The organism is Loktanella sp. DJP18 (genome assembly GCF_049310965.1).
Classification (GTDB): domain Bacteria; phylum Pseudomonadota; class Alphaproteobacteria; order Rhodobacterales; family Rhodobacteraceae; genus Loktanella.
Window position 1 is genome coordinate 1 of record NZ_JBMERN010000001.1, and the last position, 111,213, is coordinate 111,213.

Sequence of the window (111,213 nt, forward strand, 5' to 3'; positions counted from 1 at the left end):
AAACGACATTCGCCAGACATTCTTTCAGGAATGCGAAGAACTTCTCGAGGCGCTCGACGACGGTCTCGCACTCTTGCGCGACGCGCTTGACGAAGGTCACGATGAGGACGTCGAGACGATCAACGCGGTCTTTCGGTCCGTTCACTCGATCAAGGGCGGTGCAGCGGCCTTTGGCCTTGAATCGCTGGTCCGCTTCGCCCACCGGTTCGAGACGACGCTGGACGATCTGCGCGCGCAGCGCCTTGCGCTGTCGGCCGACGTGCTGGAGGTGTGCCTGCGCGCCGCCGACCAACTGGCCGAATTGGTCGCGGCCGGGCGCGATGGCAAGGATGTCGCGCCGGATGCCGGCGCGCTGGTCATTGCAAAACTCATTCATCTGTCCGGCGGCGACTCCGCCCATGCTTTCGCATCGCTGACGTCAGAACGTGCTGGCGATGATGGTGACAGCTATACACCGATGCCGATGAGCTTCGATCCGCTGCCGCTGGAGGGCGACGATGGTGCAGAACCGCAACGGCTGACATTTACCTTTACAGCGCAGTCAAGGTTGTTCGCGAACGGACATGACCCGGTCCATCTGTTCCGGGAAATGTCGGAACTGGGCGATCTGACTGTGACTGTCGACCCGCGGACTCTTGTGGACCTTGACGTTGTCGCGCCTGATACCTGTGCCATGACCTGGACGGTCAATCTGACGACGCAGGAAGCGGAATCCGCGATCTGGGAAGTGTTCGAATTTGTCGAGGGGCTTTGCACGATCGACTTCCACGACGCGGTGCCCCTTCCTCTTCTGAGGCCCGAACAGGCGCAGGCCTACCGGCCGCTGACGCTTGACCTGACCAGCATTTCCCTGATCGCCGAAAGTGCGACGGACGCGGTTGCATCCCAGGACGCTGCGCGTGCGTCGACGGGAAAGACCGCGTCGGGCGACACCGCAGCAAAGCCTGCGGCTGTCACGGCAAAAGCCACGGTGCGCGTCGATCTCGATCATGTGGACCGGCTGATAAACGTGGTGGGAGAGCTTGTCATCAATCAGGCCGTTCTGACCCAATGCATCAAGGCAGCCAACATCCCCATGACCACCGCTCTGTCATCCAGTCTGGACGAATTCATGGCACTGGCCCGCGAAATTCAGGAAGGAGTCATGGCGATCCGGGCGCAATCCGTGAAACCGTTGTTCCAGCGCATGGCCCGGATCGCGCGTGAAGCGGCCGACATTGCGGGCAAGACCGTCCGGTTCGAGACCGAAGGCGAGGCCACCGAGGTCGACAAGACTGTGATCGAACGCCTCGTGGATCCCCTGACCCACATCATTCGGAACGCCGTCGACCACGGATTGGAGACGGAGGAGAAGCGCCGCGCCGTCGGAAAGACCGATCCGGCAACCGTCACACTGCGGGCGGCCCATCGCTCCGGCCGCGTGCTGATCGACGTGTCCGACAATGGTGCCGGGATCAATCGGTCGCGCGTGTTGCAGATTGCCATGGACAAGGGTCTGGTCCCCCCCGATGCCGTTCTGTCCGATCAAGAAATCGACAAGCTGCTGTTCCTGCCGGGATTTTCGACCGCAGCAACGGTGACGGACCTGTCGGGACGCGGTGTCGGCATGGATGTCGTGCGCAGCGCGATCCAGAAACTTGGCGGTCGCATCAATATCACCTCCAGTCCCGGAACCGGCACGACCATGTCGATCAGTCTGCCGCTGACGCTTGCGGTGCTTGACGGCATGGTCGTCGACGTGGCGGGCCAGACGATGGTCGTCCCGATCGCCACGATCGTCGAGACGATCCGCCCCGAGCCGCGCGATCTTCACAAACTGGCAGGCGGCATGACCGTCGTCGCCGTGCGCGAACGGTTCATTCCGATCGTTGATCTTGGCCATGTGTTCCAATTCCGGGCCGCGCCGTCTGCACCGCGCGACCTCGTCTATCTGCTGGTCGAAAGCGACCACGAGCAGATGTGGGCACTGGCTGTGGACCACATCCATGACCAGCGCCAGGTCGTGATCAAGGGGTTGGAAGGGAACTATGGCCATGTCACGGGGATCGCTGCCGCGACGATCCTTGGTGACGGCAAGGTCGCGCTGATCATCGACCCCGAGGAGGCCGTCCAACGCACCGATGACGACCTGCCGCCGCCCATGCAACCCCAGACAGAGGAGCGTTGATCCATGCAAAACGCCGCAATCTCCATACCCGACGACGAACGGGAGCTCGTGACTTTCCGCGTGGGCGATCAGGATTTCTGCATCGATATTGTCTATGTGCGCGAAATTCGCGGCTGGACCCCCGCGACGGTGCTGCCCCACGCGCCGGAATACGTTCTGGGCGTCATCAATCTGCGGGGGGCGATCGTGCCGATCGTCGATCTGGCGCGCCGGCTTGGCCTGCCGAAGACAGAGTTGGGCGACCGCCACGTGATCGTCATCGCAGTGGTGGCAGATCAGACGGTCGGCTTCCTGGTCGATGCCGTATCCGACATCATCGGCGTGCCGCCCAGTGCGATCCAGCCGACGCCGGACGTGACGGCCCAGACGACACGGATGTTCATCCAGGGTGTCATCGCGCTTGAGGATCGCATGTTGCGGCTGATCGATATCAGCTCGGTCCTGCCCCCATTGGCGGCACAGGTGACCGTGTGACACTTCTGTCGCGCACTGTGCCGATCCCCGGTGCGACCGACCCGATGCTGGCTTGCGATACGCAAAGCTATCTGTCGATTGCCGCGATCCTGCACCGCGAAACGGGCATCAACCTGCCGCAGGACAACAGTTCTCTGGTCGTCGCGCGGCTGATCAAGCATCTGCGTCGCCTCAACCTGGCGACTTTTCCGGATTTTGTGAACTGGATCAACGATCCAGCCCATGCGGACGACCGGGCGCGCATGATCTCGGCCCTGACGACGAACACGACGCATTTTTATCGCGAGGGCTATCATTTCGACGTCTTCGTCCGCGACCTGCTGCCGCGCCTCAAGATGGCCGCCGACAGAGGCGAGCGTATTCGCCTTTGGTCCGCAGGCTGTTCCAGCGGCGAAGAAGTCTACAGCCTGGCGGCTACATTATTGCATCACTGGCCCGAAGCCGGGTCGGTCGATCTGCGTATCCTTGCCACGGACATCAGTGCGGACGTGTTGAGGACGGCGCAGGTGGCAGAATACCCGCGTGAACGGCTGGACCCCGTGCCGGAAGCGATCAGAGCGCTGATGTTGCGCGACGCCGCGCCCGGTGCCCCGATGGTCAGGATGCCCGCCGCAATCCGTGACCTCGTGACGGTCCGCTATATGAATTTCGTCGAACCCTGGCCGACTCGCGGCCCGTTTCAAGCCATTCTGTGCCGCAATGTCGCGATCTACATGGACGAGGCGATCCAGACCCGCGTCTTTACCGGACTCGCGGACATGCTGGCCCCGCAGGGCTTGCTGTTCATCGGCCATTCCGAACGATTGCCGCCGAGTCTGTCACATCGACTGACCTTGATCGACCGCACCACGTTCCGCCACATCTGACCGGCACATTGCCCCACAACGAACGGAGGACCGATGTCCCTTAAAGAAACGCTTTCCATCATGGTGGTCGACGACATGTCGACCAGTCGGGGCCTCATCACGATGGCGCTGGACGAAATCGGCATCAAGAAGGTCGATTTCAAGAGCGATGGTCAGTCCGCGTTGACCGCGCTGGCCACGAACGCCGCCCACCTTGTCATTTCAGACTACAACATGCCGGGGCTGGACGGCTTGCAACTGTTGCACGGCCTGCGCACGAACCGCAGCACGCAGCGGATCGGGTTCATCCTTGTCAGCGGACGACTGGATGACACTATCGTTGCCACAGGTCGCAAGCTGGGGATGAACAACTTCATTGCCAAGCCCTTCAACACCCAGCAGATGCGCAAGTGCATCGAAGCTGTCGTCGGTCCGTTGTGAGGATCGCCGCAAACGATCTGGCCGCCCGGCTCAGCGGTGAGTTGGCGCGCGCCACGGCGATGTCGGCCCAACTGGAACAGACGCTTCACTTCGGCGCTGCGGGCGAAAGGTCGAGCGACGTGCGCACCTTGCAGTATCTCGACCTCTTGACCCAGACATTGGCCGACCTGACGCGCTTCACCGCCGCCGTGGTCCCGTTGCTGCCGGCCGCACCGCTGATCCTGTCGCCCGCGCTGGAGACTTTGACCCTGCGTGGCATCGCGGACCGGCTTTGCGGTCAGGATGACGAGGTGCCGGGGCTGGTCAGCGGCGATCTGGCGCTGTTCTGACTGCCTCAGGCGGTGGCTTGCGTGATCAACGCGCAGGCGGCGCTCAACTGCGCCGCAAGCGGTGTCGTGCGCCGCCATACCATCCCGATGGTCCGGGACGGCGGCTTGCCCGCAAACCGGGCGATGCTGACCGACGCGGCACGGGTTTCGACGGGGACTGCCATGTCGGGAATCAGCGTCACGCCGATCCCGGCGCTGACCATCTGCACCAGTGTGGACAAGGCGCTGCCGTCCAACCATTCGCGCGGTCTGGCGCTGTCCATGGCGCAGAAGGCCAATGCCTGATCGCGAAAACAATGACCTTCCTCCAGCAGAAGCAACCGCATTTCACGCAGTTGCCGCGCATCGGGCACCGGTTTGCCGGCATCCCCTGCAGGGCGGACCAGAACGAAATCCTCGTGCAGAAGCGGCATTTCGGTCAGGCTGCTTTCCGACACCGGCAAGGCCACGATGGCCGCGTCAAGCTGCCCGCCCGCCAGTTCCGCAATCAGGCGCGGCGTCACGGTTTCGCGCACCTGCAGGTCAAGGCCGGGGTAAGCCTGCTTCAGCGTTCCGATCAACCCCGGTAAAAGATATGGTGCCACGGTCGGGATGATCCCAAGCCGCAGGTGCCGCAGCGCACCGCCCTGCGTCAATTGTGCAATATCGCCAAGTTCATCGACGGACCGCAGGATATCGCGGGCGCGTGTCACGAATTCCAGCCCGAAGGGTGTCGCTTGCACGCTGCGTCCCCGTTCGAACAGGGCCAGCCCCAGCCGCTCTTCCAGATCGCGGACCTGCATCGACAGGGCGGGCTGGCTGACCGCCACGGATTCCGCCGCATTGCCAAAATGGCCGTGGTCCGCCAACGCACAGGCATAACGCAGATGTTTCAAGGTGATGGACTTCATAAGGCAAACTTATCAAAACGATCAGTAGATACAAGTTCCCCTAATGGTCAGTTCGCGTTAGGACGGCACAAAGTCTGATCTGAAGCAAGGAGCGAACATCATGGACGGCGAAAACACAGGTGCGATGGGCGGCTGCCCGATGGGCCACGCTCGCCCCAATTCGACCAATAGCTCACGCTCGAACCGCGACTGGTGGCCGAATCAGCTGAACCTCAAGGTCCTGTCGCAGAACCTGCCGGGATCGAACCCGCTCGGCCCGGACTTCGACTATGCCGAAGCGTTCAAGGCGCTTGATCTGGACGCGCTGAAGGCCGATCTCCTGGCCCTGATGACCGACAGTCAGGACTGGTGGCCTGCGGATTATGGCCACTACGGCCCGTTCTTCGTACGCATGGCCTGGCATTCCGCCGGCACCTACCGCACCGCCGACGGGCGCGGCGGGTCGTCGTCCGGCACACAGCGTTTCGCGCCGCTGAACAGCTGGCCCGACAACGGCAACCTCGACAAGGCGCGGCGTCTGCTGTGGCCGATCAAGCAGAAGTACGGCAACGCCCTTTCATGGGGCGACCTGATGGTCCTCGCAGGGACAGTCGCGATCGAGGACATGGGGCTGCCCGCCTTCGGATTCGCGTTCGGACGCGAGGACCATTGGGAGCCGGAGGAGGATATCTACTGGGGGGCCGAGGATACCTGGCTGGCGGACAGCCGCTATTCCGAGGACCGTCTGTTGCAGAACCCGCTGGCCGCAGTGCAGATGGGCCTGATCTACGTCAACCCTGAAGGGCCGAACGGCAACCCGGACCCGCTGCAGTCGGCCCGCGATATCCGCGACACGTTCGGCCGCATGGCGATGAACGACGAGGAAACCGTGGCGTTGATCGCCGGTGGCCACACCTTCGGCAAGGCGCACGGGGCCGGTGACGCCGCCCATGTCGGATCGGAACCCGAAGGGTCCACCATCGCGGAACAGGGGTTCGGCTGGACCAGCACCTACGAGACCGGGCGCGGCGCGCATACCATCACGTCGGGCCTTGAAGGCGCGTGGTCGCCTGCGCCTACCAAGTGGGACATGACCTATTTCGACATGTTGTTCGGGTTCGAGTGGGAGCTGACGACCAGCCCCGCCGGTGCAAAGCAGTGGCGCCCCACGACCCGCGAGGCCGACGACCTGATCCCCGACGCGCACGATTCGAACAAGCGGCACCCGCCGATGATGTTCACCTCCGACCTCGCACTGAAGGAAGACCCGATCTACCGCGAAATCAGCGAGCGGTTTCACAAGAACCCCGACCAGTTCGCCGACGCCTTCGCGCGGGCCTGGTTCAAGCTGACCCACCGCGACATGGGGCCGGTCACACGCTATCTTGGCCCCTGGCAACCGCGCGAGGAACTGGTCTGGCAGGACCCGATTCCGGCCAGCGATTTCGACCTGATCGATGACGCCGACATCGCCTCGCTGAAGGCAGAGATTCTCAAGACCGGTCTGTCGGTGTCGCAACTTATCGGCACGGCCTGGGCCTCTGCGTCGACCTTCCGGGGCAGCGACAAGCGAGGCGGGGCCAACGGCGCACGTATCCAGCTTGCACCGATGAAGGATTGGGAGGTCAACAATCCCGCCCAGCTTGACGACACCCTGCGCCTGCTGCGCGACGTGGGCCGCACGTTCAATGAGAACCAGGCGGGCAACGAAAACCAGATGGGCGGCAAGCGCGTCAGCCTTGCCGACGTGATCGTGTTGGCCGGTGTTGCCGCCGTCGAGAAGGCGGCCCGCGATGCGGGCCATGACGTCAGCGTGCCTTTCACACCGGGCCGGACCGACGCCACGCAGGACCAGACCGACGTCGAATCCGTCGACATGCTTGAACCGGCCTCGGACGGCTTCCGCAACTACCAGCGCGCGGACTACACCGTGGCACCGGCGGAACTGCTGGTCGACCGTGCGCAGCAGCTGACGTTGACGGCCGCCGAGATGACGGCGCTGATCGGCGGGATGCGTGTGCTGGACACGAACTTTGACGGATCTGCCCATGGCGTCTTCACGGATCGTCCGGGTCTGTTGACGAACGATTTCTTCAACAACCTGCTGTCGATGGCGACCGAATGGCGGGCCATCGATGACGAGGACCGCATGTTCGAAGGTCGCGACCGCAGGACCGGGGAATTGCGCTGGACGGCGACTCAGACGGACCTGATCTTCGGGTCCAACAGCCAGTTGCGCGGACTGGCCGAAACCTATGCGGGCGAAGTGGCGGAAGGTCGCTTTGTTGCGGCCTTCGTCCACGCGTGGGCCAAGGTGATGGACCTGGACCGTTTCGACGTAAAGTAAGCGACCGGTGCCGCGGCCAATGGGTCGCGGCACCTGTCCGGGCGACCCTCGGCCACGCGGTCCGGTCGGCCGGAAACGTTTCGGAAACGGCGCATGACGATCGCACGGGCCTTGCATGACCGATAGGTGTTCGCCCAGACTAGGCGGCATGGTCACGCTTCGGGATATCAGCCGCGACGTCGGATTGTCGGTGACGCAGGTCAGCCGCGCACTGGGCGGTCATGCGGACGTGAACCGCGACACCCGTGACCGCGTGCAGCAGGCGGCAAAGCGGATGGGTTATCGTCCCAATGCGATCGCCCGTGGGCTCAAGACCGGGCGGTCGGGCATCGTCGCCATGATCGTGGCGGGGTCCCGTGATCCAGAGGCGAACGCGCATCTGTTCGAGATCGTGATGGGGATGTCCGCCGAAATATCGGCCCTTGGCCTCCAATTCGTCTTGCATGTGGCGCAGCCCGGTCAGGATGCGGCCAGGCTCCACGCCGACCTGTACCGCAGCGGCGGGATCGACGGGTTCGTGCTGATCGGTCCCGCGCCAGACGATCCGCGGATCGCGACCCTGACGGCGCTTGGTGCGCCTTTCATCGTGCACGGCCGCGATCCTGCGCAACCGCACGCCCATGTCGACATCGACAACTACCGCGTCGGTCGCCTCATGGCTGATCACCTGCTGGACCTCGGCCATCGACGCATTGCTTTTCTGAACGGACCGGAGACGGAGTTCTTTGCGATCCGGCGCCGTCGGGGAGTGGAGGATGCCTGCGCCGCGCGCGGTCTGCCGGCCGATCCCGCGCTGTTGCTGACGACGACGATGATCGAACCCCATGGACGGCGGCTGACGCTGGACCTGCTGGGCGCCGCCGCACCGCCGACCGCCATCATTGCGGGGAACACCATGCTGGCGCGTGGAATCTTTCAGGCGGCCAAGGACCGTGGCCTGCGCATCCCGGACGATCTTTCGGTGCTGGCGCATGACGACGGGCTGGAGCTTTTTGCCCTGGACTCTTTTGCGCCGCGCCTTGGCGGCACCGTTGCACACCTGAAAACCGCGTGGGTCACGCTGTCGCAAGACCTGCAACAGGTGATCGCGGCGCAAAACGGGCCTTTTCACAGCCGCCTTCTTGACCTAGCCTTTGACCGGGGCCTTTCGACGCGTGCAATTCCGGTTGACATGCAATCCGGAAGCGGCACTTAATCCGAAACGTTTCGGATACAATCGAACGAAGACATACTCTGGGAGGAGACCACCAATGATCCGCACACTGTCTGGCGTCAGCGTCATCGCGCTGCTCGCCGTTTCTGCCACCTCCGCCGCCGCGCAGGACCTGATGTTCCCAAAGGGCGAGGGTGCTTTCAACTGGGACAGCCTTCAGACCTTTGCCGACGCCAATGCGCTTGACGGCGAGCAGGTCACCGTCTTCGGTCCGTGGCTTGGCCCGGATCAGGCCGCGATCGAGACTGTGCTGGCCTATTTCGCCGACGCCACGGGTGCCGACGTGCGCTATACCGGCTCTGACAGCTTCGAGCAGCAGGTCATGATCGATGCCGAGGCGGGGTCCTCTGCCAATGTCGCCGTGTTCCCGCAGCCCGGACTGGCCGCAGGCATGGCAGAGCGTGGTTTCCTGACGCCGTTGGGGCAGGAGGCCGCTGACTGGGTGGCGGCGAACTACGCCGCCGGCCAGTCGTGGGTCGATCTGGGAACCTATACCGGTGCCGATGGGACCGAGGCTTTCTATGCGTTCCCCTACAAGGCGGACGTGAAGTCGCTGGTCTGGTATGTGCCCGAGAACTTCGAGGATGCCGGCTACGAAGTGCCCGCCAGCATGGAAGACCTGAAGGCCCTGACCGACCAGATCGTCGCCGATGGTGGCACGCCGTGGTGCATTGGTCTGGGTTCGGGCGGTGCGACCGGCTGGCCAGCGACCGACTGGGTCGAGGACATGATGTTGCGCACCCAGACACCTGAAGTCTACGACCAGTGGGTGTCGAACGAACTGCCGTTCAATTCACCAGAAGTTGTGGGCGCGATCGAGGAATTTGGCCATTTCGCCAAGAACGACGCCTATGTGGCTGGCGGTTCCGCCGCTGTCGCCTCGACCGACTTCCGCGACAGCCCGAAGGGCCTCTTCGACAGTCCGCCGCAATGCTATCTGCATCACCAGGCGTCCTTCATCCCGGCGTTCTTCCCTGAAGATACGTTGGTCGGCCCCGACGGTGACGCGAATTTTTTCTACATGCCTGCCTATGCCGACAAGCCCGACCTCGGCCAGCCCGTGCTGGGCGCTGGCACGCTATTCGCCGTCACCAGTGACAGCCCGGGCGCACAGGCACTGATCAGCTTCCTGCAAACCCCGATCGCTCACGAAATCTGGATGGCGATCCCCGATCAGGGGTTCCTGACGCCCCTGACCACCGTCAATCTCGACACCTACGAGAACGACACCCGTCGCGCGCTGGGTGAGGTCTTGACCTCTGCCACCACGTTCCGGTTCGACGCATCCGACCTGATGCCCGGCGGTGTCGGTGCCGGAACGTTCTGGACCGGCATGGTGGATTATGTCGGTGGCGAAGAGGCACAATTCGTTGCAGACAAGATCCAGGCATCCTGGGACGCCCTGAAGTAACACCAACCGGGGGCGCGCGGGATCAATCCCGCGCGCCCCTTCGGACAGGACCGCGCCCCGGCGCAGGCCCGTCCACCCCGGTCGGGAGGGACCGGCGCGGCAGAATGCGAACTCGGGGGGAACGCCCATGAATCCGGCACTACTCGGCCTGTTCACCATCATCGTCGGCGTGGGCGGTTGCCTCGGATACTTCTACTTTTCCAACATGCTGCTGGACAAGGTCATCTTTCCGGCGACCGGCCCCAACCCGGGCCGCAATATCAACCGCGCCGAAAAGGTGCGTCCTTGGCTGTTCCTCGCGCCTGCGATCCTGGCACTTGGCCTCTACCTCGCCTATCCGGTCTTCGCGACCATCTGGCTTTCGGTGACGGACCGCAGCCAGGGCGACGCCTTTGTCGGCTTGGCCAATTACCGCCAGATGGGCCTTGACCCAAAGTTCTGGGAAGCCCTGCGCAACAACATGCTGTGGCTGATCGTGGTCCCTGCGGCGTCCACCGGTTTCGGCCTGCTGGCGGCGCAACTGACCGACCGCATCCGCTGGGGCAGCTTTGCCAAATCCATCATTTTCATGCCAATGGCGATTTCCTTCGTCGGTGCCGCCGTGATCTTCAAGCTGGTCTACGATGCCCGCCCCGTGGGCACCAATCAGATCGGCATCCTGAACGCGATCTGGCTGCAATTCGACGGCGGGTTCTGGTCTATCGTGATCCTGCGGGTGCTGCCGGTCGTGATCCTGTTGTGCGTCGCGGCCCTGTCCGCCTGGCTGATCTGGCTTTTCGCCCGACCCGTGCTGGTCCCCGAACGGGGGCGTCCCGGCATCTTCGCCGCGATCGTGCGGATCATCGCCGCCCTGACCGCCGCTTTCGTCGTTCTGGCCTGTCTGCGCGGTGCCCTCGGGGCTGTCACGGGAACCTATCCCTACGGGACACCGCAGCAATGGCTGACGATCCCGTTCTGGAACAGCGTGTTCCTGATGATCGTGCTGATCTGGATTCAGACCGGCTTTGCGATGGTCATCCTGTCCGCCGCCCTGCGTGGCATCCCAGAGGAAACGATCGAGGCTGCAATCATCGACGGTGCCAATCCGTTACAGATCTTCTTTTCGATCAAGATGCCGCAGATCACCTCGACCATCGTCGTGGTCTGGACCACGATCACGATCGTCGTGCTGAAGGTCTTCGACATCGTTTACGCCATGACGAACGGTCAGTGGCAGACGCAGGTTTTGGCGAACTACATGTATGACAAGCTGTTCCGCGCGAACGACTGGGGCGTGGGATCGGCGGCTGCGATGGTAATCATGCTGCTTGTCACGCCGATCCTGGTCTGGAACGTCTATAACGCCCGCAAGGAGATGCGCTGATGGATGGCATGGCAGGCGGCAAGTCGTCCCTCAGCTGGGTGGTCAACATCTCGGTCGTGCTGCTGGTGGCACTATGGCTGTTCCCCACGGCTGGTCTGTTCATCTCGTCGTTCCGGACGGCAGACCAGATTTCGACCTCTGGCTGGTGGGCGTCGATGTTTCCGCAAGAGCAGAACCAGACCCTGCGCACCGCGCGTCCCGGCGACGACATCCCGCAGGTCAACGGTCTGTACCAGATCGACGGCAACCTCTTCGTGGCCGAGGGGCAGGCTGCGGACATCGACGCCGTAGAGGCCGAGATCAGCGCCTGGGGCACCGGATCGCTGAACATCGACGAATTCGCCCCCGGCGACACCGCGCCGCTGGGCGAAGGCGAAGAGATCACGGTGCAGGCGAACGGCGACTACGTCTGGACCAGTGTCGAACCGCAGTCGGGCCGGGGCCAGAGGGTGTTCACCACGGCCGTCACGCCACCGGAATTCACGCTCGACAACTATCGCAACGTCCTGTTCGACCCCAACAACCGCGAGGGCATGGGCAAGGCGTTCTTCAACACGCTGACAGTGACGATTCCGGCGACGATCATCCCGATCCTGATTGCCGCCTTCGCCGCCTATGCGTTGGCCTGGATGGATTTTCCCGGTCGCGCCTTGCTGATCGCGGCCGTCGTCGGCCTTCTGGTCGTGCCGCTGCAACTGGCCCTCATTCCACTGTTGAGACTTCACAACGAGATCGGGATCGGCAAGGGCTATCTCGGGGTCTGGCTGGCGCATACCGGCTTTGGCCTGCCACTCGCGATCTACCTGTTGCGCAACTACATGGTCGGCCTGCCGCGCGACATCATCGAGAATGCGCGGGTTGACGGGGCGACCGACTTCCAGATCTTCATCAAGATCATCCTGCCGCTGTCCTATCCGGCACTGGCGTCCTTCGCGATTTTCCAGTTCCTGTGGACCTGGAACGACCTTCTGGTGGCGTTGGTGTTCCTGATCGACAGTTCCGGCGACACGACCGTGATGACCAAGCAGATCGTCGAACTGCTGGGCACGCGCGGGGGCAACTGGGAAATCCTCGCCACGTCGGCCTTCGTGTCGATCGCCGTGCCGCTGCTAGTCTTCTTCTCTCTGCAACGCTTCCTCGTCCGCGGCCTGCTGGCCGGTTCCGTGAAATAAGGAGTCACCGATGGCCACGCTTAACCTGACGAACGTCGGCAAGACCTACGGCGGCACGGTCGACGTGCTCAAGGACATCAACCTCGACATCGCGACGGGCGAACTGATCGTCTTCGTCGGCCCTTCGGGCTGCGGCAAATCCACCCTGCTGCGCATGATCGCCGGTCTGGAAAAGATCACCGCGGGCGAACTGCAGATCGACGGACGGGTCGTGAACAACATTCCCCCCGCGCAACGGGGCATCGCGATGGTGTTTCAAAGCTACGCGCTCTATCCGCACATGACCGTGCGCGACAACATGACCTTCGCCCTGAAGCTCGCGAAGAAAAGCAAGTCCGAGATCGACGCCGCCGTGGCCAAGGCCGCGCGTATCCTGCAACTCGAACCCTACCTCGACCGTCTGCCAAAGGCGCTGTCGGGCGGGCAGCGTCAGCGGGTCGCCATCGGGCGATCCATCGTGCGCGACCCGAAGGTCTATCTTTTCGATGAACCGCTGTCGAACCTCGACGCGGCCCTGCGGGTCGCCACCCGGATCGAGATCGCGCAACTCAAGGAATCGATGCCGGATTCGACGATGATCTACGTGACCCACGACCAGGTCGAGGCCATGACGCTCGCCTCGCGGATCGTGGTGCTGGCGAACAAGGGCATCGCCCAGGTCGGCACGCCGCTGGAATTGTACGAGCGGCCCGAGAACGAATTCGTCGCGCAATTCATCGGGTCCCCGGCCATGAACCTGCTGGCAGGAGAGATCGTGGAGACCGGCCCGCAGACCACCGTGCGGCTGGTGGGCGGTGGCACGGCCATCGCCGCCGTGCCGACGCAGGCTGCCGACAAGGGACTGAAGGTCAATGTCGGCGTCCGGCCCGAAGACCTGATGGAAGTGCAGGATGGCGCGCCCTACATCTTTGAAGGCAAGGTCAACATCACCGAAGCGCTGGGTGAAGTGACGCTGCTGTATTTCGACCGCGTCGGCGACAACGATGCCGTCATCGGCAAGCTGTCGGGCATCCACGCCAACCTGCGCGGCACGTCGGTCCGCATGACGGCGCGGCCCGAAAAGGTCCAGATTTTCCACAACGGCCAATCGTTGCACTATCGGTGAGGTCCGCTCCGTTTCACCGCGATGAATCCGGCCTCCCCACCGCGCGCACCGCGTGCTAAGGCATCGTCATGACCAGCATCCTCGTTCTCAACGGCCCGAACCTGAACCTTCTCGGCAAACGCCAGCCAGAGATCTATGGCCACGCCACACTTGATGACGTGGCCGACCTTTGCCGCGCAGCGGCGGGCGACGTTTCGATCCGGATCGAGCAGTCCAACCACGAAGGGCAGTTGATCGACTGGATTCACGAGGCCCGCGGCACGACGGCAGGCATCGTCATCAACGCCGGTGCCTATACCCACACGTCCATCGCGATCTTCGATGCGCTGAACGCCTACGAGGGGCCGGTGATCGAGGTGCATATTTCCAACGTGCACAAGCGCGAAGGTTTCCGCCATCACTCCTATATCTCAGCCCGCGCCGACGGTGTGATCGTCGGACTGGGCATCCGGGGATATGCCGCAGCCGTGCGTCATATCCGCGACTTGACCGCCGAAGGCTGACCAGCCCCTTTTGCCGCGCGCCATTTCGCCCTAGGTCCGGTCTGACAGACGCGGAAAGGCAGGGCCATGACCCAACCCTATGACATCTTCATCATCGGCGGCGGCATCAACGGCTGCGGTATTGCCCGCGACGCTGCCGGACGTGGCCTGCGCGTTGGCCTGGCCGAGATGAACGACCTCGCCTCGGCGACTTCGTCAGCCTCGACCAAGTTGTTTCACGGCGGCCTGCGCTATCTCGAATATTTCGAGATCAACCTCGTCCGTCACGCCCTTGCCGAACGCGAGACCTTGCTGCGCGCCCTGCCGCACATCTCCTGGCCGATGCGTTTCGTGCTGCCCTATTCGCCCGACATGCGGTTCGAAGGCGACACGCCGACGTCCCGGATGATGACCGCCGTCATGCCGTGGATGCGAGGGCGTCGTCCGGCCTGGCTGATTAGGCTGGGCCTGTTCCTGTATGACCACATCGGCGGGAAAACGTCTCTGCCGGGCACTCGGACCATCGATCTGACGACGGGCCCCGAGGGCGCGCCGCTGGAGGATCGCTTTCGCAAGGCCTTCGAGTATTCCGACTGCTGGATCGAGGATTCGCGCCTTGTCGTCCTGTGTGCCCGCGACGCCGCCGCGCGCGGGGCCACGATCATGCCCCGCACCCGCGTCATGGCTGCGCACCGCACCGACGATCACTGGACGATCCACCTCGACACCGGCGAAACGGTCACGGCCCGCGCGCTGGTGAACGCGGGCGGCCCTTGGGCCGGAAAGATCATCCACGACACCGTTCACGTCGACAGCGCCGAAGGCGTCCGTCTCGTGCGGGGCAGCCATATCGTGACGAAGCGACTTTACGACCACGACAAATGCTATTTCTTTCAGGGCGAGGATGGCCGCATCATCTTTGCCATCCCCTATGAGGGCGACTTCACCCTGATCGGCACGACTGACGCCGACCATGACGATCCAAGCGCGCGACCGGTCTGCACGCCGGAAGAGGCACAATACCTTGTCGATTTCGCCAACCGCTATTTCAAGCGCGACATCACGACCGACGACATCGTCTGGACCTATTCCGGTGTGCGTCCGCTTTACGACGACGGGGCCCGCAGCGCCACGGCGGCGACGCGTGACTACGTGCTGAAGGTGGACGCCGACGGTGGCGCGCCGATCCTGAACATCTTCGGCGGCAAGATCACGACCTTCCGCCGTCTGGCAGGGGATTCCATCAAAAAGCTCGCGCCGCATTTCCCCGACCTGCCGGGGCCGTGGACCGCTGGCGTCGCGCTGCCCGGCGGTGATTTTCCGGTGGGTGACGTGTCGCGCCTGATCGACGATCTGGCACGCGCCTATCCGTTCCTGTCGCCGGCCTGGGCACGTCGCCTGATCCGGGCCTACGGGACGGAAGCGGCTGCCATGCTTGGACAGGCCGGCAGCGCCGCCGATCTGGGTCCGGACTTTGGCGCCACGCTGACGGCGCGCGAAGTGCGCTGGCTGATGGACCGCGAGTTTGCGCAAACGGCAGAGGATGTCGTCTGGCGGCGCAACAAGCTGGGTCTGCGTCTGACACAGGGCCAGATCGCGGCGCTGGACGGATGGATGAACGCCGAGGTGACCGGGCAGGGGACCGCCAAGCCAAACCCGGTTGCCGTTCCCGAATACACCAATGGGCCGTCGGTCTTTCCCGTCCCCGCCAAATAGGTCATCGTGACGGCAAGGGGCCAGCGCGCCCGATCTGCCGGAGGACCACATGACCCACATCCTTGCCATCGATCAGGGCACATCGTCGTCCCGCGCGATCATCTTCGACGCCGCCATGAGGCCCACCGCCACGGCGCAGGAGGAGTTTCCCCAGCACTTTCCGCAGTCCGGCTGGGTCGAACACGATCCGTCGGACCTGTGGACCACGACTGCCGCCACCTGCCGCGCCGCGATCGAAAAGGCGGGTCTGCGTGCGGACGACATCGCCGGCATCGGCATCACCAACCAGAGAGAGACGACGCTGGTCTGGGACCGCGCGACGGGTCAGCCGATCTACAACGCCATCGTCTGGCAGGACCGGCGCACCGCCGACATCTGCCGCGATCTGGCGGATCACGCCGACAGCGTGACCGCCCGCACCGGCCTGCTGCTCGACCCATATTTTTCCGGGACGAAGGTGAAGTGGATCCTCGACCATGTCGAAGGTGCCCGCGACCGCGCCGCGAAAGGAGACCTGGCCTTCGGCACCGTGGACACCTGGCTGATCTGGAAACTGACGGACGGGGCGTCGCATGTCACCGACGCGACGAATGCCTGCCGCACGATGCTTTACGACATCCACAAGGGGCGGTGGAGCCGGACGATCTGCGACCTGCTCGACATTCCGATGGCCATGCTGCCAGAGGTGAAGGACTGCGCTGCCGACTTCGGCACGACCCGGCCCGATCTGTTCGGCCGACCGATCCCGATCCTTGGCGTGGCGGGCGACCAGCAGGCGGCGACGCTGGGTCAGGCGTGCTTCAAGCCGGGGATGCTGAAATCGACCTACGGGACGGGCTGCTTTGCGCTGCTCAATACCGGCGACACGCCCGTCACCTCGACCTCTCGGCTGCTGACGACCATCGCTTATCAACTGGACGGCAAGCCGACCTATGCGCTGGAAGGGTCGATCTTCATCGCCGGGGCCGTTGTGCAATGGCTCCGCGACGGGCTCAAGATGATCCGGGAAGCGCAAGAGACGCAGCCGCTGGCCGAGTCATCCGACCCTGACCAGCCAGTGATCCTTGTCCCGGCCTTCACAGGGCTGGGCGCGCCCTACTGGAATGCGGATTGTCGCGGTGCGATCTTCGGGCTGTCGCGCAACTCCGGCCCAGCCGAACTGGCGCGGGCGGCGCTGGAATCCGTCGGCTACCAGACGCGCGACCTGCTGGACGCCATGCGCGCCGACTGGAAGGCCGAGGCGGGCGAGGCCAGTCTGCGCGTCGATGGCGGCATGAGCGCGTCGGACTATGCCATGCAGTTTCTGGCCGACATCATCGCGGCCCCGGTGGACCGCCCGCAGGTGCTGGAGACGACAGCGCTGGGGGCGGCATGGCTGGCCGGTCATCGTGCCGGCCTTTATCCCGATCAGGCCGGGTTCGCCGCGACTTGGGCGCTGGACCAGACGTTCAGCCCGCAGATGACCGACCAGACCCGCGCGACCAAGTATCACCAGTGGCAGCGGGCCGTGCAGGCGACCTTGACCTATGCGGGCGACTGACGCCGCAGGCGCGGTGCCCGGCTGACCCACATGCCCATCAGGATCAGCGCGACGCCCACCGCGCGCGCCACCGGCGAGCCGGGCGCGCCTGTGATCAGGTCCAGCACCACACCCGACACCATCTGCCCCGCGATGATCAGCAGCGCCGTCTGTGCGGCCCCCAGTCGCGTGACCAGCCAGCTGGACGCCGCGATGAACACGACGCCCCCGGTGCCGCCCAGCCAGGCCCACCACGGCACCTGCGCCACCTGCGCATCGCGCAGCCCGCCAAAGACCAGCGCCGCCAGAGTCAGCGCCACGGCTCCGACGATATGGTTCCAGAACGACGATTCGAGCGCCGAGGTATTCAGGCTCAGCCGCCCGTTGATCTGGCGGCTGAGGATGACCAGCACCCCGGCCAGAAAGGCGACAGCGACCGCGATCCCCATCAACCGCGCCCCAGAAAGATCAGGACCAGCGACCCCGCGACGATCAGCGCAAGTGCGGTCATGTCGCGTGCTGTCGGCATCCGTTGCTGCAAGCCGAACAGCCCCCGCGCATCCGCGATCAGACCGAAGACCATCTGCCCCGCCAACCCGATCGCCAGCGTCCCCGACAGGGCTAGGGCTGTGTTCAGCGCATAGGACGTCGCCATCACCGTCACCGCCCCCGACAGCCCGCCCGCATAGGCCCACAGCGGCGCGCGGACCTTGCGCGCGCGACCCGGTCGCAGGACGGCAAGTGCCACCAGCGCCGCGATGGTCCCGGTCGCATGGGGCACCCAGCTTGAAAACAGCAGCGATCCGTAATTTGCCAGCGTGCCGTTGAACAGGACCATCAGCGACAGCAAACCCCCGGCGCCGAATGCGGCGAGAAAGCTGAGCGGATGCGGGGCAGGGCGCGCTTGCAGGGGTTCGATCATGCGCGCAGATGTGCCGTCTTGGCGCGGCGGACACAAGCCCGACGTGATCTGCCGGGCGCGGTCGCTGCAGCGCGCGTCAGGCGACCTGTTGACACCGCCGCCGGCATGACCTAAGCGCGCCTTTCATTGGTGTTGGTGGGCCCCGCAAGGGGACTCCTGTCAGGGCAGGCGCCCAAAGGACAACGCCCTTCACGTCCCGCAACGGACACAACCGAAGGAGATCAGCCGTGACCAAACGCACGTCTGCCAAGTACAAGATCGACCGCCGCATGGGCGAAAACATCTGGGGCCGCCCGAAGTCCCCGGTCAACCGCCGCGAATACGGCCCCGGCCAGCACGGCCAGCGCCGCAAGGGCAAGGTTTCCGACTTCGGCCTGCAGCTGCGCGCCAAGCAAAAGCTGAAAGGCTACTACGGCGACCTGACCGAAAAGCAGTTCCGCCGCATCTATACCGAGGCCGAGCGCGTCAAGGGCGACACCGGCGAGAACCTGATCGGCTTGCTGGAGCGTCGTCTGGACGCTGTCGTCTACCGCGCCAAGTTCGTGCCGACCGTCTTTGCCGCCCGCCAGTTCGTGAACCACGGCCACGTCACCGTGAACGGCGTCCGCGTGAACATCCCGTCCTACCGCGTAAAGGAAGGTGACGTGATCGAGGTCCGCCAGAAGTCCAAGCAGATGGAACTGGTCATGGTTGCGGCCCAACTGCCGGAACGTGACGTGCCCGATTACATGGACGTCGATCACTCCAAGATGGTCGCGACCTTCGTGCGCACCCCGACGCTGGGCGACGTGCCCTACCCGGTCACGATGGAACCGAACCTGGTCGTCGAATTCTACGCCAAGAACTAAGCCGCAAGGCCTGACGTTCTTCGGGGGCCGCACCGCAGGGTGCGGCCCCTTTTCATGTCCGCGGAACAGCGGATCCGATCTGTCGCGAAACCGCAGTGGCCCGACTGCAGTGGTCCACCTGCCCTGCCTTGATCCCGTCATGTGGCAGAGGCTAGAGAGGTCGGACACCGAGGCACAGGGGGGCGACATGACACATCCGGTTTACGGGCGCATCGACGGGGCCGTGGTCATCATTGGCTTCGGGTCCATCGGCAAGGGGACGCTGCCGCTGATCGAGAGGCACTTCGAATACGACGCCAGCAGGCTGGTCGTCATCGACCCCGATCCCGGCACGCATACCTTTCTGGCGCAGCACGGCCACCGGCATTTGCAGGTGGCGCTGACGCCCGAGAATTACCGCACAGTGCTGACCGACCTGCTGGGGCAGGGTGGCTTTTGCGTGAACCTGTCGGTGGACGTGGACAGCCTCGACGTGATGACGCTGTGCCGCGAGCTGGGCGCGCTTTACATCGATACGGTCGTCGAGCCGTGGAAGGGCTTCTATTTCGAGACCGCCGAGAATGCGTCGCGCACGAACTACGCCCTGCGGCAGCGCGTGCGTGACCATGCGGCGGCGGACCCCGGCGGGCCGACGGCGGTGTCCTGTTGCGGGGCAAACCCCGGCATGGTGTCGTGGTTCGTGAAGGAAGGGTTGCTGACCCTGTCGCGCGATCTGGGCCGCGACGATGCGGTGCCGTCCGACCGCGCGGGCTGGGCCGCCTTGATGCAATCGCTTGGCGTCAAGGGCATCCACATCGCGGAGAGGGACACCCAGGCCCGCCGCCTGCCGCGCCCGCGCGGCACCTTCGTGAACACATGGTCGGTGGAGGGCTTCATCTCGGAGGGGTTCCAGCCGGCAGAGCTGGGTTGGGGCACGCACGAGACGTGGTTTCCCGACAACGCCTACCGCCATGCGACCGGCTGTCAGGCTGCGATCTGGATCGACCGGCCGGGGGCGATCACGCGGGTCCATACCTGGTGCCCGACGCCGGGGCCGCAGTTCGGTTACCTCGTCACCCACAACGAGGCGATCAGCATTTCGGACTACTATACTGTCGGCGATCCGGGCGCGCCGGACTACCGCCCGACCTGTCATTACGCCTATCACCCCTGCGACGACGCAGTGCTGTCCCTGCACGAGATGTTCGGGTCGGGCCGCCAGCAGACCGTGCATGACATCCTGCACGTGGACGACATCGTGGAAGGCATCGACGAGTTGGGCGTGCTGTTGTATGGCCACGACCGCAACGCCCTGTGGTATGGCTCCCGGTTGTCGAACGACGCCGCGCGTCGGCTGGCGCCGTTCCAGAATGCGACGGGGTTGCAGGTGACATCCGCCGTGCTGGCGGGGATGGTCTGGGCGCTGGAAAATCCGCGCGCCGGCATCGTCGAGACCGACGAGATGGACCACGTCCGGTGCCTGGAGGTGCAGCGCCCCTACCTGGACCCGGTCGAGGCGCATTACACGGACTGGACGCCGGTGACCGACCGCTGGGCGCAGTTTCCCGAGGATATCGACGAGACAGACCCTTGGCAGTTCCGCAACGTGCTGGCCACGTGACGCCGTCCGGCGCTGTTGGCCGCAGGCGGCCAAGGCGCCCCGCCCGCCGTCCCGTGCGCGTTGCGCGCGTCAGCTTGCCACTGGTCAGACCGGGCATCGACCGCTAGAACACGCCCCAAGCGCCCCGCATATGGATTCCCGACCGATGACGATCACGCCACGCCCCGGCATCATGCAGATCGACCTGTATCAGGGCGGAGCAAGCCATGTGGACGGTCAATCGAACGTGCTGAAGCTGTCGTCGAACGAGAACCCCTTCGGCCCGTCACCCAAGGCCAAGGACGCCTACCAGCGCGCGGTCCACGACCTGCACCGCTATCCCGTCACCGATCATGCCGCGCTGCGACAGGCGATCAGCGACGTCTGGCACGTCGATCCGGCGCGGGTGATCTGCGGCGTCGGTTCCGACGAGATCCTGCACCTGCTGGCGCAGGCCTATGCGGACGAAGGTGACGAGGTCATCTATACCGAGCACGGTTTCGCGATCTACCGCATCGTGGCGCTCGCCTCTGGTGCGACGCCCGTGGTGGTGCCAGAGCGCGAGCGGGTCATCGACGTGGATGCCATTCTGGCCGCCTGCACGGATCGCACGCGGCTGGTCTACATCGCCAATCCGGCCAACCCGACTGCCACGATGATCGGTCAGGCCGAGGTCGCGCGGCTGGCCGCGGACCTGCCCGAAAAGGCGATGCTGGTGCTGGACGGTGCCTATGCGGAATTCGCCGAAGCCTACGATGGTGGCCGGGCGCTGGTAGAGGCGCGCGACAATGTCTTCATGACGCGGACGTTTTCCAAGATCTACGGCCTTGGCGGTCTGCGGATCGGCTGGGGTTACGGCCCGCAGGCGGTGATTGACGTGCTGAACCGCATTCGCGGCCCGTTCAACCTGTCGGGTGGCGCGCTGGCCGCAGCAGAGGCCGCCATGCGCGACACCGACTATACCGAGAAATGCCGCATCGAGAACGCGCGCTGGCGCGACTGGCTGTCGACCTCGCTGGCGGAAATGGGTGTGCCGTCGGATACTTCGACCGCCAATTTCATCCTTGCGCGCTTCGCCTCGGAAGATGAGGCGCTGGCCTGCAACGCGCATCTGCTGAGCCAGGGCATCATCGTGCGGCACCCCCGAAGCTATGGATTTCCCCACTGCCTGCGCATCACCGTCGGCGACGAATCCGCCTGCCGCCGGGTCGTCCACGCCATCGGCCAGTTCAAGGGCGCGCGATGAGCGTGATCTACGACAAGGTCGCGCTGATCGGCCTGGGGCTGATCGCATCCTCGATGGCACTGGCGATGAAGCGGGGCGGCCTGACGGGGCAGATCACCGGCTATGCGCGCAGCCGGGAAACCCGCGACATAGCGCGCGAACTGGACCTGTGCGAGGTCTGCGAGACCGCGCAGGAGGCCGTCAGGGACGCCGATCTGGTGGTGCTTTGCGTGCCGGTCGGGGCAATGGAACAGGTGATGCAGGACATCGCGCCGGCGCTGAAGCCCGGTTGCACGGTGTCCGACGTGGGCTCGGTCAAGAAGGCGGTGATCGACGCGGTCGGTCCGCATGTCCCTGCTGGCGTGCATTTCGTTCCCGCGCACCCGTTGGCGGGCACGGAACATTCTGGCCCCCGCGCGGGCTTTGCCACGCTGTTCGATAACCGCTGGTGCATCATCGTGCCGACCGAAGGGTCGGACCGGGCAGCGGTCGAGACGCTGGAGGCCCTGTGGCGGGGCATGGGGGCCAACACGGACGAGATGGATGCAGAGCATCACGACCTTGTCCTGGCCGTCACCAGCCACACGCCCCACCTGATTGCATACACGATGGTCGGCGTGGCCGACGATCTGCGGCGCGTGACCGACAGCGAGGTCATCAAGTATTCCGCGGCAGGCTTTCGCGATTTCACGCGGATTGCCGCGTCCGATCCGACCATGTGGCGCGACGTGTTCCTGACCAACAAGGAGGCGACGCTGGAAATCCTCGGCCGCTTCACGGAAGAATTGTTCGCCCTGCAACGCGCGATTCGCACCGGCGACGGCGACCACCTGCACGCTTATTTCACGCGCACGCGGGCGATCCGGCGCGGCATCATCGACGCGGGTCAGGATACCGACGCGCCTGATTTCGGCCGCACGCCGGTGCACAAGACATGAGGGGTGCCGTGCTGATCCTTGGCCTGCTTCTGGCCACCCCCGTCGGGGCAGAGGCCCCCACTGCCAGCCTGCGCCCCCTGGCGCGTCCGCAGGCGGACGTGCCTGCCGCGCCGGTCGTGATGGCACCGTCGGCCGCGCTGACCTTTCCGCGCCCCGTGCTGCGCCGTGCGGTGCCGGGGCGTGTGTCGCTTGCGCCGCAGGCGGCCCCGGTGGCGGCATTTCGCGTCGCGACCAGCCCGTTTGCGCCACGCATGACGGACCGGCCCTATCTGCGGCCCGCGGCCTTGACCCAGCGCGTGACCGAGCAGGCGGCAGCCGTCGTGCGCGGTCAGGTGTGCGGCGATCCCGCGATCCAGGGCGAGGTCATTGCGGATATTGCCGGACCCGGCGGCTGCGGTGTGCTGGGTGCGGTGCGGGTGAAATCGGTGGCAGGCGTAAGCCTGTCGACGGAACCGACCATCGACTGCAACACCGCCAAGGCGCTGCGGCGCTGGGTCAGTGACGGAATCATCCCCGCCGTGGGAAATACAGGCGGTGGCGTGGCGGCGTTGCAGGTCGTCGGACACTATACCTGCCGCAGTCGGGTCGGCGGGTCGGCGACAAACAACAAGCTGTCGGAGCATGGGCGCGGTCGCGCCGTGGACATCGGCGGTATCCAGTTGAAGGACGGCCGCGCGCTGACCGTGCTGACCGACTGGGGCAGCGGCACCGCGGGCCAGCAGCTTAAGGCGATGTGGAAGGCGGCCTGCGGGCCGTTCGGCACCGTGCTGGGGCCGGCCGCCAATGCGGCGCACCGAGACCACTTTCACGTCGATACTGCGCGGTATCGCAGCGGAACCTACTGCCGGTAGCGCGTCGTCGGGCCGTTTTAGCGGTGTGAAACGCCGGACCCTCCGGGGGGAGTTTGCGGGCCAGATGAATGCGGACCGTAACGCATAGGGGAGCGTGCCGCTCCGTCTTTACCCTGACGGCGGCGCTGCCTATAACGCGGCCATGATGATGCGGGTCCTGATACGAATTATGTCCCCGGCGCGCTGAGCCCTTGGCGCCGCCGGGTCAAGGTGCTGCGACACCGCCCCTTCATCAGCCCATTTCAAAGCGAAGGACGCCCATCATGTGCGCCGACACACCCGATCAGACCGTCGACTACAAGGACACGCTGAACCTGCCGCGCACGGATTTCCCGATGCGCGCGGGTCTGCCGAAGCGGGAGCCGGAATGGCTGGCCCGCTGGGAGGAGATCGGCGTCTATGACACCCTGCGCGGGAAAGAGAACCGCGCGCCCTTCATCCTGCATGACGGCCCGCCCTATGCGAACGGGCATCTGCACATCGGTCACGCGCTGAACAAGACGATCAAGGACATGATCGTGCGGTCGCGCCAGATGATGGGCTTCGATGCGCGCTACGTCCCCGGCTGGGACTGCCACGGCCTGCCGATCGAATGGAAGATCGAGGAGCAGTACCGCGAGAAGGGGCTGAACAAGGACGACGTGCCGGTCAACGCCTTTCGCGCCGAATGTCGCAAGTTCGCCGCCGGCTGGGTCGACATCCAGCGCGCGGAGTTCAAGCGGATGGGGATCACCGGTAACTGGGCCGACCCCTATCTCACGATGGATTACCACGCCGAGGCGGTGATCGCCGCCGAATTTCAGACCTTCCTGATGAACGGCACGCTCTACCAGGGGTCCAAGCCCGTGATGTGGTCGCCAGTGGAAAAGACGGCGTTGGCCGAGGCGGAGGTCGAATACCACGACAAGGAAAGCCACACGGTCTGGGTGAAGTTCAAGGTGGTCGGCACCGGCGACACCACGCTGGACGGCGCGCAGGTGCTGATCTGGACGACGACGCCCTGGACGATGCCGTCGAACAAGGCAGTGGTCTGGGGGCCGGAGATCTCATACGGCCTTTACGAGGTCACGGGCCGACCCGAACAGTCCTGGGTCACCATCGGTGACCGCTACCTGATCGCGGACAAGCTGGCCGATGCGGTGATGCAGAAGGGGCGGCTGGAGCCTGGCATGTATCGCCGCCTGTGCGATGTGACGCCGGCGGACCTTGAAAAGATCAGCCTGTCGCACCCCCTTGCCAACGCCGACGGCAGCAACAGCGAATGGGACCAGCCCCGCGATTTCCGCGCCGCCGATTTCGTCACCGACGACGAAGGCACCGGTTTCGTGCATTGCGCGCCCTCTCACGGGATGGAGGAGTTCGAGCTGTACCGCGACCTTGGCATGCTGGAACAGGTCATCACCTACAACGTGACCGAGGACGGCACTTTTCGCGCGGACCTGCCGTTCTTTGGCGGCAAGGCGATCTTCCGCGACAAGCCCAAGAACAAGTCCTGGGAAGGCGACGCCAATACTGCCGTCATCGACAAGCTGATCGAGGTCGGCGGGTTGTTCGCACGTGGCAAGATCAAGCACAGCTATCCTCATTCCTGGCGGTCCAAGGCCCCCGTGATCTATCGCAACACGCCGCAGTGGTTCGCCGCCATCGACCGCGCCGTGGGTGACGGGCAGGACACCTACGGCAAGACCATCCGCGAACGGGCGCTGACCAGCATCGACGAGCTGGTGACTTGGACCCCGCAGCGCGGCCGCAACCGCCTGCATGCGATGATCTCTCAGCGCCCCGACTGGGTGTTGTCGCGCCAACGCGCCTGGGGCGTGCCGCTGACCTGCTTTACCCGCAAGGGCGCGCTGCCGACCGACCCCGATTTCCTGCTGCGCGACGACGCCGTGAACAGCCGCATCCGCGATGCGTTCGAGGCGGAGGGGGCGGACGCCTGGTATGAGGACGGAGCCAAGGCCCGCTTCCTCGGGTCCGACTACGACGCCGACGACTGGGAACAGGTCTTCGACATCCTCGACGTGTGGTTCGATTCTGGCTCGACTCACGCCTTCGTGCTGCGCGACAGGGCCGACGGCGCGCCCGACGGCATCGCCGACGTCTACATGGAAGGCACCGACCAGCATCGCGGCTGGTTCCATTCCTCGCTGTTGCAGGCCTGCGGCACGCTCGGCCGCGCGCCCTACAAGGCCGTCGTCACCCACGGCTTCACGCTGGACGAGAAGGGCATGAAGATGTCCAAATCGCTTGGCAACACCATCGTGCCCGAAACGATCATCAAGGAATACGGCGCGGATATCCTGCGCCTCTGGGTGGCGCAGGCGGATTACACCTCTGACCAGCGGATCGGGCCAGAGATCCTGAAAGGCACCGCCGACAGCTATCGCCGCTTGCGCAATACCATGCGATTCCTGCTGGGATCGCTGGCCGATGTGACCGAGGCGGATCGCGTGTCGCGCGACCAGATGCCGGAGCTTGAACAATGGGTGCTGCACCGGCTTGCGGAACTCGACGATGTCGTGCGCAAGGGCTATGCCGCCTACGATTTCCAGGGCGTGTTCCGCGCGATCTTCGACTTTGCCACGCTGGATCTGTCAGCCTTCTATTTCGACATCCGCAAGGACGCGCTGTATTGCGACGGCGACACCGCGCGCCGCCGCGCCGCGCGCACCGTGCTGGAACTGCTGTTCGACCGGCTGACCACCTGGCTCGCCCCGATCCTGTGCTTCACGATGGAGGAAGTCTGGCTGGAACGTCACCCCGGCCCGGCGTCCTCCGTCCACCTTCAGGACTTCCCCGTCACGCCGGCGGAATGGCTCGATCCGGCACTCTCCGCGAAATGGGCCACCGTGCGCCGTGTGCGCCGCGTCGTTACCGGCGCGCTGGAGGTCAAGCGCACCGAAAAGGTGATCGGCGCCTCGCTGGAAGCATTGCCGATGGTCCATGTGACCGAGGACGAGGCCGCCATCCTGCGGACCGTGGCCTTCGACGACCTTTGCATCACCTCTGGCATCGCGATCACGACCGACCCCGCCCCGGCAGAGGCGTTCCGGTTAGAGGACGTGCCAGACGTCGGCGTGGTCTTTGCGCGCGCGGAAGGTGAGAAGTGCCAGCGCTGCTGGAAGATCCTGCCCGATGTCGGCCACCACGACCACCCCGGCGTCTGCGCCCGCTGCGAAGCGGCGCTCGGCTGATCCTATGGGGCCGGAACCCCGTTCCGGCCCCACGCGAGCCACTGCTGCCAACGGTGGCAGCAGATAATGGGATTGCCCCGGCAGCGCCGACATCCGCCTGATGGCGTGGACCGGCGGGTCGAGATCATCGCGCGTTGAACGGGTCGGCGCGGTGGCCTCAGGCCGCCAAGCCCTTCTTGCCCAGCGACAGGTATTTCCGGCGGCGATCAAGGCGAACCTTCTCCCGCGGCGTCTTTGACAAGTCCGCCAGCGTGTGGATCAAGGCCTGCCCGACGGCCGCGACGGCGGCATCGGGGGCGCGGTGGGCACCGCCAAGCGGTTCCGCGATGATCATGTCGCAGACCCCCAGCTCCTTCAGGTTCTGGGCGGTCAGCCGCAGGGCGGCGGCGGCCTCCTGCGTCTTGGCGGCGTCCTTCCACAGGATCGACGCGCAGCCCTCGGGGCTGATCACGGAATAGATCGAATGTTCCAGCATCAGCACGCGGTTCGCGGTGGCGAACGCCACGGCACCGCCCGATCCACCTTCGCCGATCACGACGCTGACCAGCGGCACGTCCAGATCGAGGCAGGCTTCGGTCGCGCGCGCGATCGCTTCGGACTGGCCGCGCTCCTCGGCCCCCTTGCCGGGATAGGCGCCGGGGGTGTCGACCAGCGTGACGACCGGCAGGCCGAACCGGTTGGCCAATTGCATCAGCCGGATCGCCTTGCGGTAACCTTCGGGGCGGGCCATGCCGAAATTGTGGGCGATGCGCGACTTTGTGTCGTGGCCCTTTTCATGGCCGATCACGACCACCGGGCGACCGTCCAGACGGGCCAGCCCACCCATGACGGCATGGTCGTCGGCAAAGTTGCGGTCGCCCGCAAGGGGCGTGAAATCGGTGAACAGCGCCTCGATGTAGTCCTTGCAGTGCGGGCGTTCGGGGTGGCGCGCGACCTGACATTTGCGCCAAGGCGTCAGGTTCGCATAAAGCGATTTCAGCAGGTCGCGGCTTTTCTTGTCGAGGGCGGCGGCTTCCTTTTCGACGTCCATCTCGGCATTGTCGCGCGCCATCGCGCGCAGCTCTTCCGCCTTGCCTTCGATTTCGGCCAGCGGTTTTTCAAAGTCGAGATACTGGGTCATGGGAACGCCTGTTTTGCCTGACGCCGATATAGGCGGTGTCAGGCCCGATTTGCAATGGTTGCGGCGGTCGGGCCGGTGCGGGTGACGGGCGCGTCAGCCCGCGATCATCTCGGATTGTTTCACGATGACCTCGGCCTGCTTGATGCTGGCGATGTCCACAAGACGACCCTTGTAGACCGTGGCCCCCTCACCGCGCGCCTTGGCATCCTTCATCGCGGCAAGGATTTCGCGCGCCTCGGCGACAGCGGCGTCAGAGGGCGTGAAGACCTCGTTGGCCAGCGCGATCTGGCGCGGGTGGATCGCCCATTTGCCGACCATGCCCAGGGTCGCGCTGCGGCGGGCCTGCGCGCGGTAGCCTTCATCGTCGGAAAAATCGCCGAACGGACCATCGACGGGCAGGATGCCGTGGGTGCGACAGGCGGCGACGATGGCGGTCTGCGCCCAGTGCCAAGGGTCGCTGTAGTGCCGTGTGTCGCCCTGCAGCATGTAGTAATTGTCCTGCGTCCCGCCGATGCCCGTCGTCTGCATCCCCATGCTTGCGGCGTAATCGGCCGCTCCGAGGCTCATCGCCTGCAACCGGGGGCTGGCGGCCGCGATCTCGTTGACGTTCACAAGGCCGGCAGCGGATTCGATGATGACTTCGAACGCCACACGCTTTTTGCGGCCCTTTGCCGCTTCGATCGCCGTGACCAGCGCGTCGACGGCATAGACGTCGGCGGCGCAACCGACCTTGGGGATCATGATCTGGTCCAGGCGGTCGCCCGCCTGTTCCAGCAGGTCCACCACGTCACGATACCAGAACGGCGTGTCGAGGCTGTTGATGCGCACGCTCAAATGCTTTGTGTTCCAGTCGATGTCGTTGATCGCAGCAATGACATTGGAGCGGGCGGCATCCTTGTCGTTGGGGGACACCGAGTCTTCCAGGTCGAGGTTGATCACGTCGGCATCGGACGCCGCCATCTTGACAAAGAGCTTCGTATTCGATCCGGGACCGAAAAGCTGGCAGCGGTTCGGCCGGGCAGGCGGGGTCGGTTGCAAACGAAAGGACATCAGTGGGTATCTTTGTTACAGGAAAGGTTGCAGCGCAGATATTATATTGCGTCAAAAATCGCAACGGCCCTTGTGCAGCCGCAGCATGGCGACTTATTGGAATCGGGGTATCAGTATATCAAATGTTGACCGCGCGATCACACGGTGCCGTAGTCGCCTGCGCGTATGCCCCAGACAATCTTGTAGTCAGGAGAATTTTCCGTATGGTGACCCGCTGCGATGACGACCCAGACGCCGCCCGCCGTATCGTCGGATTCCTTGTAAAAGAACAAGGACACTGAATAGTCCTTGGCCGCCTTGTTCTTGTCTCCGGTACTATAGTGCATGACGTTGTGGCCGCCGTGCAGCCAGGTTGCCTTCGCTGTGAACCCGCCTGCCGGTTTCAGGCTCTTGATGTCGGTGCCCTTGGCTTTGCCCCGGTTTTGCGCCAGGTCCATCAGCAGGCCGTGCATTTTTGTGCCCTGGTTGGATTCACCCAAGACCGCATGACCCGCCCGTATCGTGCCGACGATCTTGAAAATGCCCATGTTTTCAATCTGGCCATTATTTAAAAGCTTGATGAGTGCCATAAGCCCCGTCCCCCCCCAATGCTTGACCTAGCGTTAACGATAAAATTGACCTGTATCAACTGGAGTCGATTGCCCGTTGCTTGAATCGTCAGCCGAGGCTGACCGCCGCGCCGCGCGGGGTCAGATGTCGGCGTCGGCGATGGCCTGGGCGAGGATCGGGACGGTCGTGGCATTGAGGCCGGCAATGTTCATCCGGCTGTCGCTGACCATGTAGATGCCGTGATCGGCGCGCAGGGCTCCGACCTTGTCCTCGGTCGTGCCGAGGCGGCTGAACATGCCGCGATGATCCGCAATGAAGTCAAAACGGTCATCGTTGGTGCGCTGTCGCAGCTCGTCCGCAAGCTGACGGCGCAGGGTCAGCATGGAACTACGGGTCTGTTCCAGCTCCGCTTCCCAATCCGCGCGCAGGGTGGGGTCGGTCAGGATCGTGGTCACGACGCGGGCACCGTGATCGGGCGGGAAGGAGTAGTTCTGCCGGTTCAGAAAGTTCAGGTTCGCCTGCGTCAGCGTCGCCTCTGCAGCGTCCGCGGCGATCCCCATCAGGATGCCGGTGCGTTCGCGGTAGATGCCGAAGTTCTTGGAACAGCTGGCGGCGATCATCAGGTTGGGAAAGGCCGCGGCGATGCGGCGGGTGGCCTGTGCGTCCTCTTCCAGACCGTCGCCGAAACCCTGATAGGCCACGTCCACCAGCGGCACGGCACCGCGATCCTGCAACGTGGCGATGATCCGGTCCCACTGGTCCAGCGTCGGGTTGGCTCCGGTCGGGTTGTGGCAGCAGCCATGCAACAGCACCACGTCGCCGGCCGCCGCGGTGCCAAGGTCCGCAATCAGGCCGTCGAAATCGACGCCGCGCGTGGCCTCGTCGAAGTAGCGGTATTCGCGCTTCGGCATCTTCAGGTAATTGACGATCGAGGCATGGTTCGGCCAGCTGGGGTTGCTGATCCAGACGGTGGCAGCGGGGGCGGCAAGCTTCACCATTTCCAGCGCCTGACGGATGGCACCCGTACCGCCCGGGGTCGCGATGGCGGCGATGCGGTCGCGCGGCAGGGTGTCAGCCAGAAGCAGGTCGATCATCGCGTCGGCAAAGGCGGGATCGCCGGCAAGGCCGACATAGGCCTTGGTCGTCTGATCGGCGACAAGGCGACGTTCCGCCTCCTTCACCGCGCGCATGACGGGGGTATTGCCCGAGGCGTCCTTGTAGACGCCGACGCCCAGGTCGATCTTGTCCGTGCGAGGGTCCGCCTTGTAGGTCTGCATCAGGGACAGGATCTTGTCGGCCGGTTGCGGCTTCAGCGTCTCGAACATCTTGGGAGCTTTCTTCAGGCCGCGGGGCCGGTTGCGAGGGGAAGGTCCGGGTACATGCCCCATTCGGACCATGATCCGTCATAGAGCGCATGGTCGGTCTTGCCGATCCGTTCCAGCGCGAGGTTGATGATCGCCGCCGTGACGCCGGACCCGCAGGTGGTGATGACTGGCTTGGTCAGGTCGGCACCGGCATCCGCGAGCACCTTTTGCAGGGCGGGCACCGATTTCATCGTGCCGTCGGCGTTCAGCAGGGTCGCGTAGTGGACATTGCGCGCGCCGGGGATGTGACCGCTGCGCAGACCCGCGCGGGGCTCTTTCTCGGTGCCGGAAAACCGGCCCGGCCCGCGCGCGTCAAGGATGGTGTGGTCGCCCAGTTTCGCTGCGCGGGCGACCTGTGTGACGTCGCGCACCATCTGGTTCTGCCGGCTGGTCGTCATGTGGCGGTCGCGGATGACGGGGGCCATGTCATCGGTCGGGCGGCCTTCGGCCAGCCATTTTGGCAGGCCACCGTCCAGCACGGCAACGTCACGCTTGCCCATCAGGCGGAACAGCCACCAGACGCGCGCGGCGGAAAACAGGCCGGTGCTGTCATAGACCACGACCTGATGGCCGTCGCCCACGCCCATCGCCCGCATCCGCGACATGAATTTTTCCGTGGCGGGGGCCATGTGCGGCAGCTCGGACCGGGCGTCGCTGATCTCGTCGATGTCAAAGAAGCGGGCACCGGGGATGTGGGCGGCGGCGTAATCCGCCTTTGCGTCGCGGCCCGCATCGGGCATGTGCCACGACGCATCCAGCAGGCGCAGATCAGGGTCGTTGAGGTGCGCGGCCAGCCAGTCGGTGCTGACCAGCGTTTGCGGATCGTCGGACAAGTCGGCCATGGCGCACCTCTGTTCTGGGTCGCAGACTGCGTAGCGCAGCGTCCGGCCCCGCGCAAGTTGTGCCGCCCTAGTCGTGCGTCTTGAGGATGCGCTGCTTCTGCCGGGCCCAGTCGCGTTTCGCGTCCGACGCCCGCTTGTCGTGGTTCTTCTTGCCCTTGGCGACCGCGATCTTCAGCTTTACCAGCCCGCGGTCGTTGAAATACATGACCAGCGGGACAAGGGTCATGCCCTCGCGCTTGGTTGCGTTCCACAGCCGCGCCATTTCACGCGATTTCACCAGCAGTTTGCGCTTGGCCCGCGCCTCGTGCCCGAACATGGCCTGCTCGTAGGGCGCGATATAGGCGTTGGTCAGCCACAACTCTCCATTGTCGACCGAGGCGTAGCTGTCCGCGATGTTCGACTGGCCAGTGCGCAGGGACTTGACCTCCGAACCGCGCAGCATGATCCCGACCTCCAGATCCTCCTGGATCTCGAAGTCATAGCGGGCGCGCCGGTTTTCTGCGACGACCTTGTAGTTCTTGTTGTCCGGTTTCTTGGCCATGTGCCCGATGTAGGCGAGGCGCTGCGTCTGCACAAGACGGCTGGCCGTGCCGGGCCGGGATGGTATGGTCACTGCGACCCATTGGCCGGAGACCCGATGCTGATCCAGATCGCCCTTGGCACCGTGCTCGTGCTGACCTCCATCCTGATCGCCGGCGTCAGCTATTGGGGGATGGAGGTGGTGCTGCGCCGCCTGCATCCCTGGCTGGCGCGGCGGCCGCATCCACCCAAACTGGTGCTGGTGCTCAGCCTGACGGCGGTCTGGGTGCTGGCGCAGATGACGCTGGGCGTGTGGATCTGGGCCCTGGCGCTGCGGGGGCTCGACATCTTCGGGACGATCGAAGAGGCGGTCTATTTCGCGCTTGTCGCCTTTACCACGCTGGGGTTCGGTGACGTGCTGCTGCCTTTGGAATGGCGGTTGCTGGCGGGGATGGCGGCGACGAACGGGTTGCTGAACATCGGGCTGACGACGGCGCTGATGCTGGACAGCCTGCGCAGCATCCGGGCGGGCCAGGTCGCGCCATGACCGTCGCCACGTTGTCGAATGCCACCGCACGGGCGGTCTTTCTGGATCGTCACGGATTGGGGGTCGGGTCGGCGGACACACCGATGGATGCGATAGCAGACCTCGGCTTCGTGCAGGTGGACAGCGTCAACACCTTTGCCCGTGCGCATGACCTAATCCTGTGGTCGCGGCACGGACGCTATCGGCCACAGGCGCTGCACCGGCTGCTGGCGCGGGATCGCGCGGTATTCGAGCACTGGACCCACGACGCAGCGGTCCTGCCGATGGCACTGTGGCCGCACTGGCGGCTGCGGTTCGCCCGGGATGCGGCGCGGCTTGAAAGCCGGTGGGAAATCGACCGCCCCGAGGGGTTCGGCGCACAGGTGGACACGGTGCTGCGGCAGATCGCGGATCACGGGGCTTGCACCTCTGGCGATGTCGGTGTGGACGAGGCGCGGGGCAAGGGCGGCTGGTGGGACTGGCACCCCAGCAAGACGGCGCTGGAATACCTGTGGCGCAGCGGGCAGGTGTCCGTCGTGCGCCGCGAAGGGTTCCGCAAGGTCTATGACCTGACCGAACGGGTGATCCCGCAGGACGTGCGCGGCGCGGCCTTCGATCCGGCAACAACCGTCGATGCCCTGTGCCACGCGGCGCTGGACCGGCTGGGCTTTGCCACCCCGTCCGAAATCGCGGCCTTCTGGGCCGTGGTGACGAAGCCCGAGGCGCGGGACTGGGCGCAGGCCGCACTGGCAGAGGATCACGCGATCCCGCTGGACGTCGTGGGCCACGACGGCAAGCTGCGGCGCTGCGTTGCCCGTCCGGAGGTGCCGGATCATGTGCCGACCCTGGAAGGGCGGGTCCGCATCCTGTCGCCCTTCGACCCGGCGCTGCGCGACCGGTCCCGCGCCGAATGGCTGTTCGGCTTCCGCTACCGGATCGAGATCTTCGTGCCGGCACCGCAGCGCACCTATGGCTACTACGTTTTTCCGGTCTGGGAAGGGGATCGCGCCATCGGGCGCATCGACATGGCGCGGCAAGGCGAGGTGCTGGCCGTCCGCGCCTTCTGGCCCGAGCCGGGCGTCAGGATGGGGGCAGGGCGGCTGTCGCGGTTGCAGGCGGAACTGACGCGTGCGGCGCGGTTCGGCGGATGTGCCGAAGTCGTCTTTGCCGCGGATTGGTTGCGGAACGGGGGATGACGCTGTTTGCGGGCCAGCCCGCAAAGGTGCCCCACCCCCCCGTCCCACCAAGGTCAGTTCAGCAGGCCCGCGTGCACCAACCCGGCGCGAATGCGCTCCTTGACGCCATCGGTCAGGCCGACCAGCGGCAGGCGCACCTCTTCGTTGCCAAGACCCAGCAGGGACATGCCGTATTTCGCGCCGACAAGCCCCGGTTCGAGGAAGATCGCCTCGTGCAGGGGCATCAGGCGATCCGTGATCTCCAGCGCCGTGGCAAAGTCGCCGGACAGCGTTGCCGCCTGCATCTGTGCGCAGAGCGCCGGTGCCACGTTCGCCGTGACCGAGATGCAGCCGACGCCGCCGTGGGCGTTGAACCCCAGCGCCGTCGCATCCTCGCCCGACATCTGGACGAAGTCGGGACCGCAGGCATGGCGTTGCTTTGGCACGCGCGACAGATCGCCGGTCGCGTCCTTTACGCCCACGATCATCGGATGCTTCGCCAATGCAGCCATTGTTGCGACGGACATGTCGACGACGGACCGGCCCGGAATGTTGTAGATCACGATCGGCAAGCCGCAGTCGGCGGCAGCGGTGAAATGCGCCGCCAGCCCGGCTTGCGTCGGCTTGTTGTAATAGGGTGTCACGACCAACGCGGCATCGGCACCGGCGGCCTTGGCGGCGTTTACCAGTCGCACGGTCTCGACCGTGTTGTTCGACCCGGCACCGGCGATCACCGGCACGCGCCCGGCCGCGTGGTCGACCACCGTCTTCACCACCAGATCGTGTTCCGAATGGCTTAGCGTCGGGCTTTCGCCTGTCGTGCCGACGGGCACCAACCCATGCGTGCCCTGTTCCACGTGCCAGTCCACCAGCCGTTTCAGCCCGTCCAGATCGACCTCTCCGTTGGAAAAGGGCGTGACGAGGGCGACGTAGGAGCCTTTGAACATGGACGTGGGACCTTGTGGTTTGCGGGCCGCCCCGGCGGGGTCGGCGTTACGTCGCGGACCCTAGTGACGTTTGCACCAAATGCCAAGATTGTGCGTTGCAACGCATAGGCTGGCGGATAGGGTGGACTGGCCATTTCCCGGACCCTGGACCTGTCGATGCTCTTTCCCACCATGCGCCGCCTCGTCGCCGCTTGCCTTTTCGTCCTGCCACTGCCTGTCACAGGGCAGGTCAGCGGCAATGACGTGGTCGCCGTGGAGGCCGCGATGAAGCGGGACTTTCTGAACGCCTACCTGAGGGTCGGTCCAGAGGATGACGCGATCCGCACTCTGGTGACTTGGCAACGGTTGCGGTTCGGCGATGCGGTGTTCGACGATTACATCGCATTCGAAGCGACACATGGCGACTGGCCCGGTCAGGATACCCTGCGCCGCGCGGGCGAAGGCGTGATCCCTGCCGGTTTCGATCCGCAGGCGGTCATCGACTGGTTCGGCAAGACCGCACCGCTGACCGGCCAAGGGGCTGTGCGGCTGGCGCAGGCGTTCATCGCCAACGGAGAGCCGGCGCGTGCACGCGATGCCGTGCGCCGCGCCTGGATCGACCTGCCCCTGACGGACGGCGAGCAGGCCGCCTTGGCGAACGGGTTTGGCCCTGACCTTGCCGACCTGCACGCCGCCCGCGCCGATGCCCTGCTGTGGCGTTGGCAAACGCCAGAGGCGGAACGGATGCTGCCGCTGCTGTCGGCGGACGAGGCGGCGTTGGTGAAGGCGCGGATCGCCTACATCCGCAATGCGGGCAACCCGGATGCGGCCGTCGCGGCCGTGCCGGCGGCGCTGCGCGACACGCCGGGGCTGCTTTACGACCGGTTCAACTGGCTGGCAGACAAGGGGCGGCAAACCGATGCCATCGCCATCCTCTCGGCGCAATCGACCAGCGCCGCGGCGCTGGGCGTGCCATGGCGCTGGGCCAGCTGGCGGCGCATCCTGTCGCGCTGGCAGATGCGGGACGGAAACTATCAGGCGGCCTATGATCTGGCCGCCAATCATTACCTGACCGCCGCCGACAACGCGGCGTCCTACGCGGACCTCGAATGGTTGGCAGGCTATCTGCAACTGCGGTTCCTGAACGATCCGGCCCGCGCGCTGGTGCATTTCGACAATGCCGCAGCCGAGGTCGACAGCCCGATCTCGCTGGGGCGGACCGGGTACTGGCAGGGCCGCGCGCTTGAGGCGCTGGGCCGCACCGACGACGCCCGTGCTGCTTATGCCCGCGGAGCCGAACATCAGACCAGCTTCTACGGTCTGCTCGCGGCGGAAAAGCTGGGCGTGCCGCTTGACCCTTTCCTGACGGGCCGCAGCGATCCGCGCGACTGGCAGACGGCTGACGTGATGCAGGACGATCTGGTGCGCGCGGGCATGGCCCTATTGGCCGCCGGCGAACGCGGCAAGGCAGTGTTTTTCTTTGCCGAACTGGGCAAGCGGCTGGACGCTGACGACCTGTCGCGATTGGGGGCCGCTCTCGAGGCGCAGGGCGAAACCTATTTCGAGGTCCTGCTGGGCAAGTCCGCAGCCGCGCGGGGCCTGATCGTGCCGTCGATCTATTTTCCGATGCACGACCTGGCGCAGATGGACCTGCCGGTGCCGGCGGCGCTGGCCATGTCGATCGCGCGGCGCGAATCCGAATTCAACGAAACCGTCGGCAGTCCTGTCGGCGCGCTGGGCCTGATGCAGCTGATGCCCGGCACCGCCGGCGACGTCGCGCGCAGCCTCGATCTGCCTTACGAGAAGAACCGGCTGACGGCGGATTGGGCCTACAACGCGACGCTGGGCAGTCGCTATCTGGCCGATCTGACCGAACGCTTCGGCGACAGCCCGGTACAGATCGCCGCCGGCTACAACGCGGGTCCGGGGCGGCCGCGCGACTGGATGGCTGCACGCGGCGACCCCCGCGCGGGTGAGGTCGATGTCATCGACTGGATCGAGATGATCCCGTTCCGCGAAACACGCAACTATGTCCAGCGCGTCACGGAATCGATCCCGATCTACGAGGCCCGCCTGACTGGCGAGACCGGCCCTGTCCGTTTTCTCGATCTGTTGACGGGGGCCGGATCGGTGGTCCGCCCGGTCGCACGGGCCGATGGCACGCTCGAGGTGCCGGCACCTGTCACCGGCGCAGGCAGCACGCAAGACCCGGGGGCGACGACCGACCTGCCTCGCCCCGTCGCGCGGCCTGTCACTGATGCCTCGACCGCGGCCACGACCACGGCGGACGGTTCCGAACCGGCCAGCGGCCTTTTCATGTCCACACTCACGACAGCCAACGTCCCGGCACCGCGTCCCGTGGCGCGCCCGACGCGCGGCGACACGGCAACGACGAGCGGCGCGTCAGCGGTTACCGCAGCGATGGCCCCAGCAGAGACTGCCCCGGCCGAGATGGCCGCGCCGCAAGTCGAAGTGTCGGCATCGCAGGCAATCGACGCTGGGGCGGGCCCCGATCTGACCCTGCGCCCCGTCCTGCGTCCCCGTCGCTAGACGCTAAACGCGCAGGCAGCGACGGCGGTCAGACCGCGCCTTGACTGCGGATCATCGTGGTGGCGCATCGGATCGACCAGTGCAGGCCGTCCGGATTGTAGTCCAGCGTCACCTCGGCCTCCAGCGCGCTGCGGGTCATGCTTTGCAGGACGGTGCTGCCAAAGCCGCGGCGTTGCGGCGGCACGACAGCGGGTCCGCCACTTTCGGTCCAGGACAGGGTGAACACGTCGTCCGTGACGTCCCATGCGATCCCGAGCCGCCCCTGCGGCACCGACAGCGCCCCATATTTGGCCGCGTTCGTCGCCAACTCATGCAGTGCCAGACCAATCGGCTGAATGGCGTCAAAGCTGAGCTCCAAGTCCGGCCCCGCGAACTGGACCGCCCCGTTGCGTTCCCCGGTGAAGGGTCGCAGTTGCTGCCGCACCAGCGCGCCAAGCACCACGCCTTCGCCATCCCGCGACATCAGCAGATCATGGTTGTCCGACAAGGCCCGCAGACGCCTGTCGAACCGATCGAGGAAGTCGTCAGGCGATCCCATCCGCGCGGTCATGCGGGCGATACTTTGCACCACGGTCAGCAGGTTCTTCTGCCGATGGTTCATTTCCTTCATCAGATCCTGCACGCGGCGTTCGGCCAGCTTGTGCGGCGTCATGTCCATGATCGCCACCAGACCGCGCACCGGCCTGCGGTTCGCCACGCCCGGCCCTGCATCAAAGGCGACCTGCTTGCGGGCGCTGACCCAACGCGGCGTACCGTCGCTGGTCCTGATCCGGTGGACCAGGTCGATGAAATCCGGCGCGTCGGTGTCCAGCATCTGTTGCATCCGCGCCTCGACATCGGGCCTGTCTTCGGGGTGGATCTGCGCGTGAAGGTTCTGCCGGGGCAGGGCGACATGCGCGGGCAGGTCGAAGAGTTCGGCCGCGCGGTCGTCCAGCGTGATCGTATCGGTGCGGTAATCCACGCTGCCCAGCCCCAACCCGGCCACCCGGACACCCAGGGGCAGCAGGTCATCCGGGTCCGCCACGAAGGGGATTGACCGGACCGACCGGTTGGCAGCACCGGCTTTGACCCGCGGAAGTGAGTGTTGCAAATCTTCGGGCATTTCCAGCATGTTTTGTTTGTTCATGGTCCCAGATAAGCAGGGCCAGCAGACGCGTTCAATAAACTGGTTTAAACGGATCGGCGTTTTCTGCGGATGATCTCTCGACCCTGTCACGGGCAATTTCAGGCCCGCACCGCCTCTTTCCGGCGGCTGCGCAGCAGGGTGAATACGCCCGCCGCCACGACGATCGCAGCCCCGACGGCCACATGGGTCTGCAGGACCTCGCCGAAGACCAGCAGCCCGATCAGGCTGGCAAAGACAAGCTGAAGATAGGCGAAGGGTTGCACGGCGCTCGCCTCGGCCACTTCGTAGCAGCGGATCAGCAACCAGTGGCCAGTGACGCCCGTCACGCACAGCGTCGCCATCCAGCCCCAGTCCGCCAGCGTCATGGGTTCCCAGAACCAGACGCCGATGCAGGTCATGGCGACCGCTCCGCTGACACCGGTCCAGAAGAAACTGGTGGCCGTCGTATCCGCGCGCGCGACGTGGCGCGTCAGCAGGCCATAAAGCGCGAACATGCAGGCCGCCGCCAGCGGCAGCACGGCGGCGGGCGCAAAGACCGTCAGACCCGGTTGCAGGATCACCAGCACGCCGACGAAACCAATCCCGATCGCGACCCAGCGCCGCCAGCCGACGCCCTCGTCCAGCACCGGGCCGGACAAGGCGGCGACCAGCAAGGGATAACAGGCAAAGATCGCGTGGCTTTCCACCAGCCCCAGCGCCACGAAACCCGCCACCATGATACAGATTTCGCCAGCCAGCAGCAGACCGCGGAACGCCTGCACGACGGGCTGCGTGGTGGCGGCGGCGCGGCGGATCGACCCGGCCCTGGCCTGTGCGATGGCGATGACGAAGGCGGCAAAGAACCAGTAGCGGATCATCACGATCATCAGCACGTTGTATTCGCCCGCCAGATGCCGCGACAGCCCGTCCTGCACCGCAAAGACGATGGTAGTCGCGATCATCAGCCCGATGCCAAGCCGCGTGTTCGAGGTTTGCATCAGGCGGCCTTTCGGGCGATGGTCATGTGACGCTTGGCACCAAAGCCAGGCACGCGGGACACGGCAAAGCCCGCCTCGGCCAGCGACTGGCGCACATGCCCCGCCGCCGAATAGGTCGCCGCCGTGCCGTCCGCCGCGGTATGCGCGCCAACGGACGCGATGATCTGCGGCGTCCACAGACCGGGGTTCCTGGCGGGGGAAAAGCCGTCGAGGAACCAGGCATCCGCCACGCCGTCCCACCTTGGCAACGTCTGTCCCGCGTCCCCTGCCACGATCGCCAGGTCGAAATCAGGGCCGGTCAGATCGCCCACTTGGGTCAGCAACGCGGTCGGCAGATCGCTGGCAAAGGGGGCCAGCGCACGGGACAGCGCAGCCGGTCCCAGCGGATAGGCCTCGAAACTGGTGAACCGGAGCCGCCCGGCGACACCCGCGTCGCGAAAGGCCTGCAAGGTGGTCAGAAAGTTCAGCCCCGTGCCGAAACCCAGCTCTGCCACGTGAAACCCGTCGCGAAGCCGGTCCGGCAGGCCATTGCCTGCCAGAAAGACGTGCCGGGTTTCGGCCAGCCCGCCCTGCAGCGAATAGAACGGATCGTCGAAGCGCAGGGACACCGGCACGGCCCCGTGGTCCGTCTCGCGCCAGTCAAGCGGGTGATCTGGCAAAGGGGTGGTCTGGCCGGTCATCGCTTTCTGCCTTAAGGGGTGATCCGACTTGTGGAACGCGGGGCGGGCAATGGCAACGGCGGATGTGACGGTGATGGGGGCCGGTGTGATCGGCCTCTCGGTCGCCTGGACCTGCCTGCAACGGGGCGCGCGGGTGCAGGTCATCGACCCGCAAGGTGTCGCGTCCGGTGCCTCTGGCGGTCTGGTCGGTGCCTTGGCCCCGCATGTGCCGGACCAGTGGAACGCCAAGAAGGCGTTTCAGCGCGACAGCCTGCTGATGTCACAGGCCTTCTGGGACGAGGTCGAAACGGCTTCTGGTCAGCCCACCGGCTACGGGCGCACGGGCCGCCTGCAACCGCTGGCCGATGACGCCGCCGTCGCGCTGGCCCGGTCCCGCGCGGCAGGGGCCGCGACCCTATGGCAGGGCAGGGCCGACTGGTCGGTGATCCCCGCGACAGGTGCAGCGTGGGAACCGCAAAGCACCACCGGCTTGCTGATCCACGACACGCTATCGGCCCTGATCCACCCGCGCCAGGCCACCCTTGCACTGGCGGCGGCCGTCGTGGCGCAGGGCGGGGTCATCCTGGCCGAGGGCACGCCGCAAGGCCGCGTCGTCTGGGCAACGGGGGCCGCCGGACTGGCCGAGATGACGGCAACCCATACCCGGCTTGTCGGGGCGGGGGTGAAGGGGCAGGCAGCCCTGATGGCCCATGATGCCCGCGGGCTGCCGCAGCTTTTCATCGACGGCCTGCATGTGGTCCCGCACCATGACGGCACGACCGCCCTAGGCTCCACGACAGAGCGCGACTTTGCCGAGGCCACGACGACGGACGGCCAGCTTGATGCGCTGATCGCACGTGCCCGCGCGGCAGTCCCCGTCCTGCGGGACGCTGCCGTCATCGCCCGCTGGGCCGGGCTGCGCCCGCGCAGCCGCAGCCGCGCACCGATGCTGGGCGCGCATCCGTTCCGCCCCGGTGCCTACGTCGCCAACGGCGGCTTCAAGATCGGCTTCGGGATGGCCCCGCACATGGCCCGGACCCTTGCCGATCTCATCCTGGAAGACCGCGATACCATCCCGGACGATTTCCGGCCCGAAGCCTCCCTTTAGCTTCTTCTGGTCGGAAATCCCGGGGGACAGCGCCCTGCGCGCCGGGGGCTGGCCCCCGACACTGCGACGCAGACCCTTCAGCCCGCCTCGCCGATCATGCACTGTCGCCCGTCTGCCGCACGGACCCAGACGACACCGTCGCGCCAGCACAGTGCTGCAATTTCGTGATGCATCAAGGGGGCAGTCGCCCGGTAGCTGAAGCTGCGCAGCGTGCCCAGCTGCCGTTCCGCAAGGCCCATCAGCAGATGCGCCAGCAGCGGCCCGTGCACGACCAGCCCGTCATAGCCTTCGACCGCGCGGGCATAGGCCTCGTCATAGTGGATGCGGTGGCCGTTGAAGGTCAGCGCCGAATAACGGAACAGCAGCGTCGTGTCCGGGACCAGCGGTTCGGAAACACGCTCGTCCGTGGGGGCTGCCGGGGGTGCCGGGCGGTCGGTGCCGTCGGGGCGATACACAAGGTCCTGCCATTCGGTCAGCACCAGCGCCTGCCGTTGCCGGATGTCGTGGCGGACCCGCACGAAGGCCAGCGGACCGCTGCGCCCGTCCTTGCGGGTGATCCCCTCAATCCGGCTGACGCGTTCGGCGCGGACCCCGGCCAGCAGCGGCGCATGGAACACCAGTTTGCCCGCCGCCCACATCCGGCGCGGCAGACCGAGGTCGGGAATGAAACCGCCCCCCGTCGCCGGATGCCCGTCGCGGCCCAGACGGTCCGGCGGCTGTGCGTCCCAGAAATAGATGTGATGCGCAAAGGGCGGCAGCGGGTCGCCGCTCTCCATGCGACGCGGATCGCCAAGGGTCGCCAGCAGCGCCTGGGCGCGGGCGGGGTCCATCGGGTCGACCCGGGTTTGCGTGCGGTCGTCGGCTGTGGTCATCTGCCCAGTGTGACCGCAAACGCAAGGACGCGCAAATGCCCAGACTGACGACGATCGACCATCTGGTGCTGACCGTGGCCGACATCGCGGCGACAGTCGCATTCTACGAAGATGTCCTTGGCATGACGGCACAGACCTTCACCCCATCGGACGGGTCCACGCGTTCCGCGCTGACCTTCGGTGCACAAAAGATCAACCTGCATCCCGCAGACCGGCCTTTCGATCCCAAGGCCCTGCACCCGACCCCTGGCAGCGCCGATTTGTGCTTTCTGACCGACGCCGACCTGTCCGACTGGCAGGCGCATTTCACGACCCTCAACGTCCCGGTGATCGAGGGGCCGGTCCGCCGCACGGGGGCCAGAGGGCTGATCCTGTCGCTGTACATCCGCGACCCGGACGGCAACCTGATCGAGGTCGCGACCCGCATCTGACCCACCGACCCCGCTTGCCCATCCGTCGCTGCCGCGACATGGTGCGACGGGACCACGAAAGGGACGGTTTGATGCGACACGGCGGCAGGATTCTCAGCGATCAACTGGTGAAACTCGGCGTGCGGCGGGTGTTCTCCGTGCCGGGCGAAAGCTTTCTGGCCGCCCTCGACGGGCTTTACGACAGCGACATCCAGAACGTCGTCTGCCGTCAGGAAGGTGGTGCCGCCATGATGGCCGAGGCGCATGCCAAGCTGACGGGGCTGCCAGGCGTCTGCTTCGTGACGCGCGGTCCGGGGGCCACGAACGCCAGTGCAGGCGTGCATGTGGCGCGACAGGACAGCACGCCGCTTGTGGTCTTCGTCGGCCAGATCGACAGCGGTCACACCGACCGCGAGACCTTTCAGGAGGTCGACTACAAGGCGATGTTCGGCAGCCTCGCCAAGGGCGTGTTCCAGTGCAATGACACCGCGCGGCTGCCCGAATACATCGCCCGCGCCTTTCGGCTTGCCCTCTCGGGCCGGCCCGGCCCCGTCGTGCTGGCGCTGCCGGAAAACATGCTCAGCGCCAAGGCCGATGTGCCGGATTTCACCGGCACATGGCGCACGCCTGCGGCACCCGCACCCTACCTCTGGGATCACCTCTTGATGCGGCTGGCCGAAGCGAAGGCCCCGCTGATGGTCGTCGGCGGGCCGCACTGGTCGCCGCAGGCCGCCGCGGCGCTGGCGGATTTCGCGACTTCGGCCCGGATTCCCGTCGCGACGGCGTTCCGCCGGCAGGACTACATGGACAACCGTCACGCCTGCTTTGCCGGGGATCTGAACGTCGGCGTGAACCCGCGTTTGGCACAACGGGTGCGCGATGCCGACTGTCTGCTGCTGGTCGGCACGCGGTTCGGCGACATCGAAACGCAGGGCTATACCCTCGTCGACCCCGTGGGTCCGGGCAAGGCGATCCTGCATGTCCACGCCGACGCGGACGAGATCGGTCGCGTCTATGGCCCGACCCTTGGCGTCGTCTGCCCCGGCGACGTGGCAATGCTTTCCCTGCGCGACGCGCTGTCGCGGCAGGACGGATGGACTGGCTGGGCGGAGGCCGTGGCGCCGGCGCGCGCCGACTATGACCACTGGCAAACCCCGGTGGAAAGCCCCGGTGACGTGAAGCAGGAGCAGGTGATCCGCTGGCTGTCGGACAATCTGCCGGTTGACGCGATCCTGACCAATGGGGCCGGCAATTACGCCGCCTGGCTGCACCGCTATTTCACATGGAAGCAGCACGGCACGCAGCTTGCGCCTACGTCGGGGTCGATGGGCTACGGCTTTCCGGCAGCCATCGCCGCGTCATTGGAGCATCCCGACCGCACGGTCGTCTGCCTTGCCGGCGACGGCTGTTTCCAGATGACCTGCAACGAGTTGTCGACCGCCGTGCAGCACGGTGCGGCACCCATCGTCGTCGTGATGAATAACGGGCGTTACGGCACGATCCGCATGCACCAGGAACGCGCCTATCCGGGCCGCGTGTCCGGCACCGTGCTGGCCAACCCGGATTTCGCGGCGCTGGCGTGCGCCTATGGCGGCTTCGGCGCGGTCGTGACCCGGCAGGACCAGTTTGCGGACGTCTTCGCGCAGGCGAGCGGGGCAGGCACCGTCGCCGTGATCGAGGTGCGGCTGGACGCCCGTGTCCTGTCGCCGGGTGCATCGCTGGCATAGTGGGCGATTTGTCCCGAACATCAAAGCAGCCGGGGCTCTGCCCCGGACCCCGGGATATTTTCGACCAGAAGAAGGTCAGACCCTTTGCCAGCAGGTCGCCGTATTCGCCTGCCAGTCGGTGCGGTGCAAAAGGGGGGTGTCGTCGTCGGAGGCGGGTAGGCCGAGGCACAGGTAGGCGGTGAAATCCCAGTCCTTTTGTGCGTTCAAGGTCGCGTGCAGCAGGTCGGGATCAAGGATCGACACCCAACCGACCCCGATGTTGTCCGCCCGCGCCGCAAGCCACAGGCCGTGGATCGCGCAGACGGTCGAAAACGCCAATGTCTGCGGCATGGTCTGGCGGCCAAGGCCATGCCCTTCGCCCGGATCGCGCGCGGTGAAGATCGCCAGATGCACCGGAGCCTCACGAAGCCCCGCCAGCTTTAGCCGGTCGTAGGCGGCGCGGCGGTCGTCGGCATAGTGCGCGGCGGCCTCGGCATTGGCTTCCTCGAAATTCGCGACGACGGCGGCCCGCAGGGTGGGCGAGGCGACCTGCATCACGCGCCAGGGCCGGGCATTGCCGACGGACGGGGCCATGTCCATTGCATCCCGCAACCGGTCCAGCCGGTCCTGCGGAATCGGGTCGGGGCGAAAGTGCCGCACGTCGCGCCGCCAGCGCAGCAGGTTGTCCAACGCGTCGCGGTGGGTGGCGGTCATGCGCATCGGGTCGGACCTTCAGGCACCGTGGGAGGATGCGGTGCGGGTCACCGTGCCGTCAGGCAGCGTGGACGAGACAGAGCCGGGCGGCAGCGTTTCGATGAAGGTGCCGAATAGCGCCAGGCCGCCAGTGTCCGACAGCAGGTCAGCCGAATAGGGTCGGTAGCTGCCATCGCCCACCTCGCGCCGGGCCGTGCCCACCCGGATCAGCACGTCAGAATTCCACGCCGATCTGCGCCTTGATGCCGGACCGGAAAGGATGCTTGACCAGTTCCATTTCGGTCACCAGATCGGCAATCTCGATCAGGTCGTCGTGGGCGTTGCGCCCCGTCAGGACGACGTGGGTCATGGGCGGCTTCTCGTCCCGCAGAAAGGCCACGACCTCTGCGATGTCGACATAGTCGTAACGGATCGCGATGTTGATTTCGTCCAACAGGACCATGGTATTGGTCTCGTCGCGGATCAGCTCCTTGGCCTTGGCCCAGGCGGCCTGCGCCATTTCCGTATCGCGGGATTTGTCCTGCGTTTCCCAGGTAAAGCCTTCGCCCATCGTGTGAAAGGCGCAGATGTCGGTGAATTTCGCCAGGATCAGGTCGCGTTCGCCGGTGCTCATCCCGCCTTTGATGAACTGCACCACGGCGCATTTCATGTCGTGGGCGATGCAGCGAAAGATCATGCCGAAGGCGGCGGAGGACTTGCCCTTGCCCTTGCCGGTATGGACGATCACCAGCCCCTTCTTGTCGGTCTTGGTCGCCATGATCTTGTCGCGTGCGGCCTTCTTCTTGGCCATCTTCATCGCGTGGCGGTCGGGGTCGTCGGTCATGGCATGTCTTTCGTTGCGGGAAGGGGGTGCATCCAGCCAATCGCCTCTACTGCAAAGTCGTGACCTTCGGGCGTCACGGCGTCGGGTTCGTCCAGCAGGGCGGCATAGATGTGCGTTTCATGCGGCTTGTCCGCATAGGCGTAGGATACGGGGCTGCCGCAGGTCGGACAGAACTGCCGCGTCACCCCGGGCGAGGACGCAAAGATCGCGGGCGTTCCGGTCCAGCGCAATTGCCCGTTCGGCACACTGACGAAGGTCGTCATGGGCGAGGCGGTGGCCCGGCGGCAGCTTTCGCAGTGGCAATGCAAGACCCAGTTGAACGGCCGCGTGGCTGCAAAGAGGATTGCACCGCACAGGCAGTGGCCGGTCAATGTGGGTGTGTCGGTCGTGGAGTCCATGCGGAATTAGTAGGCCCCGCTTAACCAGTGTGCAAGCAAGGGTGCCGGAAGTGCGGTCAGCAGCGCGTTCAGGCCCATGCCAATAGCCGCCAATGCACCTGCCGTCTCGCGCACCTAAAATGCCCCGCCGTGCCGATGCCATGGCGTGCGACGCCACAATAGCAAAGCCGCGTGCGGGCGAACAGGATGGCGCCTCTCCCGGCTGCTGACAGACCAGCAAGACGGTCAGATGTGCGATCAGGCGTCGACCGCGCGGGCAAAGGTGATGGCGGTCGGCCTGTCGAATCTCGGGTGCGCCGTCCGTGCGACCTCTTCAAAGCCCATCGCGGCAAAGGCCGCATGGTTGCCCGTCAGCTTGACCCGAACCTGCAGGGTCACGCTGGGCAGACCCAGCGCGCGGGCGCGGTCCACCGCCTTGTCCACCAGCACACGGGCCAGCCCCTGGCCCTGCGCCGCCTGCGCCACCGCCAGCTTGCCCAGGTAAAGCGTGTCGGCCTGCGGCGTCAGCACTACGCAGGCCAGAGGAGGTGCGCCGATGGCCCAGACCTCGACCGTCGGCATGTCAAGATCGGCCAGCGTCAGGCGGTGCATCGACGACGGCGGATCGATCCGCCCGTCCATTCCGGCAAAGGCGGTGCGGATCAGCGCGAGCACATGGCCAAGCGCCGGATCGCCCGACGTCAGGCGGCGCGGTGCATCACCTGTGGCGGGATTGCACGAGGTTTCGAAAATTGTCGTCAAATGTTGGCCCTTGGCCAGAATATCATGGAACGCAAAGCGTCTATCTCGCATTGGATCACAACCGCGTAGTCCCTGAAAGCCCGTCCCATGCGTCTCTTCGTCATTTGCGTTTTCACCTGTTACATCGCCACTGCTGCCCTGGCTGCCGGCCTCTGATCCATCGTTGGTCGAACTTCTTCTGGTAGGGCGCGCGTGCTCCACGCGGGCTTGACGAAACCAGGTTCAAGGGTGCCTAAAGCAGTCCCGCGATCCGGGCCCGGGCAGAGTTCGACTTGGGTGACCATAGCCCCCGGTCGATGGCTTCCTGAAGCCGCTGGGCAATCTCGCGCAGGGCCGGGGCGTTCACATCGGCGATGAAGTCGCGGGTGTGGTCGTCGGCCAGCACGGCCTCTTCGACCAAATCGAAATGGTGGTTGCGCACGGCCCCCGTCGTGGCGGCAAAGGCGAACAGGTAATCGACCGTCGCCGCGATCTCGAACGCGCCCTTGTAGCCGTGCCGCTTGACGCCCGCGATCCATTTCGGGTTCACCACGCGGGACCGCACAACGCGGCCGATCTCGTCCTCCAACGTGCGGATGACAGGGCGTTCGGGGCGCGAATGGTCATTGTGATAGATCGGCCGGTTCTGCCCCTGCAATGTGGCGACCGCCGCCGCAGCACCGCCCTCGAACTGGTAGTAGTCGTCGGAATCGAGCAGGTCGTGTTCGCGGTTGTCCTGATTCTGGACGATGGCCTCGGTCTGGGACAGCCGCGCCTCGAACGCCGGGCGCGCGGCGCGGCCCTCCGCATCGGCCCCGTAAGCGTAGCTGCCCCAGGTCAGATAGGCTTCGGCCAGATCGGCGCGGTCCGACCAGAGCCGTTCGTCGATCATCGCCTGAAGGCCCGCACCATAGGCCCCCGGTTTCGACCCGAAGACCCGCGCACCGTCCTCGCCCGCGCGGGTCCGGGCGGCGGCGGGGTTGATGTCGGCGGGTTCATCCAGCGCCTGCACCGCCCGCGCGGCACCGTCCAACAGCGCGATCGGCTGCGGAAAGGCGTCGCGGAAGAAACCCGAGATGCGCAGGGTCACATCGACCCGTGGGCGACCCAGTGTCGTGGCAGGGATGACGGTGAAGCCGGTGACGCGGCGGTTGGCGGAATCCCAAGTCGGCTTCACCCCCATCAGGGCCAATGCCTGCGCGATGTCGTCGCCGCCGGTGCGCATGTTGGCCGTGCCCCAGGCGGTGATCAACAGGCTGCGCGGCCAGTCGCCGTGGGTCTGCAGATGCGCGTCCAGCAGCAGGTTCGCGGATTTCCAGCCCAGCGTCCAGGCGGTCGGCGTCGGCACGGCCCGACTGTCGACGGAGTAGAAGTTGCGCCCCGTGGGCAGCGTGTCGAGACGTCCGCGCGTCGGTGCGCCGGACGGACCCGGCGGGATCGCGCGACCGTCGAGGGCCTGCAGGAAGAAGCGGCCTTCGTCAGGCCCGCAGGCGGCGACGGCGGGGCGGATGCGCTGGGCGATCTCGTGCAGGACGGCGGCGCTCTTCGGTCCCGGTGGTCCCTCATCGCAGCGGAGCAGCCGTTGCGACAGCGCCTCCAGCCGTTCGACCGTGTCACCGTTGCTGCGCCAGCCCTTCGCGTCGCCAAGGGCGGCGGGCTTTTCCGCAGCGGGGGCCGCCATGTCGCAGTCCAGCGGGTCGAGTGTGAGGCCAAGATCCTGCGCCAGTGCCCGCAACAACGACGCATTCGCGCCTTTGCCGTCACCGCGCGGCACCCGGGCCAGTGCAATGGCGAGGTCGATTTCCTGTTGTCCCGCGGGGCTTTGACCGAAGATGTGCAATCCGTCCCGGATCTGCGCTTCTTTCAGGTCGCACAGGTAGGCGTCGAGCTTTGCAAGGTCCGTGTCGTCGCCCGCCAGCCCCGCGTCCTGCGCAAGTCTTGTCGTGTCCGACAGCGCCAGGATCTGGTCGCGCAGGTGCGTCAGGCGGCGCGGGTCGAGGCCCGCGGCCTCGTAGTACTCATCGACCAGCGCCTCCAGATCGCGCATCGGGCCGTAGGATTCCGCACGCGTCAACGGCGGAGTCAGGTGGTCGACGATGACGGCAGAGGTGCGCCGCTTGGCCTGCGTCCCTTCGCCGGGGTCGTTGACGATGAACGGATAGATGTGGGGCATCGGGCCAAGGGCGACCTCGGGCCAGCAGGTCTCTGACAGGGCCAGCGCCTTGCCGGGCAGCCATTCGAGGTTGCCATGCTTGCCCATGTGGACGATGGCATGCGCCCCCCAGTGGTGCCTGATCCAGACGTAGAACGCGAGGTAGTTGTGCGGCGGCACGAGGTCGGGGGAATGATAGGTCTCGGTCGGGTCGATGTTGTAGCCGCGCGCGGGTTGCAGGGCGACGATGGCATTGCCGAAGCGGTGAATCGACAGCTTGAAGCCGTAGGATGCCTCTGGCAGGAGTTTATCTTGCCAGATGAATGGATCGTCCTCGGGTTGGCCCCACCGTGTTATGATCTGATTTTTCACGTCCCAGGGCAGCGCTTCGAAGTGCTGCCTGTAGACGGCGAGGGGCAGGACCTCTCCTCCTGCCGTGTCGGCGCGGTCGGTCAGCCAGTTCGTCGGGCCGGCCATCATCGTGTCCATCAGCGTCCGGGCGCAGGCCGGGGGCGTCGTCGCATAGCCTGCCTGCGTCAGCAGGTTGAGCACGTGGACGGTCGCTGCGGGCGTGTCGAGGCCGACGCCGTTCGCCAGGCGCCCGTCCTTGTTGGGGTAATTGGCGAGGATCAGGGCGACCTTGCGTTCGGCGGGGGCGGTCCGGCGCAGGCGGCACCAGTTGGCTACCAGTTGCACGACAAAGTCGACGCGGTCGCCGATCGCCTGATAGGTCGTGATCGGGCATTCGGTCGCCGCGTCGTAGAAGGCGGCCCCCTTGAAGCTGACTGCGCGGGTCAGAATTCGACCGTCGACCTCTGGCAGGGCCACGTTCATCGCGATGTCGCGGGCGGACAGGCCCTGCGGCGACGCGGCCCATGCCGCCTCTGACCCGCCGGACAGGACCACCTGAAAGACCGGCGCGTCGTTGGCCAGCAGCGGGTTGTCGGGGCTATCGTCGCCGTCATGGGGCGATCCGACGGCAAAGGCGGTCGCGTTTAGGATCGCGTCGGGCGGGGCCTGCCGCAGAAGTTCGGTCAGCGTCGCCGCCGACAGGGGGTCCTTGAGCGAGGCCACGAAGATCGGCAGCGCGTTCAGGCCGGACCGCGCCAGCGACCGCACCAGTCGATTGATCGGCGCAAGGCCGCCGCCCTGCACCAGCGCGCGGTAGAAGACGATGGGAACCACCGGCGCGCCATCGGTCCAGGCCGCCTGCGCCGTGGCAAGGTCGGACAACCCGGCACCGGGCCAGTAGACGCCCGCGCGCAACAAGGGGCTGGGGCCGGCAGGGCGGTCGGTGTCGTCCGCGATGGCCCTTGCGCAGGCCAGGAACTGCACCGTGTTCTGCGGACCGCCTTCGACCAGATAGGACCAGAGCGCGTCGTAATCTGCGTCCGTTACCGTGGACAACCCGCGCAGGTCCGGGTCGTCGCGGTCGTCGCCGGGCAAAAAGGCGACCCTGACCCCGGCCTCCCGCAAGCGTGCCGCATATTGGGTGACGCCGTAATTCCAGTAGCCGATGCCGCCCAGCACCCGCGCGATCACCAGACGGGACCGCGTGGCGCATGCGTCCAGATGCATGTCCACCGACACCGGGTGTTGCAGGTGCATCAGGTTCAGCAGGCGCAGGGATGGCGCATCCGACATCGCGGCCCGCGCCTCTGACAGGGCGGCGAGTTCCGTGTCGGCGGCCGAGATCACGACCACGTCGGCGGGCGTCTGCCCCGGATCGACCGGTTCCGTCCCGTCGGGGATCGCATTCGCGCTGGCGGCCAGCAGGTGCATCACGCTTGACCTTTCGCGCCAAAAGGCCACATGGGGAGGCCACACCACGCAGGGGGACCAGACTCATGGACTACGGCAAGCAGGGAACACCGAAAATGGCGAAAAAAGGCCCCGGGCATCACGAGCACAACCAGTATGGCAGCGACAGGACTCCGTTCGGGTCGCGCCCCTCGAAAGAGGAACTGCTGTCGCGCATGAAGAAGGGTCAGGGCAAGACCGATCTGGACAAGCCCAGCGATCCCGCCGACGACACCGCCACGGACGAAGCGAAGGGCAAGAACATCCAGGGCCGCGAAGACCTGCCCGATTGAGCCTGCTGGCGTCACAGACGCTTTTCCATGAAGACAGAATGTGGTCCTTCGACATAGTCGCCGAACGGGCCGCAGATCGTAAAGCCGTGCCGCTGATAAAGCCGGTGCGCCGGGAACAGGTCGTCGCCGGTTTCCAGCTTCATGACGCCCAGCCCCTGCGCGCGGGCCTCGTCCTCCAGCGTCGTCATCAGGGCAGCACCGGTGCCGGTTCCGCGCGCGTCGGGATGCACGAACATCGACTTGATTTCCCCGAAGTCGCCTTGGTTTGCAAGGGCTGCACAGCCCAAGGCTTCGCCGTCGCGATCCGCGACGAAAAAGCTGATGTGCGGTGCCGCGAGCTGGTCGGGGTTCAGCGCAAAGCTGTGTTCCGGCGCGTATAGCGACGCCAGAAAGGCGTGGCTGGCGTTCAGCAGCGCCAACCCCTCGGCCGATCGCGGATCGGCCAGATCGACCGTGATCGTCATGCCTGCAAGGCCGCCCGGATCGCGGTCTGATCGAGGCCGGCCTCACCGATGACGACCAGTCGGGCGCCGCGCGGGGTCTGACCCAGCGGTTGGTCGAAGTAGTGATCGACGCGCGGCCCGACCGCCTGGACCGTCAGGCGCATCGGCTTGCCCGCGACCGATGTGAAGCCTTTCAGCCGCAGGATGTCGTGGGCGCGGATCACCTGGGTCAGGTGCGCGGCAAAGGCGGCAGGGTCCGCGATCTCTGCCCGGTCAACGACGAAGCTTTCGAATTCATCATGTCCGTGCTCGTGGTGATCGTCGTCATGATCGTCCTCATCGTCGTCGTCATGATGGTGGTGGTGATGCACCTCGTGGCGGGCATCCAGATCGCCCTCGGCCCCGATACCCTGACCGAGCAGTACGTCGACGGGCAGTTCGCCCATGCTCGTGCGGATCACCTGCACGCCCGGACGTGCCTCGGCCTTCAGGCGCTCGGCCAGATCGGAGGCCGCCTTGGGGTCCATCAGGTCGGTCTTGTTGATGACGATCATATCCGCGCAGGCGATCTGATCCTCGAACAGTTCCGACAACGGCGTTTCGTGGTCAAGGCCATCGTCCGCGGCGCGTTGCGCGTCCACGGCGGCAACGTCATGGGCGAAACGCCCTTCGGTCACGGCAAGGCCGTCCACCACGGTCACGACGCCGTCGACCGTCACGCGGGTGGCGAGGCCGGGCCAGTTGAACGCACGCACCAGCGGTTGCGGCAGGGCGAGGCCCGACGTCTCGATCACGATGTGATCGGGCGGCGGCGTGCGGACCAGCAGCGCCTCCATCGTCGGGATGAAATCATCGGCCACGGTGCAGCAGATGCAGCCGTTCGACAGTTCGACGATGTCCTCCGCGGCGCAGACATCGCTGTCGCAGCCTTTCAGGATGTCGCCGTCGACACCAAGGTCGCCGAATTCGTTGATGATCAACGCGATGCGCTTGCCTTGGGCATTCTGCAGCATGTGGCGGATCAAGGTGGTCTTGCCGGCACCCAGAAAGCCGGTGACGACGGTGGCGGGAATTTTCGCGGCCATGATGAAACTCGTTCTGTCAAAGGGATGCGGGCCAGAACCTCACGGCTCCGGCCCGGCGTCATGCAGGTGTCAGGCGATCAGCCGTAGACGCGGGCGTCCAGCAGAGGCGAACCCTGTGCCTTCAGCCGCTTGGCGACGGCCAACACGGCCAGATCAACCAGCGGTTCCAGCAGGACGACGGTCATGTAGGCCGCCCCGAAGGTGCCAAGCGACGCCAGCGTGGCGACGCTGGCCCCTTCGCCCCACATCACCCAGAACGCGACCCATGCGACGACGCCGGCCTGATAGGTGACCGACAGCTTCAGCGCCTGCGTGTAGGTCAGATCGACGTAGGCCGTGCCTTTGGCGACGACGGCCTTGGTGACCACGTGCAGCGCCAGCAACGGCACCAGCAGCGTGGTGACGTTCATGCCGTATTGCGGCAGGTCGGTGGGGGCCATGAACAGCCCTTGCAGCAGCAGACCCAGCGCCAGACCCACTGCGGCGGGGGCCGTGCCCAGCATCAGCAGCAGGGTTGACCCGAGGATCAGGTGAACTTCGGACGGGCCGACGGCAAAGTGCGGCAGCAGTTCGAAGAACACCACCGTCGCGGCGGTCGCCATCGCGGATCGTGCCATCAGGGACGCTGCCCCGCGCTGCACGAGGTTTTCCCAGACCATCTTGGCCGAGAGTGTGGCGGCACCCGCAGCTGTCACGCTGCCAAGAGCCAGTTTGGCGCCAGTTACGACGCCCGGTTCGATATGCATGTCTCTCTCCTGTTCCCGTCACACCCGACGGGGTTGGTTTCATCATGCAGGGCCGGTCTCCTGGCTTGCGGCTCGTGCACGGGACGTCGCCTTCCCGGTTTCCCAATCGCTTGGTGCGCCAGTGGCATTTCGACGTCACGCTCACCGCTTACAGTCGCGGGGGCGGCTGTGGCACAAGGCCTCCTGCAACAGGATCGGCCCCTTCCACATTCCCAGTTTCATCCCCGGCGCTTTGCGCCTTCTTGGGGAACCTTGCCCTCCCTTTGTGCGCCCCGCCCGGCTGCGGCGTCAAGCCCCGGACTGCCCCGAGATCGGTCGCAGGACGCACGTGCGACGTCGCATTTTCGTATCACGGAAATAATCGCGCACGGTATCGCGCTGATCGAAGGGCAGGCTGTCCCAGTCGGCCCAGCCGCAGGCATGACCCAGCACTTCGGCCATGCGATCCATCGCCGCCGTGCTGGGCACGCCTTTCAGCGTCACCTCTTGCCCCGGCACATGGGCAATCGCATTCAACGGGTTGTCGGTGCGTTCCTTCACCATCTGGATCATCGGGTTGCGGTCGATGATGAACTCCGAATCGATCAGGATCAGCTTTGGCCGCAGTTGCGTGACCTTCGCCAACAGGCCGTAATGGTCCATGACGTGATAAAAGATGCCGAACAGCGCCACGACGTCGAAGGTCTCTTCGGCCGCGATCCGCGTGTCGAGGTCGCGGTAGATGTCGGCACAGACCAGCGTCACTCGTCGGTGCAGCGCGTCCTGGGGATACAGCGCAAAGCGGTCGACAAGCTCCGGCCGCGGTTCGACCCCCACGACCTCTGCGGCATGTTCGGCCAGAGCATAGCTCCACCGGCCATCGTGGTCGGCCAGATCCAGCACCCGCGCGCCCGCAAGCTCTGCGCTGAAGGGAGTCACGATCCGTTCGTGACGGCGCTTCATCCGCGTCACCATGTCGGGCGTGTAACCGTCCAGATCGTGCAGGAAATCGAAGAACGCCATCATGCCTCGCCAGTCATTTCCCCAGACCTAGCACCGGAGCGTTAAAATAGCTTCGCCTTGCGTTAACCTTTTGGAAAGGCGTGACACGCTGGCTGTCATCGCAACATCTTGTGGATAAGCGTGCCATGCCACCGCAGATGCGGTGCCGCGCAGTTGACTCGCACCGCGTCGCGGCGGCATTCTTCTGCCTCAGGGAATCATAAGGGCGTCGCCCCATGCGTTTCACCAGGCTGCGCCTGAACGGCTTCAAGAGCTTCGTCGACCCCACCGATCTGCTGATCGCCGAGGGTCTGACCGGTGTGGTCGGCCCGAACGGCTGCGGCAAGTCCAACCTGCTGGAGGCCCTGCGCTGGGTCATGGGCGAAAACCGCCCCACCGCGATGCGTGGCGGCGGGATGGAAGACGTGATCTTTGCCGGGACCGCGACCCGCCCCGCACGGAACTTTGCCGAGGTGGCGCTGATCGTCGACAACGGTGAACGGCTGGCTCCGGCGGCGTTCAACGACAGCGACACGCTCGACATCACGCGCCGGATCACCCGCGACGCCGGGTCGGCCTACAAGGTCGGCACCAAGGACGTGCGCGCCCGCGACGTGCAGATGCTCTTCGCCGATGCCTCGACAGGTGCCCATTCCCCCGCACTGGTGCGGCAGGGGCAGATCAGCGAACTCATCAACGCCAAACCCACCAGCCGCCGCCGGATCCTGGAAGAAGCCGCCGGAATCAGCGGCCTCTATCAGCGCCGTCACGAGGCAGAGCTGAAGCTGAAGGGGGCCGAACAGAACCTGGCCCGCGTCGACGACGTGATCGGTCAGTTAGCCACACAGCTTGGCACGCTGGCCCGGCAGGCCCGGCAGGCGGCGCGCTACCGCGAGATCGGGACGGCCCTGCGGCAGGCCGAAGGCGTGCTGCTGTATCGGCGCTGGCATGACGCCGATGCTGCCCTGACCGTGGCCGAGGCCGAGGTCCGCAGCCGCACGCTGACCGCCGTGCAGGCGGAGCGTGCCGCAAGCGAGGCCGCCGCCCGTCGCGCGGCTGCCGACGACGCCCTGCCGCCCCTGCGCGAGGAAGAGGCGATCGCCGCCGCCGTCGTGCAGCGTCTGCTGGTGCAGCGCGACCAGCTGGCCGATCAGGAGGCCGCCGCCCGCGCCACCATCGACACCCTGAACCGGCGCATCGACCAGTTGACCCGCGACATCGCACGCGAGGCGAGCCTGAACGCCGACGCCGAGGACACGATCCAGCGTCTGACCTGGGAAGCGACCGAGATCGGCAAGGCGGGGCTCGGCCACGCCGACGCACTTTCTGCCGCGCAGGACGCTGCGACCGAAGCGGCAGAGGTGCTGGCCCAGCGTGAACAGGATCTTGGCCAGTTGACCGAGGATGTCGCCCGCCTGTCCGCCCGCCACCAGTCCGCACAACGGCTGCTGGACGACACCACCCGCACCGCCGACCGGGCCGAGGCCGAGGCCGACCGCGCCCGCAGCGCGATGGTCGCCGCCGCGACCGCCCGCGACGCCGCAGAATCGGCCTTTGCCGCTGCGACCGAGGCCGAAAAGGTCGCCACCGCGACCGCCGCGCACGCCGAGGAAACCCTGCTTGAAACCGAAGCCGCCCGCGCCGCGACGCAGGGCCGCGAAAGCGACGCCCGCGCGCTGCGGTCTGCCGCCGAGGGTGAGGCGAACGCGCTCCGGTCCGAGGTCGCCGCCCTGTCGCGCATGGTCGACCGGGACGCGGGCGAAGGCGGGCAGGTGCTGGACCTGCTGACCGTCGCGCGAGGCTACGAGGCGGCGCTTGGGGCCGCCCTGGCCGATGATCTGAAGGCCCCCGCCATCGGCAAGGCGGACCCGTCGGGCTGGGTCGCCTTGCCCCGCTACGCCACCTCTCAGCCTTTGCCCGAAGGTGTGCGGCCCCTGTCCGACGTCGTGAACGTGCCCGACGTGCTGGCACGACGCATCGCGCAGGTGGGGCTGGTGGACGCCGCCGATGGATCGCGCCTTCAGGCCGATCTGCTGCCGGGCCAACGTCTTGTTTCGCAGGCGGGCGACCTCTGGCGCTGGGACGGCTTTCGCGCCGGAGCCGCCGACGCGCCATCCGCCGCGGCCCTGCGCCTGCAGCAGTTGAACCGCCTGGCCGACCTGCGCGGCGATCTCGAACAGGCCGAAGCCGCCGCGCGCGAGGCCGTGGCGGCGCATGACGCCCTGACCGCCCGTTTGGCCGCCTTGACCGAGGCCGACCAGATCGCGCGCCACGCCCGCCGCAATGCCGATGCCCGCGTGGCCGAGGCGCAGCGCGCCGCCAGTCGCGCCGAGGCCGACCGCAACCTTGCGACGGGCAAGCTCGAATCACTGGAAATGGCTGTCCGGCGTCATGTTGAGGAAGCCGAAAGCGCGCGCGCGCAGATGAAGGACGCCGCCGCCGCACAGGCGGGACTCGCAGATCTTGCCACCGCCCGCGCCACCGTCGACGACATCCGCATGACGGTCGAGGCGGCGCGCATGACCATGATCGCCCGCCGTGCCGCATCCGATGAACTGCGCCGCACCGGAGAGGCGCGGTTGAAGCGCAGTCAGGAGATCACGAAAGAACTGTCCGGCTGGCGCCTGCGCCTCGATACCGCCAGCCAGCGCAGCAACGAACTGGCGGCCCGCAAGGATGCCTCCGCGGCGGAACTGGAAGAGGCGATGGCTGTCCCCGCGCGGATCGCGGAGACGCACGAACAGCTTTCCGACAGCATCGACGGGGCAGAGGCGCGGCGCGGTGCCGCTGCCGATGCGCTGACCCTTGGCGAGACCGCGTTGCGCGACGCGACGCTGGCCGAGCGTGAAGCGGAACGCGCGGCCTCTGACGCGCGAGAGGCGCGGGCCAGGTCCGAGGCGCGGGGCGACGCAGCCAAGGACGCGGTCACGGCAGCCGTGGCCCGGATGATGGAGGACCGCGAGGTCGGGCCGGAGACGCTCTTCGCATCGCTTCGCATTGCGATCGACACGCTGCCCGATGCGGACCGGGTCGAGGTCGAGATCGCGGGCCACCGCCGCCAGCGCGACGCGCTGGGCGCCGTGAACCTGCGGGCCGAGGAGGACGCGGCAGAGGTGCAGACCGAGCACGATACGCTTGTCACCGAAAAGGACGACCTGGAGGGTGCGATCGCCGCGTTGCGGTCTGGCATCGCGGGGCTGAACAAGGAAGGCCGCGAACGCCTGTTGACTGCGTTCGAGCAGGTGAATGCCAACTTCTCGACCCTGTTCCGCAGCCTGTTCGGTGGCGGCGAGGCGCGTCTGGTGCTGGTGGAAAGCGACGACCCGCTGGACGCGGGGCTGGAGATCATGTGCCAGCCGCCGGGCAAGAAGCTGTCGACCCTCAGCCTGTTGTCGGGCGGGGAACAGACGCTGACCGCGATGGCGCTGATCTTTGCGGTGTTCCTGGCCAACCCTGCCCCGATCTGTGTGCTGGACGAGGTCGATGCGCCGCTGGACGACGCCAACGTGACCCGCTTTTGCGACCTGCTGGACGAGATGACCCGCCGCACCGACACGCGGTTCCTGATCATCACGCACCACGCGGTGACGATGAGCCGGATGGACCGCCTGTTCGGCGTCACGATGGGCGAACAGGGTGTCAGCCAGCTCGTCTCCGTCGATCTGAAGAAGGCGGAGGCGATGGTCGCGTGAAGGACCTGAGCGGGCGCTGGATCGGCCGCTACGACTATGCCAGCCGTGTCCTGCCCGCCGTGGCCTTCGAGGTGGAGTTGGTCGAGGACCGGGGCGATCTGGCGGGAATGATCACGGAGCCGAACGGGTTTCGCAGCGATCGCGGGGCGACCCTGCGGGCGCGGTTGATCGGCGGGCGGGACGGGGCGGAGGTGCGTTTCGTGAAATACTACGTCGGCTTCGATCAGGACGACGATCCGCATTACGCAGGCCGGGTGAATGACGCCCTGTCCCGGATCGAGGGCCTGTGGCATTTCCCGACCGTCGGCGGGGCCGGGGGCCGGTTCGTGATGACACGGGAACGCGCGCAGATCGCGACGCGGGTGCGGCGCATGGAGGCTGTTCGCTGACGCCGTGCAGCGCTGTTGACCCTGCGGGCCAAGGCACCCCGCCGCCTTCCCATATACATAACGCAAAACGAATGTTTCGCGTGCGATACATATTATGTAAAATCAATCGGTTGGAGTAATTGTTCGTTAAGGTTTTGTAGGTGCCTACAAACGCGCCAACAGGTCCGCCGTGGGCCAGGCATCGGCGGGCAGGCCAAGCCGTTCCTGTTCGATCTGCACCGCTTCCCGCGTCTTTTCGCCCAGGATGCCGTCGCTGCCGCCGACGTCGTGCCCCAAGGCCGTCAGCCGGTCCTGCAAGGCGATCATCTGGTCGCCGGACAGGCCCGGATCGGGGTTACCGGCGTCGTAGACCGGTGCGCCGGCCAGTCGTGTCGCGAAGTAGGCGGCGGTCAGGACGTAGGTGAACGACTGGTTCCACTCGAAGTAGATCTCGAAGTTCGGGTAGGCCATGAAGGCCGGGCCGTTGCGCCCCATCGGCAGCACCACGGCGCCGTCAAGCTCGGGCAGGGGCGCGTTGCGGCCCGCGACGCCCAAGGCCGCCCAGTCGGCGGCGGAGGCTGGATGGTTCAGCCCGGTGCGCGCCCAGTCGAGGGTGTCGGGCACCGTGATTTCCTGCAAGGCCGGTTCATCGGCGCGCCAGCCAAGGGCTGACAGCAGGGCGGCACCCGACATCAGCGCGTCCGGGGCCGAGGTCTTGAGGTCGATGCGCCCGTCGCCGTCGCCGTCGGTGCCGTGGGCGATGATGTCGCGGGGCAGCATCTGGACCTGCCCGATCTCTCCGGCCCAGGCACCTGTCGTCGCAAGGTCGAAGTCGCCGCGATCAAAAAGCTGCATCGCGGCCAGGAGTTCGGGGCGGAAAAGCTCGGGCCGGCGGCAGTCGTGGGCGAGGGTGAAGAGCGCGTTGCGGGTGTTGAAATCGCCTTGGATCGCGCCGTAATCCGTCTCGAACGCCCAGAAGGCCAGCAGGACGCCGCGGGGGATGCCGAACTGCGCCTCTATCGCGTCGAAGGTGGCATCGTGGCGGTCGGACATCGCGCGGCCGTTTTCGATCCGGGCCGTGCTGATCAGGCGGCGCGAGAAGGTCACGAAGTCGAGCTGGAAGACGCCCTGCGCCCGGTCCGCCGCCAGCACGGCGGGGTCGATCCGTGCGTCGGCCAGAAAGGCGTCGACGGTATTGGCGGGAACGCCCATCGCCACGGCCTCGACCCGCAATCCGGCCTTGAAGTCGGGGATGGGTGCGCCGCAGTCCTGCGCGGCAAGCGGTGTGGCGAGGGTCAGCAGCAGGGGGGCGAGGCGCATGAGGTGTCCTTGGCAAGTTTCCGGCACATTGCCAGACGCGGCCCCGGATTAGAACAGCGTCAGGATCAGGGCGGCGAAAACCGCCAGCGCCCAGGTGCGCCACAGGACGGCGCAGGCGTTGTCGATGTCGGCGGGGCCCGCCATGCGGCGGCCCTCGGCGTTGACGAAGGGGTAGTCGCGGCGCTGTCCATCGTAGGTTCGCGGACCCGACAGGGCGATCCCCAGCACCTGCGCCATCGCGGCCTCTGGCCATCCGGCGTTGGGCGACCGGTGACGCGGCGCCTCTGCCATGACTGCGGGCAGGGCGCTGCGGCGCGGTGCCGTCGCCCAGATCAGGAGGGCGGTCAGGCGGGCGGGGATCAGGTTCAGCAGGTCGTCGAAGCGGGCGGCGGCCCAGCCGAATTCCTCGTACTTCGGGGTGCGGTAGCCGATCATCGAATCGGCCGTATTGGTGATCTTGTAGAGCAGCAGGCCGGGCAGGCCGCCGACGGCGAACCAGAACGCGGGGGCAATGACACCATCGGACAGGTTCTCGGCCGCGGATTCGATGGCGGCTCGGGCGACGCCGGGTTCATCGAGGGACCGCGTTTCGCGCCCGACGATCTGGGCGACGGCGGTGCGACCTGCGGGCAGCGACTGGCGCAGGGCGACAGCGACAAGGCGGACGTGATCGACAAGGCTGCGCTGCGCCAGCAGCACTGCCAGCACGATCACGTCGACGATGTGGCCAGGGATCGCCGCCAACGCAAGGCCAAAGGCTACGAAGACGAGGCACAGCAGGGCGAAGGCAAGCGTGCCCTTGGTGCGGCGATTGGCCCCGTGGTTGATGTGGTCGTCGATCCAGCCGACGCTACGCCCCATCAGCACGGCGGGGTGCGGCACGCGCGACCAGAGCCAGCGGGGTTCGCCCATCACGGCATCCAGCAGGAGGCCGAGGATGAGCGTCAAAAGGCGGCCTCCAGCCGGTCCCAGGCGTCGGGCGGCGGCAGGCCAAGGCGCAGCCAGTCGGACGCATAGGGGAACACCCTGCTCCAGACGCGGCTGCGAGCGAGATGGGCCTGGGCTGCGGCGGCGTCCTCGACCTGATAGAGGCGGAACAGCGATGTGCCGCCCTTGACGAGTGCCCCCTTGGACAGCAGCAGTTCGTCAAGGCGCGCGGCGTCGCGGTCGAGGCGGGCGCAGGTCTCGTCCGCCCAGAGGGGGTCGGCCAGCGCCTCTGCCCCGATGGACAGGGCCGGGCCCGAGACGGGCCAGGGGCCAAGCGCGTCGGCGAGGTCTGCGATGATCTGCGGATCGCCGATGGCGAAGCCAAGTCGCAGGCCGGCGAGGCCCCAGAACTTGCCGAGCGATTTCAGAACCACCGTGCCGGGACGCGCCGACAGGCGGATCAGGGATGCGGCCGGCGTCACGTCGCAAAAGCTTTCGTCGATGATGGTGAAGGGGGCCGTCACCTGTTCGGCCTGCCACATCAGGCCGTCGGGGTTGTTGGGATGCACGGCGACGATGGCGTCCTGCGCGTCATCCGCCAGTGTCCAACCGGCGGCGCGAAAGGCGGCACCGTGTTCGTTGTAGGTGGGGCCGGGGATCGACACGCGCCCGGCGTCGCGCAGGCGCGGCAGCTGCGCAATGGCGGGCGACGCGCCGGGCAGAGCCAGCACGGCAGCGGCGGCGGGAATGTTCCAGAACGCCCGCGCACGTTGCACCAGGAGCGCCGTGGCGTCGCGGTCGGGCAGGGCCGTCCAGGCGGCGGTCGTCAGGCGGGGCAGGGGGTAGGGCACGGGGTTGATGCCCGTGGACAGGTCCAGCCAGTCGGCCCGCTTGCCGCCGAAGGTGGCGATCGCCGCATCCAGCCCGCCGCCGTGGTCGCGCGGCGGCTTCATGCGGCGTCCGTTCCGGCGTCGGCTTCCGCGTTCGTTTCCGCTTCGGGCAGGGGCGGATGACGGGTGACGAAGTGCCCCTTGATCGCCTGTGGCCAGTCGCGGTAGGGCACCTGCCCTGAACCCGAACCCGCGTGCAGCGTGGCATAGGCCACGATCCCGGCTGCCGCATGGGGGCTGGGTTCGAAATCTCCGAGTGTGTAGGACAGCTTGCCCTGCGCCTGCACCGCGACATTGCAGCCCGACTTGCACCCCATCAGGCAGGCTGTGCGGCGGGTCCGCACGGCGGGCGCATCGGTTGCCGCCGCCTCGATCAGGGCGGCAAGGGCTTCGCCGTCGGTGCGGTCGGCCCCGGACAGATCCCAGCCATCCCGCTTGCAGGTGTCGCAGATGGTGATCCATGTGGTCATGCGCTTGCCCCTCGCGGCGACGTTTCCACGTTTCAAGCGGATTTCATCGGACGATACAAGGCGGCTGCGCCATGAAACGCCCAGGGTGCGACGTTGGCGTGATTCACGATGTTTTTCGGGAACGGCTTGGTGTAGTCTTCAATAATGGATACCCAGCCTGCGCCGATCCATCCCTGTCCCCTGCGTGTCCTGCTTGTGCAAAGCCAGCTGGAACTGGGACGTGTGTGGCAGCGCCACATGCAACGGCAGGGCGTGAGCGTGGAACTGTGCCGCGATGCGGACGCGGCTCTGGAGGCGCTGGAGTCGCAGGTCTTCGATGTCGTCGTGCTGGATCTGGTGCTGGAAGAAGGCAACGGCCTTACGGTCGCCGACATGGCGGCGTTCCGGCATCCGCAGGCCAGCGTGATCTGCGTGACCGACGCAAGCTTCTTTTCCGACGGATCGATCTTCAACCACTGTGCGACGGCGGGGCTGACCCTGAACCGCACCACGCCGCCGGACGAGCTGACCGCCATCGTCGCCCATTACGGTGAACGGTCAGCCGCCCTGGGGCGCTGACCGTTCCGCGCCGGCCGCACGGTGATACCTAGCCGCGACCGTGAGGCTGATCGAAATCCGGGTTCGGATTGATCGGGATAATGCGGTGCGGGTTCACGGTCTCGTGGCTGTAGTGATAGTGCCGGACGATGTGGTCCATGTTCACCGTGTCAGCGACTGGCCCGTCCGGCGTCTGCCATTGATACAGCTCTCGCGTGAAGCCCCATAGGTTGGGGTAGTCGCGAATGAACGCCCGGTTGCACTTGAAATGGGTATGATAGACGTTGTCGAACCGCATCAGGGTCGTCCAAAGCCGCCAGTCGGCCTCGGTGATGCGGTCGCCCATCAGGTAGCGGTTGCGCGACAGCATGTCTTCCAGCCAGTCGAGGCTGTCGAACAGGGGATGCACCGCGTCCTCATAGGCGTCCTGCGTCGTGGCGAAGCCGGCCTTGTACACGCCGTTGTTGACCGTGTGATAGATGCGGTCGTTGATCGGTGCCATCGCCTCGCGCAGGTCTGCGGGCCAGTAGTCGTCGGTGTTGCCAGTGATGTCGTCGAAGGCGGAGTTGAACATCCGGATGATCTCGGAGGATTCGTTGGACACGATGCGGTTCTGCTGCGTGTCCCACAGCAGCGGCACGGTGACGTGTCCGGTCATGTCCGGCGTATCCTCGAGATACACCTGCGGCAGGAAATCCAGCCCGAAGAGGGCGTCGCCGGTGGCATCGGGGTAGGCATCGGACAGGGTCCAGCCTTCGGACAGCATCTCGGGATGCACGACGCTGACGCCGATGTGGTCGGTCAGGCCCTTGAGCATCCGGAACGCCAAAGCGCGGTGCGCCCAGGGACAGGCATAGCTGACATACATGTGGTAGCGGCCACTCTCGGCCTTGAACCCGGCGTCGCCGGATGGCCCGGCGCTGCCGTCGGCAGTGATCCAGTTGCGGAAACTCGCCTCGTCCCGTTCGAACTTGCCGCCCGATTCGTCGGTGTCATACCACTTGTCTTGCCACTTTCCGTCGACCAACAGGCCCATGCGCCATTCCCTTCGTATTCGGTTCCGTTCAGGACATAAGCCGTGTGCCTGGCGGTGCCACCCTGCAAGGCAGCGCCACCGGCCTGCGCTGCTGCACATCCCCATTGACGCCATCGTGCTGCAGTGACGGCGCTGATTTGGCGTGTCGCCTAAAATTGTGGCGCCAGTCACTGCCGTTGCTTGGAAATGAGGCGGCAAGCCCGTGGCGCAAATGAGCGAGGGCTGTTTCGCTGGAAAGGTGACGAACGCCGGGCGCAGGGTCCGTCTTGCCAGACCGGCATCATCGCCGCGCAGCGGACAATCCTTGGGGGATCACGCCCCGCCGCGCGACGATCACAACATCACTGCTGCGGCACCTCGATACGATGTGACCGTGTTCCGAACCAGTGCCTTTTGCACAGGGTGCGCGGCAGTCAACAGGGGACAAACGAATGACTTCATCACTGAGAACAACCACCGCCGCACTGGCTGCCCTGCTCGCGTCGACAACGCTGGCCACCGCTCAGGATTGCGCCGAACCGATCAAGGTCGGCGTCCTGCACTCGCTCTCCGGCTCCATGGCCATATCCGAGACGACGTTGAAGGACGTCATGCTGATGCTGGTCGACGAGCAGAACGCCAAGGGCGGCGTGCTGGGCTGCCAGCTTGAGGCGGTCGTCGTCGACCCGGCCTCTGACTGGCCGCTGTTCGCCGAAAAGGCGCGCGAGCTGCTGACCGTCGACAATGTCGACGTGATCTTCGGCAACTGGACCTCCGTGTCGCGCAAGTCCGTCCTGCCGGTGATCGAGGAACTGAACGGCCTGCTGTTCTATCCCGTGCAATACGAAGGCGAAGAGTCGTCCAAGAACGTGTTTTACACCGGTGCCGCGCCGAACCAGCAGGCGATCCCGGCTGTCGATTACTTTCTGGAAGAACTCGGCGTCGAGAAATTCGCCCTGCTGGGTACCGACTACGTCTATCCGCGCACCACGAACAACATCCTGCAGGCCTACCTGATGGACAAGGGCATCGCGGAAGAGGACATCTTCGTCAACTACACCCCCTTCGGCCAGTCGGACTGGGGCACCATCGTCGGTGACGTCGTGGCGCTGGGCGAGGACGGCAAGCAGGTCGGCGTGATCTCGACCATCAACGGCGACGCGAACATCGGTTTCTACAAGGAACTCGCCGCTGCCGACGTCAGCGCCGACGACATTCCCGTCGTGGCCTTCTCGGTCGGAGAGGAAGAGCTGTCGGGCCTCGACACCTCCAACCTCGTCGGTCATCTCGCGGCCTGGAACTACTTCATGACCGCCGACACGCCGGAAAACGCCGCGTTCATCGAAAAGTGGAAAGCCTTCATCGGTGACGACGCCCGCGTGACCAACGACCCGATGGAAGCGCATTACATCGGCTTCAACATGTGGGTGCAGGCGGTCGAGCAGGCCGGCACGAAGGATGTGGACGCGGTGTCGGAAGCGATGATCGGCCAGACCTTTCCGAACCTGACCGGCACCGTGGCCGAGATGCTGCCGAACCACCACCTGACCAAGCCGGTGCTGATCGGCGAGATTCGCGCCGACGGCCAGTTCGACGTCATCAGCCAGACCGAGCCGGTGCCGGGCGACGCCTGGACCGACTTCCTGCCGGAAAGCGCCGTGCTGACGTCCGACTGGAAGGATCTGAAGTGCGGGATGTACAACACCGAAACCGAGACCTGCGTGCAGTTGACCTCCAACTACTAGGCCGCTGACAGGCGGGCGCGGGGATGGTTCCCGCGCCCGCCTTGATCCTGCATCCCCTGATCCTTCAACGAAAGACCGACATGCGGCACATTCTGGCCACGATCATCCTTGCGGTCTGCCTGGGCCAGTCCGCCGCGGCGCAGGACCTCCAACCGATCCTGCAAACCCATGCTGCGGAAATCGCGGACCCGTCGCGCGGCAGCGTTGCGGCGCCGCTGGATGCGATGATCGCCTCTGGTCTGCCGCAGGTGCCGACCTTCCTCGAACGCTGGACGGACAAGGGCGTCTGGCAACGCGATGCGGATGGTGTGTTCTTCTACGGCGCAGCCAGTGGCAATGACCTGACCCTGACCGACATCGACACGGGCGAAGAGACGACGGTGCCAAAGGCCGGCCACACCGAATTGCGGCCCAACGGCGGCGTGCGGCGTGTGATCGGGACCGCACTGGTGCAATTCCAGTTGACCGATCCCGACATAGCGCGCCGCCTGTCGGCCATCGACAGCCTGGCTCGCAGGCCCGACGCCGAGCAGCTCGCCCCCCTGCTCGGGTCGATCGAGGGTGAACCGGACCCGGCGCTGAAGGCCCGCAAGATCCAACTTGCGAATTTCCTGTCGGCCAGTTTTGCACCCGATCCGGCCGACCGCATCGCCGCGATCGACAGCCTGGCACAGGATACCACGATCGAGGCGCGGGCGGTGCTGAACCAGATCCTGACGACCCGGTCAGAGGTCGCCACGACCGCCCCCACCGGCAATGTCGCCCGCATCCTGACCGTCGGCGACGGCCTGACCAAGGCGGAAGCCTACGATCGCCTTATCGCCGCCGACCTTGCACCGCCCGCGATACCCGCGCCGGCGATCCGTGACGCCTTGGCCGCCAATATCGTCGACGGCCGCGTGGGCGACGTGCCGCTGGCGCAACTGGGTAACGCCGCCGCACGCGAACGTGCGTATGCGACGCTCGCCGCCGCGGGCACCGTGCCGCCGCGCCTGACTGACCAGGGACAGGCCGACGCCATCGCGGCGCATACCTTTGCCGAGGTCTATGTCGAGGACGACCCCGCGATCACCGACGCCGCACGTGCTGCCCTCACCTCGGTCGAGACGCGGGTCGCCGCCGAACGTTTCGCAGATCTGGCGCTGGACGCCCTGTCGCTGGCATCAATCTACTTCCTCGCCGCCATCGGCCTGGCCATCACCTTTGGCGTGATGGGTGTCATCAACATGGCGCATGGCGAGTTCATCATGATGGGGGCCTATACCGGCTATGTCATCCAGCAGGTCGTGCCGGATTACACGCTGTCGCTGATCGTGGCCCTGCCCGTGGCCTTTGCCGTCACCTTCGCCGCCGGTGTCACGATGGAGCGCCTGGTGATCCGCCACCTCTACCACCGCCCGCTGGAAACGTTGCTGGCGACCTTCGGCATCTCGATCGCGCTGCAACAGCTGGCCAAGAACATCTTCGGCACGCAGGCCCGTCCGCTGACCTCGCCGGGCTGGCTCGACGGCGCGCTGGTGTTGTCCGATGTCGTGCAAATCAGCTACATCCGCATCGCGATCTTCGTGCTGGCGCTGCTGTTCCTCGGCCTGATCCTGTTCATCCTGAAACGCACGCGGCTGGGGCTGGAAGTGCGCGCCGTCACCCAGAACCCCGGCATGGCGGCCAGCATGGGCATCGACCCGGACCGCATCAACATGCTGACCTTCGGTCTCGGTTCCGGCATCGCGGGCATCGCGGGCGTGGCCATCGGCCTTTACGCCAAGGTCACATCGGAAATGGGGGCCGACTACATCGTTCAATCCTTCATGACGGTCGTCGTCGGCGGCGTCGGCAACGTCTGGGGCACGCTGGCGGGTGCCACCCTCATCGGCTTCCTGCAAAAGGGGATCGAGTTCCTCAATCCCTCCAACACTCTCGCCGCCCAGACCTACATGGTGCTGTTCATCATCCTGTTCATCCAGTTCCGTCCCAAGGGCATCGTCGCCCAAAACGGCCGGGCGGCGGCGGACTGATGCGCATGTCCCCCCTTCTTCTGGTCGAAAATGTCCCGGGGCGCGCCAGTGTTGCGCCTTTGGTCCAAGCGACAATGGCGACGGGGCTGTCCCCCGCCGTCGCGACGTGCCCCGCACTGCGCGATCCTGTGACGCAAAGGCACCATCCATGACCCAGGGCTTCCTCGTGACCAACCGTTCCGTCCGCTGGTTCCTGCTGAGCCTCGCTCTCTTCACCGCCGTCGTGGCCTTCGGGTCAGAAGCGTCGGGGGCGGGCCTCATCTCCACCTCACTCGTCAAGACTCTGGGCAAGACGCTGTGTCTGTGCCTGATCGCCGTCGCGATGGACGTGGTCTGGGGCTATTGCGGCATCCTGTCCCTCGGGCATTTCGCCTTCTTCGGCATCGGCGGCTACGCCATCGGCATGTGGCTGATGTATGCCCGCACCGAGGGCATCGTCATGTCCAGCCTGCAATCCCAGGTGATCCCGCCGACCCCGCAAGAGGTGTCGGATGCCATCGGAAGCCAGATCTTCGGCGTGGTGGGGTCGTCAGAGTTCCCGATGATCTGGGCCTTCGCGGACAATCTTGCCCTGCAACTGGCGATGGTCGTGTTGGTCCCCGGTTTGCTGGCGCTGGTCTTTGGCTGGCTGGCATTCCGCAGCCGGGTCACGGGCGTTTACCTCTCGATCCTGACGCAGGCCATGACGCTGGCGCTGTCGCTTTACCTGTTCCAGAACGACTCCGGCCTGCGCGGCAACAACGGGTTGTCGGGCCTGCAGAACATTCCGGGGTTCGAGCAGACGTCGCAGGCGACCATCAGTCTCGTGTTCTTTCTTGCCTCTGCTGCTGCGCTGGCCTTGGGCTACATCCTGTTCGCCTGGGTCGTCGCGGGCAAGATGGGCAGCGTCATCAAGGGCATCCGCGACAACGAGGCGCGGGTGCGGTTCCTTGGCTACCGGGTCGAGGGTTACAAGCTTTTCGTCTTCACCCTGACCGCCGTCGTGTCGGGCATCGCGGGCGCGCTCTACTACCCGCAGGCGGGCATCATCAACCCGGCTGAAATCGCGCCGATCGCTTCGATCTATCTGGCCGTCTGGGTCGCCATCGGCGGGCGCGGGCGGTTATATGGCGCGGTCATCGGGGCCGCCCTCGTGTCGCTGCTGTCCAGCTGGTTCACGGGGGGCGGTGCGCCCGACGTGAACCTGGGCGTCTACCGCATTGCGTGGACGGACTGGTGGCTCGTGCTGCTGGGCCTGTCCTTCGTCTGCGTCACGCTGTTCTTTCCCAAGGGGATCGGCGGCCTCTTCGACTACATCGTCAGGAAACCGTCATGACCAGCCTTCTGGAAGTCTCCGGTGTGTCCAAGACCTTTGACGGGTTCCGCGCGATCAACGACCTGTCGATCCAGATCTCGGAACCGGAGCTGCGCGCCATCATCGGCCCCAACGGCGCGGGCAAGACCACCTTCATGGACATCGTGACCGGCAAGACGAAACCGGACGAAGGCCGCGTCCTATGGGGCGAACGCAACGAGTCCCTGCTGGGCCTGTCAGAGGCCGAGATCGCCAACAAGGGCATCGGCCGCAAGTTCCAGAAACCGACGGTGTTCGAGGATCAGACCGTGCGCCAGAACCTCGCCATGGCGCTGCGCAACCCGCGCGGTCCCTTTGCCGTGCTGTTCCACCGCAAGACGCCGCAGGGTGCCGCCCGGATCGAGGAGATCGCGGCAGAGATCGGCCTGACCGAGGAGTTGACGCGCACTGCGGGCGAACTCAGTCACGGCCAGAAGCAATGGCTGGAAATCGGGATGCTGCTGGCACAGGACCCGCGCTTGCTGCTGGTCGACGAACCCGCAGCGGGCATGACGGCCGAGGAACGCGAAAAGACCACCGACATTCTGAAACGCGCGGCGCTGACCCGTGCGGTCGTCGTCGTGGAACATGATATGGAATTCGTCCGCCGCCTGAACTGCAAGGTCACGGTCCTGCACGAAGGGCATGTGCTGGCGGAAGGCAGCCTCGATCATGTGACGGCCGACCCGACGGTGATCGACGTCTATCTGGGGCGCGCCGATGCTTGATGTGACTGACCTGTCGTTGAAATACGGGCAAAGCCAGATCCTTTACGACGTATCGCTGACCGCCCCCGTCGGCGAAGTCACAACCGTCATGGGCACCAATGGCGTGGGCAAGACCAGCCTGTTGCGCGCCCTGTCGGGGCGTCATGCCTATAGCGGCGGCACGGTCACGCTGGGCGGGCAGGTGCTGGACCATCCCACCGCCGCCGCCGCCGCCCGCGCGGGCATCGCCTATGTCCCGCAGGGGCGCGAGGTGTTTCCGATGATGAGCGTCGCCGAAAACCTCGAGACCGGGTTTGCCTGCCTGTCCAAGGCCGACCGCACTGTGCCGGCCTGGATCTTCGACCTGTTCCCGGTTCTGGCCGAGATGCAGCACCGCAGGGGTGGCGATCTGTCGGGGGGACAACAGCAGCAGCTTGCCATTGCCCGGGCGCTGATCACGAAGCCCCGCGTGCTGTTGCTGGACGAGCCGACCGAAGGCATCCAGCCCAATGTGATCCAGCAGATCGGCCGGGCGATTGCCCAGTTGCGCGATCGGGGCGACATGGCGATCATCCTTGTCGAACAGAACGTGGACTTCGCCTGGCGCGCGGCGGACCGCTTCGTGATGATGAAGCGGGGTGCCGTCTGGCGCAGCATGGCCAAGGCGGATTGCACGCGCGACGACGTGATAGCGTCGCTCGCCCTCTGACCCTCCCCGCCGGGATTTGTCCGGCGCATGCCATTGCGGACCGGTCGGTGGCGGATTATACCCCGTCCCGACGACGCCCGATATGGGGCCAGAGCGGTTGGTGGCAGACGGGTTGACCCTGACGGGGACCGGGACGTCACATCGTCACTTGCCAGCTCTGCGGCCCGATGAACCTTGCCCGGAGACTGCCATGCGCCTGCTGACACTTGTCCTGATTTTCACCACAACGTCCGCTGCGGCCCATCCCGGTCATCTGGTCGATGCGGCAGGCCACAATCACTGGGTCGCGGGCATCGCATTGGGGGCCGCAGGCATCGCCATCGCATTGGGGGCTCTGAAAGGGCGCAAGGACAAGAAGAAGTCCGAACCCAAGGGCGAGGAACAGCCCGCATGAAGACCGGCGTCATGATCTGCGGCCACGGATCGCGCAGCCAGTCGGCTGTCGACGAATTCGCCACGCTGGCGCAAAAGCTGCCGGCCTGGCTGCCCGACGACTGGCTGGTGGACTATGGCTACCTCGAATTCGCCAACCCGGTGATCCGCGACGGTCTCGATCGTTTGCGAGAGGCCGGCTGCGACCGCATCCTTGCGGTGCCGGGGATGCTCTTTGCGGCGATGCACGCCAAGAACGACATCCCGACGGTGCTGAACACCTATGCGGCACAGCATGGCATCGCGGTCAGCTACGGGCGCGAACTGGGGGTCGATCCTCGGATGATCGCCGCCGCCGCCGCCCGCGTGCAGGAAGCGGTGGACCGCGCCAACGCAAAATACGGCCAGTTGCCCTTGACCGAGACCTGCCTTGTCGTGATCGGGCGCGGCGCATCGGACCCGGACGCCAACGGCAATGTCGCCAAGATCGCCCGGATGATCGCCGAAGGCATGGGCTTCGGCTGGCACGAGGTCGGCTATTCCGGCGTGACCTTTCCGCTCGTGGAACCCTGCCTGCAACACGTCGCGCGTTTACCCTACAAACGGGTCATCGTGTTTCCCTACTTCCTGTTCTCGGGCATCCTGATCGACCGCATCTACGGATTCACCGACCGCGTGGCCGAGGCCCATCCACAGATCCAGTTCATCAAGGCCGGCTACCTTGGCGATCACCCGTCCGTGCTGGAAACCTTTGCTGCACGGGTCACCGAACAGGCGGGGGCCAATCCGCCGCCCAACTGCGGCCTCTGCGCCTACCGCGACCAGGTGCTGGCGCTGGCGGATGGACAGACGCGCGAGATAAGCGCCGCGGACCGCAACCATCCCGCATTCGCCGACTCACCGCCGCCGCTCTGCGTCATGTGCAAATATCGCTCTCGCGTGCTGGGGTTCGAAGGCGAGGTCGGCGCGGTGCAGGAAAGCCACCATCACCATGTCGAAGGGCAGGGGGCCAATGCGCCGGGGTCGAACGTGGCGGACTGCACGCTGTGCGACACCTTCTGCACCGGTATGTGCCGGCTGGAGGCGCAGCACACCCACGCCCATGCCCACGGTCTGCCGCACAGCCATGACCATGACCACCATCATCACGATCACGGTCACCACCACGATCACGCCCACCCAGTCTATCCGCACGCGCACCACCCGCTTGGCCCGGAAAGCGCGCGGCGCACAAAGCGCGCCTGATCCGCATTCATCTGGCCCGTAAACTCCCCCCGGAGGCTATCCCCTCTCATCCCGCGAAAGTCCTGCGTTCATGAGGCCCTACGAGAAAGACCCCGCCGCGATCTACGCGCAGAGCTTTGCCACCGTGCGGGCCGAGGCGCGGCTGGACCGTTTTGCGGTGGCGATGCATCCCGTGATGACACGCCTGATCCACGCCTGCGGGATGGTCGAGATCGCGGACCGGCTGGCGTTTTCCGCAGAGGCGGCGGCAGCGGGACAGGCGGCCTTGGCGGCAGGCGCACCGGTCTTGTGCGACTGCGAGATGGTGGCGGCGGGGATCATCCGACGGCATCTGCCGGCCGGCAACGACGTCATCGTGACGCTGAACGCGGCCGGGGTGCCGGCGCGGGCGCAGGCCATCGGCAACACCCGCTCTGCCGCCGCCGTGGACCTGTGGGTGCCGCATCTGGCGGGGGCCGTCGTCGCCATCGGCAACGCGCCCACCGCCTTGTTTCACCTGCTGGAGCTGCTGGATGCGGGCGCACCGAAGCCTGCGGTGATCCTCGGATTTCCGGTCGGATTCGTAGGTGCTGCCGAATCCAAGGCGGAACTGGCCGCCGACCCGCGCGGCTGCGATTTCATCGCTCTGCGCGGGCGGCGGGGCGGATCGGCCCTTGCAGCGGCTGCCGTGAATGCCCTCGCGGCCGGATTGCCGGAGGACCGGGCTTGAACTGGAGGCGCGCATGACGACACCCTGGCTGCATATCGTGGGCATCGGCGAGGACGGGATGGAGGGACTTCTGCCCGCCACCCGCGCCGTGGTGGAGGCGGCCGAGGTGATCCTGGGCGGCGACCGTCACCATGCGCTGTCCGAAAACGTCACGGCGGAACGGCTGGCCTGGCCATCGCCGTTCGACGCGATGATCGACACGATCCGCAGCCTGCGGGGCAGGCGTGCCGTGGTGCTGGTGACCGGCGATCCGCTATGGTTTTCCGTAGGCGCGCGTATCGGGCGCGCCATCGACCCGGCCGAAATCGTCTATCATCCGCAATTGAGCGCCTTTCAGCTTGCTGCGGCGCGCATGGGGTGGAGCCTCGCGGATGTGGAGACATTGACCGTCCATGGTCGGCCCGTTGCGCAGATGGTCGCCTTCATCCAGCCGGACGCACGGTTGCTGATCCTGACGACGGGGGCCGAGACGCCGCGCCAGATCGCGGCCTACCTTGCGCAGCGTGGGTTCGGGCAGTCGCTTATGACGGTGCTGGCGGCGATGGGCGGCCGCGACGAACAACGCTTCGACGGGGTGGCGGCGACCTGGGATCATGTCGTCCCGGCCTTCAACACGCTGGCCGTCGATTGCATCGCGGCCCCGGATGCGGCGCTGCTGCCGCGGGTGCCGGGGCTGGCGGACGATCTGTTCCAGTCCGACGGCACGATGACCAAGCAGGAAATCCGCGCGGCGACGTTGGCCAAGCTGATGCCGATGCGCGGCGCGCTGCTGTGGGACATCGGCTGCGGGTCGGGGTCGGTGGCGATCGAGTGGATGCGCGCGGCGCGCTATGCCCGCGCCATCGGGATCGAACCGCGCGACGACCGGCGGGCCATGGCGGCGGCCAATGCGCTGGCGCTGGGTGCACCAAAGCTGGAACTGATGGATGGAGTGGCACCCGACTGTCTTGAAGGACTTGCGGCCCCCGATGCGATCTTCATCGGCGGCGGGCTGAGCGAGGCGGTCTTTGCCGCGGCTTGGGCGGCGCTGCGTCCGCTGGGGCGGCTGGTGGTCAATGCAGTGACGCTGGAGTCCGAGGCGGTGCTGATGGCACTGCATGCGCGGCATGGCGGCGACCTCGTGCGGCTGTCGGTGTGTCGGGCAGAGCCGGTGGGGCGGTTGACGGGCTGGCGTGCGGCCATGCCGGTCACCCAATGGAGCCTTGTGAAGCGATGAAGGGCTGGAGCCGCCGGCGGGCTTTTTTCCGGTCAGGTGAATGCGGATGACTGGCGTTCTCTATGGCGTCGGTGTCGGACCGGGGGCGGCGGACCTGATTACCCTGCGCGCCGCGCGGCTGATCGCCGGAGCGCAGGTGGTGGCCTATCCGACGCTGGCCGGAGCGGCGAGTTTCGCGCGGGCGATCGCGGCAGACATGATCCCTGCGGGTGCTGTCGAGATCGTCATGGACGTGCCGATGAGCGTGGAGCGTGACCCCGCGCAGGCGGCCTATGATGCGGGTGCAGCACAGATCGCGACGCATCTGGACGCGGGGCGCGACGTGGTGTGCCTGTGCGAAGGCGACCCGTTCTTCTACGGTTCTTTCATGTATCTGTTCGCCCGGCTGTCGGGCCGGTTCCGGGTCGAGGTTGTGCCGGGTGTGACCTCGATCACCGCCTGTGCGGCGGTCGCGGGGCGGCCGCTGGTCGCGCGCAACGAACGGCTGACGGTGCTGCCGGGTCCCTTGCCAGAGGCGGAATTGCGTGACCGGATCGCCGGCGCGGAAAGCGTGGTGATCATGAAGGTCGGGCGGCATCTGGGCAAGATCCGGGCGGTGATCGCAGACCTGGGGCTGACCGACCGGGCGGTCTATGTGGAACGCGCCAGCCTGCCTGAGCAGGTGGTTTGTCCGTTGGTTAAGGCACCGGATGCGGCCCCTTATTTTTCGATGATATTGCTGACGAAAGGGGCCGATCCGTGGCTGTAGATCCAGTGGTTTTGGCGCTGTCGCGGTCCGGCGAGGGGACGGCGCACCGCGTGGCGGCGGTGCTGGGGTGTCTCGTCCACGGGCGGCGCGGACGGGTGGATGTGGCGGATGCGTTCTTTGACAATGCGCTCGATCATGCGCGCGATCTGTTCGCCGCCGGTGTGCCGATCGTAGGGGTCTGTGCCAGCGGCATCCTGATCCGGGGCGTGGCGCCCCTGCTGGCGGACAAGACGACAGAGCCGCCGGTGCTGTCGGTCAGCGATGACGGCGGTGTCGTGGTGCCGCTGCTGGGCGGGCATCGCGGCGCGAACCGGCTGGCGGCGCGGATCGCCGAAGCCCTGGGGTCCGTGGCGGCCGTGACGACGGCGGGCGATGTGGCGCTGGGCGTGGCACTTGATGCGCCGCCGGCGGGGTGGCGACTGGTCAATCCTTCGGATGCGAAAGATGCGATGGCGAAGCTGCTGTCGGGTGGCGGCGCGCGGATCGTCGGGCCGGATGCGGCGCAGGCAACCTGGCTGGACGGGCTGCCGGCAGGGGACGGCGTGACGATCACCTGCGCGGCTTTGCCGGTGACGGATCTGGGGCCGCATCATCTGCAGTTCGCGCCGCAGCGGTTTGCATTGGGGGTCGGTTGCGCGCGCAACTGTCCGCCTGCGGAATTGCGCGAACTGGTCGATGCGGCGCTGCATGAGGCTGGCGTCGCGCGGCAGGCCGTGGCCTGCGTGAACACCATCGCGTTGAAGGCGGATGAGCCGGCGATCATCGCCCTCGCCCGCGATTTCGGGGTGCCGCTGCGGTTGTTCGAGGCAGAGGCGCTGGAGGCGGAGACGCCGCGTCTGGCGAACCCGTCCGATGTGGTCTTTGCCGAGGTCGGCGCGCATGGCGTGTCGGAAGCGGCGGCGCTGGCGCAGGTCGGCGGCGCGGGGCGGTTGCTGCTGCCCAAGCGCAAGGCGGCGATGGCGACCTGTGCCGTGGCCGTGGCCGATGCGTCGCTGGTCACGTTGAAGGGTCGGGCGCGGGGCAAGCTGTCGATCGTGGGGATTGGGCCGGGGCAGGCGTCCTGGCGCACGCCCGAGGTGTCGCGGCTGGTGGCGGAGGCCGAGGAACTGGTGGGTTACGGCCTTTATATCGACCTGCTTGGGCCGCTGGCCACTGGCAAGGCACGGTCGGACTTTCCGCTGGGCGGAGAGGAGGCGCGCTGCCGCTATGCACTGGAGCAGGCGGGGCTTGGCCGGAACGTGGCGCTGGTCTGTTCGGGCGATGCGGGCATCTATGCGATGGGCGCGCTAGTGTTTGAACTGCTGGACCGGGGGCCGGACGCGATGGGCGTGTCGGATGCCGCGCGCCGGGTGGAGGTCGTCTGCTCGCCGGGCGTCAGTGCCTTGCAGGGTGCGGCAGCGCGGGCGGGGGCCCCGCTGGGCCATGACTTTTGCGCAATCTCGCTGTCGGACCTGCTGACGCCGCGCGACGACATCCTGCGGCGGCTGCGGGCGGCGGCAGAGGGCGACTTTGTGGTGGCCTTCTATAACCCGGTCAGCAAGACGCGGCGCACGCTGCTGGCCGAGGCGCGCGATATCCTGTTGCAGCACAGGCCTGGCGATACGCCGGTCATGCTGGCGTCGTCGTTGGGGCGACCCGAGGAGCATGTGCGGTATCGGCGGCTGGACGCGTTGGAGGTCGATGAGGTCGACATGCTGACGGTCGTGCTGGTGGGGTCGAGCAATTCGCGGCTGGCGCAACTGGGCGAGGGACCACGCATGTTCACGCCACGCGGCTATGCCCGCAAGATCGATGGTGATCTGGCGGGGTGACGGTGTGCGACGCTGTTCGGGCGATGCCCGAAGGCGCCCCGCCCACCGTCCCCTGTCCGGCGTCCCGTAAAGGAGAGACGATGACGGTTTATTTCATCGGGGCTGGCCCCGGCGACCCCGAGCTTTTGACGCTGAAGGCCGCCAGACTGATCGGGGCCTGTCCGGTGTGTCTGTATGCCGGATCACTGGTGCCGGAGGCGGTGGTCGCCCATGCGCCCGCGGGCTGCCGCGTGCTGGATACGGCGAGCATGACGCTGGAGGACACGCATGCCGAGATCGTCGCGGCCCATGCCGCCGGGCAGGACGTGGCGCGGGTGCATTCCGGGGACCCGTCGCTTTACGGTGCCATCGCCGAGCAGATTCGGCGGTTGAAGGCGGACGGCATCGATTACGCCATCATTCCCGGTGTGCCGGCCTATGCGGCGGCGGCGGCGGCGATGGGGACGGAACTGACCGTGCCGGAGGTCGGGCAAAGCATCGTGCTGACGCGGATGAGCATGAAATCGACCGGCATGCCGGCGGGCGAGACGCTGGAGAATTTTGCCGCGACAGGGACCACGCTGGCGATCCACCTTGGGATCAGGGCGCTGCGCGACATTGCCCGACGGCTGACGCCGTTCTACGGGACCGACTGTCCGGTGGCCGTGATCTATCGCGCGTCATGGCCGGATCAGGTGATTCTGCGCGGCACGCTGGGCGACATTCACGGGCTTGTCAGAGAGGCCAAGATCACGCGGACGGCGCTGATCATGGTCGGCCCCGTGTTGGGTCCGCAACACGGTTTTCCAGATTCGGCGCTGTATGACGCGGCGAAACCGCATGTTTTGCGGCCAAAAGCGAAAAAGGGCTGAGTCATTTTGCACTTGCAACGCTGCGGCGCGGCGGAAAATGTCTTTGAACTCGTGTCACACTTTGGGGTTACCCTGCCAGTGAAGGGAGCACTGCCATGACCGATTATCTGCCGGATGCCGTGATGAAGGGGTTGCAGGACGCAAGGCGCGCGTCGACGCAGCGCGGCAACCGTCTGTGCGTGCACGACGGCGACGATGTGATGCGGATCCGCCGGATGTGGGCCGATGGCATGGCGATGGATGCCGACGCCTTTGACAAGCTGCGGGGCCGGGTGGATATCTATGACGGCATGCGCCACCTGCATCAGGCGCTGATCGTGGGGTCGCGGGTCGATGGCGGCGAATGCGTCTTTGACTTCAAATGGCTGCACCTGGTGACGGAAACGGCACCGCTTGACTTTGCGCGGTTGGACTCGACTCCGGCCGGGTTGCTGCCGCGCGCCTGACCGCAGCCCGGTTACGAAACCTTCATTGCAGGTCGGCAAAGGCCTTTTGCAGACGATCCACCGCATCCGCGATCTGCGCGCGCGGCGCACCGATATTGAATCGCAGGAACGACTCACCGCCCTGACCGAAGGTCGTCCCGTGATTGGGGGCGATGCGGGCCTCTTTTTGGACGCGGCGGATCACCTCCTCCTGTGTCATGCCGGTGCCTGCGAAATCCACCCAGGCCAGATACGTCGACTCGAGGGGCATGGAGTGGACGCCGGGGATCGCGTTGACGCCGGCATCGAAGAGCTTGCGGTTCTCGTCGAGATAAAGGCAGAGGTCGTCGACCCAGGCGGCCCCTTCGGGCGAATAGGCGGCAGTCGTCATGTGCAGGCCGAAGCTGTTGGGCGAGATGCCGAGTGCGGCCATGCGGGCGGCGAAGGGTGCGCGCAGGTCGGCGTCGGGAATGATGACATTGCCGGTATGGCTGCCTGCGATGTTGAAGGTCTTGGTTGCCGCGGTCATCATGACCAGACGATCCTCGATCCCAGCGATATGCGCCATCGGGATGTGGGTCTGGCCGGGCATGACGAGATCGTGGTGGATCTCGTCGCTGACAAGGACCAGCTCGTGCCGTTTGGCAAAGGCCGCGACGGCCTGCAATTCGGCCCTTGTCCAGACGCGGCCGCCGGGATTGTGCGGCGAGCACAGGATGACCATGCGCTCGTTGCCGGTCATCTGCGCGTCGTAGGCATCGAAGTCCATCTCGTAGCGGCCCTTGTCATTGACCAGCTCGCAGGACCTGACCTCTCGTCCCGCCGCTTTGATGACGCGGGCGAAGGCGTGGTAGACGGGGGTGAACAGGACGACGGCATCGCCGGGCACCGTGTAGGCATCGACGCAAAGCGCCGTGCCGTTGACGAGGCCGTGGGTCGTCAGGATCGCATCGGCCGACACGTCCCAGCCGTGGCGGGTCCGCATCCACCAGCGGATCGCGTCGGTATAGGGCGAGGCGTTGCCGAAGTAGCCGTAGACGCCGTGATCGTGCATCGCGGCGACGGCATCCTGGATGCAGTCTGGCGCGCGGAATTCCATGTCGGCGACCCACATCGCGATGCCGTCTTCGGGCGAGACGCCATAGGCGGCCTCCATCCCGTCCCACTTGATGCAATGGGTGTTGCGGCGGTTCACGGGGGCGTCGAAGCTCATGGGGCACCTACTGTCTGGGGTCGGGAGTCTCGGGTCGGGGCGACCCTAGCAGGCGTCCACGCGGTGCCAAGGCGAAAAGCGTGGCACATCTTGGCAAGCGGCGGGGCAGAGGCTAGATCGGTGCCATGACCATACGCTCGATCCTGATCCATCCCGACCCGCGCCTGAAGACGCATTGTGACCCGGTGACCGCCGTGGACGACGACCTGCGCGTGCTGGCTGCCGACATGCTGGAAACGATGTATCATGCGCCCGGCATCGGTCTTGCGGCACCGCAGGTCGGTGTGATGCGCCGCATGCTGGTGATGGACTGCGTGAAGGACGATGGTGTCCCCGCGCGGCCCTTGGTGCTGATCAACCCCGAGATCACCTGGGAGAGCGAGGCGCACAGCACCTATGAGGAAGGCTGTCTGTCGATCCCCGAGCAATATGCCGACGTCGAGCGCCCCTCGGAGGTCGAGGTGTCGTGGATGGACCTTGAGGGTGTCGCGCAGGCGGAACGGTTCACCGGCCTCTGGGCGACCTGCGTGCAGCACGAGATCGACCATCTGGATGGCAAGCTGTTCATCGACTACCTCAAGCCGCTGCGGCGTCAGATGATCACCCGCAAGATGCAGAAGCTGAAGCGTGAAAGGGCGCGCGCGTGACACGCCCGATCCTGGAGATGCCCGATCCGGCGCTGCGGGCGGTCTGCGCACCTGTCACGACATTCGACGCGGACCTTGCCGATTTGACCGAAGAGATGTTTGCGGCGATGTATGCCGCACCGGGCCGGGGGCTGGCCGCGCCGCAGATCGGCGTGCTGTCCCGCGTGTTCGTCACCGATGTGACGTGGAAGACCGGCGCCGGCAGTCCGCGCGTCTTCATTAATGCAGAAATCCTGCATGTCGATCTGGCGCTGGCGGTGAATGAGGAATCGTGCCTCTCGATCCCGCGGATCACGGTCGCCGTGCCGCGCCCGCGCACCGTGCGGATGCGCTGGCAGGACCTGCAAGGCGTCTTTCACGCGGAAGCCTTTGCGGATTCGGCGGCAGTGATCGTCCAGCACGAGCGCGATCATCTGGACGGCATCCTCTGCACCGATTACGCGACGCTGCCGTGACCCGGCGCGTCGTGCAATGGCCGCACCCAGTGCTGCGCACCCCTGCGGCGGACGTAGGCGGGATCACCGACGACATTCGCGCGATCTGGGAGGACATGGTCGCCGTGATGGAGGCGATGCCGGGCGTCGGTCTGGCCGCCGTGCAACTGGGGATACCGCTGCGGCTGGCGGTCGTCGATGCCAGCCGGACGCGGGGACAGGTGGTGCGGATGGCGAATCCGGAAATCCTGCACGCCAGCGTCGAATTCCGCGACCACGAGGAAGCGAGCCCCTGCCTGCCGGGCGTCAGCGCGCTGGTCAAGCGGCCGCGCGCGGTGACGGTGCGCTTCCTGAACGAGGCGGGTCAGTGGGACCGGCGGGACTTCGTCGGGCTTTGGGCGACCTCGGCGCAGCATCAGATCGATCATCTGGCGGGGAAGATGTATTTCGACCGCCTCACGAAACTGAAGCGGGACATGCTGCTGAAGCGGGCGGCCAAGCGGCGCGGTTAGCCGATTTTTCACGAAAAATCGGCGTGGGGGCGCTGCCCCCGGTGCGGGGCACCTCCCCCGGAGTTTACCTGGCCAGATGAATGGGGACTGCGCGCGCAGGGCCCATGGCCGGACTGGGACCGGACTTGTGCGCGTCGCGGATCAAGGTCGCGGATCAAGACAGTGGGCTATGCGCTGTGACAGCCGTCCGCGAGGGTCTTGACGAAGGCGAGCACGTCGGACACGGATTCACCGGCACCGATCTTTTCCACGATGGCCGATCCGACGACGGCACCGTCCGCCACCTGTGCGATGGCGTGCGCGGCCTCTGGCGTCTTGATGCCGAAACCGACGATCACCGGCAGGTCCGTATGCGACTTGATGCGGGCGACCTCTGGGGCGACGTCGGCGGTCTGGGCCGCCGCCGTGCCGGTGATGCCGGTCACCGAGACGTAATAGAGAAAACCGGAGGTATTGGTCAGCACCTTGGGCAGACGCTTGTCGTCGGTCGTGGGCGTGGCGAGGCGGATGAAGTTCAGGCCGGCGGCCTGTGCCGGCAGGCAGAGTTCGTCGTCCTCCTCTGGCGGCAGGTCGACGATGATGAGGCCGTCGATCCCGGCGTCCTGCGCCTGTTGCAGGAACAGATCGACGCCGCGCGAATAGATCGGGTTGTAGTAGCCCATGAGCACGATCGGCGTCGTGTCGTCGGTCTGGCGCAGGGTGCGGGCGATGTTCAGCGTCTTGTCCAGCGTCATGTGGCCGGACAGCGCGCGCTGCCCCGCCAGCTGGATCGTCGTGCCGTCAGCCATCGGATCGGTGAAGGGCAGGCCAAGTTCGATGACGTCCACACCCGCCGCCGGCAAGCCCTGCACGATGGCGAGGCTGGTGTCGTAGTTCGGATCGCCCGCCATGACATAGGCGACAAAGGCCTTCTGGCCGCGCGATTTCAGGTCTGCGAATTTGGCGTCGATACGGGACATGGAGGGAGCGGCTTTCATGGGACGACTTTGCGGGTCCGGGCGTTTCTGGGCGAAGGGGCGCGCAAATGCAATGGGGCGCAATTGAAATCCACGCCCGCGCGGCCATATAGGGGGCATGAATTACATCCTTGCCTTGCTGTTGCCGCCGCTGTCGATCCTGTTCGCAGGCCGACCCATCGTGGCGATCATCACGTTCCTCGTCTGGATACCTGCCGTCCTGCTCAGCGGCGGTCTGACCCATCCGATGTTCGTGATCCTCGCTTGGATCCTGATCTGGGAAGGGCGCAACCGGACGGCCTGACGCCGATTCAGTCGGGAGCGGCCGCTGTGTCGATCATCCATCTGATGCCGAAACGGTCAGAGAACGCGCCGAAGCCCGGCGACCAGAATTCGGGCTGGAAGGGCATCCGCACCTCTCCGCCTTTGGACAGCTTGTCGAAATGCGCGCGGGCGGTGTCGACATCGGGCAGCGTGATCAGCACGTTGCAGCCGGCCATTGCCGGGCCGGGATCGGGCGACAGGTTGTCGGAGCCGTTGATCGCACCGCTGCCGATGTCGAGGTGGGCGTGCATGATGCCGTTCGCGGCCTCTGGCGGCAGCTGCTCTTCCATCGGTGATCCCTTGACCCGCATGAATTGCGGTACCGTACCGAAGACGGAGGCGTAGAAGAGGAATGCCTCTTCACAGGTGTCGTTGAAGAACAGGTAGGGGACAGGTTGCATGGCGGTCTCCGGGGCTGGGGTGCAGCCTCAGGATAGCATGGAACCCAGGTCTGCCATAGCCTTTGGCTTGCGTGGACGCAGGCGCGGGGCTATGGGCCTAGCGGACATTCAGACAGGAGATGCGTCATGGGCTTCAAGATGGGGATCGTCGGGCTGCCGAACGTCGGCAAGTCCACGCTGTTCAACGCGCTGACGCGCACTGCCGCCGCACAGGCCGCGAACTTTCCGTTCTGCACGATCGAACCGAACGTGGGCGACGTGGCCGTGCCCGATGCGCGGCTGGACAAGCTGGCGGAAATTGCAGGCAGCAAGCAGATCATCCCGACGCGCATGACTTTCGTGGACATCGCGGGGCTGGTGAAGGGTGCCAGCAAGGGCGAGGGGCTGGGCAACCAGTTTCTGGCGAACATCCGGGAATGCGACGCCATCGCCCATGTGCTGCGCTGTTTCGAGGACGACGACATCACCCATGTCGAGGGCCGCGTCGACCCGGTCAACGACGCCGAGGTGATCGAGACGGAGCTGATGCTGGCGGACCTTGAGAGCATCGAAAAGCGTCTGGCGAACCTGCAGCGCAAGGTGCGCGGCGGCGATAAGGATGCGGGCCAGCAGGTCCGTCTGCTGGAGGCAGCACAGAAGGCGCTGGAAGACGGCCAGCCCGCCCGGACCGTCGATATCGATCCCGAGGACGCCAAGGCCTGGCGGATGCTGCAACTGCTGACCACGAAGCCGGTGCTTTACGTCTGCAACGTAGAGGAGGAAGCCTCGGCCACCGGCAACGCGCAGTCCGAGCGCGTGCGCGCGATGGCGGAGGCACAGGGCAATTCCGCCGTCGTGATTTCGGCCCGGATCGAGGAAGAGATCAGCCAGCTTGAAGCCGAAGAGGCCGAGATGTTCCTGAGCGAGATGGGGCTGGCCGAGGCCGGACTGGATCGCCTGATCCGCGCCGGCTATGCCTTGCTGCATCTTCAGACCTATTTCACCGTCGGACCGAAAGAGGCGCGGGCCTGGACGATCAACGCGGGCACCTCGGCACCGAAGGCTGCTGGCGTGATCCACGGCGATTTCGAACGCGGGTTCATCCGGGCCGAGACCATCGGCTACGACGATTTCGTGACGCTGGGCGGTGAACAAGGCGCGAAGGAAGCGGGCAAGATGCGGTCCGAAGGCAAGACCTACACCGTCAAGGACGGCGACGTCCTTCATTTCCTGTTTAATACCTGAAGCCGCATCCGTGGCCCGCAAGTGCGCCTTGCGCCGGGAACCTTCGATCTTCGGGCGAAGCATCGGCGCGCGGCAGGCCAATGGTGTCCGACATGGCTGACTTCGCCATTGCCGAGGTGGCGGTGGGGCGCGGTGTGATCGGACTGTGCCCGATGCCGGGCGGCACGGGGGATTACGCGGCGGACTTTCGCAGCCTTTTGCGCTGGGGCGCTTCACTGGTGGTCAGCCTGATGGAGCCGTCGGAGATGTCCGCGCTGGGCGTTACCCTGGGCACTGACCTGCGCCATGCGCCGCCCGATTGGGTCAACATGCCGATCCCCGATTATGGCATCCCCGATGCTGACACGACGGAGCGTTGGGTCAGCCTCGAATCCCGCATTGCAGCGCAACTGGCGGCGGGAAAGCGGGTGCTGTTTCACTGTAAGGGGGGCTGCGGGCGGTCTGGCATGATCGTTCTGCGCCTGATGGTGTTGCACGGCGAAGCACCGGCTGCGGCACTGGCCCGACTGCGCGCCGTCAGGCCCTGCGCGGTTGAAACGCAGGCCCAGTTGATTTGGGCCACACGCTAGCGGCGGCGGCCGGGTGGCTTGCCGGATTTGGCCGTGCGGTGCTTGCGGGCATGGGCGGCGGCGGTGCTTTCGGTGGCTTGCGCATCCTCGGCCCGCAGCTTTCGATAGCGACGGACGCGCTCGGGATCGATCTCTCCTGCATCGACGGCGGCCTGAACGGCGCAGCCCGGCTCGCCCTCATGCTTGCAGTCGCGAAAATGGCAGGCGTCGGTCAGGGCGCTGACCTCGGGGAATGTCGCGTCGATGCCGGCGGTCACGTCGGCAACCGCAAGGCCGCGCATGCCGGGCGTGTCGATCAGCCAGCCCCCCGTAGGCAGGGCGTGAAGCGAGCGTTTCGTGGTGGTATGCCGTCCGCGGGCGTCATCCTCGCGGATATCCTGCGTGTCGTCGGCGCGCCCGGTCAGGGCATTGGCGAGCGTCGTCTTGCCTACGCCGGATGATCCGACGAGCGCGACCGTCTGCCCGGGACCGCACCACGGGGCCAGCACAGCGCTGACGTCGGCCCCCTTTGCATTGATCGCCAGCACCGGCAGATCGCCAAGCGCCTGCGCCTGCGCGATGTAGGCTGCGGCGTCGTCGGTCTGGTCGGCCTTGGTCAACAGGATCGCCGGGGCGATGTCGGCGTCGTGGGCCAGTGCGAGGTAGCGTTCCAGCCGCGCCACGTTGAAGTCGGCATTGCAGGACGTGACGATGAACAGAATGTCGAGGTTCGCGGCGATCAGCTGACGCTGGCCGGTCTTGTGCTCTGCCCCGCGCTGCAACAGACTGCGGCGGTCGAGGCGGCGCACCAGATGGGCGGCGGCGATGTCGCACAGCACCCAGTCTCCTACGGCGAAGGTGGCGCTGCTGACGCCGGGATCGGCCACCAGCCGCAGCGGTCCGTCGGCGCTGAAGGCCGCGACGTTGCGCCGGTTCACGCTGCTGATGCGGGCGGGGGTATGGGGCGCGTCGTCCGTGTCAAGCTGATCGGCCTCGAACGAGGACCAGCCGAGGGCGGCAAGGGCGTCGATCATGGTCGGAACTGGCAGAGGCTGTGCAAGCGGACGCGACCCTGATGGCGGGAAAATGAGGTGAGAGGCTGACAACGACCCAAGCGGGGCTCGTTATGGCTGCTTCCTTCCGGACCTGACCAGGTTGGCGAGGCGCTCGCCCGCGCCAACCTCTCAGAGCTTCATATAGCGGCGGTGGGCGGCGCGTGCAACCCCGTGCCGGTCTGCAGAGTCAGGCGGAAGGCGGCGAAACCGTCATCCTGCAAATGCGCGAATGCCTGCGCTGCGCCGCTGGTTCGGCCGGTATTTGCCCTAACGTCAACGAAGGTTCAACAGATTGCGTTGCATTGCGCCTCATGCGAAGGAATGACGATGAGAATTGCCGAAACAGTGACGTTTGCAGGCGGCGGACTCGACCGGGTGGCCGCCTGGCGAGGCGATGCGGCCAATCGGCGCGACGCGCCCGGCACGCTGGTCATGGCGCTGTGGCGCGGCAAGCCGTTGCTGGACGACGCGGGGCTGGTGCTGCTGCCGCCGGATCACCCTCTGCTTGACGACGCCGCAGCCGACCGTCTGCTGCTGGGATGCGTGGATGGCGCGGCCGTCTTTGCGGCCGATCTGTCCGGGTGGACCCCGACAGGGGCGGATGACCCGGCGCTGAACAGTTTTCTGGACGCAAGCCTGCAGACGCATCCGAGCCTGCCGCATGGTCCTGCCTTTGCCGAATTGCGCGGTGCGATGACACGGTTGTCACCGCTGCACGCCGAATTGGCAGCGACCGCGCGGGCGATGCTGACGTGGCACGGCAGCCACCGGTTCTGTGCCAATTGCGGCGCGGAAAGCGTGATGGCGCAGGGCGGCTGGCAGCGCGATTGCGCGGCCTGTGGGCGGCACCATTTTCCGCGCACCGACCCGGTTGTCATCATGCTGATCACGCACGGCAACGCCGTGCTGGTCGGTCGGTCGCCGGGGTGGCCCGATCGGATGTATTCCCTGCTTGCGGGCTTCGTGGAACCGGGCGAGACGCTGGAAGCCGCCGTGCGCCGCGAGGTCTTTGAGGAGGCCGGCATCCGCGTCGGGCGCGTCAGCTATCTGGCCAGTCAGCCCTGGCCGTTTCCAGCGTCGCTGATGTGCGGCATGGCCGGCGAGGCGATCAGCCGCGACATCACCATCGACCCGGTCGAGATCGAGGATGCGCGCTGGGTCACCCGAGAGGAGATGGCCGATGTATTCGCGGGGCAACACCCCGACATCAACCCGGCCCGCCCGGGCGCCATCGCACATTTTCTGCTGGAAAACTGGTTGGCGGACAGGCTGGATTAACCGTCCGGAGTTAACAAGAGCCGGACCACCGGACAGCAAGAGGCCCGACCGATGAAATTCAGTTCCCGCGAAGATATCGAAGCACCGATCGAAAAGGTCTATGCGCGGGTCACAGACTTTGCCGGCTTCGAACGCCAGATGCTGCGGCGCGGAGCGGACGTGCGGCGGGTCGATCCGGGGCAACCGGTGAAGGCCGGGTCGGCCTGGGACGTGGCCTTTACCTTTCGCAGCCGCGACCGGCGGGTGCGCGCGACGGTCACACGACTGGCTGCGCCGACGGATGTGGTGATCGACATGGCGGCCAACGGTCTGGATGGCGTGACGACCATCGAGGTGCTGGCGCTGTCACCGCAACGCACGCGGTTGTCCGTCACGGTGGAGCTTTCGGCCCGGTCCCTGTCGGCCCGGCTGCTGCTGCAATCGCTGAAACTGGCGAAATCGAACCTGACGAACCGTTTCAAGAAGCGGGTCGCGGATTTTGCCCAAGGCATCGAGCAGGGGAAGCGAAACGCCTAGTCGGGGCGTTCGTGGCGGCGCGGGGCAGCGGGAAAGACGCCCATCAGCTTCACATGGTTGGTGAAGTAGTCCAGTTCCTCCAGCGCAAGCTGAACACTGCGGTCGTCGGGGTGGCCCTCAATCTCGGCATAGAACTGGGTCGCGGTAAAGTTGCCGCCGACCATGTAGCTTTCGAGCTTGGTCATGTTCACGCCATTCGTGGCAAACCCGCCCATCGCCTTGTAAAGGGCTGCCGGAATGTTGCGGACCCGGAACACGAAGGCGGTGACCATCGGGCCGCGCCCGCGCCGGCGCAGGTCCGGTTCACGCGACATGATGACAAAGCGCGTGGTGTTGCGACCGTGATCCTCGATATGCCGGGCCAGGACGTGCAGGCCGTAGATGTCGGCGGCCAGTTCGGACGCCAGCGCGCCCTGCGACGGGTCGCCGTGTTCCGCCACCTCGCGCGCGGCGCGGGCGTTGTCGGTGCTGACGACGCCCTTGATCCCGTGTTCGCGCAAGAAACCCGCAACTTGCGGCAGAATGACCATATGCCCATGCGCCTGCCGCACGTCTGCGACCTTGGCGCCCGGCACGCCCAGCAAATTGACGTGCACGCGCACGAAAGCCTCGTCCACGATGTGCAGGCCACTTTCGGGGATCAGGGAATGGACGTCGGCGACGCGGCCATAGGTCGAATTCTCGATGGCGATCATGCCAAGCTCGGCGTCACCCTTGCGCACGGCTTCGATCGTATCCTCGAAGGTGGAACAGGGCAGCGGGTCGTGGTCAGGCCGTGTTTCCGCACAGGCCTGATGCCCATAGGCACCCAACTCGCCCTGAAAGGCGATTCTCGCTCGCATGGTTGTGTCCCCCCAGACAAATCGGCAGCATTCGCGACAAAGAGGTCGTTTCGTCGCGCCACTATAGCTTGCGCATCCGGGGGGGAAACGGATAGTAGGACGCAACTTATCAATGCGGGGTGGAACGCGACATGTTCGACACAATGACGATGACCAAGGTGGTCGGCGGCCTTTGCGGCACGTTTCTGGTGTTTTTGCTGGGCGGCTGGGTGGCCGAGATCATCTATGTCGGCGGTGAAACCCATGCCGAAGGCGAACATTCCGCCGCCTACGTGATCGAAGTTCCCGAATCCGGTGCCGAAGGCGAAGCCGCCCCCGTCGAGGAAGAAGTGCCGTTCGACGTGGCCTTTGCCGCCGCCGACGCCAGTGCGGGAGAAGCCGTTTTCCGCAACTGCCGGTCCTGCCATGCGCTGGCCGAGGGCGAGAACGGTGTCGGCCCGACCCTGCACAACGTCGTCGGTCGCCCGGTCGATGCAATCGAAGGCTACGCCTATTCCGGCGCGCTGGAAGAAGTCGCCGACGTCTGGAGCGAAGAGAACCTCTACCACTTCCTGCAGGACCCCCAGGGTTGGGCACCCGGCACCAAGATGACATATCAGGGTCTGGCCGCACCTGAAGACCGTGCGAACCTGATCGCCTACCTCGCGTCCAATCCGGGCTGATCGCCTGCATGGGTTGCGCAAGGATTGAACCGCGTCCCGTGAATGGCGCGGTTTTTTGTTGCGCTGCCGCGGGATCACGCAGACATTACATTTTCTCAACTTGAACCGCCCTGCCACCGGGCGCTAGCCTGCGCACGCAGCCATCAGTCCGGAGACTCCGATGACCCATGCCGTCCGCCGCCCCCGCGCCACCGTCCTGACGGGCATCCTGCCGCAGCACTGGTGGGCCGGATCGGCGCTTTTGGTGGGGGCGTTGATGCTGGCGGGGCAGGCCGGGGCGCAGGACCTGATCAAGACGCACGGCTATTCCTACTTCGGCGAGTTGAAGTATCCGGCGGACTTTGCGCATCTGGACTATGTGAACCCGGATGCCCCGAAGGGCGGCGAGATTTCGGAATGGGCCCCCGGCACCTTCGACGGGTTCAACCCCTATTTCCGTGGCGGCAACACCGCCGCCCTGTCGACCGCTCCGTTCGAAGCGATCGTGACCACGACCGCCGACGACCCGACGGCACTTTACTGCTACCTGTGCACGACGATGGAGTATCCCGAGGATCTGTCCTACGTCATCTTCAACCTGCGCGACGACGTGACCTTTTCCGACGGCAGCCCGATGACGGCCGACGACATCAAGTTCAGCTACGACACTTTCATGGAACAGGGCCTGCCGGAATTCCGCGCCGCCTTTGAAGGCCAGATCACGCAGGTCGAGGTGCTGGACCCGCACCGCATCAAGTTCTCTTTCGGCGAAGACGCGCCTCGCCGCGACCGCATCGGACTTGCCGCGACATTCCCGCCGTTTTCGCGCGCCGAATGGGAGCGCGACGAGCGCCGGATCGACCAGACCTGGGAAACGCCGCCGATGGGCACCGGCCCTTACATGCTGACGGATTTCGAATATGGCCGGACACTGACCTACGGCCGCAACCCGAATTTCTGGGGCGCGGACCTGCCGATCAACGTGGGCCGCAACAACTTTGACGCGATTCGTATCGAATATTTCGCCGATGGCGACACTGCGTTCGAGGCGTTCAAGGCGGGCGAATATACCTTCCGCGTCGAAAACTCGTCGCTGCAGTGGGCGACCGGCTACGACTTTCCGGGCATCCAGAATGGATCGGTGGTGAAGGCGGAACTGCCCGATGGCAATCTGTCGCCGGGGCAGGCCTTCATCTTCAACCTGAAGGACCCGAAGTTTCAGGACCCGAAGGTGCGCGAGGCGATCGGCCTGATGTTCAACTTCGAATGGTCGAACGCGACGCTGTTCTATGGCCTTTACGAGCGCGTAACCTCGTTCTGGGGCAATTCCGACATGATGGCAGAGGGTCTGCCGACCGAGGGCGAACTGGCGATCCTGCAGCCGCTGGTCGACGCCGGCCAACTGGACCCGGCGATCCTGACGGAAGAGGCGGTGATGCCGCCGGCCTCCTCGGACGGCCAGCTTGACCGAGGCAACCTGCGCCGCGCGTCCGCCTTGCTGGACGAGGCGGGCTGGGTCACCGGTGACGACGGCATCCGCCGCAAGGACGGCCAGACGCTGGACATCGCGTTCCTGGAAAGCAGCCCGTCGTTCGACCGGGTCATCAATCCCTACGTCGAAAACCTCAAGCGGCTGGGCGTGAACGCGCGGCTGGACCGCGTCGATCCGGCACAAGAGACCGAGCGCACGCGGTCCGGCGACTGGGATATCGTGACGCACAGCTTCGCGATGTCGCTGGAGCCAGGGACGGAACTGAAGCAGTGGTTCGGGTCCGAGACGGCCGAGGACAGCAGCCGCAACCTGATGGGGCTGGCCGATCCCGCGATCGACAGCATCATCGACACGGTGGTCGCCGCCGACACGCAGGACGACATGAAGTCCGCCGTGCGCGCGCTGGACCGGACGCTGCGGGCCTATGGCTTCTGGGTGCCGGAATGGTTCAAGGGGGTCCATACCGTGGCCTACTACGACATGTACGAACACCCGGAAAACCTGCCGCCCTACGCGCTGGGAGAGACGGATTTCTGGTGGTTCAACGCCGAAAAGGCGGCCGCGCTGAAGGCCTCCGGCGCGCTGCGCTGACCTGATGGGCGCCTATATCCTACGCCGCCTGCTGCTGGTGATTCCGACGCTGGTCGGGATCATGGTGTTGAACTTTACCCTGACGCAATTCGTCCCCGGCGGCCCGATCGAGCAGATCATCGCCCAGATGGAAGGCGGCGGCGACGTGTTCGAAGGCATCTCTGGCGGCGGTGGCGGAGAGTTGGTGGACGGCGGCGGCAGCGACTACATCGGTGCGCGGGGCCTGCCACCGGGATTCATCGCAGAGCTGGAAAAGGAATTCGGCTTCGACAAGCCGCCGCTTGAACGGTTCCTGACCATGATGTGGAACTACGTCCGTTTCGATTTCGGCGACAGCTATTTCCGGTCGATTTCCGTCTTTGATCTGGTGATGGAGAAGATGCCGGTCAGCATCACGCTGGGCCTGTGGACGACGCTGATCGCCTACGCGATCTCGATTCCGCTTGGCATCCGCAAGGCGGTGCGGGACGGGTCGAAGTTCGACACTTGGACATCCGGCGCGATCATCGTCGGCTACGCGATCCCCGGATTCCTGTTCGCGATCCTGCTGATCGTGCTTTTTGCCGGCGGCAGTTACTGGCGCATCTTTCCGCTGCGGGGTCTTACGTCTACCAATTTCGAGGAGTTGTCCCTGCTCGGGAAGGTTGCGGATTATCTGTGGCACATCACCCTGCCGGTCCTGTCGATGACCATCGCCAGTTTCGCCACGCTGACCTTGCTGACGAAGAACAGCTTTCTGGACGAGATCAAGAAGCAGTATGTCCTGACCGCCAAAGCCAAGGGACTGGCGGAAAAGACGATCCTGTACCGGCATGTGTTCCGCAACGCCATGCTGATCGTGATCTCGGGGTTTCCGGCACTCTTCATCTCGGTCTTCTTTGGCGGGTCGCTGATCATCGAGACGCTGTTCAGCCTCGATGGGCTGGGCCGGTTGGGATACGAGGCGGCGGTGGCGCGCGATTATCCGGTCGTGTTCGGCACGTTGTTCGCCTTTTCACTGATGGGCTTGGTGGTCGGGATCATCACCGACCTGACCTACATGTTCATCGATCCGCGCATCGATTTCGAGGCGAGGGGATAGGCCATGACCAATATCGACCCGCATGACCAGGCCCTGATGGGGGCCGCCAAAGCCCGCGCGCCGTATCTGTCGCCGCTGAACCAGCGTCGCTGGCGCAATTTCAAGCGCAACCGCCGCGCCGTCTGGTCGCTGTGGATCTTCATGATCCTGTTCATCGCGTCGCTGTTCGCAGAGTTCATCGCCAACGACCGGCCGTTGCTGGTCAATTATCGCGGTGAATACCGCATGCCGATCTTCGGTTTCTATTCCGAGGCATCCTATGGCGGCGACTTCAACACCGAAGCGGGCTACACGGATATCGAGGTGCAGTGCCTGATCGAGACCGGGGGGCTGGCGGACCTGTGTTTCGACGATCCCGAAGGCACGATTGCGGCCTCTGACGTTGGCACCATCGACGACCCGAATTACGAGAAGGGCTGGATGATCTGGCCGCCGATCCCCTACAGCTACAACACCATCGTCGACGTGCCCGGCGTGGCACCGTCGGCCCCGGATTCCAACAACTGGCTGGGCACCGACGACACCAAGCGCGACGTGGTCGCCCGCGTGATCTACGGCTTCCGGCTGTCCATCGTGTTCACCCTGATCGTCACCGTCGCATCGTCGCTGATCGGGATCGTGGCGGGGGCGGTGCAAGGCTACTTCGGCGGCTGGGTCGATCTGACCTTTCAGCGCGTGATCGAGATCTGGTCGGGCATCCCGTCGCTTTACGTCATCATCATCATGTTCGCGATCGTGGGGCGAAGTTTCTGGCTGCTGGTGTTCCTGATCGTGCTGTTCGGCTGGACAGCCTTGGTGGGCCTCGTGCGGGCGGAATTCCTGCGGGCGCGCAATTTTGAATACGTCCGCGCAGCAAGGGCATTGGGCGTGCGCGACCGCACCATCATGTTCCGCCACATCCTGCCCAACGCGATGGTCGCGACGGTCACGATGCTGCCGTTCCTGATCACGGGCGGCATCTCGACGCTGGCGACACTCGACTTCCTCGGGTTCGGCCTGCCGTCGTCGGCCCCGTCGTTGGGCGAGCTGACCTTGCAAGCGAAGCAGAACCTGCAGGCCCCCTGGCTGGGTTTCACCGCCTTCTTCACCTTCGCGATCATGCTGTCGCTTCTGGTGTTCATCTTCGAGGGTGTCCGCGACGCCTTCGATCCGCGAAAGACCTTCGCATGAGCGTGCTTCTCGATGTGCGCGACCTGAGTGTGTCCTTTCGGCAGGACGGCGACACGACACACGCGGTGCGCGGGGTGTCGTTTCAGGTGATGAAGGGCGAAACCGTGGCACTGGTGGGGGAAAGCGGGTCGGGCAAGTCCGTTACCGCCCTGTCTACCGTGCAGTTGCTGGGCGACAGCGCGACCGTGACAGGGTCGATCACCTATGATGGCGCGCAGATGGTGGGGGCCGACGAACGCGAATTGCGCCGGGTGCGTGGGAACGACATCAGCTTCATCTTTCAGGAACCGATGACCTCGCTGAACCCGCTGCACACCATCCAGCGGCAGTTGGGCGAGAGCATCGAACTGCATCAGGGCCTGCGTGGCGATGCCGTCCGCGTCCGTGTGCTGGAACTGTTGCAGCAGGTCGGCATCCGAGACCCGGAAGAGCGGTTGGAGGCGTTCCCGCACCAGCTGTCCGGCGGGCAGCGGCAGCGTGTGATGATCGCGATGGCGCTGGCGAACGGGCCGGAGTTGCTGATCGCGGATGAACCGACGACGGCGCTGGACGTGACGATTCAGGCGCAGATCCTCGACCTGCTGGCCGACCTGAAGCAGTCGTCGGGCCTGTCGATGCTGTTCATCACCCACGACCTGACCATCGTGCGCAAGATCGCGGACCGCGTCTGCGTGATGAAGGACGGCCTGATCGTCGAGACCGGGCCGACCGCCGACATCTTTGCCAACCCGCAGCACCCCTATACGCGGATGCTGCTGGAGGCGGAATCCGTCGGCGGCCCCGGTGACGTGCCGCAGGATGCCACCGTGGTGGCTGCAACCGAGCATCTGAAGATCTGGTTTCCGATCCGTCGTGGCCTGCTGAAGCGCACGGTCGGCCACATCAAGGCCGTGAACGACGCGACCCTGACGGTCCACGCGGGCGAAACCCTTGGCATCGTCGGAGAGTCCGGGTCCGGCAAGACGACGCTTGCGCTGGCGGTCATGCGGCTGATCGGGTCTGACGGGCGAATCGTGTTTCAGGGTCACGACATCCAGGACCTGAACCAACGCCAGATGCGGCCCATACGGTCCGACATGCAGATCGTGTTCCAGGACCCCTACGGCAGCCTGTCGCCCCGCATGACGGTCGAACAGATCATCAGCGAGGGGCTGACGATCCACAAGATCGATCCCAACCGCCGCAACCGCGACATGGTGGCCGAGATCATGGCAGAGGTGGGCCTGGACCCCGCCCTGATGGATCGCTATCCGCACGAATTCTCGGGCGGGCAGCGGCAGCGCGTGGCGATTGCGCGCGCCATGATCCTGCGGCCGAAACTGGTCGTGCTGGACGAGCCGACCTCCGCTCTCGACATGACGGTGCAGGTGCAGATCGTCGATCTGCTGCGCGATCTGCAGGCGCGGCACGGGCTGGCCTACATCTTTATCAGTCACGACCTGAAGGTCGTGCGCGCGATGTCGCACAAGGTCATCGTGATGAAGCAGGGCGACGTGATGGAGGCGGGGACCGCTGCCGAGATCTTCGATGCCCCACGGACAGACTACACCCGCGCGCTGATGTCGGCGGCGCTGGAAGGGCGGTCGGTCGCGTCCTGACCGCCAGCGGCAGCCGATCTTGTCCCGCTTTGCGCCGTCTTTGCTGGACACGCACCTGCTGTGGCCTACCCTTGGACCGGCGGCGTTCAACCGACTTCTGCGGCTGCCGCGAAGTCAACTCTTGCAACCGGGGGCATCCCCCAGTTGACTGCACGCCTTACGCCGAAGTTCACGAAAAAGAAGCTTTCGCAACAAGGGAGAACACGCATGAAACTGAAAACACTGCTTGCCACATCCGCCATCGGCCTTGGTCTGGCGCTATCCGCGCAGGCTGCCGTCGTGCCGGACGGGACGACGCTGGCCGACGACCAGACCTATACCTTCTGGCTGCTGGACGCGATCAAGTCGATGGACCCGCAGATCAACACCGACGTCGAAGGCTCTGACGTGCTGCGCAACCTGTTCGAAGGGCTGTATAACGAGGACGGCAATGGCGAATTGACCCCCGGCGTGGCACTAGACCACACGGTGTCGGACGACGGCCTGACCTACACGTTCAACCTGCGCGACGATGCGCAATGGTCGAACGGCGAACCGGTGACCGCGAACGACTTCGTCTATGCCTGGCGTCGTCTGGCCGATCCCGCGACCGCCTCCGAATACGCCTGGTACATGGAACTGATGCAGGTCGAAAATGCGCCCGAGGTCATCGCCGGCGAGATGCCGACCGATCAGCTTGGCATCCGCGCGGTGGACGATCATACGCTGGAAGTCACCATCACCACGCCGCTGCCCTATTTTCCGCAGATGCTGGTCCATGCGTCGACCTTTCCGGTCCCGCAGTCGGTGATCGAGGCGGAGGGCGACAACTGGACGCAGGCCGGCACGCTGGTCGGCAACGGGGCCTATACCCTGACCGAACACACGCTGGGCGAGCGTGTCGTGATGGAGAAGAACGACACCTACTGGGACGCCGAGAACACGGTGATGACCGAGCTGACCGCCCTGACGATCAACGACGTCAATCAGGCCCTGACCCGCTACCTTGCGGGTGAACTTGACCGTGTGGACATCCCCGCAGGCCAGTATCCGCGTCTGGCGGAGGAATACCCCGATCAGGCCGTATCGACGCCCTACAACTGTTCCTACATCTACATGCTGAACGTCAGCGAAAAGGGGCCGGAGGCGCTGAAGGACGTGCGCGTCCGTCAGGCGATAGCCTATGCCATCGACCGCGACATCATCGTCGACCGCATCCTGCAAGGTGGGCAGGAGCCGGCCTATAACTGGACCCACTGGGCCATCGCCGATTTCGAGCGTCCCGAAATGGCATGGGCCGACGAGATGGATCAGGCACAGCGTATCGAAAAGGCGAAGGAGCTTCTGACCGAAGCCGGCTATGGCCCCGACAACCCGCTGGAGCTGAGCCTGCAGTACAATACGTCGGAAGATCACGAGAAGATCGCCATTGCCGCGTCCCAGATGCTGAAGGGGATCGGCGTGAACCTGACGCTCGACAACTACGAGTGGAAAATTCACACGGACCGGATGCAAAGCCAGGACTTCGACATGGCGCGCTATGCTTGGTGCGGCGACTACAACGAGGCGTCTACCTATCTGGACCTGATGACGTCCTATTCGGGTCACAACAACGGCCAGTGGTTCAACGACGAATACGACCAGATCGTGGCCGATTCCAAGAAGGCGGAAGACCCGCAGCCCCTTTACAAGCAGGCGGAAACCCTGCTGTCCGAGGAAATGCCGATCATCCCGCTGTACCACTATGCCAACGTCGACATGATTGCGGCCGACATTGAAGGTCTGCCGCAGAACAACGTGAACAACACGTGGTATGGCAAGGACATGTATCGCGTCGCCGAATAAGGCCCGATACGCGGGCGGGACTCTTCGGCGTCCCGCCCTACACTTCTGCAATACACCTGTTGACGGACGACACACCCCTTGTTCAGTTACATCCTCAAGCGCATCGCCATCGCGATCCCGACTCTGCTTTTGCTGATCGTGATCTCGTTCCTGCTGATGCACGCCGCCCCCGGCGGTCCGTTCACGTCGGAACGGGAAGTGCCGCCGCAGGTGCTGGCGAACCTAAACGCGAAATACGGGTTGGACCAGCCGGTCTGGCGGCAGATCGTGAATTACGTCTGGGGCATCGTCGCGCATTTCGATTTCGGGCCAAGTTTCGTCTACAAGGACCGCACGGTGAACCAGATCATCGCGCAGGGCTTTCCGATCACCCTGACCTATGGCCTGATCTCGTTTGCCCTTGCGGTCGTCGTCGGCGTATCGCTGGGCGTCGCCGCGGCGATCCGCCACAATTCCACCCTCGACTACGTCGCGGTCGGCGTGTCGATTGGCGCGCAGGTGCTGCCGAACTTCGTCATGGCCCCCATTCTGGTGCTGGTCTTCACGCTTTGGCTGGGCTGGTTGCCGGGCGGCGGCTGGCAAGGACCGGAATACTGGATCCTGCCGGTCATCGCGCTGTCGACGTCGTTCATGGCCTCCATCGCGCGGATTACCCGGTCTTCGATGCTGGAGGTTCTCACCTCCAATCACATCCGCACCGCCCGCGCCAAGGGCCTGCCCGAACGCCGCGTGATCCTGCGCCATGCGCTGAAACCGGCGATGCTGCCGGTGATCTCCTACTTGGGGCCGGCCTTCGTCGCGATGATTACCGGGTCGGTGGTCGTGGACATCTACTTTTCCACTGGCGGCATCGGCAAGGCCTTTGTCGATAGCGCCCTGAATCGCGATTATGCAGTGATGATGGGCGTGACGATCCTGATGGGCGCGCTGACCATCCTGTTCAACCTCGTGGTCGACATCCTGTATGGATGGATCGACCCCAAGATCCGGTATTGATATGGTCGCCACGACGGAAAACAACCCCGCCACGGTGTCCGTTGCCAAGGGCCGGTCGCCCTGGGTCGACGCGCGCCGCCGGTTTTTTCGCAACAAGGCCGCGATGTTCGGTCTTGTCCTGCTGATCTGCGTCGCCCTCTTCGCCATTTTCGGCGGCATGCTGGCGCAATTCTCGAACGAGGAACTGGACTACAACGTCATGGGACAGATCGCCGAACTGGGCAGTCCCTCCATCGCCAACGGCCACTACTTCGGCACCGACGACCTGGGCCGCGACCTGTTCGCTCGCACCGTGCAGGGCACGCAGATCAGCCTTGCGGTGGGCGTCGTGGGCGCGTTCATCGCCATCGTCGTCGGCACGCTTTACGGTGCGACGGCGGGGTATGTCGGCGGCCGCGTGGATGGCTTCATGATGCGCACGGTCGATATCCTGATGGCCGTGCCCTACATGTTCGTGCTGATCCTGCTGCTGGTGATGTATGGCCGGTCGATCACCATCCTGTTCGTCGGTGTCGGTCTGATTTCATGGATGGACATGTCGCGGATCGTGCGGGGTCAGACATTGTCGCTGAAAGGCCGCGAGTATGTCGAGGCGGCGCGTGCCACCGGCGTTTCGGCCCCGATCATCATCCTGCGCCACATCGTGCCGAACCTGCTGGGCGTCATCGCGGTCTATGCCACGCTGCTGGTGCCGCTGATGATCCTGACGGAAAGCTTCATCTCGTTCCTTGGGCTTGGCGTGCAGGAACCGCTGACCTCGCTCGGCGCGCTGATTTCGGAAGGGGCGGGGACCATCGCCTATGGCACGACCTGGCAGCTTGGCTTTCCGCTGCTGTTCTTCGTGCTGACGCTGTTCGGCTTCTTCTTCGTGGGCGACGGCCTGCGCGACGCACTCGACCCCAAGGATCGCTGAATGTCCCTTTTGACCATCAAGGACCTGTCCGTCACTTTCGACGGCGAGGATGGCGACGTCCATGCGGTGAACGACCTGTCGCTGTCGATCGACCAAGGCCAGACCCTGGGCATCGTGGGCGAAAGCGGGTCCGGCAAGTCGCAGACCGCCTTCGCGATCATGGGCCTGCTGGCCCAGAACGGGCGCACGTCGGGGTCGGTGAATTTCGACGGGCAGGAACTGCTGGGTGCCACGCAAAAGCAGCTCAACCAATTACGCGCGCGGCGGATCGCGATGATCTTTCAGGACCCGATGACCTCGCTGAACCCCTACATGCGCATTTCCGACCAGATGGCCGAGGTGCTGACGCTGCACAAGGGCATGTCGAAACGCGATGCGGTGGCCGAATGTGTGCGGATGCTGGACGCGGTAAAGATCCCTGCCGCACAAGAGCGCATCCGCCTTTATCCGCACGAATTTTCCGGCGGGATGCGGCAGCGCGTGATGATCGCCATGTCGCTTTTGTGCCGCCCGGATTTGTTGATCGCGGATGAGCCGACGACAGCGCTGGATGTCACCGTGCAGGCGCAGATCATGGACCTGCTGAACGAGTTGCAGGCGGAATTCGGCATGGCGACGATCCTGATCACGCACGATCTCGGCGTCGTCGCGGGATTCTGCGAACGGGTGCTGGTCATGTATGGCGGGCGCGTGATGGAACAGGCGCCGACCGATCCGCTGTTCGCCACGCCGACCCATCCCTACACCCGCGGCCTGCTGGCCGCCGTCCCGCGTGTCGACGACGAGGATGCGATCATGACCGCGATCCCCGGCAACCCGCCCAACATGGCGACCCTGCCCGAAGGCTGCCCGTTCCGTCCCCGTTGCAACTTTGCCGGCGACGACTGCCGCGTGATGCCACCGCTGGTGCCATTCGCACCCGACCGCGCCCGCGCCTGCCACCGCCCGGTCGCAGAGGTCGCGCCATGAGCCCCTTGTTGTCCGTCCGCGACCTGAGCGTCACCTTTCCGATAACCCGCCCAGGCGACATGCCATGGACCGCGCCCCGCGCCCTGCGCGCCGTCAATGGCGTCAGTTTCGACCTGGAGGCCGGGCAGACCCTGGGCGTCGTGGGCGAATCCGGTTGCGGCAAGTCCACGATGGCACGCGGCCTGATCAAGATGGTTCCGGCCAGCGGGCAAGTCATCTGGCGGGGCGAAACCGACCTTCTGGCGCTGTCGCCCCGCGCGATGAAGCCGTTCCGGTCCGAAATCCAGATGATCTTTCAGGACCCGCTGGCGTCGTTGAACCCACGCATGACTGTGGGCCAGATCATCGCGGAACCGCTGCGCACACATCACGCTGGCCTGTCCGGGTCGGAACGCCGATCCCGCGTCGCCGCGATGATGGAACGGGTCGGCCTGCTGCCGCAGATGATCAACCGCTACCCGCACGAGTTTTCCGGCGGACAATGCCAGCGCATCGGCATCGCGCGCGCGCTGGTCGTCGAACCGAAGCTCTTGATCTGCGACGAACCCGTTTCCGCGCTCGATGTGTCAATTCAGGCGCAGGTCGTCGATCTGCTGAAGGAACTGCAACGCGATCTTGGCCTTGCGATGATCTTCATCGCCCACGACCTGAGTGTGGTGAAGAACATCTCTCATGATGTGATGGTCCTGTACCTTGGCCGCGTGATGGAGAATGCGCCGCGCCGCGACCTCTATGCCGATCCGCAACATCCCTACACGCAGGCGCTGCTGTCGGCGGTGCCGGTCCCCGATCCGGTGATCGAACGGGCCAAGAAGATCATTCCGCTGGAAGGCGACATGCCGTCGCCGATGAACCCGCCCAGCGGCTGCGTGTTCCGCACCCGTTGCCCACGGGCGCAGACGGATTGCGCACAGATCGTGCCAGAGGCCGAGGGGGGCGATCACAAGGTCGCCTGCCTGCACCCGGGTCCGGTGCGCGACAGCGAACTGGTCTGATCGACGGATCGTCACAGCCGACGGGCAAACCCCCAAACGAAGTCGACGCCACCGGTTTCCCGGCGGCGTCTGGATCACAGATGGCAAACGATCGTCCAAATCGACCATCCGATTGTCGCGGGTGAAGGTATTACCCCTCTGACCCGATCATGAAACACGATTGATTGCGGGCCTGCAAGCGGCGACAGGCGAGGTCGGCACCTTCCCGCGTCAGGCCCATGAAATTTGCATCATATCCGCGCGGATTCTGCGTCACGCGGCGCACGGCACCGTCAAGCGTGCTCATCTCATTGAGGGCGACCCGCAGCATTGCCTTTTCGGCCTCGTAGCGGGAATTGTAGCGCCCCACATTCACGCCCCAATGCCGCCCGCCGGAGGTCGAGATGCGGGTCACGACTTCGGGAGCCACGGGCGCTGCAACGGTGGGCATCACGGCGGCAGGAGCCACAGCCGCGACCTGCACGGCTTCGGCCAGGACGGAATTGATCAGGTCCGTGTTCACCGCCAGTTGCACGGGGGCGGCGATGGCCTGCACCGGGCGCAGGGCAGGGCGCAGGCTGCGGGTCACGCGACCCGACACGCGCACCGTCTTGCCGGCCCCGCCGTTCGTCGCGGGCCCGACATTCGATGCGACAAGCGCCGCTGCCGCCGCCGCCGGTGCCGGGGCCGCCGTGGGCGGTTCGGGCCGTTGCAGCGGTGCTGTTCCGGGCGCGCGGCTGAAGCCGAGGTCCATCAGTTCTTTGATCTTGCCATTGCGCTGTGCGGTCGAGGTGCCGCCGAAGACCGTTGCGATGATCCTTTCCTGGCCATGCTGGGCAGAGGCGACCAGGTTGAATCCTGCGGCGTTGGTAAAGCCGGTCTTGATCCCGTCGGCCCCCGGATAGCTGTCAAGGAAACGTCTGTTCGTGTGCCGCACCTCGGCCACGCCGGCATCAGCGGTGCGGCGCGAGAAAAGGTTGTAGTACTGCGGAAAATCATAGATCATGTGTCGCCCCAGCACGCTCATGTCGCGGGCGGTGGACTGGTGGCCGGATTGGGTCAGACCGTGTGCATTGCGGAACGTGGTGTTCGTCATGCCCATTGCGGCGGCGGTCCGGTTCATGCGGACGGCAAAGGCGTCTTCGGACCCCGAAATCGCTTCGCCGATGGCCGTGGCGGCATCATTGGCGGATTTCACGGCAGCCGCACGAAGCAGGTAGCGCAGCTTGATCGTCTGGCCGGCGCGCAGGCCCAGCTTGCTGGGCGGTTCGCTGGCAGCGTTCTGGGTGACGGTGACGAGGGAATCGAGCGTGATCTCGCCGCGCTGAATGGCCTGGAATGCGATGTAGAGGGTCATCATCTTGGTCAGCGACGCGGGATGCAGCCGGGTATCCGCATTCTGCGAATACAGTGTCTCACCCGTTCGCGCGTCCATGACGAACGCGGCATAGGGGGCCGCGAAGGCCATCACCGGCATCATGGCGACGAACAGAATTACGGTCAACGCACGCAGGGCGCGGATGTGGGGACGGTTTTGCACGTCTCTTGCCTCTTTTGTCGAATCTGCCTCAAAGCCCCGCAGTTTTCTGCGGTGACCGTCATTATTTCATTAAGGATAACACAGGTATTCCAGCCGGGAAAATAGCTAATTTTCAACGGCTTTCATTGTGTTGTTTATGCACGAAATCAAGATGTGGTGTGCTGGTGCACGCGATCCGCGATATGAGGTGGAACTCGGCTGCGCTGCGTCTGAAAGACGCATCGGTGTGAGCTGCGGTGTGTCCGTGCGCACCCGACAAAACCGAAGAGCCCGATCAAATACATGTGCCACCACCTCGCAGGCCCAGACGACTGACACGACCATGCCCCGGACAGCATGGGGCCGGACGATGAGGCCGGTGCCTGGCCCATGGCTGCAGGGCAGGGTCGGTCCACCGCTGCGCTTTGTCTTGCAAGACTGCGAGGGGTTTTCTTGCGGGCGTTTCCCACTATATAAGGCGTCTCAAACACATGGACGCAGGATCAGAGTCTCGATGCAGACGCGACACGACTTCATGGCGGCCGACCACGACGACGACGGCGAAAACGACATTGGTGTCGTGCTGAAGACAAAGCCCAAGACGGCCCGTCCGCCTCTTTACAAGGTGTTGATCCTGAACGACGATTTCACCCCGATGGAATTCGTGGTGATGGTGCTGGAACGGTTCTTTGGCATGACCCATGCGCAAGCGTTCGACATCATGTTGACGGTCCACAAGAAGGGGATCGCCGTGGTCGGTGTTTATAGTCACGAAATCGCAGAAACGAAGGTGGCGCAGGTCATGGACTATGCGCAGCGCCACCAGCATCCGCTGCAATGCACGATGGAGAAGGAATAGCGCCGCGCGCGCTGTTCCGCGCCCCTGATGGCCGCAATTTCCCGCCTGCACACCGTCCTAGACGACGGGCTTCTGACGTTGCCCGAAGGTCCGGTGACCGTCATGCGTCCCGCCGCCGACTATGATCTTTCCGCCCTTGGCGACCGCGATATCCACGTAGCGCAGAATTTTGCCCCGGACGCCGATGCGTTTGCGCAGGCGGGCTACACTGTCGCGCAGGACGCGCCATCGTCGCCCACGATGATCGTCGTGGTGCCGCGCGCCAAGGCGCTGGCGCGGTCGATGATCGCGCAGGCCTGCGCACTGGGGCAGGTGATCGTCGTGGACGGTCAGCGGACCGACGGGATCGACAGCCTCTACAAGGATGTGCGCGCGCGTCTTGGTGACGTGCCAAGCCTGCCGAAGGCCAAGGGCCGCCTGTTCTGGTTCCCGGCGACGGACGTCCTGTCCGACTGGGCCGCCCCCCCGCCAGTGCAGGGCGATCACGGCTATTTCACCACCGCCGGCGTGTTTTCGGATGGTGCTGTCGACAAGGGGTCGGCCCTGCTGGCCGCTGCCCTGCCGCAAAAGCTGCCCGCCCGGATGGCGGACCTTGGCGCGGGGTGGGGCTTCTTGTCGCGTGCGGTGCTGACGCGCGCAGGGGTCGCCTCGCTTGACCTGATCGAGGCGGAGGCGCTGTCGCTGGCCTGTGCGCGGCTGAACGTGACCGACGACCGCGCGACGTTCCACTGGGCCAATGCGCTGACGTTTCAGCCCCGGACGAAATACGATGGCATCGTGATGAATCCGCCGTTCCATACAGGCTCCAAGGGCACGCCGGCGCTGGGGCAAGGCTTCATCGCGGCGGCGGCGCGGCTGCTTGTGCCGCACGGCAAGCTGTGGATGGTCGCGAACCGGCACCTGCCGTATGAGGCCGCGCTGCGCGAGCATTTCCGCAACGTCGATGAACTGCCCGGCGATGGTGCCTACAAACTGTTCCACGCCACCCGCCCGCTGAAATCCTGACGAAAGGTCCTGTCATGTCCTTTACCATAAAGGGCCGCACGGCCATCGTGACCGGCGCAGGCAACGGCCTGGGTCTTGCCATCGCGCGTCACTTCGTGCGGGCGGGGGCCAATGTCGTCATGGCCGACATGGACGAGGCAGCGCTTGACCGCGAGGTGGCCGAGCTGAGCGCAGACGCCGACCGTGTGCGCATGTTCACCGGAGACCTGCGCCAGAAGTTGAGCATCGCGAACCTCGTGTCGACGACGGTCGATGCGTTCGATCAGGTCGATATCCTCGTGAATGCCGCCCGGCAGGTCATGGGAACGGCCCCGCTGGACCCCGACGACACCTCGGTCGAGGAATTGTTGCAGCAGAACCTGACCATGCCCCTGCGCCTGTCGCAGGCCATTGCGCGCCGTTTCGTCAAGCAGGGCGAAGAAGCGGGCGCGACCGAGGGTGCAATCGGGTCCATCGTGAACCTGTCGTCGATCGCCAGTCGGCGCGCGCACCCCGAGTTGATGGGATTTTCGATTGCCAATGCGGGGCTTGACCAGATGACGCGCAGCATGGCTGTCGCCTTGGCCCCGCAGCGCATCCGGGTGAACGGCGTCGCGGTGGGATCGGTGCTGTCGGCCAGCCTGATGAGCTGGATGCGGGATCACGACAAGGCGCGCGGGGCGATCATCGACGCGACCCCGATGCGGCGCATCGCGAATGCGGCCGAGATCGGCGGCACGGTCCAATATCTGGCCTCCGATGCGGCGGGTTTCGTCACGGGCCAGATCGTGACCGTCGACGGCGGCCGCACCCTGCTGGACCCGGCCGCCATCGCCGCGCACTGACGCCCGGTCTGTCGCGCACGCGCAGACAGCGCCCTATTCTGGGTAAAGCGCGCGACACTGGGCGGTGGCCGCCGTGGCCTGCCGTTGCAGGATGGCGCGCTTTGCCAGCAATTGGTCCAGCGTGCCGCGTTCCACGTCGAGGTTGATCGCTTGCGGGACGTTCACGTCGCGCACCTGCGTGGTGCGGCACAGTCTCGTGGTCGTCACCCCGTCGCGCCCGCGTTCGCGGCACATGTCGAACCCGCGACTGACCCGCTGCTGGCGGTCGATGGCAAACCCGCGGTCGAGGTTGCCCTGCGTCTGCGCGATCAGGAACTGGTTCACCCGCAGCTCCTCGGTGACGTTGTTCAGGCATTGCTGCTGCGGCGTGGCACAGGCGGCAACTAGGGCAAGGGGCGCGAGGGCAACAAGAAACCGCATATGAATTCTCCAGTGGTGGGCCGGGTGCTAGGCCCGGTGCTTGGCAATGGCACTACGCCTCCCTTAAGGTGATATGCAATAACAACGGGGCAAGGGCCACATGACCGAAACGATGGATATTCAGAAGGCGCAGGCCAGCGCCTGGTTCGAGGCCCTGCGCGACCGCATCTGCGCCGCTTTCGAGGCGCTGGAGGACAGCCAGACGATGGGTCCGACCGCAGACCTGCCGGCCGGGCGGTTCGACCGCAGCGTCACGCGCCGCACCTCCGACGACGGGTCTGAGGCCGGTGGCGGCGTCATGTCCGTCATGCGCGGCGGCCGCGTCTTCGAGAAGGTCGGCGTCAATACCTCGACAGTCCACGGCACCCTGGGCGAGGCGGCGCAGCGGGCGATGGCGGCGCGGGGCGTACCGGGCATGGACAGCGATCCGCGCTTCTGGGCGTCGGGCATTTCGCTGGTGGCGCACATGCAGAACCCGCACGCGCCCGCGGTTCACATGAACACGCGCATGTTCTGGACGCCGCACGCCTGGTGGTTCGGCGGCGGGTCCGACCTGAACCCCTGCATCGAATACGCGGAAGACACCGCGCATTTCCATGCCACGCAGCAGGCCCACCTCGATCCCCACGGTGCCGATCTTTATCCCCGGCTGAAGGCCTGGGCCGACGAATACTTCTACATTCCGCACCGCAATCGGGCGCGGGGGGTCGGCGGCATCTTCATGGACGACCATTGCACCGGCGACTGGGCCGCTGATTTCAGCCTGACGCAGGATATCGGGCAGGCCTTTCTGCCGGCGTATCTGCCGCTTGTCGAACGTCGTCGCGATACGCCCTGGACCGAGGCGGACAAGGACACGCAACTGATCCACCGCGGGCTTTATGCGGAATACAACCTCGTCTACGACCGCGGCACGAAATTCGGCCTCACTACCGGGCACGACGCCAATGCAGTGCTGATGAGTTTGCCGCCGCTGGCGAAATGGGTCTGACACTCGCCAATTGGTCGGCTTTCGTGCTGACCTGCGCCGCGATCGAACTGACGCCCGGCCCGAACATGGGCTATCTTGCCATCGTCGGTGCGGTTGACGGGCGACGGTCCGGTTATGCCGCCGTCGCGGGCGTGGCCCTGGGGCTGGCGTTGGTCGGCATCGCTGCGGCGCTGGGGCTCGCGGCTGTCATCAACGCCTCTCCGCTGCTGTTTCAGATGCTGCGCTGGACCGGAGTCGCCTATCTGCTGTGGCTGGCCTGGGACGGATGGCGCGACGCGACCGAAGGGGTCGCCGCGATCCCGGGGGGCACGACCTGGTTGCGTTATTTCCGGCGCGGGCTGATCACGAACCTGTTGAACCCAAAGGCTGCCGTCTTCTATGTCGCGATGCTGCCGGGTTTCGTGGTGCCGGGGACTGCGGTCTTGCCGCAGACCCTGATCCTGTCGGTCACCTTCGTCGTGATCGCAACGGCGATCCACCTTTCGATCGTGTCCCTTGCCGGTGCGGCGCGTCCCGTGTTGGAGGACCCGCGCCGCAGCCGGATCGTGCGCCGGGTGCTGTCGGTGGCACTGGCCCTGATCGCCCTGTGGTTCGCGGTGGATACGGCGACCTAAATGATTTGCCGTGCCCCGGCAAAGGCGCGCGCATGAGGCCTGCGACGGCTTGAGGTGGCGAAGTGTGATCCGTAAAGTGCCCAGCAAAATAAGGGGACGCGCATGGCGACGATGACACGACTGCTGCGGTGGGCTGGGCTGCTGGCGCTTTTGACCGGGCTGACCGCCTGCGGAATTTTGGGACGCGGAAAGGACGACGGGTCGCGTTTCGGTCGGGCCAGCGGCAAGGAGGTGGCCTGCCTGGAACGGGCGATGTTCTTCGAATCCAACCGCTCCAGCCGCGACGGGCTGGTCGCGGTGGGCAGCGTCGTGATGAACCGGGTCGCGTCGGACCAGTATCCGGACACGATTTGCGGCGTCGTCGGGCAGAAGAACCAGTTTGCCTCCGGTGTCCTGTCGAAACCGATGACCGCCAGCGGCCTGCCAGAGGTGCAGGAGGCCGCGCGGGCCGTGATGCGCGGCGAACGGCATCCGATGATCGGCAATGCGATGTTCTTTCATGTCGCCAGCGCAAGGTTCGGCTATGACAACATGCATTACACCGTGACGGCGGGCGGCAACGCCTTTTACGAAAAGCGCAAGGGCAACGTGACCCAGCCGGTGCCGCTGCCCGCGATGGAAGGGTTGACCGGGCGCTAGCCTGCGGCCCGCGGCACCAGGGTGTGTCTCTGCGGACCGCTGGCGGCGCACATGTCAGCCGCCGCGCACCGTGTCGATCATCAGCTGCACGTTCGCGGGGTCCGCATCGGGCGTGATCCCGTGGCCAAGGTTGAAGATATGCGGGCCATTCGCGAAGGCATCGACGACACGGCGCGTTTCGCGTACCAGATCGTCGCCGCCGGTGACCATGTGGCGCGAGGCGAGGTTGCCCTGCACGCAGCCCCCGGTCTGGACGTGGGCGGCTGCCCATTCCGGCGTCACACCATCGTCGAGCGCGATGCACTCTGCCCCGATGGCCGCATGGAGTCCTTCGTATTTCAGTTCGGCACCGCGTGGAAATGCGATGACGGGGACATGTGGGTATTTCGCCTTGAGCGCTGCCGTGATCCGGCGGGCGGGCTCCACGGCGTAGCGCGTGAAATCGTCGCCTTTCAGCGATCCGGCCCAGCTGTCGAAGATCTTCACCACCTCGGCCCCGTCGTCGATCTGGCGCGACAGGTAGTGAATCGTGCCTTGCGTGATCTTGTCCATCAGCGCCTCGAACACGGGGCGATTGGTGTCCTTCAAGGCATGGGCGGGTCCTTGGTCGGGGGTGCCCTGACCCGCGATCATGTAGGTCGCGACGGTCCAGGGGGCACCGGCAAAGCCGATCAACGTGGTCTCTGCCGGCAGTTCGCGTGACAGGATCTTGACCGTCTCATAAACGGGCGACAGGACGGCGTCGATGTCGTCCACCGGACCCAGCTTGTCGAGGCCGGCCTGATCCGTGATCGTGGACAGGCGCGGACCTTCGCCGGTGACGAACCACAGGTCGGCCCCCAGCGCCTGTGGCAGCAGCAGGATGTCCGCGAACAGGATCGCCGCGTCGAAACCGTAGCGGCGGATCGGCTGCAAGGTCACTTCGGCCGCGAGGTCCGGGTTGTAGCACAGCGACAGGAAGTCGCCCGCCTGCGCCCGTGTCGCCTTGTATTCCGGCAGGTAACGCCCGGCCTGCCGCATCATCCAGATTGGCGGGGTGGGCAGCGTCTCGCCCGCAAGGGCACGCAGGATGGTCTTTTGGCTCGTCATCGGGGGTCCTTTATGTTGCCAGTTTCGTCGCAACGCGCAGGGCAGTTGTCAACCCGGATTGACACCGCTAACACTGGCCGCATGACGTTGATCCTGCCCTCCCCCGCCGCCGCCTTCAAGATCGGAACCCGTGGTTCGCCCCTTGCCCTTGCACAGGCGAACGAGACTCGCGAGAGGCTGGCGGAGGCGTTCGACCTCCCGTCGGAGGCCTTCACGATTGTCGTCATCAAGGTGACCGGCGATCAGATCATCGACCGCCCCTTGAAGGAAATCGGCGGCAAGGGCCTGTTCACGCGCGAGATCGAAGAGGCGTTGCTGGACGGGAGCATCGACATCGCCGTGCATTCGATGAAGGACATGCCGACCCTGCAACCGGACGGGCTGCTGCTGGACACCTACCTGCCGCGCGAGGATGTGCGCGATGCCTTCGTGTCGCGCACGGCGACTGGGCTGGCCGATCTGGCCCAGGGCGTGACTGTCGGCACATCCAGCCTGCGCCGCCGGGCGCAGCTGCGCGCGCGCCGCCCGGACCTGAACGTCGTGGAATTTCGCGGTAACGTGCAGACCCGCCTGCGCAAGCTGGACGACGGTGTGGCCGTGGCGACCTTTCTGGCCAAGGCGGGGCTGAACCGGCTACGCATGGACGATGTGCCGCATCATGCGATCAGTGCCGACGACATGCTGCCGGCCATCGCCCAGGGTGCCATCGGCATCGAACGCCGGGCCAACGACAATCGCGCCGCCGAAATGCTGGCGGCGATCCACGACGCGGCGACCGGCCACCGTCTGGCCGCCGAACGCAGCCTGCTGCTGGCGCTGGACGGATCGTGCGAAACGCCGATCGCGGGACTGGCTGATCTTGAAGACGGCAACCTGCGCCTGCGCGGAGAGATCCTGCGCGAGGACGGCACCCGCGTCCTGTCCGACGACATGACCGGTCCGATTGCCGACGGGCCGCAGATGGGCCGCGAAATGGCGGCCAAACTGCTGGAACGCGCCGGTCCGGGGTTCTTCGGTTAGATTTCGGTCGCCGCCCCCTTGTCCAGCGACAGGATCGCCAGCATCGCGGCGACCATGACGACCGCGCCCATGATCGCCGCGACGCCGTAGCCGCCGAGGGCCGCGCCAAGGGCGAAGACCAGCGCGCTGAGGCCCTGTGCCGCGATCTGTTGCAGGGCAAGCAAGGACGCGCCGGCGCCTGCGCGGGTGCCCAGCTGGTCCTGAAGATAGCCGATGGCCAGTGCATAGATCATGGCACCGCCCACGCCGAATGGCAGGCACAGCAGCCACAGGACAAAACTGTCCGCATAGAACGGCAAAAGGACCATGCCGAAGGCATAGATGAACACGCCCGCGGCGATGATGTGCAGGCGGCGGAATCGCCGCCGCAGCGCGCCGATCGACAGGGTGACGAAAATCTCGATCACCACGAAGATCGCGAAGAACGCGCCGACATCGCCCGGCCCCCGGCCCGGCACCGCATTCAGCAGCAGACCGACGATGACACCAGCCAGGGCCGATCCGCTGTGGATCGCACCGATCAACCCGACGCGCAAAAGGACCGGGCCGTGCAGCATCTCGGATAGGGAGGCCCGAAAGCCGAGGCCGGATTTCACTTCGGTCCAGGGGGCCACCGCATCGCGCGGCCAGCGCAGGGCGATCAGCGCCATCAGGACGGCACCGCTGACGGCGGTCCAGCCGTAGACCCACAGCAGGGGAAGCCCCGCCTCGAACAGCAGGCCCCAGATCGTGAGCAGCACGACAAAGGGAAAGGCGAAGGTCGCGCGGATGATCGCCATGATGCCGTCGCGGTCGGCGCGTGGCAGGTCCGACGTCACCAATCGTGCGACAGCGAACAACTGGCCGAACAGCGTGCCTGTCACCGGCAGCAGCAGCACATGCGCCAGCACGAAGGCCGTCGCCGACTGCCCGACCAGCACCAGCAATGCGCCGGCACACATGCTTGCGCCGGCGCACAGCGCCAGTACGCGGCGGCTGGGGCGCTGGTCGGTCAGGATGCCGACGCCGATAGAAGCCGTCACCGACACGAGCAGCGAGGCCAGCAGGATCAGCGCATAGGCATTGTCGCTGAGTCCGAAGATCGTCACCGCGATCAGAGACTGATAGATCCCGATGGACGCCGCGAAGCCGCCCTGCAACAGCATGGCAAGGATCATCAGCCGCAACGTGGCGTCGCGGCCTATCAGACGAAAGGCATGGATCATCGCGGGATCGTCTTTCCAGGGTTCAGCAGGCCAAGCGGGTCAAGCGCATCCTTGATCGCCCGCATCGCGTCCAGCGCCACGGGGTCCTTGCGCCGCGCCATGCTGCCAAGTTTGGAGATGCCGACGCCGTGTTCGGCGCTGAACGATCCGTGCAGGTCCTGCACGACATCCTCGACCATCTCGCGGATTGCGGCCTTGAGGCTGGCGTCGTCGCGGCTGGGGTAGGCGGTGTAATGCACGTTGCCGTCGCCCAGATGTGCCACCGACAGGTCGGAGGCTGCGGGATCGAGTATCAGCAGACGGCGACGCGCCTCGGTCAGGAACGTCGCCACGTCCGGCAGGGCGACGGCGATGTCGGTGTCGACGAAGGGGCGGCGGGCAAAGGTGATCTCGGCCGCCGCCTCGCGCCGTGCCCACATCTCGCGCCGTTGGGTGTCGGACCGGGCGGTGACGGCGTCCAGGATCAGACCGTCCTCCATCATCTGCGCCAGCGTGTCCTCCAGCAGGGTGACGACGGGGATCGACCCGTCGGGCAGGGGGGTGGCGTCGCGGGGAGCGGTGGCCCCGACCTCGATCAGGATGTTGACGTCGTGGGGCTGTGCAAAAGGCGGTCGCGCGCCCGCGACGACGCGCAGATGACCGGCGATGAAGGCGGCGGGCATGAACTCAAACGCCTCGACGGCGCCGCCTGTCGCGTCCTGGACCCGGTGCAGCAAGGTCAGCGCGGCATCGAGCGACGCGGCGGCGACCATGGCCGTGGCATAGGCGCGTGGCTTGGGAAACAGCTTGACGGTTGCGGCGGTAATGATGCCCAGCTGACCCTCTGCCCCGATCAGCAGATGTTTCAGGTTCAGCCCGCTGTTGTCCTTGTGCAGCCGACCCATCAGGTCCATCACGCGGCCGTCGGCCATGACGGCGGTCAGCCCCAGCACCAGATCGCGCGTGTTGCCGTAACGCAGCACGTTCGAACCGCCAGCATTCGTCGACAGCACGCCACCGATCATCGCGGACCCGCGCGCGCCGAAGGTCAGCGGAAATATCAGGTCGTGGTCGGCCGCCGCGTCATGCAGGCGGGACAGG

At 65.7% G+C, this 111,213-nt stretch carries 107 protein-coding genes, 1 other RNA gene and 1 riboswitch (1 of these 109 only partly in view); of the genes, 68 read left to right on the forward strand and 40 right to left on the reverse strand.

Translation table 11 applies throughout. From position 1 onward, the window contains the following. From ACOI1H_RS00005 to ACOI1H_RS00025, 5 genes are all read left to right on the forward strand, one after another. Positions 1-2,167, forward strand: a 2,167-nt coding sequence (locus tag ACOI1H_RS00005) for a chemotaxis protein CheA (protein ID WP_422434633.1), incomplete at its 5' end; no start/stop codon positions are given. 3 nt (positions 2,168-2,170) lie between these two features. Next, positions 2,171-2,641 (forward strand): chemotaxis protein CheW, encoded by a 471-nt coding sequence (locus ACOI1H_RS00010; RefSeq protein WP_422434635.1) that lies wholly within the window; start codon positions 2,171-2,173, stop codon positions 2,639-2,641. Beyond that, the gene (locus tag ACOI1H_RS00015) at positions 2,638-3,507 is read left to right on the forward strand and encodes a CheR family methyltransferase (RefSeq protein ID WP_422434637.1); all 870 of its coding nucleotides are present in this window, start codon (positions 2,638-2,640) and stop codon (positions 3,505-3,507) included. Before ACOI1H_RS00010 ends, ACOI1H_RS00015 begins: the two co-directional genes overlap by 4 nt. 33 nt (positions 3,508-3,540) lie before the next feature. Next, the gene (locus ACOI1H_RS00020; protein ID WP_422434639.1) at positions 3,541-3,927 is read left to right on the forward strand and encodes a response regulator; all 387 of its coding nucleotides are present in this window, start codon (positions 3,541-3,543) and stop codon (positions 3,925-3,927) included. Further along, a complete protein-coding gene (locus tag ACOI1H_RS00025) occupies positions 3,924-4,256 on the forward strand; it encodes a hypothetical protein (protein WP_422434641.1) in 333 nt (110 codons plus the stop codon). The genes ACOI1H_RS00020 and ACOI1H_RS00025 overlap by 4 nt, the downstream gene beginning before the upstream one ends. A gap of 5 nt (positions 4,257-4,261) precedes the next feature. Here ACOI1H_RS00025 and ACOI1H_RS00030 read toward each other — a convergent pair whose 3' ends face one another. Beyond that, complete coding sequence (locus ACOI1H_RS00030; RefSeq protein ID WP_422434643.1) at positions 4,262-5,146, reverse strand: LysR substrate-binding domain-containing protein; 885 nt, start codon at positions 5,144-5,146, stop codon at positions 4,262-4,264. Between the two features lie 100 nt (positions 5,147-5,246). Here ACOI1H_RS00030 and katG point away from each other — a divergent pair, with 100 nt between their 5' ends. The 9 genes from katG (at position 5,247) to glpK (ending at position 17,474) form a co-directional block, all read left to right on the forward strand. Then, entirely contained in the window at positions 5,247-7,472 is a 2,226-nt protein-coding gene (gene katG, locus ACOI1H_RS00035) for a catalase/peroxidase HPI (RefSeq protein WP_422434646.1), read from the forward strand. A 115-nt stretch (positions 7,473-7,587) separates the two neighbouring features. After that, entirely contained in the window at positions 7,588-8,667 is a 1,080-nt protein-coding gene (locus tag ACOI1H_RS00040; RefSeq protein ID WP_422434648.1) for a LacI family DNA-binding transcriptional regulator, read from the forward strand. Positions 8,668-8,722: 55 nt separating this feature from the next. Next, a complete protein-coding gene (locus tag ACOI1H_RS00045) occupies positions 8,723-10,096 on the forward strand; it encodes an ABC transporter substrate-binding protein (protein WP_422434650.1) in 1,374 nt (457 codons plus the stop codon). A gap of 127 nt (positions 10,097-10,223) precedes the next feature. Then, complete coding sequence (locus ACOI1H_RS00050; protein WP_422434652.1) at positions 10,224-11,459, forward strand: carbohydrate ABC transporter permease; 1,236 nt, start codon at positions 10,224-10,226, stop codon at positions 11,457-11,459. Further along, positions 11,459-12,631 carry a carbohydrate ABC transporter permease gene (locus tag ACOI1H_RS00055; RefSeq protein ID WP_422434654.1) on the forward strand — a complete coding sequence of 391 codons (1,173 nt, stop codon included), beginning with the start codon at positions 11,459-11,461 and terminating at the stop codon, positions 12,629-12,631. Before ACOI1H_RS00050 ends, ACOI1H_RS00055 begins: the two co-directional genes overlap by 1 nt. Before the next feature lie 10 nt (positions 12,632-12,641). Then, a complete protein-coding gene (locus ACOI1H_RS00060; protein ID WP_422434656.1) occupies positions 12,642-13,736 on the forward strand; it encodes an ABC transporter ATP-binding protein in 1,095 nt (364 codons plus the stop codon). 68 nt (positions 13,737-13,804) lie between these two features. Next, complete coding sequence (gene aroQ / locus ACOI1H_RS00065) at positions 13,805-14,239, forward strand: type II 3-dehydroquinate dehydratase (protein ID WP_422434658.1); 435 nt, start codon at positions 13,805-13,807, stop codon at positions 14,237-14,239. Between the two features lie 66 nt (positions 14,240-14,305). Beyond that, positions 14,306-15,934: a glycerol-3-phosphate dehydrogenase gene (gene glpD / locus ACOI1H_RS00070; protein ID WP_422434660.1), complete on the forward strand. Its 1,629-nt coding sequence runs from the start codon at positions 14,306-14,308 to the stop codon at positions 15,932-15,934. Between the two features lie 49 nt (positions 15,935-15,983). Next, positions 15,984-17,474, forward strand: coding sequence for a glycerol kinase GlpK (gene glpK, locus ACOI1H_RS00075; protein WP_422434662.1), 1,491 nt, complete (start codon positions 15,984-15,986; stop codon positions 17,472-17,474). Here the strand turns inward: glpK and ACOI1H_RS00080 are convergent. After that, on the reverse strand, positions 17,459-17,902 hold the full coding sequence (locus tag ACOI1H_RS00080; RefSeq protein ID WP_422434664.1) for a DMT family transporter: 444 nt from the start codon (positions 17,900-17,902) through the stop codon (positions 17,459-17,461). The two genes, glpK and ACOI1H_RS00080, sit on opposite strands and share 16 nt — an antisense overlap. Next, positions 17,902-18,375, reverse strand: coding sequence for a DMT family transporter (locus ACOI1H_RS00085; RefSeq protein WP_422434666.1), 474 nt, complete (start codon positions 18,373-18,375; stop codon positions 17,902-17,904). Before ACOI1H_RS00085 ends, ACOI1H_RS00080 begins: the two co-directional genes overlap by 1 nt. 227 nt (positions 18,376-18,602) lie before the next feature. On the opposite strand from ACOI1H_RS00085, the gene rpsD reads away from it, so the two are divergent. The 6 genes from rpsD to ileS all read left to right on the forward strand — a co-directional run bounded on the left by rpsD (position 18,603) and on the right by ileS (position 27,010). Further along, a complete protein-coding gene (gene rpsD / locus ACOI1H_RS00090) occupies positions 18,603-19,223 on the forward strand; it encodes a 30S ribosomal protein S4 (protein ID WP_422434668.1) in 621 nt (206 codons plus the stop codon). A 187-nt stretch (positions 19,224-19,410) separates the two neighbouring features. Then, positions 19,411-20,823, forward strand: coding sequence for a homospermidine synthase (locus ACOI1H_RS00095; protein ID WP_422434670.1), 1,413 nt, complete (start codon positions 19,411-19,413; stop codon positions 20,821-20,823). A gap of 145 nt (positions 20,824-20,968) precedes the next feature. Then, positions 20,969-22,048 carry a histidinol-phosphate transaminase gene (hisC, locus tag ACOI1H_RS00100; protein WP_422434672.1) on the forward strand — a complete coding sequence of 360 codons (1,080 nt, stop codon included), beginning with the start codon at positions 20,969-20,971 and terminating at the stop codon, positions 22,046-22,048. Further along, positions 22,045-22,965: a prephenate/arogenate dehydrogenase family protein gene (locus ACOI1H_RS00105; protein WP_422434674.1), complete on the forward strand. Its 921-nt coding sequence runs from the start codon at positions 22,045-22,047 to the stop codon at positions 22,963-22,965. The genes hisC and ACOI1H_RS00105 overlap by 4 nt, the downstream gene beginning before the upstream one ends. After that, entirely contained in the window at positions 22,962-23,816 is an 855-nt protein-coding gene (locus ACOI1H_RS00110) for an extensin family protein (RefSeq protein ID WP_422434676.1), read from the forward strand. The genes ACOI1H_RS00105 and ACOI1H_RS00110 overlap by 4 nt, the downstream gene beginning before the upstream one ends. 263 nt (positions 23,817-24,079) lie before the next feature. Next, positions 24,080-27,010: an isoleucine--tRNA ligase gene (gene ileS / locus ACOI1H_RS00115; RefSeq protein WP_422434677.1), complete on the forward strand. Its 2,931-nt coding sequence runs from the start codon at positions 24,080-24,082 to the stop codon at positions 27,008-27,010. Positions 27,011-27,167: 157 nt separating this feature from the next. Here ileS and ACOI1H_RS00120 read toward each other — a convergent pair whose 3' ends face one another. The 6 genes from ACOI1H_RS00120 to smpB form a co-directional block, all read right to left on the reverse strand. Further along, entirely contained in the window at positions 27,168-28,130 is a 963-nt protein-coding gene (locus tag ACOI1H_RS00120) for an acetyl-CoA carboxylase carboxyltransferase subunit alpha (protein WP_422434678.1), read from the reverse strand. A gap of 93 nt (positions 28,131-28,223) precedes the next feature. Beyond that, positions 28,224-29,180 (reverse strand): L-malyl-CoA/beta-methylmalyl-CoA lyase, encoded by a 957-nt coding sequence (locus ACOI1H_RS00125; protein WP_422434679.1) that lies wholly within the window; start codon positions 29,178-29,180, stop codon positions 28,224-28,226. A gap of 137 nt (positions 29,181-29,317) precedes the next feature. Then, positions 29,318-29,749 carry a hypothetical protein gene (locus tag ACOI1H_RS00130; RefSeq protein WP_422434680.1) on the reverse strand — a complete coding sequence of 144 codons (432 nt, stop codon included), beginning with the start codon at positions 29,747-29,749 and terminating at the stop codon, positions 29,318-29,320. A gap of 120 nt (positions 29,750-29,869) precedes the next feature. Beyond that, the gene (locus ACOI1H_RS00135) at positions 29,870-31,054 is read right to left on the reverse strand and encodes an aromatic amino acid transaminase (RefSeq protein ID WP_422434681.1); all 1,185 of its coding nucleotides are present in this window, start codon (positions 31,052-31,054) and stop codon (positions 29,870-29,872) included. 14 nt (positions 31,055-31,068) lie between these two features. Then, positions 31,069-31,935, reverse strand: a complete 867-nt coding sequence (gene sseA / locus ACOI1H_RS00140; protein WP_422434682.1) for a 3-mercaptopyruvate sulfurtransferase — start codon at positions 31,933-31,935, stop codon at positions 31,069-31,071. Positions 31,936-32,002: 67 nt separating this feature from the next. Further along, complete coding sequence (gene smpB / locus ACOI1H_RS00145; RefSeq protein WP_422434768.1) at positions 32,003-32,476, reverse strand: SsrA-binding protein SmpB; 474 nt, start codon at positions 32,474-32,476, stop codon at positions 32,003-32,005. A 96-nt stretch (positions 32,477-32,572) separates the two neighbouring features. Here smpB and ACOI1H_RS00150 point away from each other — a divergent pair, with 96 nt between their 5' ends. Both ACOI1H_RS00150 and ACOI1H_RS00155 read left to right on the forward strand, forming a co-directional pair. Then, complete coding sequence (locus ACOI1H_RS00150) at positions 32,573-33,001, forward strand: ion channel (protein WP_422434683.1); 429 nt, start codon at positions 32,573-32,575, stop codon at positions 32,999-33,001. After that, positions 32,998-34,176 carry a winged helix-turn-helix domain-containing protein gene (locus tag ACOI1H_RS00155; protein WP_422434684.1) on the forward strand — a complete coding sequence of 393 codons (1,179 nt, stop codon included), beginning with the start codon at positions 32,998-33,000 and terminating at the stop codon, positions 34,174-34,176. Before ACOI1H_RS00150 ends, ACOI1H_RS00155 begins: the two co-directional genes overlap by 4 nt. 53 nt (positions 34,177-34,229) lie before the next feature. Here ACOI1H_RS00155 and dapA read toward each other — a convergent pair whose 3' ends face one another. Beyond that, positions 34,230-35,102, reverse strand: coding sequence for a 4-hydroxy-tetrahydrodipicolinate synthase (dapA, locus tag ACOI1H_RS00160; protein WP_422434685.1), 873 nt, complete (start codon positions 35,100-35,102; stop codon positions 34,230-34,232). Positions 35,103-35,258: 156 nt separating this feature from the next. Between dapA and ACOI1H_RS00165 the strand changes: the two genes are divergently transcribed. Next, entirely contained in the window at positions 35,259-37,631 is a 2,373-nt protein-coding gene (locus ACOI1H_RS00165) for a transglycosylase SLT domain-containing protein (protein WP_422434686.1), read from the forward strand. A 28-nt stretch (positions 37,632-37,659) separates the two neighbouring features. On the opposite strand, the gene ACOI1H_RS00170 is transcribed toward ACOI1H_RS00165, so the two are convergent. From ACOI1H_RS00170 to mnmD, 3 genes are all read right to left on the reverse strand, one after another. Beyond that, on the reverse strand, positions 37,660-38,757 hold the full coding sequence (locus ACOI1H_RS00170; RefSeq protein WP_422434687.1) for a sensor histidine kinase: 1,098 nt from the start codon (positions 38,755-38,757) through the stop codon (positions 37,660-37,662). 98 nt (positions 38,758-38,855) lie between these two features. Then, positions 38,856-39,734 carry a DMT family transporter gene (locus ACOI1H_RS00175; protein ID WP_422434688.1) on the reverse strand — a complete coding sequence of 293 codons (879 nt, stop codon included), beginning with the start codon at positions 39,732-39,734 and terminating at the stop codon, positions 38,856-38,858. Continuing rightward, positions 39,734-40,414 (reverse strand): tRNA (5-methylaminomethyl-2-thiouridine)(34)-methyltransferase MnmD, encoded by a 681-nt coding sequence (gene mnmD, locus ACOI1H_RS00180; protein WP_422434689.1) that lies wholly within the window; start codon positions 40,412-40,414, stop codon positions 39,734-39,736. Before mnmD ends, ACOI1H_RS00175 begins: the two co-directional genes overlap by 1 nt. 49 nt (positions 40,415-40,463) lie before the next feature. Between mnmD and ACOI1H_RS00185 the strand changes: the two genes are divergently transcribed. Beyond that, positions 40,464-41,501: an NAD(P)/FAD-dependent oxidoreductase gene (locus ACOI1H_RS00185; RefSeq protein WP_422434690.1), complete on the forward strand. Its 1,038-nt coding sequence runs from the start codon at positions 40,464-40,466 to the stop codon at positions 41,499-41,501. A 77-nt stretch (positions 41,502-41,578) separates the two neighbouring features. Here ACOI1H_RS00185 and ACOI1H_RS00190 read toward each other — a convergent pair whose 3' ends face one another. Next, entirely contained in the window at positions 41,579-42,373 is a 795-nt protein-coding gene (locus tag ACOI1H_RS00190) for an FAS1-like dehydratase domain-containing protein (RefSeq protein ID WP_422434691.1), read from the reverse strand. Positions 42,374-42,408: 35 nt separating this feature from the next. Between ACOI1H_RS00190 and ACOI1H_RS00195 the strand changes: the two genes are divergently transcribed. Together ACOI1H_RS00195 and ACOI1H_RS00200 are read left to right on the forward strand one after the other, a co-directional pair. Next, the gene (locus tag ACOI1H_RS00195; RefSeq protein WP_422434692.1) at positions 42,409-42,804 is read left to right on the forward strand and encodes a VOC family protein; all 396 of its coding nucleotides are present in this window, start codon (positions 42,409-42,411) and stop codon (positions 42,802-42,804) included. 71 nt (positions 42,805-42,875) lie between these two features. Next, positions 42,876-44,510, forward strand: a complete 1,635-nt coding sequence (locus ACOI1H_RS00200; protein ID WP_422434693.1) for a thiamine pyrophosphate-binding protein — start codon at positions 42,876-42,878, stop codon at positions 44,508-44,510. Positions 44,511-44,585: 75 nt separating this feature from the next. Here the strand turns inward: ACOI1H_RS00200 and bluB are convergent, their stop codons facing one another. The 6 genes from bluB to cobN form a co-directional block, all read right to left on the reverse strand. Continuing rightward, entirely contained in the window at positions 44,586-45,209 is a 624-nt protein-coding gene (bluB, locus tag ACOI1H_RS00205; protein ID WP_422434694.1) for a 5,6-dimethylbenzimidazole synthase, read from the reverse strand. A gap of 12 nt (positions 45,210-45,221) precedes the next feature. Continuing rightward, positions 45,222-45,416 (reverse strand): hypothetical protein, encoded by a 195-nt coding sequence (locus ACOI1H_RS00210; protein WP_422434695.1) that lies wholly within the window; start codon positions 45,414-45,416, stop codon positions 45,222-45,224. A gap of 1 nt (position 45,417) precedes the next feature. Next, positions 45,418-46,026 (reverse strand): cob(I)yrinic acid a,c-diamide adenosyltransferase, encoded by a 609-nt coding sequence (gene cobO, locus ACOI1H_RS00215; RefSeq protein WP_422434696.1) that lies wholly within the window; start codon positions 46,024-46,026, stop codon positions 45,418-45,420. Continuing rightward, complete coding sequence (locus tag ACOI1H_RS00220; RefSeq protein WP_422434697.1) at positions 46,023-46,424, reverse strand: GFA family protein; 402 nt, start codon at positions 46,422-46,424, stop codon at positions 46,023-46,025. The genes cobO and ACOI1H_RS00220 overlap by 4 nt, the downstream gene beginning before the upstream one ends. Positions 46,425-46,661: 237 nt before the next feature. Further along, positions 46,662-47,108 (reverse strand): GNAT family N-acetyltransferase, encoded by a 447-nt coding sequence (locus tag ACOI1H_RS00225; RefSeq protein ID WP_422434769.1) that lies wholly within the window; start codon positions 47,106-47,108, stop codon positions 46,662-46,664. 289 nt (positions 47,109-47,397) lie between these two features. Continuing rightward, positions 47,398-51,078 (reverse strand): cobaltochelatase subunit CobN, encoded by a 3,681-nt coding sequence (gene cobN, locus ACOI1H_RS00230; RefSeq protein WP_422434770.1) that lies wholly within the window; start codon positions 51,076-51,078, stop codon positions 47,398-47,400. A gap of 65 nt (positions 51,079-51,143) precedes the next feature. On the opposite strand from cobN, the gene ACOI1H_RS00235 reads away from it, so the two are divergent. Next, positions 51,144-51,389, forward strand: a complete 246-nt coding sequence (locus ACOI1H_RS00235; RefSeq protein WP_422434698.1) for a hypothetical protein — start codon at positions 51,144-51,146, stop codon at positions 51,387-51,389. Positions 51,390-51,400: 11 nt separating this feature from the next. On the opposite strand, the gene ACOI1H_RS00240 is transcribed toward ACOI1H_RS00235, so the two are convergent. From ACOI1H_RS00240 to ACOI1H_RS00255, 4 genes are all read right to left on the reverse strand, one after another. Then, a complete protein-coding gene (locus ACOI1H_RS00240) occupies positions 51,401-51,853 on the reverse strand; it encodes a GNAT family N-acetyltransferase (protein WP_422434699.1) in 453 nt (150 codons plus the stop codon). Then, positions 51,850-52,917: a cobalamin biosynthesis protein CobW gene (cobW, locus tag ACOI1H_RS00245; protein WP_422434700.1), complete on the reverse strand. Its 1,068-nt coding sequence runs from the start codon at positions 52,915-52,917 to the stop codon at positions 51,850-51,852. The genes ACOI1H_RS00240 and cobW overlap by 4 nt, the downstream gene beginning before the upstream one ends. A gap of 77 nt (positions 52,918-52,994) precedes the next feature. Continuing rightward, positions 52,995-53,663, reverse strand: a complete 669-nt coding sequence (locus tag ACOI1H_RS00250) for an energy-coupling factor ABC transporter permease (RefSeq protein WP_422434701.1) — start codon at positions 53,661-53,663, stop codon at positions 52,995-52,997. A gap of 33 nt (positions 53,664-53,696) precedes the next feature. Continuing rightward, positions 53,697-53,933, reverse strand: a riboswitch (cobalamin riboswitch). An 18-nt stretch (positions 53,934-53,951) separates the two neighbouring features. Continuing rightward, a complete protein-coding gene (locus ACOI1H_RS00255) occupies positions 53,952-54,668 on the reverse strand; it encodes a class I SAM-dependent methyltransferase (protein ID WP_422434702.1) in 717 nt (238 codons plus the stop codon). Between the two features lie 212 nt (positions 54,669-54,880). Here ACOI1H_RS00255 and smc point away from each other — a divergent pair, with 212 nt between their 5' ends. Together smc and ACOI1H_RS00265 are read left to right on the forward strand one after the other, a co-directional pair. Continuing rightward, complete coding sequence (smc, locus tag ACOI1H_RS00260) at positions 54,881-58,336, forward strand: chromosome segregation protein SMC (RefSeq protein ID WP_422434703.1); 3,456 nt, start codon at positions 54,881-54,883, stop codon at positions 58,334-58,336. Beyond that, positions 58,333-58,725, forward strand: coding sequence for a hypothetical protein (locus ACOI1H_RS00265; protein WP_422434704.1), 393 nt, complete (start codon positions 58,333-58,335; stop codon positions 58,723-58,725). Before smc ends, ACOI1H_RS00265 begins: the two co-directional genes overlap by 4 nt. Positions 58,726-58,869: 144 nt before the next feature. Here ACOI1H_RS00265 and ACOI1H_RS00270 read toward each other — a convergent pair whose 3' ends face one another. From ACOI1H_RS00270 to ACOI1H_RS00285, 4 genes are read right to left on the reverse strand one after another with little or no spacing between them, the layout of a single operon-like run. Then, positions 58,870-60,024: a lytic murein transglycosylase gene (locus tag ACOI1H_RS00270; protein WP_422434705.1), complete on the reverse strand. Its 1,155-nt coding sequence runs from the start codon at positions 60,022-60,024 to the stop codon at positions 58,870-58,872. A 48-nt stretch (positions 60,025-60,072) separates the two neighbouring features. After that, positions 60,073-60,972 (reverse strand): adenosylcobinamide-phosphate synthase CbiB, encoded by a 900-nt coding sequence (cbiB, locus tag ACOI1H_RS00275; RefSeq protein WP_422434706.1) that lies wholly within the window; start codon positions 60,970-60,972, stop codon positions 60,073-60,075. Next, positions 60,969-61,904: an aminotransferase class I/II-fold pyridoxal phosphate-dependent enzyme gene (locus tag ACOI1H_RS00280; protein WP_422434707.1), complete on the reverse strand. Its 936-nt coding sequence runs from the start codon at positions 61,902-61,904 to the stop codon at positions 60,969-60,971. The genes cbiB and ACOI1H_RS00280 overlap by 4 nt, the downstream gene beginning before the upstream one ends. Further along, positions 61,901-62,311 carry a DUF1636 family protein gene (locus ACOI1H_RS00285; RefSeq protein ID WP_422434708.1) on the reverse strand — a complete coding sequence of 137 codons (411 nt, stop codon included), beginning with the start codon at positions 62,309-62,311 and terminating at the stop codon, positions 61,901-61,903. The genes ACOI1H_RS00280 and ACOI1H_RS00285 overlap by 4 nt, the downstream gene beginning before the upstream one ends. A 144-nt stretch (positions 62,312-62,455) precedes the next feature. Here ACOI1H_RS00285 and ACOI1H_RS00290 point away from each other — a divergent pair, with 144 nt between their 5' ends. Next, positions 62,456-62,869 (forward strand): response regulator, encoded by a 414-nt coding sequence (locus ACOI1H_RS00290; protein WP_422434709.1) that lies wholly within the window; start codon positions 62,456-62,458, stop codon positions 62,867-62,869. Positions 62,870-62,897: 28 nt separating this feature from the next. Here ACOI1H_RS00290 and ACOI1H_RS00295 read toward each other — a convergent pair whose 3' ends face one another. Further along, the gene (locus tag ACOI1H_RS00295) at positions 62,898-63,884 is read right to left on the reverse strand and encodes a glutathione S-transferase family protein (protein WP_422434710.1); all 987 of its coding nucleotides are present in this window, start codon (positions 63,882-63,884) and stop codon (positions 62,898-62,900) included. Between the two features lie 431 nt (positions 63,885-64,315). Between ACOI1H_RS00295 and urtA the strand changes: the two genes are divergently transcribed. From urtA to ACOI1H_RS00360, 13 genes are all read left to right on the forward strand, one after another. Beyond that, on the forward strand, positions 64,316-65,608 hold the full coding sequence (urtA, locus tag ACOI1H_RS00300; protein WP_422434711.1) for an urea ABC transporter substrate-binding protein: 1,293 nt from the start codon (positions 64,316-64,318) through the stop codon (positions 65,606-65,608). 80 nt (positions 65,609-65,688) lie between these two features. Beyond that, the gene (gene urtB, locus ACOI1H_RS00305; RefSeq protein WP_422434712.1) at positions 65,689-67,623 is read left to right on the forward strand and encodes an urea ABC transporter permease subunit UrtB; all 1,935 of its coding nucleotides are present in this window, start codon (positions 65,689-65,691) and stop codon (positions 67,621-67,623) included. A 148-nt stretch (positions 67,624-67,771) separates the two neighbouring features. Next, positions 67,772-68,938, forward strand: coding sequence for an urea ABC transporter permease subunit UrtC (urtC, locus tag ACOI1H_RS00310; RefSeq protein ID WP_422434713.1), 1,167 nt, complete (start codon positions 67,772-67,774; stop codon positions 68,936-68,938). Further along, positions 68,935-69,684, forward strand: coding sequence for an urea ABC transporter ATP-binding protein UrtD (gene urtD / locus ACOI1H_RS00315; RefSeq protein WP_422434714.1), 750 nt, complete (start codon positions 68,935-68,937; stop codon positions 69,682-69,684). Before urtC ends, urtD begins: the two co-directional genes overlap by 4 nt. After that, positions 69,677-70,372: an urea ABC transporter ATP-binding subunit UrtE gene (urtE, locus tag ACOI1H_RS00320; RefSeq protein ID WP_422434715.1), complete on the forward strand. Its 696-nt coding sequence runs from the start codon at positions 69,677-69,679 to the stop codon at positions 70,370-70,372. The genes urtD and urtE overlap by 8 nt, the downstream gene beginning before the upstream one ends. Before the next feature lie 190 nt (positions 70,373-70,562). Next, entirely contained in the window at positions 70,563-70,766 is a 204-nt protein-coding gene (locus tag ACOI1H_RS00325) for a DUF6732 family protein (RefSeq protein ID WP_422434716.1), read from the forward strand. Next, on the forward strand, positions 70,763-71,989 hold the full coding sequence (locus tag ACOI1H_RS00330; RefSeq protein WP_422434717.1) for a sirohydrochlorin chelatase: 1,227 nt from the start codon (positions 70,763-70,765) through the stop codon (positions 71,987-71,989). The genes ACOI1H_RS00325 and ACOI1H_RS00330 overlap by 4 nt, the downstream gene beginning before the upstream one ends. 70 nt (positions 71,990-72,059) lie before the next feature. Further along, a complete protein-coding gene (locus tag ACOI1H_RS00335) occupies positions 72,060-72,698 on the forward strand; it encodes a precorrin-8X methylmutase (RefSeq protein ID WP_422434718.1) in 639 nt (212 codons plus the stop codon). A 13-nt stretch (positions 72,699-72,711) separates the two neighbouring features. After that, positions 72,712-73,914 (forward strand): precorrin-6y C5,15-methyltransferase (decarboxylating) subunit CbiE, encoded by a 1,203-nt coding sequence (gene cbiE / locus ACOI1H_RS00340; RefSeq protein ID WP_422434719.1) that lies wholly within the window; start codon positions 72,712-72,714, stop codon positions 73,912-73,914. A gap of 46 nt (positions 73,915-73,960) precedes the next feature. Beyond that, positions 73,961-74,662 (forward strand): precorrin-2 C(20)-methyltransferase, encoded by a 702-nt coding sequence (gene cobI / locus ACOI1H_RS00345; RefSeq protein WP_422434720.1) that lies wholly within the window; start codon positions 73,961-73,963, stop codon positions 74,660-74,662. After that, entirely contained in the window at positions 74,653-76,473 is a 1,821-nt protein-coding gene (gene cobJ / locus ACOI1H_RS00350; RefSeq protein WP_422434721.1) for a precorrin-3B C(17)-methyltransferase, read from the forward strand. The genes cobI and cobJ overlap by 10 nt, the downstream gene beginning before the upstream one ends. An 80-nt stretch (positions 76,474-76,553) precedes the next feature. After that, positions 76,554-77,324 carry a precorrin-4 C(11)-methyltransferase gene (gene cobM / locus ACOI1H_RS00355; protein ID WP_422434722.1) on the forward strand — a complete coding sequence of 257 codons (771 nt, stop codon included), beginning with the start codon at positions 76,554-76,556 and terminating at the stop codon, positions 77,322-77,324. Between the two features lie 95 nt (positions 77,325-77,419). Then, positions 77,420-77,770, forward strand: a complete 351-nt coding sequence (locus tag ACOI1H_RS00360; protein WP_422434723.1) for a hypothetical protein — start codon at positions 77,420-77,422, stop codon at positions 77,768-77,770. A gap of 22 nt (positions 77,771-77,792) precedes the next feature. Here the strand turns inward: ACOI1H_RS00360 and ACOI1H_RS00365 are convergent, their stop codons facing one another. Beyond that, the gene (locus ACOI1H_RS00365; RefSeq protein WP_422434724.1) at positions 77,793-78,962 is read right to left on the reverse strand and encodes a MalY/PatB family protein; all 1,170 of its coding nucleotides are present in this window, start codon (positions 78,960-78,962) and stop codon (positions 77,793-77,795) included. Between the two features lie 125 nt (positions 78,963-79,087). Here ACOI1H_RS00365 and def (ACOI1H_RS00370) point away from each other — a divergent pair, with 125 nt between their 5' ends. The 3 genes from def (ACOI1H_RS00370) to def (ACOI1H_RS00380) are packed head-to-tail and all read left to right on the forward strand — an operon-like array spanning position 79,088 to position 80,555. Next, on the forward strand, positions 79,088-79,609 hold the full coding sequence (gene def / locus ACOI1H_RS00370; protein ID WP_422434725.1) for a peptide deformylase: 522 nt from the start codon (positions 79,088-79,090) through the stop codon (positions 79,607-79,609). Continuing rightward, a complete protein-coding gene (gene def / locus ACOI1H_RS00375) occupies positions 79,606-80,064 on the forward strand; it encodes a peptide deformylase (protein ID WP_422434726.1) in 459 nt (152 codons plus the stop codon). The genes def (ACOI1H_RS00370) and def (ACOI1H_RS00375) overlap by 4 nt, the downstream gene beginning before the upstream one ends. Continuing rightward, complete coding sequence (def, locus tag ACOI1H_RS00380; RefSeq protein WP_422434727.1) at positions 80,061-80,555, forward strand: peptide deformylase; 495 nt, start codon at positions 80,061-80,063, stop codon at positions 80,553-80,555. Before def (ACOI1H_RS00375) ends, def (ACOI1H_RS00380) begins: the two co-directional genes overlap by 4 nt. A gap of 167 nt (positions 80,556-80,722) precedes the next feature. Here def (ACOI1H_RS00380) and trpA read toward each other — a convergent pair whose 3' ends face one another. Next, on the reverse strand, positions 80,723-81,514 hold the full coding sequence (gene trpA, locus ACOI1H_RS00385; RefSeq protein WP_422434771.1) for a tryptophan synthase subunit alpha: 792 nt from the start codon (positions 81,512-81,514) through the stop codon (positions 80,723-80,725). Positions 81,515-81,629: 115 nt separating this feature from the next. Between trpA and ACOI1H_RS00390 the strand changes: the two genes are divergently transcribed. Further along, positions 81,630-81,815: a hypothetical protein gene (locus ACOI1H_RS00390; RefSeq protein WP_422434728.1), complete on the forward strand. Its 186-nt coding sequence runs from the start codon at positions 81,630-81,632 to the stop codon at positions 81,813-81,815. A gap of 7 nt (positions 81,816-81,822) precedes the next feature. Here the strand turns inward: ACOI1H_RS00390 and ACOI1H_RS00395 are convergent, their stop codons facing one another. Beyond that, entirely contained in the window at positions 81,823-82,236 is a 414-nt protein-coding gene (locus tag ACOI1H_RS00395; protein ID WP_422434729.1) for a VOC family protein, read from the reverse strand. A gap of 126 nt (positions 82,237-82,362) precedes the next feature. Here ACOI1H_RS00395 and ychF point away from each other — a divergent pair, with 126 nt between their 5' ends. Together ychF and ACOI1H_RS00405 are read left to right on the forward strand one after the other, a co-directional pair. Beyond that, positions 82,363-83,460: a redox-regulated ATPase YchF gene (ychF, locus tag ACOI1H_RS00400; protein WP_422434730.1), complete on the forward strand. Its 1,098-nt coding sequence runs from the start codon at positions 82,363-82,365 to the stop codon at positions 83,458-83,460. 92 nt (positions 83,461-83,552) lie between these two features. Further along, complete coding sequence (locus ACOI1H_RS00405; protein WP_422434731.1) at positions 83,553-84,029, forward strand: protein-tyrosine phosphatase family protein; 477 nt, start codon at positions 83,553-83,555, stop codon at positions 84,027-84,029. On the opposite strand, the gene rsgA is transcribed toward ACOI1H_RS00405, so the two are convergent. Both rsgA and ffs read right to left on the reverse strand, forming a co-directional pair. Next, positions 84,026-85,042 carry a ribosome small subunit-dependent GTPase A gene (rsgA, locus tag ACOI1H_RS00410; protein WP_422434732.1) on the reverse strand — a complete coding sequence of 339 codons (1,017 nt, stop codon included), beginning with the start codon at positions 85,040-85,042 and terminating at the stop codon, positions 84,026-84,028. The genes ACOI1H_RS00405 and rsgA overlap by 4 nt on opposite strands. A 55-nt stretch (positions 85,043-85,097) precedes the next feature. After that, positions 85,098-85,195, reverse strand: an RNA gene (gene ffs / locus ACOI1H_RS00415) — signal recognition particle sRNA small type. A 195-nt stretch (positions 85,196-85,390) separates the two neighbouring features. Here ffs and nudC point away from each other — a divergent pair. Together nudC and ACOI1H_RS00425 are read left to right on the forward strand one after the other, a co-directional pair. Next, positions 85,391-86,341 (forward strand): NAD(+) diphosphatase, encoded by a 951-nt coding sequence (nudC, locus tag ACOI1H_RS00420; RefSeq protein WP_422434733.1) that lies wholly within the window; start codon positions 85,391-85,393, stop codon positions 86,339-86,341. A gap of 51 nt (positions 86,342-86,392) precedes the next feature. Next, entirely contained in the window at positions 86,393-86,857 is a 465-nt protein-coding gene (locus tag ACOI1H_RS00425; protein ID WP_422434734.1) for an SRPBCC family protein, read from the forward strand. On the opposite strand, the gene ACOI1H_RS00430 is transcribed toward ACOI1H_RS00425, so the two are convergent. Beyond that, positions 86,854-87,699 (reverse strand): prephenate dehydratase, encoded by an 846-nt coding sequence (locus tag ACOI1H_RS00430; RefSeq protein ID WP_422434735.1) that lies wholly within the window; start codon positions 87,697-87,699, stop codon positions 86,854-86,856. The genes ACOI1H_RS00425 and ACOI1H_RS00430 overlap by 4 nt on opposite strands. Before the next feature lie 131 nt (positions 87,700-87,830). Here ACOI1H_RS00430 and ACOI1H_RS00435 point away from each other — a divergent pair, with 131 nt between their 5' ends. The 10 genes from ACOI1H_RS00435 (at position 87,831) to ACOI1H_RS00480 (ending at position 99,969) form a co-directional block, all read left to right on the forward strand. Further along, entirely contained in the window at positions 87,831-88,361 is a 531-nt protein-coding gene (locus ACOI1H_RS00435; RefSeq protein WP_422434736.1) for a c-type cytochrome, read from the forward strand. Positions 88,362-88,521: 160 nt separating this feature from the next. Continuing rightward, a complete protein-coding gene (locus ACOI1H_RS00440; protein WP_422434737.1) occupies positions 88,522-90,423 on the forward strand; it encodes an extracellular solute-binding protein in 1,902 nt (633 codons plus the stop codon). 4 nt (positions 90,424-90,427) lie between these two features. Further along, positions 90,428-91,504 carry a microcin C ABC transporter permease YejB gene (locus ACOI1H_RS00445; protein ID WP_422434738.1) on the forward strand — a complete coding sequence of 359 codons (1,077 nt, stop codon included), beginning with the start codon at positions 90,428-90,430 and terminating at the stop codon, positions 91,502-91,504. Positions 91,505-91,540: 36 nt separating this feature from the next. Continuing rightward, positions 91,541-92,674, forward strand: coding sequence for an ABC transporter permease (locus ACOI1H_RS00450; RefSeq protein ID WP_422434772.1), 1,134 nt, complete (start codon positions 91,541-91,543; stop codon positions 92,672-92,674). Continuing rightward, positions 92,671-94,272 carry an ABC transporter ATP-binding protein gene (locus tag ACOI1H_RS00455; RefSeq protein WP_422434739.1) on the forward strand — a complete coding sequence of 534 codons (1,602 nt, stop codon included), beginning with the start codon at positions 92,671-92,673 and terminating at the stop codon, positions 94,270-94,272. The genes ACOI1H_RS00450 and ACOI1H_RS00455 overlap by 4 nt, the downstream gene beginning before the upstream one ends. Positions 94,273-94,479: 207 nt before the next feature. After that, the gene (locus tag ACOI1H_RS00460; RefSeq protein ID WP_422434740.1) at positions 94,480-96,096 is read left to right on the forward strand and encodes a peptide ABC transporter substrate-binding protein; all 1,617 of its coding nucleotides are present in this window, start codon (positions 94,480-94,482) and stop codon (positions 96,094-96,096) included. 78 nt (positions 96,097-96,174) lie between these two features. After that, positions 96,175-97,092 carry an oligopeptide ABC transporter permease OppB gene (oppB, locus tag ACOI1H_RS00465; RefSeq protein ID WP_422434741.1) on the forward strand — a complete coding sequence of 306 codons (918 nt, stop codon included), beginning with the start codon at positions 96,175-96,177 and terminating at the stop codon, positions 97,090-97,092. Between the two features lies 1 nt (position 97,093). After that, entirely contained in the window at positions 97,094-98,005 is a 912-nt protein-coding gene (locus tag ACOI1H_RS00470) for an ABC transporter permease subunit (protein WP_422434742.1), read from the forward strand. Then, positions 98,006-98,974 carry an oligopeptide/dipeptide ABC transporter ATP-binding protein gene (locus tag ACOI1H_RS00475; protein WP_422434743.1) on the forward strand — a complete coding sequence of 323 codons (969 nt, stop codon included), beginning with the start codon at positions 98,006-98,008 and terminating at the stop codon, positions 98,972-98,974. Further along, positions 98,971-99,969 carry an oligopeptide/dipeptide ABC transporter ATP-binding protein gene (locus ACOI1H_RS00480; protein WP_422434744.1) on the forward strand — a complete coding sequence of 333 codons (999 nt, stop codon included), beginning with the start codon at positions 98,971-98,973 and terminating at the stop codon, positions 99,967-99,969. The genes ACOI1H_RS00475 and ACOI1H_RS00480 overlap by 4 nt, the downstream gene beginning before the upstream one ends. A 130-nt stretch (positions 99,970-100,099) precedes the next feature. On the opposite strand, the gene ACOI1H_RS00485 is transcribed toward ACOI1H_RS00480, so the two are convergent. Further along, positions 100,100-101,428: a D-alanyl-D-alanine carboxypeptidase family protein gene (locus ACOI1H_RS00485; RefSeq protein WP_422434773.1), complete on the reverse strand. Its 1,329-nt coding sequence runs from the start codon at positions 101,426-101,428 to the stop codon at positions 100,100-100,102. A 553-nt stretch (positions 101,429-101,981) separates the two neighbouring features. Between ACOI1H_RS00485 and clpS the strand changes: the two genes are divergently transcribed. Genes clpS through ACOI1H_RS00500 form a run of 3 tightly spaced genes read left to right on the forward strand, consistent with a single transcriptional unit; the run spans position 101,982 to position 104,155 of the window. Continuing rightward, positions 101,982-102,326, forward strand: coding sequence for an ATP-dependent Clp protease adapter ClpS (clpS, locus tag ACOI1H_RS00490; RefSeq protein WP_422434745.1), 345 nt, complete (start codon positions 101,982-101,984; stop codon positions 102,324-102,326). A gap of 27 nt (positions 102,327-102,353) precedes the next feature. After that, positions 102,354-103,331 (forward strand): class I SAM-dependent methyltransferase, encoded by a 978-nt coding sequence (locus ACOI1H_RS00495; protein WP_422434746.1) that lies wholly within the window; start codon positions 102,354-102,356, stop codon positions 103,329-103,331. Between the two features lie 14 nt (positions 103,332-103,345). Continuing rightward, a complete protein-coding gene (locus ACOI1H_RS00500; protein WP_422434747.1) occupies positions 103,346-104,155 on the forward strand; it encodes an SDR family NAD(P)-dependent oxidoreductase in 810 nt (269 codons plus the stop codon). A 33-nt stretch (positions 104,156-104,188) separates the two neighbouring features. On the opposite strand, the gene ACOI1H_RS00505 is transcribed toward ACOI1H_RS00500, so the two are convergent. After that, positions 104,189-104,575: a hypothetical protein gene (locus ACOI1H_RS00505; RefSeq protein WP_422434748.1), complete on the reverse strand. Its 387-nt coding sequence runs from the start codon at positions 104,573-104,575 to the stop codon at positions 104,189-104,191. A 100-nt stretch (positions 104,576-104,675) separates the two neighbouring features. Between ACOI1H_RS00505 and hemF the strand changes: the two genes are divergently transcribed. The 3 genes from hemF to ACOI1H_RS00520 all read left to right on the forward strand — a co-directional run bounded on the left by hemF (position 104,676) and on the right by ACOI1H_RS00520 (position 106,819). Further along, complete coding sequence (gene hemF, locus ACOI1H_RS00510; protein WP_422434749.1) at positions 104,676-105,566, forward strand: oxygen-dependent coproporphyrinogen oxidase; 891 nt, start codon at positions 104,676-104,678, stop codon at positions 105,564-105,566. Further along, positions 105,557-106,180, forward strand: a complete 624-nt coding sequence (locus ACOI1H_RS00515) for a LysE family translocator (RefSeq protein WP_422434750.1) — start codon at positions 105,557-105,559, stop codon at positions 106,178-106,180. The genes hemF and ACOI1H_RS00515 overlap by 10 nt, the downstream gene beginning before the upstream one ends. Before the next feature lie 102 nt (positions 106,181-106,282). Further along, entirely contained in the window at positions 106,283-106,819 is a 537-nt protein-coding gene (locus ACOI1H_RS00520; RefSeq protein ID WP_422434751.1) for a cell wall hydrolase, read from the forward strand. Between the two features lie 54 nt (positions 106,820-106,873). Here the strand turns inward: ACOI1H_RS00520 and hemE are convergent, their stop codons facing one another. After that, the gene (gene hemE, locus ACOI1H_RS00525) at positions 106,874-107,908 is read right to left on the reverse strand and encodes a uroporphyrinogen decarboxylase (RefSeq protein ID WP_422434752.1); all 1,035 of its coding nucleotides are present in this window, start codon (positions 107,906-107,908) and stop codon (positions 106,874-106,876) included. An 81-nt stretch (positions 107,909-107,989) separates the two neighbouring features. On the opposite strand from hemE, the gene hemC reads away from it, so the two are divergent. Then, positions 107,990-108,928: a hydroxymethylbilane synthase gene (gene hemC, locus ACOI1H_RS00530; protein ID WP_422434753.1), complete on the forward strand. Its 939-nt coding sequence runs from the start codon at positions 107,990-107,992 to the stop codon at positions 108,926-108,928. On the opposite strand, the gene ACOI1H_RS00535 is transcribed toward hemC, so the two are convergent. Beyond that, positions 108,925-110,133 (reverse strand): MFS transporter, encoded by a 1,209-nt coding sequence (locus ACOI1H_RS00535; RefSeq protein WP_422434754.1) that lies wholly within the window; start codon positions 110,131-110,133, stop codon positions 108,925-108,927. The genes hemC and ACOI1H_RS00535 overlap by 4 nt on opposite strands. Beyond that, positions 110,130-111,213, reverse strand: the 3' portion of a protein-coding gene (locus ACOI1H_RS00540; RefSeq protein ID WP_422434755.1) for an FAD-binding oxidoreductase. The gene runs 329 nt beyond the window's last position; the window shows 1,084 of its 1,413 coding nt (coding positions 330-1,413); its start codon lies off the right edge, out of view; it ends in the stop codon at positions 110,130-110,132. Before ACOI1H_RS00540 ends, ACOI1H_RS00535 begins: the two co-directional genes overlap by 4 nt.

What these genes read in the sequence shown, in the direction of transcription:
- ACOI1H_RS00425 (WP_422434734.1), top strand. Translation starts at nt 86,393, where the DNA reads ATGAAATTCAGTTCCCGCGAAGATATCGAAGCACCGATCGAAAAGGTC.
- ACOI1H_RS00390 (WP_422434728.1), top strand. Translation starts at nt 81,630, where the DNA reads ATGAATTACATCCTTGCCTTGCTGTTGCCGCCGCTGTCGATCCTGTTC.
- ACOI1H_RS00455 (WP_422434739.1), top strand. Translation starts at nt 92,671, where the DNA reads ATGAGCGTGCTTCTCGATGTGCGCGACCTGAGTGTGTCCTTTCGGCAG.
- ACOI1H_RS00485 (WP_422434773.1), bottom strand. Translation starts at nt 101,428, where the DNA reads ATGATGCCGGTGATGGCCTTCGCGGCCCCCTATGCCGCGTTCGTCATG.
- ACOI1H_RS00360 (WP_422434723.1), top strand. Translation starts at nt 77,420, where the DNA reads ATGACCGATTATCTGCCGGATGCCGTGATGAAGGGGTTGCAGGACGCA.
- glpK (WP_422434662.1), top strand. Translation starts at nt 15,984, where the DNA reads ATGACCCACATCCTTGCCATCGATCAGGGCACATCGTCGTCCCGCGCG.
- urtD (WP_422434714.1), top strand. Translation starts at nt 68,935, where the DNA reads ATGACCAGCCTTCTGGAAGTCTCCGGTGTGTCCAAGACCTTTGACGGG.
- aroQ (WP_422434658.1), top strand. Translation starts at nt 13,805, where the DNA reads ATGACCAGCATCCTCGTTCTCAACGGCCCGAACCTGAACCTTCTCGGC.
- ACOI1H_RS00060 (WP_422434656.1), top strand. Translation starts at nt 12,642, where the DNA reads ATGGCCACGCTTAACCTGACGAACGTCGGCAAGACCTACGGCGGCACG.
- cobM (WP_422434722.1), top strand. Translation starts at nt 76,554, where the DNA reads ATGACGGTTTATTTCATCGGGGCTGGCCCCGGCGACCCCGAGCTTTTG.
- cobW (WP_422434700.1), bottom strand. Translation starts at nt 52,917, where the DNA reads ATGGCCGCGAAAATTCCCGCCACCGTCGTCACCGGCTTTCTGGGTGCC.
- ACOI1H_RS00335 (WP_422434718.1), top strand. Translation starts at nt 72,060, where the DNA reads ATGAGGCCCTACGAGAAAGACCCCGCCGCGATCTACGCGCAGAGCTTT.
- ACOI1H_RS00240 (WP_422434699.1), bottom strand. Translation starts at nt 51,853, where the DNA reads ATGACGATCACGGTCGATCTGGCCGATCCGCGATCGGCCGAGGGGTTG.
- ACOI1H_RS00220 (WP_422434697.1), bottom strand. Translation starts at nt 46,424, where the DNA reads ATGGACTCCACGACCGACACACCCACATTGACCGGCCACTGCCTGTGC.
- hemF (WP_422434749.1), top strand. Translation starts at nt 104,676, where the DNA reads ATGACCGAAACGATGGATATTCAGAAGGCGCAGGCCAGCGCCTGGTTC.
- smpB (WP_422434768.1), bottom strand. Translation starts at nt 32,476, where the DNA reads ATGGCCAAGAAACCGGACAACAAGAACTACAAGGTCGTCGCAGAAAAC.
- sseA (WP_422434682.1), bottom strand. Translation starts at nt 31,935, where the DNA reads ATGGCCGACTTGTCCGACGATCCGCAAACGCTGGTCAGCACCGACTGG.
- ACOI1H_RS00405 (WP_422434731.1), top strand. Translation starts at nt 83,553, where the DNA reads ATGGCTGACTTCGCCATTGCCGAGGTGGCGGTGGGGCGCGGTGTGATC.
- ACOI1H_RS00235 (WP_422434698.1), top strand. Translation starts at nt 51,144, where the DNA reads ATGGACTACGGCAAGCAGGGAACACCGAAAATGGCGAAAAAAGGCCCC.
- ACOI1H_RS00010 (WP_422434635.1), top strand. Translation starts at nt 2,171, where the DNA reads ATGCAAAACGCCGCAATCTCCATACCCGACGACGAACGGGAGCTCGTG.
- ACOI1H_RS00435 (WP_422434736.1), top strand. Translation starts at nt 87,831, where the DNA reads ATGTTCGACACAATGACGATGACCAAGGTGGTCGGCGGCCTTTGCGGC.
- ACOI1H_RS00030 (WP_422434643.1), bottom strand. Translation starts at nt 5,146, where the DNA reads ATGAAGTCCATCACCTTGAAACATCTGCGTTATGCCTGTGCGTTGGCG.
- ACOI1H_RS00480 (WP_422434744.1), top strand. Translation starts at nt 98,971, where the DNA reads ATGAGCCCCTTGTTGTCCGTCCGCGACCTGAGCGTCACCTTTCCGATA.
- ileS (WP_422434677.1), top strand. Translation starts at nt 24,080, where the DNA reads ATGTGCGCCGACACACCCGATCAGACCGTCGACTACAAGGACACGCTG.
- ACOI1H_RS00285 (WP_422434708.1), bottom strand. Translation starts at nt 62,311, where the DNA reads ATGACCACATGGATCACCATCTGCGACACCTGCAAGCGGGATGGCTGG.
- hisC (WP_422434672.1), top strand. Translation starts at nt 20,969, where the DNA reads ATGACGATCACGCCACGCCCCGGCATCATGCAGATCGACCTGTATCAG.
- nudC (WP_422434733.1), top strand. Translation starts at nt 85,391, where the DNA reads ATGAGAATTGCCGAAACAGTGACGTTTGCAGGCGGCGGACTCGACCGG.
- ACOI1H_RS00125 (WP_422434679.1), bottom strand. Translation starts at nt 29,180, where the DNA reads ATGTCCTTTCGTTTGCAACCGACCCCGCCTGCCCGGCCGAACCGCTGC.
- ACOI1H_RS00150 (WP_422434683.1), top strand. Translation starts at nt 32,573, where the DNA reads ATGCTGATCCAGATCGCCCTTGGCACCGTGCTCGTGCTGACCTCCATC.
- ACOI1H_RS00170 (WP_422434687.1), bottom strand. Translation starts at nt 38,757, where the DNA reads ATGAACAAACAAAACATGCTGGAAATGCCCGAAGATTTGCAACACTCA.
- trpA (WP_422434771.1), bottom strand. Translation starts at nt 81,514, where the DNA reads ATGTCCCGTATCGACGCCAAATTCGCAGACCTGAAATCGCGCGGCCAG.
- ACOI1H_RS00430 (WP_422434735.1), bottom strand. Translation starts at nt 87,699, where the DNA reads ATGCGAGCGAGAATCGCCTTTCAGGGCGAGTTGGGTGCCTATGGGCAT.
- ACOI1H_RS00470 (WP_422434742.1), top strand. Translation starts at nt 97,094, where the DNA reads ATGGTCGCCACGACGGAAAACAACCCCGCCACGGTGTCCGTTGCCAAG.
- ACOI1H_RS00460 (WP_422434740.1), top strand. Translation starts at nt 94,480, where the DNA reads ATGAAACTGAAAACACTGCTTGCCACATCCGCCATCGGCCTTGGTCTG.
- ACOI1H_RS00050 (WP_422434652.1), top strand. Translation starts at nt 10,224, where the DNA reads ATGAATCCGGCACTACTCGGCCTGTTCACCATCATCGTCGGCGTGGGC.
- ACOI1H_RS00110 (WP_422434676.1), top strand. Translation starts at nt 22,962, where the DNA reads ATGAGGGGTGCCGTGCTGATCCTTGGCCTGCTTCTGGCCACCCCCGTC.
- ACOI1H_RS00195 (WP_422434692.1), top strand. Translation starts at nt 42,409, where the DNA reads ATGCCCAGACTGACGACGATCGACCATCTGGTGCTGACCGTGGCCGAC.
- ACOI1H_RS00440 (WP_422434737.1), top strand. Translation starts at nt 88,522, where the DNA reads ATGACCCATGCCGTCCGCCGCCCCCGCGCCACCGTCCTGACGGGCATC.
- ACOI1H_RS00535 (WP_422434754.1), bottom strand. Translation starts at nt 110,133, where the DNA reads ATGATCCATGCCTTTCGTCTGATAGGCCGCGACGCCACGTTGCGGCTG.
- ACOI1H_RS00520 (WP_422434751.1), top strand. Translation starts at nt 106,283, where the DNA reads ATGGCGACGATGACACGACTGCTGCGGTGGGCTGGGCTGCTGGCGCTT.
- ACOI1H_RS00250 (WP_422434701.1), bottom strand. Translation starts at nt 53,663, where the DNA reads ATGCATATCGAACCGGGCGTCGTAACTGGCGCCAAACTGGCTCTTGGC.
- ACOI1H_RS00165 (WP_422434686.1), top strand. Translation starts at nt 35,259, where the DNA reads ATGCTCTTTCCCACCATGCGCCGCCTCGTCGCCGCTTGCCTTTTCGTC.
- ACOI1H_RS00495 (WP_422434746.1), top strand. Translation starts at nt 102,354, where the DNA reads ATGGCCGCAATTTCCCGCCTGCACACCGTCCTAGACGACGGGCTTCTG.
- rsgA (WP_422434732.1), bottom strand. Translation starts at nt 85,042, where the DNA reads ATGATCGACGCCCTTGCCGCCCTCGGCTGGTCCTCGTTCGAGGCCGAT.
- ACOI1H_RS00130 (WP_422434680.1), bottom strand. Translation starts at nt 29,749, where the DNA reads ATGGCACTCATCAAGCTTTTAAATAATGGCCAGATTGAAAACATGGGC.
- urtA (WP_422434711.1), top strand. Translation starts at nt 64,316, where the DNA reads ATGACTTCATCACTGAGAACAACCACCGCCGCACTGGCTGCCCTGCTC.
- dapA (WP_422434685.1), bottom strand. Translation starts at nt 35,102, where the DNA reads ATGTTCAAAGGCTCCTACGTCGCCCTCGTCACGCCCTTTTCCAACGGA.
- urtB (WP_422434712.1), top strand. Translation starts at nt 65,689, where the DNA reads ATGCGGCACATTCTGGCCACGATCATCCTTGCGGTCTGCCTGGGCCAG.
- ACOI1H_RS00085 (WP_422434666.1), bottom strand. Translation starts at nt 18,375, where the DNA reads ATGATCGAACCCCTGCAAGCGCGCCCTGCCCCGCATCCGCTCAGCTTT.
- ACOI1H_RS00505 (WP_422434748.1), bottom strand. Translation starts at nt 104,575, where the DNA reads ATGCGGTTTCTTGTTGCCCTCGCGCCCCTTGCCCTAGTTGCCGCCTGT.
- cobO (WP_422434696.1), bottom strand. Translation starts at nt 46,026, where the DNA reads ATGACCGACGACCCCGACCGCCACGCGATGAAGATGGCCAAGAAGAAG.
- ACOI1H_RS00295 (WP_422434710.1), bottom strand. Translation starts at nt 63,884, where the DNA reads ATGGGCCTGTTGGTCGACGGAAAGTGGCAAGACAAGTGGTATGACACC.
- clpS (WP_422434745.1), top strand. Translation starts at nt 101,982, where the DNA reads ATGCAGACGCGACACGACTTCATGGCGGCCGACCACGACGACGACGGC.
- mnmD (WP_422434689.1), bottom strand. Translation starts at nt 40,414, where the DNA reads ATGACCGGCCAGACCACCCCTTTGCCAGATCACCCGCTTGACTGGCGC.
- ACOI1H_RS00450 (WP_422434772.1), top strand. Translation starts at nt 91,541, where the DNA reads ATGGGGGCCGCCAAAGCCCGCGCGCCGTATCTGTCGCCGCTGAACCAG.
- ACOI1H_RS00280 (WP_422434707.1), bottom strand. Translation starts at nt 61,904, where the DNA reads ATGAAGCCGCCGCGCGACCACGGCGGCGGGCTGGATGCGGCGATCGCC.
- ACOI1H_RS00080 (WP_422434664.1), bottom strand. Translation starts at nt 17,902, where the DNA reads ATGGGGATCGCGGTCGCTGTCGCCTTTCTGGCCGGGGTGCTGGTCATC.
- ACOI1H_RS00330 (WP_422434717.1), top strand. Translation starts at nt 70,763, where the DNA reads ATGAAGACCGGCGTCATGATCTGCGGCCACGGATCGCGCAGCCAGTCG.
- ACOI1H_RS00175 (WP_422434688.1), bottom strand. Translation starts at nt 39,734, where the DNA reads ATGCAAACCTCGAACACGCGGCTTGGCATCGGGCTGATGATCGCGACT.
- cbiE (WP_422434719.1), top strand. Translation starts at nt 72,712, where the DNA reads ATGACGACACCCTGGCTGCATATCGTGGGCATCGGCGAGGACGGGATG.
- ACOI1H_RS00325 (WP_422434716.1), top strand. Translation starts at nt 70,563, where the DNA reads ATGCGCCTGCTGACACTTGTCCTGATTTTCACCACAACGTCCGCTGCG.
- ACOI1H_RS00155 (WP_422434684.1), top strand. Translation starts at nt 32,998, where the DNA reads ATGACCGTCGCCACGTTGTCGAATGCCACCGCACGGGCGGTCTTTCTG.
- ACOI1H_RS00255 (WP_422434702.1), bottom strand. Translation starts at nt 54,668, where the DNA reads ATGATGGCGTTCTTCGATTTCCTGCACGATCTGGACGGTTACACGCCC.
- ACOI1H_RS00190 (WP_422434691.1), bottom strand. Translation starts at nt 42,373, where the DNA reads ATGACCACAGCCGACGACCGCACGCAAACCCGGGTCGACCCGATGGAC.
- ychF (WP_422434730.1), top strand. Translation starts at nt 82,363, where the DNA reads ATGGGCTTCAAGATGGGGATCGTCGGGCTGCCGAACGTCGGCAAGTCC.
- cobN (WP_422434770.1), bottom strand. Translation starts at nt 51,078, where the DNA reads ATGCACCTGCTGGCCGCCAGCGCGAATGCGATCCCCGACGGGACGGAA.
- ACOI1H_RS00135 (WP_422434681.1), bottom strand. Translation starts at nt 31,054, where the DNA reads ATGTTCGAGACGCTGAAGCCGCAACCGGCCGACAAGATCCTGTCCCTG.
- def (WP_422434725.1), top strand. Translation starts at nt 79,088, where the DNA reads ATGACCATACGCTCGATCCTGATCCATCCCGACCCGCGCCTGAAGACG.
- ACOI1H_RS00500 (WP_422434747.1), top strand. Translation starts at nt 103,346, where the DNA reads ATGTCCTTTACCATAAAGGGCCGCACGGCCATCGTGACCGGCGCAGGC.
- ACOI1H_RS00515 (WP_422434750.1), top strand. Translation starts at nt 105,557, where the DNA reads ATGGGTCTGACACTCGCCAATTGGTCGGCTTTCGTGCTGACCTGCGCC.
- smc (WP_422434703.1), top strand. Translation starts at nt 54,881, where the DNA reads ATGCGTTTCACCAGGCTGCGCCTGAACGGCTTCAAGAGCTTCGTCGAC.
- ACOI1H_RS00185 (WP_422434690.1), top strand. Translation starts at nt 40,464, where the DNA reads ATGGCAACGGCGGATGTGACGGTGATGGGGGCCGGTGTGATCGGCCTC.
- ACOI1H_RS00105 (WP_422434674.1), top strand. Translation starts at nt 22,045, where the DNA reads ATGAGCGTGATCTACGACAAGGTCGCGCTGATCGGCCTGGGGCTGATC.
- katG (WP_422434646.1), top strand. Translation starts at nt 5,247, where the DNA reads ATGGACGGCGAAAACACAGGTGCGATGGGCGGCTGCCCGATGGGCCAC.
- ACOI1H_RS00365 (WP_422434724.1), bottom strand. Translation starts at nt 78,962, where the DNA reads ATGAGCTTCGACGCCCCCGTGAACCGCCGCAACACCCATTGCATCAAG.
- bluB (WP_422434694.1), bottom strand. Translation starts at nt 45,209, where the DNA reads ATGCGCATGACCGCCACCCACCGCGACGCGTTGGACAACCTGCTGCGC.
- ACOI1H_RS00055 (WP_422434654.1), top strand. Translation starts at nt 11,459, where the DNA reads ATGGATGGCATGGCAGGCGGCAAGTCGTCCCTCAGCTGGGTGGTCAAC.
- ACOI1H_RS00290 (WP_422434709.1), top strand. Translation starts at nt 62,456, where the DNA reads ATGGATACCCAGCCTGCGCCGATCCATCCCTGTCCCCTGCGTGTCCTG.
- hemC (WP_422434753.1), top strand. Translation starts at nt 107,990, where the DNA reads ATGACGTTGATCCTGCCCTCCCCCGCCGCCGCCTTCAAGATCGGAACC.
- ACOI1H_RS00475 (WP_422434743.1), top strand. Translation starts at nt 98,006, where the DNA reads ATGTCCCTTTTGACCATCAAGGACCTGTCCGTCACTTTCGACGGCGAG.
- cobI (WP_422434720.1), top strand. Translation starts at nt 73,961, where the DNA reads ATGACTGGCGTTCTCTATGGCGTCGGTGTCGGACCGGGGGCGGCGGAC.
- hemE (WP_422434752.1), bottom strand. Translation starts at nt 107,908, where the DNA reads ATGACGAGCCAAAAGACCATCCTGCGTGCCCTTGCGGGCGAGACGCTG.
- ACOI1H_RS00270 (WP_422434705.1), bottom strand. Translation starts at nt 60,024, where the DNA reads ATGCGCCTCGCCCCCCTGCTGCTGACCCTCGCCACACCGCTTGCCGCG.
- urtC (WP_422434713.1), top strand. Translation starts at nt 67,772, where the DNA reads ATGACCCAGGGCTTCCTCGTGACCAACCGTTCCGTCCGCTGGTTCCTG.
- ACOI1H_RS00200 (WP_422434693.1), top strand. Translation starts at nt 42,876, where the DNA reads ATGCGACACGGCGGCAGGATTCTCAGCGATCAACTGGTGAAACTCGGC.
- glpD (WP_422434660.1), top strand. Translation starts at nt 14,306, where the DNA reads ATGACCCAACCCTATGACATCTTCATCATCGGCGGCGGCATCAACGGC.
- ACOI1H_RS00445 (WP_422434738.1), top strand. Translation starts at nt 90,428, where the DNA reads ATGGGCGCCTATATCCTACGCCGCCTGCTGCTGGTGATTCCGACGCTG.
- ACOI1H_RS00020 (WP_422434639.1), top strand. Translation starts at nt 3,541, where the DNA reads ATGTCCCTTAAAGAAACGCTTTCCATCATGGTGGTCGACGACATGTCG.
- urtE (WP_422434715.1), top strand. Translation starts at nt 69,677, where the DNA reads ATGCTTGATGTGACTGACCTGTCGTTGAAATACGGGCAAAGCCAGATC.
- ACOI1H_RS00395 (WP_422434729.1), bottom strand. Translation starts at nt 82,236, where the DNA reads ATGCAACCTGTCCCCTACCTGTTCTTCAACGACACCTGTGAAGAGGCA.
- ACOI1H_RS00120 (WP_422434678.1), bottom strand. Translation starts at nt 28,130, where the DNA reads ATGACCCAGTATCTCGACTTTGAAAAACCGCTGGCCGAAATCGAAGGC.
- ACOI1H_RS00045 (WP_422434650.1), top strand. Translation starts at nt 8,723, where the DNA reads ATGATCCGCACACTGTCTGGCGTCAGCGTCATCGCGCTGCTCGCCGTT.
- ACOI1H_RS00040 (WP_422434648.1), top strand. Translation starts at nt 7,588, where the DNA reads ATGACCGATAGGTGTTCGCCCAGACTAGGCGGCATGGTCACGCTTCGG.
- ACOI1H_RS00095 (WP_422434670.1), top strand. Translation starts at nt 19,411, where the DNA reads ATGACACATCCGGTTTACGGGCGCATCGACGGGGCCGTGGTCATCATT.